This window comes from Enterobacter cloacae complex sp. P1B, from assembly GCF_014982345.1.
GTDB lineage: Bacteria > Pseudomonadota > Gammaproteobacteria > Enterobacterales > Enterobacteriaceae > Enterobacter > Enterobacter bugandensis.
In genome coordinates, this window is record NZ_JADCLF010000006.1 from 110,258 (window position 1) to 225,600 (window position 115,343).

The 115,343-nt window shown below is 56.3% G+C and carries 104 protein-coding genes, 1 tRNA gene and 1 other RNA gene (1 of these 106 cut by a window edge); 28 read left to right on the forward strand and 78 right to left on the reverse strand.

Features of this window, described 5'->3' with window-relative positions; translation table 11 throughout:
- Nucleotides 1-108 precede the first annotated feature (108 nt).
- Nucleotides 109-1,362, reverse strand: coding sequence for an N-acetylmuramoyl-L-alanine amidase AmiC (gene amiC, locus INF77_RS05200; protein WP_014885071.1), 1,254 nt, complete (start codon nt 1,360-1,362; stop codon nt 109-111).
- Between the two features lie 226 nt (nt 1,363-1,588).
- Here amiC and argA point away from each other — a divergent pair, with 226 nt between their 5' ends.
- Nucleotides 1,589-2,920, forward strand: a complete 1,332-nt coding sequence (gene argA, locus INF77_RS05205) for an amino-acid N-acetyltransferase (protein ID WP_014885072.1) — start codon at nt 1,589-1,591, stop codon at nt 2,918-2,920.
- A 21-nt stretch (nt 2,921-2,941) separates the two neighbouring features.
- On the opposite strand, the gene recD is transcribed toward argA, so the two are convergent.
- From recD to rppH, 12 genes are all read right to left on the reverse strand, one after another.
- The gene (gene recD / locus INF77_RS05210; RefSeq protein WP_193532046.1) at nt 2,942-4,762 is read right to left on the reverse strand and encodes an exodeoxyribonuclease V subunit alpha; all 1,821 of its coding nucleotides are present in this window, start codon (nt 4,760-4,762) and stop codon (nt 2,942-2,944) included.
- On the reverse strand, nt 4,759-8,301 hold the full coding sequence (gene recB / locus INF77_RS05215; RefSeq protein ID WP_193532047.1) for an exodeoxyribonuclease V subunit beta: 3,543 nt from the start codon (nt 8,299-8,301) through the stop codon (nt 4,759-4,761). Before recB ends, recD begins: the two co-directional genes overlap by 4 nt.
- Nucleotides 8,298-11,180 carry a pitrilysin gene (ptrA, locus tag INF77_RS05220; protein ID WP_193532048.1) on the reverse strand — a complete coding sequence of 961 codons (2,883 nt, stop codon included), beginning with the start codon at nt 11,178-11,180 and terminating at the stop codon, nt 8,298-8,300. Before ptrA ends, recB begins: the two co-directional genes overlap by 4 nt.
- Before the next feature lie 263 nt (nt 11,181-11,443).
- Nucleotides 11,444-14,818, reverse strand: a complete 3,375-nt coding sequence (gene recC, locus INF77_RS05225) for an exodeoxyribonuclease V subunit gamma (RefSeq protein WP_193532049.1) — start codon at nt 14,816-14,818, stop codon at nt 11,444-11,446.
- Nucleotides 14,819-14,830: 12 nt separating this feature from the next.
- A complete protein-coding gene (locus tag INF77_RS05230; RefSeq protein ID WP_048960720.1) occupies nt 14,831-15,154 on the reverse strand; it encodes a prepilin-type N-terminal cleavage/methylation domain-containing protein in 324 nt (107 codons plus the stop codon).
- Nucleotides 15,139-15,540, reverse strand: coding sequence for a DUF2509 family protein (locus tag INF77_RS05235; RefSeq protein WP_059358095.1), 402 nt, complete (start codon nt 15,538-15,540; stop codon nt 15,139-15,141). Before INF77_RS05235 ends, INF77_RS05230 begins: the two co-directional genes overlap by 16 nt.
- The gene (locus INF77_RS05240) at nt 15,537-16,097 is read right to left on the reverse strand and encodes a prepilin peptidase-dependent protein (protein WP_193532050.1); all 561 of its coding nucleotides are present in this window, start codon (nt 16,095-16,097) and stop codon (nt 15,537-15,539) included. Before INF77_RS05240 ends, INF77_RS05235 begins: the two co-directional genes overlap by 4 nt.
- The gene (locus tag INF77_RS05245; protein ID WP_028014283.1) at nt 16,088-16,552 is read right to left on the reverse strand and encodes a prepilin peptidase-dependent protein; all 465 of its coding nucleotides are present in this window, start codon (nt 16,550-16,552) and stop codon (nt 16,088-16,090) included. Before INF77_RS05245 ends, INF77_RS05240 begins: the two co-directional genes overlap by 10 nt.
- Before the next feature lie 184 nt (nt 16,553-16,736).
- A complete protein-coding gene (gene thyA, locus INF77_RS05250; RefSeq protein WP_047367463.1) occupies nt 16,737-17,531 on the reverse strand; it encodes a thymidylate synthase in 795 nt (264 codons plus the stop codon).
- Nucleotides 17,532-17,537: 6 nt separating this feature from the next.
- Complete coding sequence (gene lgt / locus INF77_RS05255) at nt 17,538-18,413, reverse strand: prolipoprotein diacylglyceryl transferase (protein WP_193532051.1); 876 nt, start codon at nt 18,411-18,413, stop codon at nt 17,538-17,540.
- Between the two features lie 192 nt (nt 18,414-18,605).
- Complete coding sequence (ptsP, locus tag INF77_RS05260) at nt 18,606-20,852, reverse strand: phosphoenolpyruvate--protein phosphotransferase (protein ID WP_028014285.1); 2,247 nt, start codon at nt 20,850-20,852, stop codon at nt 18,606-18,608.
- Between the two features lie 12 nt (nt 20,853-20,864).
- Nucleotides 20,865-21,395 carry an RNA pyrophosphohydrolase gene (rppH, locus tag INF77_RS05265; protein ID WP_013098553.1) on the reverse strand — a complete coding sequence of 177 codons (531 nt, stop codon included), beginning with the start codon at nt 21,393-21,395 and terminating at the stop codon, nt 20,865-20,867.
- Between the two features lie 683 nt (nt 21,396-22,078).
- Here rppH and mutH point away from each other — a divergent pair.
- From mutH to INF77_RS05280, 3 genes are all read left to right on the forward strand, one after another.
- A complete protein-coding gene (mutH, locus tag INF77_RS05270; protein ID WP_088204224.1) occupies nt 22,079-22,771 on the forward strand; it encodes a DNA mismatch repair endonuclease MutH in 693 nt (230 codons plus the stop codon).
- A gap of 128 nt (nt 22,772-22,899) precedes the next feature.
- On the forward strand, nt 22,900-23,118 hold the full coding sequence (locus INF77_RS05275; protein ID WP_014885085.1) for a YgdI/YgdR family lipoprotein: 219 nt from the start codon (nt 22,900-22,902) through the stop codon (nt 23,116-23,118).
- Between the two features lie 131 nt (nt 23,119-23,249).
- Complete coding sequence (locus INF77_RS05280; protein WP_193532052.1) at nt 23,250-24,290, forward strand: NADP(H)-dependent aldo-keto reductase; 1,041 nt, start codon at nt 23,250-23,252, stop codon at nt 24,288-24,290.
- A 45-nt stretch (nt 24,291-24,335) separates the two neighbouring features.
- Here the strand turns inward: INF77_RS05280 and lplT are convergent, their stop codons facing one another.
- Together lplT and aas are read right to left on the reverse strand one after the other, a co-directional pair.
- Entirely contained in the window at nt 24,336-25,529 is a 1,194-nt protein-coding gene (lplT, locus tag INF77_RS05285; RefSeq protein ID WP_193532053.1) for a lysophospholipid transporter LplT, read from the reverse strand.
- Nucleotides 25,522-27,681: a bifunctional acyl-ACP--phospholipid O-acyltransferase/long-chain-fatty-acid--ACP ligase gene (gene aas / locus INF77_RS05290; RefSeq protein WP_193532054.1), complete on the reverse strand. Its 2,160-nt coding sequence runs from the start codon at nt 27,679-27,681 to the stop codon at nt 25,522-25,524. The genes lplT and aas overlap by 8 nt, the downstream gene beginning before the upstream one ends.
- 623 nt (nt 27,682-28,304) lie before the next feature.
- Here aas and galR point away from each other — a divergent pair.
- Nucleotides 28,305-29,321: an HTH-type transcriptional regulator GalR gene (gene galR / locus INF77_RS05295; RefSeq protein WP_028014290.1), complete on the forward strand. Its 1,017-nt coding sequence runs from the start codon at nt 28,305-28,307 to the stop codon at nt 29,319-29,321.
- Here galR and INF77_RS05300 read toward each other — a convergent pair.
- Entirely contained in the window at nt 29,282-29,767 is a 486-nt protein-coding gene (locus tag INF77_RS05300; RefSeq protein WP_088204226.1) for a GNAT family N-acetyltransferase, read from the reverse strand. The genes galR and INF77_RS05300 overlap by 40 nt on opposite strands.
- A gap of 220 nt (nt 29,768-29,987) precedes the next feature.
- Between INF77_RS05300 and INF77_RS05305 the strand changes: the two genes are divergently transcribed.
- Nucleotides 29,988-31,025 carry a LacI family DNA-binding transcriptional regulator gene (locus tag INF77_RS05305; protein WP_048960728.1) on the forward strand — a complete coding sequence of 346 codons (1,038 nt, stop codon included), beginning with the start codon at nt 29,988-29,990 and terminating at the stop codon, nt 31,023-31,025.
- Here INF77_RS05305 and lysA read toward each other — a convergent pair.
- Complete coding sequence (gene lysA / locus INF77_RS05310) at nt 30,995-32,257, reverse strand: diaminopimelate decarboxylase (protein ID WP_063155113.1); 1,263 nt, start codon at nt 32,255-32,257, stop codon at nt 30,995-30,997. The genes INF77_RS05305 and lysA overlap by 31 nt on opposite strands.
- Before the next feature lie 122 nt (nt 32,258-32,379).
- On the opposite strand from lysA, the gene INF77_RS05315 reads away from it, so the two are divergent.
- On the forward strand, nt 32,380-33,306 hold the full coding sequence (locus INF77_RS05315; RefSeq protein ID WP_136485083.1) for a LysR family transcriptional regulator: 927 nt from the start codon (nt 32,380-32,382) through the stop codon (nt 33,304-33,306).
- Here the strand turns inward: INF77_RS05315 and INF77_RS05320 are convergent.
- On the reverse strand, nt 33,301-33,993 hold the full coding sequence (locus INF77_RS05320; RefSeq protein WP_049136427.1) for an aspartate/glutamate racemase: 693 nt from the start codon (nt 33,991-33,993) through the stop codon (nt 33,301-33,303). The two genes, INF77_RS05315 and INF77_RS05320, sit on opposite strands and share 6 nt — an antisense overlap.
- Before the next feature lie 133 nt (nt 33,994-34,126).
- On the opposite strand from INF77_RS05320, the gene INF77_RS05325 reads away from it, so the two are divergent.
- A complete protein-coding gene (locus INF77_RS05325) occupies nt 34,127-34,450 on the forward strand; it encodes a cupin domain-containing protein (protein ID WP_028014296.1) in 324 nt (107 codons plus the stop codon).
- Nucleotides 34,451-34,487: 37 nt separating this feature from the next.
- On the opposite strand, the gene wzz(fepE) is transcribed toward INF77_RS05325, so the two are convergent.
- The 6 genes from wzz(fepE) to INF77_RS05355 all read right to left on the reverse strand — a co-directional run bounded on the left by wzz(fepE) (nt 34,488) and on the right by INF77_RS05355 (nt 41,563).
- Nucleotides 34,488-35,612: an LPS O-antigen length regulator Wzz(fepE) gene (gene wzz(fepE), locus INF77_RS05330; RefSeq protein ID WP_045260915.1), complete on the reverse strand. Its 1,125-nt coding sequence runs from the start codon at nt 35,610-35,612 to the stop codon at nt 34,488-34,490.
- A 186-nt stretch (nt 35,613-35,798) separates the two neighbouring features.
- Complete coding sequence (locus INF77_RS05335) at nt 35,799-37,214, reverse strand: sugar porter family MFS transporter (protein WP_028014298.1); 1,416 nt, start codon at nt 37,212-37,214, stop codon at nt 35,799-35,801.
- A 313-nt stretch (nt 37,215-37,527) separates the two neighbouring features.
- A complete protein-coding gene (gene kduD, locus INF77_RS05340; protein ID WP_003862835.1) occupies nt 37,528-38,289 on the reverse strand; it encodes a 2-dehydro-3-deoxy-D-gluconate 5-dehydrogenase KduD in 762 nt (253 codons plus the stop codon).
- A 63-nt stretch (nt 38,290-38,352) separates the two neighbouring features.
- On the reverse strand, nt 38,353-39,189 hold the full coding sequence (gene kduI / locus INF77_RS05345; RefSeq protein ID WP_193532055.1) for a 5-dehydro-4-deoxy-D-glucuronate isomerase: 837 nt from the start codon (nt 39,187-39,189) through the stop codon (nt 38,353-38,355).
- A 235-nt stretch (nt 39,190-39,424) separates the two neighbouring features.
- Nucleotides 39,425-40,603, reverse strand: a complete 1,179-nt coding sequence (locus tag INF77_RS05350; RefSeq protein ID WP_028014300.1) for an acetyl-CoA C-acetyltransferase — start codon at nt 40,601-40,603, stop codon at nt 39,425-39,427.
- A gap of 93 nt (nt 40,604-40,696) precedes the next feature.
- Nucleotides 40,697-41,563: a LysR family transcriptional regulator gene (locus INF77_RS05355; RefSeq protein WP_045629969.1), complete on the reverse strand. Its 867-nt coding sequence runs from the start codon at nt 41,561-41,563 to the stop codon at nt 40,697-40,699.
- Nucleotides 41,564-41,667: 104 nt separating this feature from the next.
- Here INF77_RS05355 and INF77_RS05360 point away from each other — a divergent pair, with 104 nt between their 5' ends.
- The gene (locus tag INF77_RS05360; protein ID WP_193532056.1) at nt 41,668-42,129 is read left to right on the forward strand and encodes a multidrug/biocide efflux PACE transporter; all 462 of its coding nucleotides are present in this window, start codon (nt 41,668-41,670) and stop codon (nt 42,127-42,129) included.
- A gap of 119 nt (nt 42,130-42,248) precedes the next feature.
- On the forward strand, nt 42,249-43,478 hold the full coding sequence (locus tag INF77_RS05365; RefSeq protein ID WP_193532057.1) for an amino acid permease: 1,230 nt from the start codon (nt 42,249-42,251) through the stop codon (nt 43,476-43,478).
- A 36-nt stretch (nt 43,479-43,514) separates the two neighbouring features.
- On the opposite strand, the gene INF77_RS05370 is transcribed toward INF77_RS05365, so the two are convergent.
- Nucleotides 43,515-43,787, reverse strand: a complete 273-nt coding sequence (locus tag INF77_RS05370) for a GNAT family N-acetyltransferase (protein WP_028014304.1) — start codon at nt 43,785-43,787, stop codon at nt 43,515-43,517.
- A gap of 10 nt (nt 43,788-43,797) precedes the next feature.
- Nucleotides 43,798-44,028: a 4Fe-4S mono-cluster protein YjdI gene (gene yjdI, locus INF77_RS05375; protein WP_041908367.1), complete on the reverse strand. Its 231-nt coding sequence runs from the start codon at nt 44,026-44,028 to the stop codon at nt 43,798-43,800.
- 178 nt (nt 44,029-44,206) lie between these two features.
- On the opposite strand from yjdI, the gene INF77_RS05380 reads away from it, so the two are divergent.
- From INF77_RS05380 to INF77_RS05405, 6 genes are all read left to right on the forward strand, one after another.
- Complete coding sequence (locus tag INF77_RS05380; RefSeq protein ID WP_193532058.1) at nt 44,207-45,847, forward strand: sensor histidine kinase; 1,641 nt, start codon at nt 44,207-44,209, stop codon at nt 45,845-45,847.
- Entirely contained in the window at nt 45,831-46,526 is a 696-nt protein-coding gene (locus INF77_RS05385) for a response regulator (RefSeq protein ID WP_075206212.1), read from the forward strand. The genes INF77_RS05380 and INF77_RS05385 overlap by 17 nt, the downstream gene beginning before the upstream one ends.
- Before the next feature lie 168 nt (nt 46,527-46,694).
- Nucleotides 46,695-47,783 (forward strand): ABC transporter substrate-binding protein, encoded by a 1,089-nt coding sequence (locus INF77_RS05390; protein WP_028014307.1) that lies wholly within the window; start codon nt 46,695-46,697, stop codon nt 47,781-47,783.
- A gap of 79 nt (nt 47,784-47,862) precedes the next feature.
- Nucleotides 47,863-49,632, forward strand: coding sequence for an iron ABC transporter permease (locus INF77_RS05395; protein WP_193532059.1), 1,770 nt, complete (start codon nt 47,863-47,865; stop codon nt 49,630-49,632).
- Nucleotides 49,625-50,695: an ABC transporter ATP-binding protein gene (locus INF77_RS05400; protein WP_193532060.1), complete on the forward strand. Its 1,071-nt coding sequence runs from the start codon at nt 49,625-49,627 to the stop codon at nt 50,693-50,695. The genes INF77_RS05395 and INF77_RS05400 overlap by 8 nt, the downstream gene beginning before the upstream one ends.
- A gap of 174 nt (nt 50,696-50,869) precedes the next feature.
- Nucleotides 50,870-51,265: a hypothetical protein gene (locus tag INF77_RS05405; RefSeq protein ID WP_045260924.1), complete on the forward strand. Its 396-nt coding sequence runs from the start codon at nt 50,870-50,872 to the stop codon at nt 51,263-51,265.
- A 59-nt stretch (nt 51,266-51,324) separates the two neighbouring features.
- On the opposite strand, the gene INF77_RS05410 is transcribed toward INF77_RS05405, so the two are convergent.
- The 5 genes from INF77_RS05410 to actS all read right to left on the reverse strand — a co-directional run bounded on the left by INF77_RS05410 (nt 51,325) and on the right by actS (nt 55,682).
- Nucleotides 51,325-51,939 (reverse strand): outer membrane beta-barrel protein, encoded by a 615-nt coding sequence (locus INF77_RS05410; RefSeq protein ID WP_193052186.1) that lies wholly within the window; start codon nt 51,937-51,939, stop codon nt 51,325-51,327.
- A gap of 93 nt (nt 51,940-52,032) precedes the next feature.
- Nucleotides 52,033-52,662, reverse strand: a complete 630-nt coding sequence (locus INF77_RS05415; protein ID WP_045260926.1) for a helix-turn-helix domain-containing protein — start codon at nt 52,660-52,662, stop codon at nt 52,033-52,035.
- 704 nt (nt 52,663-53,366) lie between these two features.
- Nucleotides 53,367-54,203 carry a DUF2971 domain-containing protein gene (locus INF77_RS05420; RefSeq protein ID WP_193532061.1) on the reverse strand — a complete coding sequence of 279 codons (837 nt, stop codon included), beginning with the start codon at nt 54,201-54,203 and terminating at the stop codon, nt 53,367-53,369.
- A gap of 581 nt (nt 54,204-54,784) precedes the next feature.
- Nucleotides 54,785-54,858 (reverse strand) — tRNA-Gly (locus INF77_RS05425).
- Between the two features lie 80 nt (nt 54,859-54,938).
- Nucleotides 54,939-55,682 carry an amidase activator ActS gene (gene actS, locus INF77_RS05430; RefSeq protein WP_193532062.1) on the reverse strand — a complete coding sequence of 248 codons (744 nt, stop codon included), beginning with the start codon at nt 55,680-55,682 and terminating at the stop codon, nt 54,939-54,941.
- 162 nt (nt 55,683-55,844) lie between these two features.
- Between actS and idi the strand changes: the two genes are divergently transcribed.
- Nucleotides 55,845-56,387 (forward strand): isopentenyl-diphosphate Delta-isomerase, encoded by a 543-nt coding sequence (idi, locus tag INF77_RS05435; RefSeq protein WP_028014315.1) that lies wholly within the window; start codon nt 55,845-55,847, stop codon nt 56,385-56,387.
- 38 nt (nt 56,388-56,425) lie between these two features.
- On the opposite strand, the gene lysS is transcribed toward idi, so the two are convergent.
- The 5 genes from lysS to xerD all read right to left on the reverse strand — a co-directional run bounded on the left by lysS (nt 56,426) and on the right by xerD (nt 62,519).
- Nucleotides 56,426-57,943: a lysine--tRNA ligase gene (lysS, locus tag INF77_RS05440; protein WP_014885130.1), complete on the reverse strand. Its 1,518-nt coding sequence runs from the start codon at nt 57,941-57,943 to the stop codon at nt 56,426-56,428.
- A 9-nt stretch (nt 57,944-57,952) separates the two neighbouring features.
- Nucleotides 57,953-59,051, reverse strand: a protein-coding gene (gene prfB, locus INF77_RS05445) for a peptide chain release factor 2 (RefSeq protein WP_100170824.1) whose coding sequence is annotated in 2 segments (ribosomal slippage) — nt 57,953-58,975 and nt 58,977-59,051 — 1,098 coding nt in all. Because the reading frame shifts where the segments join, the coding sequence is not laid out codon by codon here.
- Nucleotides 59,052-59,141: 90 nt separating this feature from the next.
- Nucleotides 59,142-60,875 (reverse strand): single-stranded-DNA-specific exonuclease RecJ, encoded by a 1,734-nt coding sequence (gene recJ / locus INF77_RS05450; protein ID WP_193532063.1) that lies wholly within the window; start codon nt 60,873-60,875, stop codon nt 59,142-59,144.
- Nucleotides 60,876-60,880: 5 nt separating this feature from the next.
- Entirely contained in the window at nt 60,881-61,594 is a 714-nt protein-coding gene (dsbC, locus tag INF77_RS05455) for a bifunctional protein-disulfide isomerase/oxidoreductase DsbC (RefSeq protein ID WP_028014319.1), read from the reverse strand.
- A gap of 28 nt (nt 61,595-61,622) precedes the next feature.
- Nucleotides 61,623-62,519 carry a site-specific tyrosine recombinase XerD gene (gene xerD / locus INF77_RS05460; RefSeq protein ID WP_028014320.1) on the reverse strand — a complete coding sequence of 299 codons (897 nt, stop codon included), beginning with the start codon at nt 62,517-62,519 and terminating at the stop codon, nt 61,623-61,625.
- Nucleotides 62,520-62,620: 101 nt separating this feature from the next.
- On the opposite strand from xerD, the gene fldB reads away from it, so the two are divergent.
- A complete protein-coding gene (gene fldB / locus INF77_RS05465; RefSeq protein WP_041908355.1) occupies nt 62,621-63,142 on the forward strand; it encodes a flavodoxin FldB in 522 nt (173 codons plus the stop codon).
- 6 nt (nt 63,143-63,148) lie between these two features.
- On the opposite strand, the gene INF77_RS05470 is transcribed toward fldB, so the two are convergent.
- Together INF77_RS05470 and sdhE are read right to left on the reverse strand one after the other, a co-directional pair.
- Nucleotides 63,149-63,559: a protein YgfX gene (locus tag INF77_RS05470; RefSeq protein WP_028014322.1), complete on the reverse strand. Its 411-nt coding sequence runs from the start codon at nt 63,557-63,559 to the stop codon at nt 63,149-63,151.
- The gene (gene sdhE, locus INF77_RS05475; RefSeq protein ID WP_010435322.1) at nt 63,540-63,806 is read right to left on the reverse strand and encodes an FAD assembly factor SdhE; all 267 of its coding nucleotides are present in this window, start codon (nt 63,804-63,806) and stop codon (nt 63,540-63,542) included. The genes INF77_RS05470 and sdhE overlap by 20 nt, the downstream gene beginning before the upstream one ends.
- 294 nt (nt 63,807-64,100) lie before the next feature.
- Between sdhE and ygfZ the strand changes: the two genes are divergently transcribed.
- The gene (gene ygfZ, locus INF77_RS05480; RefSeq protein WP_193532064.1) at nt 64,101-65,081 is read left to right on the forward strand and encodes a tRNA-modifying protein YgfZ; all 981 of its coding nucleotides are present in this window, start codon (nt 64,101-64,103) and stop codon (nt 65,079-65,081) included.
- 87 nt (nt 65,082-65,168) lie between these two features.
- Here ygfZ and INF77_RS05485 read toward each other — a convergent pair whose 3' ends face one another.
- Nucleotides 65,169-65,828 carry a hemolysin III family protein gene (locus INF77_RS05485; RefSeq protein ID WP_023331242.1) on the reverse strand — a complete coding sequence of 220 codons (660 nt, stop codon included), beginning with the start codon at nt 65,826-65,828 and terminating at the stop codon, nt 65,169-65,171.
- 265 nt (nt 65,829-66,093) lie between these two features.
- On the opposite strand from INF77_RS05485, the gene INF77_RS05490 reads away from it, so the two are divergent.
- Together INF77_RS05490 and bglA are read left to right on the forward strand one after the other, a co-directional pair.
- Nucleotides 66,094-66,825: a MurR/RpiR family transcriptional regulator gene (locus tag INF77_RS05490; RefSeq protein WP_028014325.1), complete on the forward strand. Its 732-nt coding sequence runs from the start codon at nt 66,094-66,096 to the stop codon at nt 66,823-66,825.
- A gap of 116 nt (nt 66,826-66,941) precedes the next feature.
- Nucleotides 66,942-68,375, forward strand: a complete 1,434-nt coding sequence (gene bglA / locus INF77_RS05495) for a 6-phospho-beta-glucosidase BglA (RefSeq protein ID WP_028014326.1) — start codon at nt 66,942-66,944, stop codon at nt 68,373-68,375.
- A 50-nt stretch (nt 68,376-68,425) separates the two neighbouring features.
- Here the strand turns inward: bglA and INF77_RS05500 are convergent, their stop codons facing one another.
- From INF77_RS05500 to INF77_RS05535, 8 genes are all read right to left on the reverse strand, one after another.
- A complete protein-coding gene (locus tag INF77_RS05500) occupies nt 68,426-69,169 on the reverse strand; it encodes an SDR family oxidoreductase (RefSeq protein ID WP_028014327.1) in 744 nt (247 codons plus the stop codon).
- Between the two features lie 68 nt (nt 69,170-69,237).
- Nucleotides 69,238-72,111: an aminomethyl-transferring glycine dehydrogenase gene (gene gcvP, locus INF77_RS05505; protein ID WP_028014328.1), complete on the reverse strand. Its 2,874-nt coding sequence runs from the start codon at nt 72,109-72,111 to the stop codon at nt 69,238-69,240.
- 118 nt (nt 72,112-72,229) lie between these two features.
- Nucleotides 72,230-72,619 (reverse strand): glycine cleavage system protein GcvH, encoded by a 390-nt coding sequence (gcvH, locus tag INF77_RS05510; RefSeq protein WP_008499718.1) that lies wholly within the window; start codon nt 72,617-72,619, stop codon nt 72,230-72,232.
- A 23-nt stretch (nt 72,620-72,642) separates the two neighbouring features.
- Nucleotides 72,643-73,737: a glycine cleavage system aminomethyltransferase GcvT gene (gene gcvT, locus INF77_RS05515; protein WP_193532065.1), complete on the reverse strand. Its 1,095-nt coding sequence runs from the start codon at nt 73,735-73,737 to the stop codon at nt 72,643-72,645.
- Nucleotides 73,738-74,134: 397 nt separating this feature from the next.
- Nucleotides 74,135-75,337, reverse strand: a complete 1,203-nt coding sequence (ubiI, locus tag INF77_RS05520; RefSeq protein ID WP_193532066.1) for an FAD-dependent 2-octaprenylphenol hydroxylase — start codon at nt 75,335-75,337, stop codon at nt 74,135-74,137.
- Nucleotides 75,338-75,349: 12 nt separating this feature from the next.
- Nucleotides 75,350-76,528 carry a 2-octaprenyl-6-methoxyphenyl hydroxylase gene (gene ubiH / locus INF77_RS05525; RefSeq protein WP_193532067.1) on the reverse strand — a complete coding sequence of 393 codons (1,179 nt, stop codon included), beginning with the start codon at nt 76,526-76,528 and terminating at the stop codon, nt 75,350-75,352.
- Nucleotides 76,525-77,838 carry a Xaa-Pro aminopeptidase gene (gene pepP, locus INF77_RS05530; protein ID WP_028014332.1) on the reverse strand — a complete coding sequence of 438 codons (1,314 nt, stop codon included), beginning with the start codon at nt 77,836-77,838 and terminating at the stop codon, nt 76,525-76,527. The genes ubiH and pepP overlap by 4 nt, the downstream gene beginning before the upstream one ends.
- Nucleotides 77,839-77,869: 31 nt before the next feature.
- Nucleotides 77,870-78,448, reverse strand: coding sequence for a YecA family protein (locus tag INF77_RS05535; RefSeq protein WP_028014333.1), 579 nt, complete (start codon nt 78,446-78,448; stop codon nt 77,870-77,872).
- Between the two features lie 167 nt (nt 78,449-78,615).
- Here INF77_RS05535 and zapA point away from each other — a divergent pair, with 167 nt between their 5' ends.
- The 3 genes from zapA to INF77_RS05550 all read left to right on the forward strand — a co-directional run bounded on the left by zapA (nt 78,616) and on the right by INF77_RS05550 (nt 79,791).
- Entirely contained in the window at nt 78,616-78,945 is a 330-nt protein-coding gene (gene zapA / locus INF77_RS05540; RefSeq protein ID WP_006811891.1) for a cell division protein ZapA, read from the forward strand.
- A 41-nt stretch (nt 78,946-78,986) separates the two neighbouring features.
- Nucleotides 78,987-79,170: non-coding RNA, 6S RNA (gene ssrS / locus INF77_RS05545), on the forward strand.
- Nucleotides 79,171-79,194: 24 nt separating this feature from the next.
- Entirely contained in the window at nt 79,195-79,791 is a 597-nt protein-coding gene (locus tag INF77_RS05550) for a 5-formyltetrahydrofolate cyclo-ligase (protein ID WP_045629984.1), read from the forward strand.
- Nucleotides 79,792-79,887: 96 nt separating this feature from the next.
- Here the strand turns inward: INF77_RS05550 and serA are convergent, their stop codons facing one another.
- Together serA and rpiA are read right to left on the reverse strand one after the other, a co-directional pair.
- Complete coding sequence (gene serA, locus INF77_RS05555) at nt 79,888-81,120, reverse strand: phosphoglycerate dehydrogenase (protein ID WP_041908347.1); 1,233 nt, start codon at nt 81,118-81,120, stop codon at nt 79,888-79,890.
- A 266-nt stretch (nt 81,121-81,386) separates the two neighbouring features.
- Complete coding sequence (gene rpiA, locus INF77_RS05560; protein WP_003860091.1) at nt 81,387-82,046, reverse strand: ribose-5-phosphate isomerase RpiA; 660 nt, start codon at nt 82,044-82,046, stop codon at nt 81,387-81,389.
- A 127-nt stretch (nt 82,047-82,173) separates the two neighbouring features.
- Here rpiA and argP point away from each other — a divergent pair, with 127 nt between their 5' ends.
- The gene (gene argP / locus INF77_RS05565; RefSeq protein WP_003860089.1) at nt 82,174-83,067 is read left to right on the forward strand and encodes a DNA-binding transcriptional regulator ArgP; all 894 of its coding nucleotides are present in this window, start codon (nt 82,174-82,176) and stop codon (nt 83,065-83,067) included.
- A gap of 43 nt (nt 83,068-83,110) precedes the next feature.
- Here argP and INF77_RS05570 read toward each other — a convergent pair whose 3' ends face one another.
- From INF77_RS05570 to tkt, 13 genes are all read right to left on the reverse strand, one after another.
- Nucleotides 83,111-83,842 (reverse strand): oxidative stress defense protein, encoded by a 732-nt coding sequence (locus tag INF77_RS05570; protein WP_028014336.1) that lies wholly within the window; start codon nt 83,840-83,842, stop codon nt 83,111-83,113.
- Nucleotides 83,843-83,934: 92 nt separating this feature from the next.
- Complete coding sequence (argO, locus tag INF77_RS05575; RefSeq protein WP_047367435.1) at nt 83,935-84,570, reverse strand: arginine exporter ArgO; 636 nt, start codon at nt 84,568-84,570, stop codon at nt 83,935-83,937.
- 145 nt (nt 84,571-84,715) lie between these two features.
- Entirely contained in the window at nt 84,716-85,570 is an 855-nt protein-coding gene (gene mscS, locus INF77_RS05580) for a small-conductance mechanosensitive channel MscS (protein WP_003860082.1), read from the reverse strand.
- 186 nt (nt 85,571-85,756) lie between these two features.
- Entirely contained in the window at nt 85,757-86,836 is a 1,080-nt protein-coding gene (gene fbaA / locus INF77_RS05585; RefSeq protein ID WP_008499731.1) for a class II fructose-bisphosphate aldolase, read from the reverse strand.
- Nucleotides 86,837-86,928: 92 nt separating this feature from the next.
- Nucleotides 86,929-88,092 carry a phosphoglycerate kinase gene (gene pgk / locus INF77_RS05590; protein ID WP_028014337.1) on the reverse strand — a complete coding sequence of 388 codons (1,164 nt, stop codon included), beginning with the start codon at nt 88,090-88,092 and terminating at the stop codon, nt 86,929-86,931.
- Between the two features lie 49 nt (nt 88,093-88,141).
- Complete coding sequence (gene epd, locus INF77_RS05595; protein WP_047367434.1) at nt 88,142-89,161, reverse strand: erythrose-4-phosphate dehydrogenase; 1,020 nt, start codon at nt 89,159-89,161, stop codon at nt 88,142-88,144.
- Between the two features lie 305 nt (nt 89,162-89,466).
- The gene (locus INF77_RS05600; RefSeq protein ID WP_048960951.1) at nt 89,467-90,177 is read right to left on the reverse strand and encodes a nucleoside/nucleotide kinase family protein; all 711 of its coding nucleotides are present in this window, start codon (nt 90,175-90,177) and stop codon (nt 89,467-89,469) included.
- Nucleotides 90,174-90,683, reverse strand: a complete 510-nt coding sequence (locus INF77_RS05605) for an MltR family transcriptional regulator (protein ID WP_047745984.1) — start codon at nt 90,681-90,683, stop codon at nt 90,174-90,176. The genes INF77_RS05600 and INF77_RS05605 overlap by 4 nt, the downstream gene beginning before the upstream one ends.
- 15 nt (nt 90,684-90,698) lie before the next feature.
- On the reverse strand, nt 90,699-91,670 hold the full coding sequence (glpX, locus tag INF77_RS05610; protein ID WP_150145020.1) for a class II fructose-bisphosphatase: 972 nt from the start codon (nt 91,668-91,670) through the stop codon (nt 90,699-90,701).
- Nucleotides 91,667-92,944: a zinc-binding dehydrogenase gene (locus INF77_RS05615; protein WP_150145021.1), complete on the reverse strand. Its 1,278-nt coding sequence runs from the start codon at nt 92,942-92,944 to the stop codon at nt 91,667-91,669. Before INF77_RS05615 ends, glpX begins: the two co-directional genes overlap by 4 nt.
- A 23-nt stretch (nt 92,945-92,967) precedes the next feature.
- Nucleotides 92,968-94,347, reverse strand: coding sequence for a PTS mannitol transporter subunit IICB (locus INF77_RS05620; protein WP_150145022.1), 1,380 nt, complete (start codon nt 94,345-94,347; stop codon nt 92,968-92,970).
- Nucleotides 94,348-94,374: 27 nt separating this feature from the next.
- Nucleotides 94,375-94,818, reverse strand: coding sequence for a PTS mannitol transporter subunit IIA (cmtB, locus tag INF77_RS05625; RefSeq protein ID WP_100170832.1), 444 nt, complete (start codon nt 94,816-94,818; stop codon nt 94,375-94,377).
- Between the two features lie 313 nt (nt 94,819-95,131).
- Entirely contained in the window at nt 95,132-97,123 is a 1,992-nt protein-coding gene (tkt, locus tag INF77_RS05630; RefSeq protein WP_193532068.1) for a transketolase, read from the reverse strand.
- 271 nt (nt 97,124-97,394) lie between these two features.
- Here tkt and INF77_RS05635 point away from each other — a divergent pair, with 271 nt between their 5' ends.
- Together INF77_RS05635 and INF77_RS05640 are read left to right on the forward strand one after the other, a co-directional pair.
- On the forward strand, nt 97,395-98,153 hold the full coding sequence (locus INF77_RS05635) for a M48 family metallopeptidase (RefSeq protein ID WP_028014340.1): 759 nt from the start codon (nt 97,395-97,397) through the stop codon (nt 98,151-98,153).
- Nucleotides 98,154-98,363: 210 nt separating this feature from the next.
- Nucleotides 98,364-99,632, forward strand: coding sequence for an OprD family outer membrane porin (locus INF77_RS05640; protein ID WP_045260753.1), 1,269 nt, complete (start codon nt 98,364-98,366; stop codon nt 99,630-99,632).
- 74 nt (nt 99,633-99,706) lie between these two features.
- On the opposite strand, the gene INF77_RS05645 is transcribed toward INF77_RS05640, so the two are convergent.
- The 14 genes from INF77_RS05645 to INF77_RS05710 all read right to left on the reverse strand — a co-directional run bounded on the left by INF77_RS05645 (nt 99,707) and on the right by INF77_RS05710 (nt 112,401).
- Nucleotides 99,707-101,347 (reverse strand): thiamine pyrophosphate-binding protein, encoded by a 1,641-nt coding sequence (locus INF77_RS05645; RefSeq protein WP_193532069.1) that lies wholly within the window; start codon nt 101,345-101,347, stop codon nt 99,707-99,709.
- 13 nt (nt 101,348-101,360) lie between these two features.
- Entirely contained in the window at nt 101,361-102,830 is a 1,470-nt protein-coding gene (locus INF77_RS05650; RefSeq protein ID WP_063438560.1) for an aldehyde dehydrogenase, read from the reverse strand.
- Between the two features lie 9 nt (nt 102,831-102,839).
- Nucleotides 102,840-103,610, reverse strand: coding sequence for an aspartate dehydrogenase (locus INF77_RS05655; RefSeq protein WP_041908340.1), 771 nt, complete (start codon nt 103,608-103,610; stop codon nt 102,840-102,842).
- Between the two features lie 9 nt (nt 103,611-103,619).
- Nucleotides 103,620-104,414 (reverse strand): SDR family oxidoreductase, encoded by a 795-nt coding sequence (locus INF77_RS05660; protein WP_028014345.1) that lies wholly within the window; start codon nt 104,412-104,414, stop codon nt 103,620-103,622.
- Nucleotides 104,398-105,168, reverse strand: a complete 771-nt coding sequence (locus INF77_RS05665) for an alpha/beta fold hydrolase (RefSeq protein WP_193532070.1) — start codon at nt 105,166-105,168, stop codon at nt 104,398-104,400. The genes INF77_RS05660 and INF77_RS05665 overlap by 17 nt, the downstream gene beginning before the upstream one ends.
- A 9-nt stretch (nt 105,169-105,177) precedes the next feature.
- Nucleotides 105,178-105,708 carry a cupin domain-containing protein gene (locus tag INF77_RS05670; RefSeq protein ID WP_017382915.1) on the reverse strand — a complete coding sequence of 177 codons (531 nt, stop codon included), beginning with the start codon at nt 105,706-105,708 and terminating at the stop codon, nt 105,178-105,180.
- Nucleotides 105,709-105,718: 10 nt separating this feature from the next.
- Nucleotides 105,719-106,975: an MFS transporter gene (locus tag INF77_RS05675; protein ID WP_193532071.1), complete on the reverse strand. Its 1,257-nt coding sequence runs from the start codon at nt 106,973-106,975 to the stop codon at nt 105,719-105,721.
- A gap of 25 nt (nt 106,976-107,000) precedes the next feature.
- A complete protein-coding gene (locus tag INF77_RS05680; RefSeq protein WP_193532072.1) occupies nt 107,001-108,188 on the reverse strand; it encodes an NAD(P)/FAD-dependent oxidoreductase in 1,188 nt (395 codons plus the stop codon).
- Nucleotides 108,185-109,111, reverse strand: a complete 927-nt coding sequence (locus tag INF77_RS05685) for a VOC family protein (RefSeq protein ID WP_193532073.1) — start codon at nt 109,109-109,111, stop codon at nt 108,185-108,187. The genes INF77_RS05680 and INF77_RS05685 overlap by 4 nt, the downstream gene beginning before the upstream one ends.
- 78 nt (nt 109,112-109,189) lie before the next feature.
- The gene (locus INF77_RS05690) at nt 109,190-109,978 is read right to left on the reverse strand and encodes an IclR family transcriptional regulator (protein ID WP_028014350.1); all 789 of its coding nucleotides are present in this window, start codon (nt 109,976-109,978) and stop codon (nt 109,190-109,192) included.
- Between the two features lie 12 nt (nt 109,979-109,990).
- Nucleotides 109,991-110,740, reverse strand: coding sequence for an SDR family oxidoreductase (locus INF77_RS05695; RefSeq protein ID WP_003860050.1), 750 nt, complete (start codon nt 110,738-110,740; stop codon nt 109,991-109,993).
- Nucleotides 110,740-111,762, reverse strand: coding sequence for an aromatic ring-hydroxylating dioxygenase subunit alpha (locus INF77_RS05700; RefSeq protein WP_028014352.1), 1,023 nt, complete (start codon nt 111,760-111,762; stop codon nt 110,740-110,742). Before INF77_RS05700 ends, INF77_RS05695 begins: the two co-directional genes overlap by 1 nt.
- Nucleotides 111,763-111,772: 10 nt before the next feature.
- On the reverse strand, nt 111,773-112,081 hold the full coding sequence (locus INF77_RS05705; protein WP_028014353.1) for a recombinase-like helix-turn-helix domain-containing protein: 309 nt from the start codon (nt 112,079-112,081) through the stop codon (nt 111,773-111,775).
- A complete protein-coding gene (locus tag INF77_RS05710; protein WP_003860044.1) occupies nt 112,078-112,401 on the reverse strand; it encodes a non-heme iron oxygenase ferredoxin subunit in 324 nt (107 codons plus the stop codon). The genes INF77_RS05705 and INF77_RS05710 overlap by 4 nt, the downstream gene beginning before the upstream one ends.
- A 414-nt stretch (nt 112,402-112,815) precedes the next feature.
- Between INF77_RS05710 and INF77_RS05715 the strand changes: the two genes are divergently transcribed.
- Nucleotides 112,816-114,027, forward strand: coding sequence for an MFS transporter (locus INF77_RS05715; protein ID WP_028014354.1), 1,212 nt, complete (start codon nt 112,816-112,818; stop codon nt 114,025-114,027).
- Nucleotides 114,028-114,030: 3 nt separating this feature from the next.
- Here INF77_RS05715 and speB read toward each other — a convergent pair whose 3' ends face one another.
- Together speB and speA are read right to left on the reverse strand one after the other, a co-directional pair.
- Nucleotides 114,031-114,951, reverse strand: coding sequence for an agmatinase (gene speB, locus INF77_RS05720; RefSeq protein WP_017382921.1), 921 nt, complete (start codon nt 114,949-114,951; stop codon nt 114,031-114,033).
- Between the two features lie 210 nt (nt 114,952-115,161).
- Nucleotides 115,162-115,343, reverse strand: the end of a protein-coding gene (gene speA, locus INF77_RS05725; protein WP_045629995.1) for a biosynthetic arginine decarboxylase. It continues 1,795 nt past the right edge of the window; only the last 182 of its 1,977 coding nucleotides appear in the window; its start codon lies beyond the right edge, outside the window; the stop codon is at nt 115,162-115,164.

Consider the following 115,343-nt stretch of genomic DNA (forward strand, 5'->3'; position numbering starts at 1 on the left):
AAATCCGGCCCCCGCAACCAACACTTCTAAAAACAATAAACACCCTTAAGGGTGTTTTTTTGTATCTGCCGTTTGTGAATTTGCCGGGCATTTCACCCGGCTAAAAACCTACCCGCGCCGCGCCAGCGTCGCCCCGTCTGAGAAATACGCCCGTATCCCCGCCAGAATCGACTCCGCCACCTCCTGCTGGAACTTTGCCGTCTTGAGCTTACGCTCTTCTTCAACGTTACTGATAAACGCGGTTTCTACCAGAATGGACGGGATATCCGGTGCCTTCAGCACCGCAAACCCGGCCTGCTCAACGCTGTTTTTGTGCAGCTTATTGATGTTCCCCAGCTTGCCCAGCACCGCTTTACCAAACTTCAGGCTGTCGTTAATGGTCAGGGACTGCACCATGTCGAACATGGTGTGGTCGACGTAGCGGTCGCCGCTTTTGCTCACGCCACCGATCAGGTCCGAGGCGTTCTGGGTGTCCGCAAGGTATCGCGCCGCGGTACTGGTCGCGCCCTTGGTTGAGAGCGCAAACACCGACGAGCCGCTCGGCTGGCGGCTGGTAAAGGCATCCGCATGGATCGAGACGAACAGATCGGCACGCTGCTTCTGCGCTTTCGCCACCCTCACCTTCAGCGGGATAAAGACATCCTCATTGCGCGTCATGTAGGCGCGCATATTGCCCTCTTTATCAATTAACGCCTTCAGACGACGGGCAATTTGCAGCACCACGTCTTTTTCACGCGTATGGTATTTCCCCACCGCACCGGAGTCTTCGCCGCCGTGGCCGGGATCGAGCATGATCACAATCGGACGATCGCGCCCTGCTTTCCCCGGCTGCGGGCCGCTTTGCGCAGGCGGCACCTGACGCTGAAGATCGCCTTTGTTGTAATCCTCCAGCAGGGCGAGAAGCGGATCCTGAATATCCGTCGCATTCGCCGGGTAAAGATCCATCACCAGACGCTCTTTAAACGTCGCGACGGGCGCCAGGGCGAACAGCTGCGGCTTAACGTTCTGCTTAAGCTCAAACACCATGCGCACGGTTTGCGGATCAAACTGACCGACGCGCGCCGATTTAATAAACGGATCGTCACCGCGGATCTGCGCCGCCATGCCTTTCAGCACGGAGTTGAGGTTCACCCCTTCGAGATCCACCACCACGCGTTCAGGGTTGCTGAGGGCAAATTGCTTATATTTCAGCACGCGATTGGATTCAACCGTCACGCGCGTATAGGTCGACGACGGCCAGACGCGCACCGCCACCACCTGACTCGTGGCGGCAAGACCGACCTGGCTGACGCTAAGCAACCACATTGCCCCGGCCCCTTTTAACAAACGGCGGCGGCTTATTGCTGAATTGGATCCCGACATGCTTCTCCCGAGCAAGAAAACAAACTGATATACAAAAGTGCAGATTGACCGAAAACTTTAACGAATGACGCATAAACTGTCATCTATAAAAGGGTAAACAATCATACGTTAACGCACGGATTACTTATTAATTTCTGTAGGTCGCAGAAAATTTGCACTTGCACACGCGCCCACAATCGAATAAAAATACATAAATTACGAATAAACATTCATTAAGGGTTGTGCCATGGTGAAGGAACGTAGAACCGAACTGGTCCAGGGATTCCGCCATTCTGTTCCCTATATCAACGCCCACCGGGGAAAAACGTTTGTCATCATGCTGGGCGGCGAAGCCATTGAGCATGAAAATTTTTCCAGCATCGTCAATGACATTGGCCTGCTGCACAGCCTCGGGATCCGCCTGGTGGTGGTCTATGGCGCGCGCCCGCAGATCGACGCCAACCTGGCCGCTCACCACCACGAGCCGATTTACCACAAACATACCCGCGTCACGGATGCCAAAACCCTGGAGCTGGTGAAGCAGGCGGCGGGTCTGCTGCAGCTGGATATCACCGCTCGCCTGTCGATGAGCCTGAACAACACGCCGCTACAGGGCGCGCATATCAACGTCGTGAGCGGCAACTTTATCATTGCCCAGCCGCTCGGCGTGGACGATGGCGTGGATTACTGCCACAGCGGCCGCATTCGTCGTATTGATGAAGAGGCCATTCACCGTCAGCTCGACAGCGGTGCCATTGTGCTGATGGGGCCGGTGGCGGTTTCCGTAACCGGTGAAAGCTTTAACCTGACGTCCGAAGAGATTGCCACCCAGTTGGCGATCAAGCTGAAGGCGGAAAAAATGATTGGGTTTTGCTCCTCCCAGGGCGTCGTAAACGATGAAGGGGTGATTGTGCCGGAACTCTTCCCGAATGAAGCGCAGGCCCGCGTTGAAGCGCTGGAAGCCGAAGGGGATTACCACTCCGGCACCGTCCGCTTCCTGCGTGGCGCCGTGAAGGCCTGCCGCAGCGGCGTGCGCCGTAGTCACCTGATCAGCTATCAGGAAGACGGAGCTCTGCTGCAGGAGCTGTTCTCCCGCGACGGTATTGGCACCCAGATTGTGATGGAAAGTGCGGAGCAGATTCGCCGCGCGACCATCAACGATATCGGCGGCATTCTGGAGCTGATCCGTCCGCTGGAACAGCAGGGTATTCTGGTTCGTCGCTCCCGCGAGCAGCTGGAGATGGAGATCGACAAATTCACCATTATCCAGCGCGATAACCTGACCATTGCCTGCGCCGCCCTCTATCCGTTCCCGGAAGAGAAAATCGGAGAAATGGCCTGCGTGGCGGTGCACCCGGATTACCGCAGCTCTTCACGCGGCGAAATGCTGCTTGAGCGCGTGGCGGCACAGGCGCGTCAGATGGGGCTGAGCAAGCTGTTCGTCCTGACGACGCGCAGCATTCACTGGTTCCAGGAACGCGGGTTCACGCCGGTGGATATTGATTCTCTGCCGGAAACGAAGAAAGAGATGTACAACTATCAGCGCCGTTCGAAAGTGCTGATGGCCGACCTGGGGTAATCCTTTCTTTGCCGGCGTCGTTCAGAGAGAGTCAAATATCGCGCTCAGCCCGCTTCGGCGTTCCGTGCGGGTGGCAATCGCCTGTACCAGCACCCGTTCATCGGTATACAGCGACAGGCGCTGACGCGCGCGCGTAATAGCGGTATAGATCAGCTCGCGGGTAACGACAGGGGAAAGCTGTGTGGGCAGGATAAGTGCCGCATGGTTAAACTCAGAACCCTGGGATTTATGCACCGTCATCGCCCAGGCAGTTTCATGCTCGGGCAAACGGCTCGGCTGGAAGGACTTCACGCTACCGTCCGGCATCTGGAACCAGACGCGAAGCCCCTGCCCGCGATCGAGCGCAATCCCGATATCCCCGTTAAACAACCCCAGCGCGCTGTCGTTGCGGGAGATCATCACCGGCCGGCCTTCATACCAACGCGAGTGCGGAGTACGGTTGATTTTACGCTTTTGCGCCAGCAGCTGTTCCAGCCTGTCGTTCAGGCCGCTGACGCCAAAGGGCCCTTCCCTCAACGCGCAGAGCAGCTGGTATTCGCCAAACGCGGCAATGACCTGCTCCGGCGTGCTTTGCTGCTGTACGCCCGTCAGAAAATCTTGGTACCCCAGCAGGGCGTCATCCAGCATCGCCTGATACTCTTCCCCGGTTTGCAGCGATTTTTTCTCAATATCGGTAAAGGTACCTTCAAATACCGCACAGGTAGCGTGCCGGTCGCCCCGGTTCACCGCCGCCGCAAGCTGACCAATGCCGGAGTCGCTGCCAAAACGGTAGCTTTTTTGCAGCAGACACAGGCTGTCGCGCAGCGCCCCCGCAAGTAAATGGTTTTCAGCCGCGAGCGAACATCCGGTCAGGCGCGCCAGCTCCTCAGCGCGTTCAGCGGTATACCCCAGGCTGGCATAGGTGCAGATATCGCCCAGCACGGCCCCGGCCTCAACGGAGGCAAGCTGATCGCGGTCGCCGAGGAAAATGACGCGCGCGTGCGGCGGCAACGCATCAATCAAACGCGACATCATCGTCAGGTCAATCATCGATGCTTCATCCACCACCAGCACGTCCAGATGCAGCGGGTTACCGGCATGGTAGCGCAGACGCTGGCTACCCGGCTGCGCGCCGAGCAAGCGGTGCAGCGTGCTGGCTTCGTTAGGGAAAAGCGCAAGCCGCTCCCCGGTAAGCGGCAGTTTTTGCAGCGCGCCGCCTAACGACTCCGTCAGACGTGCAGCCGCTTTACCGGTGGGTGCCGCCAGGCGGATACGACACTTTTGCTCACCCGATAACTGAATCAGCGCGGCAAGCAGCTTAGCCACGGTGGTCGTTTTACCGGTGCCCGGCCCGCCCGAAATCACCGATATTCGCCGCGTTAACGCCACTGCTGCCGCCACTTTCTGCCAGTCTGTCTCGTCGTCAGAGGTAAACAGCGTATCCAGCGTTTGCCGGAGCAGTGCTTCATCGCACGGGAGCGGAGCATTGGTCTCGCTGAAAAAGCGCGCCACCGTCAGTTCGTTACGCCACAGCCGGTTCAGATACAAACGCTCACCCGTCAAAATCATTGGCGTACCGGTATCGGCGCTGCTGACGGCGGGCGAGCGGAGTAATATTTCTTGCCAGTCCACTGCCTCACCCAGAAGCGCGAAACACGCCTGTAAAGCCGGCGGCATTTTCTCATCCACCACCAGACGTGAAAGCGGCAGACAGACATGCCCTTCTCCCGCATCTTTACTCAGGATCGCCGCGGCAAGCATGACGGCAGGCTCTTCGCCCGCCACCATCATGGCAAATTGTAAGTCCAGGTGGCGAAGTGCACGTTGTTCAATTGCGTCCAGCAGTAGCGCCTGCATCGTCATGCTACTTCCTCCGTGCTTGCAGCAAACAAGTTATCCATCTTTTCAATCAACTCCACAGCCGGACGGGTGCTGAAGATACCCGAACGCGGGTCGTTAGCATCCACGCCGCGCAGGAACAGGTAAATGACGCCGCCAAAATGATCTTCATAGCGATAATCGGCCATGCGATGGCGCAGGTAACGGTGCAGCGCCAGGGTGTAAAGCTGATACTGCAGATCGTAGCGATGCATTTGCATCGCTGAGGCCATCGCCTGCTGGGTATAGGCTTCGCTGTTTGCCCCCAGCCAGTTCGATTTGTAATCCAGCAGGTAGTAGCGCCCTTCGTGGCGGAAAACCAGGTCGATAAAGCCTTTCAGCATCCCCTGCACCTGGCGGAAATTCAGCGGCGGACACCCGGCGGATAACGGATCGTACTCGCGGATCAGCGCATCAAGCGCCTCGGCCTTGAGCGGGCTGGCGATGGGGAGGTAAAACTCCATCTCCACCTGCTTATCTTTGGCGGTCAGCTGGCTCAGCGAGATCCCCTGCGCCGTGAGCGGCGCGTGCAGAACAGCGCGGATCCATTCAGTGAGAACCGGCTGCCACTGTGCGTCGTAGCCGCCGCTCTGTAACATCTTCAGCACCCACTCTTCTGATACCGGCTGGGTAAAATCCAGCTCTTCAAACAAGCTGTGCAAAAACGTGCCCGGCGAGGCGCCGCGCGGAAACTGATGCGGCGTGAGCGCCGGCTCGACGGGCACGCTCCCGGCCCCAGCGGCATCCACGTCCAGTTTTGGCATCAGATCTTGCGCAATACTCTGTCCGTGCTGCTGTAAACCGGAGTAACTGGTGACGCGCCAGTCGTCAGTGATTGTGCGAGCCACCTCGCGGGCATGCAGCGCTGACTCTCCCTGCTCCGGCGTCTGCCAGCGGCTGCTGTCGGGCTGGGAGGGAATATGCAGGGCAACATGCTCTGAGCAAAGTGATTCGATGCACTGGCGCAGCCCTGCGGCATCTTTAGGCTCGCCGCGCTGAATAAGCCGCCCCAGCGCGCTCAGATGAAAATCACTCTCGCCGCTCTTTTCGCCACGGCGACGGAACAGCGGCGCGACGCCCAGGGAACAGTGCCAGACCGAACGGGTCAGCGCCACATATAGCAGGCGCAGGTCTTCCGCGAGACGCTCGGCTTCGGCCAGCTCGACGCTGGACTCCGCGTTGCTGAGGTCGAGTACCGCTTCGAACGACTCGCGATCGTGGTAAAAAGCCTGGTCCTGTACGCGATAATTGGCGATAAACGGCAGCCAGACCAGCGGATACTCCAGGCCTTTCGACTTGTGAATGGTGACGATCTGCACCAGATGTTTATCGCTCTCGAGGCGCATCTGCTGGCTGGAAGAATTGTTGTTAGGGTCGGCAATCTGCTGGGCCAGCCAGCGCACCAGAGCATGCTCGCTCTCCAGCTGCGTACCCGCTTCCTGGAGCAGCTCGCTGATGTGCAAAATATCGGTCAGACGGCGCTCGCCGCCCGCTGTCGCCAGCATGTTTTCCGCAATGTGACGATGTGCCATGAGCTCGCGCACCATCGCCATCACGCCGCGCTTCTGCCATTTTTCACGGTAGCGCACAAACTCTTCTACCACGGCATCCCACGCGGATTCGTCAGTATTAAGCGCATCAATGTCACGCGCGTTCAGCCCGAGCATCGCGCTCGCTAAGGCGCTGCGGAGCGTGCTTTCACGCTCCGGGGCCAGTACAGCCTGCAGCAGCCATAGCATCTCGAGGGCTTCCAGCGTTTCAAAAACGCTGTCGCGGTTGGAGAGGTAAACGGAAGGTATATTCAGTAGCGTCAGGGCGTCGCGGATAAGCGCGGCCTCCTGACGGCTGCGCACCAGCACCGTGATATCAGATGCCTTTACCGGGGCTGGTTTATCCTCCTTCCACAGCAGCGCATCGCCGCGCGCGCCTGCGCTGAGCCAGTCCCTAATTTGCGCCGCACAGTGCTGGGCCATAGCATTTTGATAGTCCGCGACGCCCCAGCCTTCCCCGTCAAGTAGCCAGAAGTTCATGGCTGGCTGAGTTTCGCCATTAACCTCGAAGCGCAACGCGGTATTTTTAGGGGCGAACTTGACCGGCTGGAAAGGGATCTCCCGGAACATAAACGCCGTATCCATGCGGCTGAAGAGCGCATTGACGCTTTCCACCATGCCGGGAGAAGAGCGCCAGTTGGTGTCGAGCGTGTAGTGTGCGTCAACCTCGCTGCGGGCTTTCATGTAGGTGAAAATATCCGCACCGCGGAAGGCGTAAATGGCCTGCTTAGGATCGCCGATTAACAACAGCGCGGTGCCGGGCTGCTGGCGCCAGATACGGCGGAAAATGCGGTATTGCTGTGGGTCGGTGTCCTGAAATTCGTCAATCATCGCGACCGGAAAGCGGGTGCGAATCGCGGCGGCAAGCGCTTCGCCATTCTCACTGCACAGCGCCGCATCAAGTCGGCTCAGCATATCGTCGAACCCCAGTTCGCCCCGGCGACGCTTTTCACGCGCGACGGCGTCGCGGATCTCCGTCATAGCGCGAGTGATCATCAGATCGTTGAGCGTCAGGGGCTCCGCCAGCAGGGTTTCAATCGCCAGAAACAGGGGATGTTCAGGCACGATACCGTCGGCTTTGGTCCGCTCAACCAGGAAACGCCGGGAGAATTTCTCCAGCGCATCCGGGAGCTGGTAACCGCGCGTCTCTTCCTGCGCCCACGCGCTGATTTTCTCGATCCATTTGCCCTGGTTGCCGCGATTGAACTTACGTCGATCGATCCCGGAATTCTCGATGACCGCGTCAATCTCACCGACTGACTCAATCCATTTTTGTTTGATGTCGGCAATTTTAGCGATGATTTTTTCATGGCGTGAGGCCAGGGTTTCATCCGCCGGGGGCGGAGATTTGATGACCGGCGCTTCCCCCTGAAGATAACGATCGATGGCGCGCAGCAGTGCTTCTGGCCCCTTCCACAACGCATGTACCGCTTCCGCAATATCCCGCTGTAACGGATAGCAGTGGCGACGCCAGAAATCCGCGCAGGCCTGATAGCGAAGCACGGATTCATCTTCAATAAGCTGTTGCTCAAACAGCATGCCGGATTCAAACGCATTCAGGCTCAGCATGCGCTGGCAAAAACCGTGAATGGTGAAGACGGACGCTTCGTCCATCTGCCTTTCTGCGAGGAGCAGCCACTGGGCTGCCTGTTGCTTATCGGCAATCTCTTCCAGAAGGCTCGCGTAGAGAGGGTTATCCGTGCTCTGGCGCAGACAGGCGATGCGCAGTTCGTGGATATTGGTACGAATACGGCCGCGCAGCTCAGCGGTGGCGGCCTCGGTAAAGGTAACGACCAGCAGCTCTTCAACGCTCAAAGGACGAGGAAAAGCGGCGTTACCGCCAAGGCCTAACAGCAGGCGCAGATAGAGCGCGGCGATGGTGAAGGTTTTTCCCGTTCCCGCTGAGGCTTCAATCAATCGTTCACCCTGCAGAGGTAAACGTAAGGGATCAAGGGACTCAGCGGTATCGGTCATTCTTTCTTACTCCAGGGCATAGATTGCTGCAACGCGCTGACGCTCTTCCAGACTTTCCAGCCTTTCGGGTTCACGTAGTCCGTTTTCCCGTTCTGGCTACCGGAAACCTGAGACAGGATAGTGATGCCCTGCGGCTTAATCACGGCCTGATGGAAGAAATCGGCAGCCTTCTGCGGCGTCAGCTGTTTTATCTCGGCCACTACTTTATCACGCGAATCAAATTTCAGATTACCGCGATCGAAATCTTTGCTCAGCTGTGACGCCTCTTCGCCCAGCGTCTGCGGCGGCTGCATCACCTGCGCGATGACGGCCTGCTGGATCTGAGCAAACTCTTCCGGCTTCATGGCCCGCAGTTTTGCTTCCACCTGCGGGAAGAACGCCTGATAGCGGCGCCAGAGATAGGCCGGCTGTTTGTCGCTGCTTTGCAGCAGGAAGCCCAGCCCCCATTGACGCCCCACGTTCATTGAGAAAGCAAATACCGCATAGCCAAGCTGCTCTTCTGTGCGCAGCTGGTTATAGAACCACGGCTGAATAATCTGACCCAGAACGGCGCTCTGCGCAGAGCTTGCGAATTCATCATAGCCCGTTGGCACAAACACCGCGGCCAGCGCGGAATCGGTGCTGCTCCCCACTTTTTCAAAGATCACATTCTGTTTTTTCTCAACCAGCACGTCCTGGTTACGGCACCACTCGTCCCCTTTCGAACCGAGCTGCGTGCGAACATTTTCTGCCAGCGTTTTGGCCTGATCTTCGCTCATGTTGCCGACGATAAGAAACTCCGGGCGCGTGTTGGTTTTTAGCGAGTCACGGTAAGCCAGCACCTCTTTTAATGAGATTGATGGCAGCAAGGCACGGCGTTCTTCACGCTGGAAATAAGGTATTTGCGACAGCATTTGTGCCGGCATAAGCGCCTGATCGTAAGCTTTGCCCTTTTCTGCAGAATCCATCATCTGCGCATACCAGGATTTAGCCTGCTCAAGCTGCTCTTCCGTTGGCGTGTAGCTGAAGTAACCCTCGAGCAGTGCCTTGAAAAGCTGAGGCAGACGCTGAGTATAGCCATTTGCATTAAGCATCAAACCGTTGTTGGCATTGGTGGAGAAACTGATCCCGCCCACGGCCGCCTGGTTGCTGAGCTGATCGAGCGCGATACCGGCCAGATAGTCATTGAGCGCGAACATCACCTGATTTTTGGCGCTGTTCATCGCTTTCGGGTTACGCAGGACCACGCTGACATCGGCCTTTGGCTCGCTCGCAAAATAACGGCTTGGGGTATACACCACGCGCAGCGTCGGTTCATCAATAATGAGCTTCGGGTGCGGATAATCCTTAGTCGTTTTGATCAGCGAGAAATCATCCGGGATATAGGGGTTCAGCTCCGGCAGCTTCAACGCAATCTCACCGGCCTTCTTCTGCCAGTCGGCGAAGGTCTGGTCACTGATTTTGTCTACCTGATAAGGGGCATCAACAAAGTATGCCGTCTTGTTATGCGGTTCGTTCGGGCTGATGTACCAGATGCGGGCATTTTGCGGCGTCATCATCGCCAGGCGTGCTTTAACCGCCTCGGCATCATAACGATCGGCAATATTGACCGCGTCGAGCGTATGCGCCACCGGCACGCGGATCATAGTATCCGCCAGCCACTCCACGTAATCCATATCGCGGGTAATGGACGGGTAACGGAAATCGAGATCCAGCACGTGCGCCAGTTCATCAAAATAGCGCTTATCGACGCCTTTCTCGCGCAGTAAAGAGAGGTAGCTAAAGATAGCCGCCACCACTTCATCACGGTTGGCCTGACCTTTGTCGGTCAGGGTGGCGGAGATCGCCAGCACGCCGCTGTTGCCGTTTACCACGGGATCAGAATCGGCGCGGATCCCTTCCACCAGCCCCTGTTTTTGCAGCCAGTCAGATAAGGTTCCCGGGCTGCGGTTACCAATCAGGTAGGTCACCAGCTCGTCGGTTTTACTGCGAAACTGGGCTGTGTTGTTATCAATGCGGAACTCAACGCGCAGCACTTTGCGGGGCATGGCAGGGACGTAGTGGATGACGATCCCTTTTTGCGCGTCCGTGACAACCGGTACGTCTATCTTCGGCAGGTCAATATTTTTATTCGCCACCCGGCCAAACGTTTGTGCCGCCAGTCCGGCAAGCTCCGGCAACGGTTTGTTGCTGTAAATAACCGCCTTCATCAGGTTGGCGGAGTAGTATTTGTCACGAAACGCATGCAGGGCGTCAATGACCGGGCTTCCCGGTTTATCGCTCAGCGTCTCCAGGTTACCGCCCGAGAAACGTGAGCCCGGATGCGCCGGGTTGATGGTCTCGGCGCTGACCTGCGCCATACGCATACCGTCCCGGGTACGGGCCATGGTCAGCTCCGCGTTGACGGCATTGCGCTCGCGGTCGGCGTATTTTTTATCCAGCAGCGGCGCGGCGATAGCATCGGCAAGACGATCAACCGCCCCTGCCAGCGCGTCATTTTCGACTTCGAGATAAAAGGCCGTGCGGTACGGTGCCGTGCTGGCGTTGTGGCTGCCGCCGTGCATTTTCAGGAATTCAGAAAGGCTATCCGGCTGCGGATATTTTTTAGAGCCCATCAGCGTCATGTGTTCGAGGTAATGCGCCAGCCCCGGATGCGCCTCAGGATCTTCCAGCGATCCAACCGGCACCACTAACGCCGAGAGGGATTTCACCGCCTGCGGATCGGAAACCAGCAGCACGGTCATACCGTTATCGAGGCGGATAGCCTGATACTGACGGGTATCTTTTTCGCTCTTACGGATAGTTTCCTGAACGGGTTGCCAACCGGAGTCTGCCTGAGTGACGGGAGCCCAAAGGGCGACAAACAAAACAAACGCTTTGAACAAGGTGCTGCCTGGCATTACGACCTCTTTATCACGGCTATCCCGTCATACTTCAAGTTGCATGTGCGTCGGCTGCATGCGTTCACCCCAGTCACTTACTCATGTAAGCTCCCGGAGATTCACGCCCTTGCCGCCTTCCTGCAACTCGAATTATTTAGGGCAAACATCATTAACAAACTGCGTGCTGGACACGCCAACATCTCTTTATTTAGGTACATCAGTCCGTGATAAGAAGTGCATCATAAATGAACACCCCATACTGCGCAATTTTTATACAGCACTCAGGACTGATTAAACTTAAACAACGGTAACAGGTAGCGCTGTGCCTCTTCCGTAATAGCCTCGAAGTATTCTGGTTCAAGCGTTCGCCATAGACGTTGATACCAGACATCCTCACCTTCACCGCGCACCATCATGTTTCCTTCATAGGCCTGCATAAATTTACTGCGCGCTTTCTGCAGCGAAGCCTCATCCGTTAACATCGCATCATTTTGCACGTCATAACAGGCTTTTATCCACGCACCGCCACTTTCGGGCAGTAACAGGAGGGGTTTGTTCATTCCCTGAAGATAGCCCTCAATATACAAAGACAGATAGCGTAACGCCTGTTCTGCCTCCATAGGTGGGAAGCGCCATTCGCCCTCTTTGCGCACGAAGATCCGGCTTTCACCTTTATTCCCACCCGCACTGTAGACAAGATGTTCCAGCCAGAGTTGCAATCCTTGTGAAACGCTGAGCAGAGAAGGCCGCCAGCGCAGTAGCCCATCTGGCTGAACCTGGGTTAGCCAGCCCGTGAGCTGTATGCCCTTGCAGCTGAGATCGATTTCGATGCTTTGTCCGGGCTGGCGGTGCTCCCTGACGCGCTCCGCCAGAGCGGTCATCTCCTGGCACTGCGCCTCCCAGACGATTTCCCCAAACGCACCGTAAGGTAGTTGCCCTGCGGCACGGTAGCGGCGGTAAAGTTTGTCTGCATCTTCCTCTTCAACCAGCGCATTAAGCAGCTGGAGGTTTAGCTGATAGCGCTCCAGTCCTTCCAGAGTAAAGGGTTCTGCATCAGGAATTTCGCTCTCTTCAGAGCGGAAGTTGACCTGTAATCGCTGCTGGAAGAAGGCGCGCACCGGATGCGCCCAAAACCGCTGAAGCTGTTCGAAAGTCAGAGTGTTAATGGGCAGCGGATCAAGCGGCTGAATAAAATCCGTATGGGCTCTCCCCTCTTTTTTCGCTGCTGGCAGCCATTCGCGGGCATAGCTCTGCTGTTCGCTGACAATATAGTTTACCGGGTCAAACGGCATGCGGCTGTGGATACAGGTAATGTGCGCCTTCACCCGCTGCTCGCTTTCGTCGCAGTTAAGCGCCTCATCCCCAGCCAGATAGTGGCTCTGGCCGATATAGTCCACCAGTTCCTGCACCAGAACGGAGGGGAAGCGCTCGCTGTTGTCCTGAATGGAACGCCCGATATAGCTGATATAGAGCTTACTTTGAGCGGAGATGAGCGCTTCAAGGAAGAGATAGCGGTCATCATCACGACGGCTACGGTCCCCCCGCTTTGGATCTGCGTTCATCAAATCGAACCCCAGCGGTGCCAGGGCCCGAGGATAAACACCGTCGTTCATGCCGAGCAGGCAGACCACCTTAAAGGGAATTGAGCGCATTGGCATCAGGGTACAGATATTGATGGGGCCTGCCAGGAAACGCTGGCTGATTCGCTCCTGGTCAAGGCGCTGCGTCAACTCATCTCTCAGCAGCGACAAAGGAATCGCTTCGCGATAGTGGGAATTCACGCCCTCGTCAACGATAGCCTGCCACTGCGTTTCAATGAGCGCCATCGCCGCTTCGGTGTCGTTGTCTGGCAGGAAGAAATCATTAAGTAACGCCCTGCACACCGGGAGCCACTCTTCAAGCGGACGCGGCTGCATTAGCTCACGGCGCCAGCGGTTAAGCTGCATCAGCAGAGAAGCTAAATGCCCTACCAGGTCAGCAATCAAACCGCTGGACTCATCGTAAGGCAGCACTTCGTTCCACTCGCCCTGGCTGCTCTCCATGGCATAGCCCAGCAGCATACGCGTCAGGCCAAACCGCCAGGTATGCTGGCCGGTTGGGGGAAGCTCGAACTCCTGGACGTTATCGTCATCGATGCCCCAGCGAACGCCTGATTCGTTTACCCACTGGCGAAGATAGCGCAGCCCTTCTTCATTGATGTTGAAGCGGGCTGCCAGCACGGGAACATCCAGTAACGCCAGAACATCTTCAGAGATAAACCGGCTATCCGGCAGTGAAAGCAGGGTGATAAATGCCTGCAATGCCGGGTGCGACTGACGGGCACGACGGTCAGAGAGGGCGTAAGGCAGATATCGCTCACCCGTCGCACTGCCGAAGACGGCCTGAATAAAGGGACTGTAGCTGTCGATGTCCGCCACCATCACCACGATATCGCGCGGCGTCAGTTCAGGGTCGTCCTGCAGCATCGCCAGCAGTCGATCGTGAAGCACTTCGACCTCACGCTGCGGGCTATGACAAACATGGATCGTGATGCTGCGATCCTCAGCGTCCAGCTTCCGCTTGCTGTCGCTGCGCTCAAACTCTTTCGCCGTCACGCCCATGACGGCGCGGTTCTCCAGATCCAGAATATCTAACTGAATATTATGCAGCAGACTATCCGGGGCGATCTCGACAAAGGCGTCAACGTCACCTTCGCCTGATGACGTAATATCGGAGAGCATGTGAATGTAATCACGCCCCAGCTTCCCCCATGAGGCAAGCAGTGGATTGGGCAGGTTCTGGATGCCGTCTTCATCAAAAAGCTGCCCGGCAGTCGAGCCGTCTTTAAACAGCGGGACGGATCGTTCTTCAAAAAGGCGCTTTCGCTGGCGAGTCACCAGCCGCGCAAGCCAACGTTCGTCGAGGATATCCCCCCAATACTGTCGGCAAGGGTTGGTGAACAAAATATGAATATCGATATGTTTACCCAGCGCATTCAACGCTTTCAGATAAACAGGCGGTAATGCGGATATCCCACAGATAAAAACGCGTGACGGCAGTCGGGCTGGACGCGCCGACGCATTCTCGAGTATTGAGATAAACCGATCGTAGAGGTTGGCACGGTGCCACTTAGGCTGCCCAAGTTTCTCCGTATGCTCGACCAGCGCTTTCCAAAGCGGTGCCTGCCATATTTGCGCCTCCGGTAACCCTTCAACCAGTTCGCCCGCTTCCCAGCGAATTAACCAGTCAGAACGGTAAACAAGATATTGGTCGTAGAGATCGGCGGTGCGCGACGCCAGCTGGAACAGCTTGCGCTTATCGGTATCATCATTGAGGTAGTGGCGCAGCATGGCGAATTCATCGTGCTGGAGCATTTCCGGCAGCAGCGCCATCAGCTTCCAGCTCATGCCCTGCTTGTTGAAGGCGCTCTGCTCGGGGATGTCCGGTAACACGCGAACAAACATCTCCCAGATAAAGCTCGCGGGCAGCGGGAAATCAATATTCGCGGCAATGCCAAACTTACGGGAAAGCGACATTTGCAGCCACTGTGCCATACCGGTGCTCTGCACCAGCACCATTTCAGGCTCAAAAGGATCGTCGAGCCGCTCGCGCTCAACGATAAATTCCATCAGTGCTTCCAGCACATCCAGACGATTTGAGTGGTAGACCCTTAACATAGACGCTCCCGACTACTGGCTAACCGGGCAATGCAGACGCGTGATTTCACCGCGTCGCCCCAGAGGAGAAATAAGTGTAACCGTGATGCTGACACATCCTGCGTGCGTTGTCTGCACCCGACTGGCCTGCCAGCCTGCGGGCAGAACATTTGTTGAGAGCTGAGCCTGATTCCAGGCGTGGTGCCAGAGCTGACGATACTGGTTAAACAGCGTAAACCGCGCCGCCAGCGCCCGATGATAGCCGGCCAGTGCCGTGACGATGATGACCAGCAGCATCATCGCCAGCAGGACCTCAACCATGCTAAATCCTTTTTCTTTGCTTACGGCAGCTGGCATAGCGAACGCTCCTTTAGCGGGCAAAAATCACTCCAGCCGTGAGGCGAAAAGCGAATATTACCGTCAATAATCTCTCCTGAACGCCAGAGCAGCAGGTCGTTGACTCCGGCAATCAGTAAAACAGTGGTCTCACTCAGCCGCCGCAAACACACTTGCCACGCGGATGCCTTTTTGCACTGGACTTCAGGATCGGGTGACCAGCTCTGAACGCGTCCCCACTCAAGCGCTGACTGTACAGAAGCCTGCTGCTGCAGCGAACGGCTCTCGCCGCCAACGAGCGCGCTGAACGTTATCAGCTGCTGGTTAAGGCCGGTGAGGATCAGCGTACCAAGCACCAGTAAAAGTAGAACCAGCGCCAGCGAAGACATACCGCGTTGACGGTTCACAGGTTGTACCCCGTGACCGTATACAAAGCCTGATAAGGCTCTCCTTGATCGCCGTTGCGCAGGGCGGACAGTTCGATATTCAGCTCCGGCGCAAACCCGGCGTGTGTTACTTTCCTCACCACAAAATGCGCGATGGCGAGCCTGTCCGGGTCCGTGAGCTTTTCCCATCCCTGACCTTCACACGAGGTTGCCCCACGAAGCGTTTCCAGCGCGCCCGATTCCAGACGAAAACCGGTGCTGTCGTTTTCTGATGCACTGCGATCCCAACGACCGTTACTGTTGGCATCCCACCGAACAATGACGCAGCTGCCCTGCCTTGCGATCGCCAGCCCTTGCCCCTGACAGTTCCCCGAACAGTAACCCGCACGCTGAAGCTGTTTGCCGAGAGCAAACAGGCGCTGCCAGACCTCTTCTTCCAGCTCTCTCTGGCCGGATTGCAGTAATACCGCCTGCTGCAATCCGGGTAGAAAGCGCGATGCGCCAATCAACAACAGGCTACTGATGGCCGTAGCAATCAGAACTTCTGTCAGCGAGAAACCGCGTTGTCTCATCGACATGAACCTCCTTGTGAGACCTTACACATTCTGATGCGCCCTCCGTCTGAGACCAGGATAAGCCATTCTCCGGCACGGCTTTGCAGGCGTATCCGCCCTGCCCATGCCGTATCCCTTAACCCATAGAACCCTAATGACGGTGTGACCTCGCTCACCGCGACCTCTGGCCAGAGTGGAATCAGAACAAAGGGGCTGCCCTTCTCACAGCCTTGCACGGCAGCGCTCACCAGACACTCCAGTCCCCCAACCCGCAGCTGGGTTATGTGATGATCGCGGTTGTACCTGTTGGCATCATTTCGCAGAAACACCAGATAGTCGCGCACCTGGCCGGCGGTTTGCCACAGCCGCTGCTGCCGCTGCCAGCTGTCCCAGCCGTACAGACCTGAGGCGCTGAGTATGACAACCAGCGAGACTGCCACCAGCGTTTCGATAAGCGTAAAGCCGTTCTCTTTTTTCATGCGGGAAGTGTGGCGATTCGCCGTGGGTGTGGCGAGCGGTGAATAATGGTTTTACGAGGCGTTATCCGAAGTATCAGGAGAGTTGCAGCGCGTTGCACGTTTTCTGGATAACGCCTCGGAAAATGGAATAAAGACGAAAAAAAACCGGCGCTAAACAGCACCGGTTATGTCACGCTTTACCGCATCAGATAGCGACGGGCGCTTTGATACCAGGGTACGGGTCGTAGCCCTCAATCTCAAAATCATCAAAGCGGTAATCGAAGATCGATTCCGGTTTGCGTTTGATAATCAGCTTCGGCAGCGCGCGCGGTTCACGAGTGAGCTGAAGATGCGTCTGTTCCATATGGTTGCTGTAAAGATGGGTGTCCCCACCTGTCCAGACGAAATCACCCACTTCCAGGTCGCATTGCTGCGCCATCATGTGGACTAACAGCGCATAGCTGGCAATGTTAAACGGCAGGCCGAGGAACACGTCACAGGAGCGCTGGTAGAGCTGGCAGGAGAGCTTGCCGTCTGCGACATAGAACTGGAAGAACGCGTGGCACGGAGCCAGCGCCATTTTATCCAGCTCGCCCACGTTCCAGGCGGAAACGATGATTCGGCGCGAGTCCGGATCGTTTTTCAGCTGGTTCATCACGGTGGTGATCTGGTCAATATGGCGGCCATCAGGCGTTGGCCATGCGCGCCACTGCTTGCCGTAAACCGGGCCCAGGTTGCCGTTTTCATCTGCCCATTCGTCCCAGATGGAGACGTTATTTTCGTGCAGATACGCAACGTTGGTGTCGCCTTGCAGGAACCAGAGCAGTTCATGAATGATCGAGCGCAGGTGGCAGCGCTTCGTCGTCACCAGAGGGAAGCCTTCTTGCAGATTGAAGCGCATCTGGTGGCCAAAAATGGAGAGCGTACCGGTACCGGTACGGTCGTTTTTCGGCGTGCCCTCATCGAGCACTTTTTTCATCAATTCAAGATACTGTTTCATGGTTCCTCAGGAAAGTTGTTGCTGTGGACGACGACGATACGCCCAAATCATCATAATGGCACCCGCGACAATCATCGGAATGGAGAGGATCTGCCCCATGCTGATGTACTGTACCCATTCGCCGGTAAACTGCGCATCCGGCTGGCGGAAGAATTCAACGATGATGCGGAACGCGCCATAGCCAATCAGGAACAGTCCGGAAACAGCTCCCATCGGGCGCGGCTTGCGAATAAACAGGTTGAGGATGATAAACAGCACCACGCCTTCCAGCGCCAGTTCATACAGCTGGGACATATGACGCGGCAGCACGCCGTAGGTATCGAAAATGGACTGCCACTCCGGGTGCGACGGCAGCAGCGCGATATCTTCCGCGCGGGAGCCCGGGAAGAGCATCGTGTACGGTACGCTTGGGTCAACGCGGCCCCACAGTTCACCGTTAATAAAGTTGCCCAGACGACCCGCCCCCAGACCAAACGGGATCAGCGGTGCGATAAAATCTGACACCTGGAAGAAGTTGCGTTTGGTGCGTTTGGCAACAATCACCATCACCAGGATCACCCCAATCAGGCCGCCGTGGAAGGACATGCCGCCGTCCCAGACGCGGAACAGGTAGAGGGGATCGTTCAGGAACACCGGGAAGTTATAGAACAGTACATACCCAATACGGCCACCGAGGAACACGCCGAGGAAGCCCGCGTACAGCAGGTTTTCAACTTCGTTTTTGGTCCAGCCGCTGCCAGGACGGCTGGCGCGACGGCCCGCGAGCCACATGGCAAAAATAAAGCCCACCAGGTACATCAGACCGTACCAGTGAAGCGAAACAGGTCCTACTGAGAAAATGACCGGATCAAACTCCGGAAAATGCAGATAACCACTGTTCATCTGTCACCACAAGATGTTGTTATTCCGCTGAAAGTGGACAGCGGTAGACATGCGATTCTGCCTTAAGCAGAGGCTCCAAAGTTGCGAATCATAGCATAAGGCGGGCGCGGAGGATGCGCCAGAGATGTAAAAGATGTGTATAGGTTTTTGTGCGCGCTGGCGCCCTCTCCACAAGGAGAGGACGAAAGACGATTAGCGACCACCGCGGATCAGGCCGCCCATACCGCGCCGTTCCATAAATGCCGCCACCTGGTGACGAACCTCTGCGGCCAGCTGCGCCTCAAGGCTGCGCTCAGCCAGCTCGCGGGCATCATTGATGTCGATATGCCGCAACAAATACTTCACGCGCGCTACTGCGCGGCCGTTCATCGACAGATGGCGATACCCCAGACCAATCAGGATCGCAACGCACATCGAGTCTCCGGCCATTTCACCGCACAGGCGGAGATCAATACCGTACTGTTCAGCCTCACGGGCAATCATCGCCAGCGCGCGAATGATCGCCGGGTGCAGGCTATCGTAGATACTGGCGACGCGGGTGTTGTTCCGGTCGACGGCCAGAATATATTGCGTCAGGTCGTTGGTACCGACAGAGATAAAATCAACGCGATTTGCCAGCTGCGGCAACATAAAGACCATAGATGGCACTTCGAGCATGACGCCGATCCGTGGTTTCGGGATCGCATAGCCAATCATCTCTTCCACTTCACGACCAGCACGTTCGATCAGGCGCCGCGCTTCGTCGATTTCATCTATGCTGGTGACCATCGGCAGCAGGATACTGAGATTGCCCGTCGCGGCGTTGGCGCGCAGCATCGCGCGCACCTGGATCAGGAAGATCTCCGGCTGATCGAGCGTAATGCGGATCCCGCGCCAGCCCAGACACGGGTTCTCTTCGCTGATGGGCATATACGGCAGCTGTTTATCCGCCCCGACATCCAGGGTTCGCAGGGTGACAGGCTTGTCGTTGAACATCTGCAACATCCCCTGATACTGCGCCACCTGCTCCTCTTCGGAGGGGAAACCGCTCTGCAGCATGAAGGGGATTTCAGTGCGGTATAAACCGATCCCGTCGATTCGGCTGCCAAGCTTCTCTTCGTGCTCGGGGCTTAAGCCGGCGTTGAGCATGACTTTGATCCGCTCTCCGCTTTTCAGCTGCGCGGGCAGGTTAACGTCATCTTCCGCCAGCTTGCTTAATTCATTCTCTTCGCTGATGAGACGCTGATATTCCTGGAGCAGAACCGGCTCAGGATCGACCAGCAGTTCACCGCGGTAACCATCAACCACCAGCGTGCGGCGGTGCAGCACCGAGGGCTGAATATCCGCCCCCATAACGGTGGGGATACCGAGCGCGCGCACCATAATGGCGGCATGGGAGTTCGCTGCACCATCACGTACGACAACCCCGGCGAGTCTGTCCTGCGGCAGCTCGGCCAGCGTTGTTGCCGAAAGTTCATCGGCCACCAGCACAAACCGTTTTGGCCAGGCATTCGGCCCCTGAATGGTGTCATCGAGGTGGAACAGCAGGCGCTGTCCCAGCGCGCGGAGATCTCCCGCCCGCTCTTTCAGATAACCGTCGGTCAGTGCAGCGAACTGCTCGGCAAATTTTTCGATGACCTTTTTAACCGCCCACTCCGCGACTGCGCCTTTATCAACCTCAGCAAAAAGCTCACGGCGCAGACGCGCGTCGGAAAGCAGGTGCGAGTAGAGGTCGAAGATGGCCGCCGTCTCTTTTTGCGCACCAGCGGCAAAGCGCTTGCTGTAGCGTCGGAACTCATTGGCCGCCTCTTCCAGCGCGGCGGTAAGACGCTCGCGCTCCAGCGCTTCATCAAGCGTAGAGGCTTCATAGACCTGCTCCATCAATGGCAGCGTGGCGTCCATCCAGCCTTCCGCAATCGCCACCCCTGGCGAGGCCGGAAGGGCGCGAATGCGCGTATGGCGGTACTGACCAAAGAGCGCAGCAAGCTGAGACTGAGAGAGGATCGCCGCCATCTGTGTCGCCAGCGTGACGAGGAAGGACTCTTCGCTTTCATCATACTGACGCAGCTCGCGCTGCTGGACGACCAGCACACCAAGTAGCTGACGACGCTGAATAATCGGCACACCCAGAAACGCGCGGAAGCGTTCTTCTTTTACGGAAGGGATGTATTTAAAGCTGGGGTGTTTTTGCGCGTCGGCAAGGTTGATAGGTTCAGCCAGCCGCCCAACCAGACCGACGATACCCTCATCAAATGCGAGCGTTACGGTGCGCCCCCGCGGCTTTTTCAAACCGCGGGTCGCCATCAGGTAATAGCAGCGCCGATCGTGGTCGGCCAGATACACCGAACAGACCTCGGTCTCCATCGCAAGACAGATGTCAGTGACCAAAATATTCAGCGCCTCGTTGAGGCGCGGAGCGCTGGCCACCTTCTCGACTATTTCTCGCAAGCGGGTGAGCATGATTTGCGTAGCTTAACCTCTTTTACGTCGCCAGGCAGGTGCGCTCTGCGGCTTAGGCGGGATCTCCTGAAGCTGCATCACCACACTTGCAAACTCTTTCATCACCCTACGGTAAACATCGCGCTTAAATGACACGACCTGACGAACAGGATACCAATAGCTCACCCAGCGCCAGCCATCGAACTCCGGCGTACTGCTGGTTTGCATATTGATGTCCGAATCGTTGCCCACCAACTGCAGAAGAAACCACTTCTGTTTCTGGCCGATACAAACCGGCTTTGTGTCCCAACGCACCAAACGTTTCGGTAACTTGTAACGCAACCAGTTGCGGGTCGAGGCAAGGATGCGAACATCTTTTCGGCTTAAACCGACCTCTTCAAAAAGCTCCCGGTACATCGCTTGTTCTGGGGACTCTCCCGGATTGATCCCGCCTTGCGGGAACTGCCAGGAGTGCTGACCATATCGACGGGCCCACATGACCTGGCCCTGACGATTACAAATTACTATTCCTACGTTCGGGCGGTAGCCATCGTCATCAATCACCGGACTACCCCAAACTAAACCTTATATATGAATGATTGTTTCACACTACAGTGAGGCGGTAAACCACTCTCTTACAGGCCTGCAACCTAATAACATTTGAATAACTCACAAATAAGCGCAGAGTTATAAACAGATGTGCGTTCTCAAGGGCAATTTTATTCACCTTTTCTGTGGATATAGTTGTGAAGAAGTGTCTGATTACCGATGAACAACCTGAAATGGCCTCTGCCCTCCCATTTCTCTCCTTCAACATAAAGTCATATTTTTCATTAGTTTATATTCATATCGACAAACAAAATGCAGAATAGCGTGACGATCGTCACAGCAGGGATCGTCGTGCTGATGAAAGATCGAACAGCGTCGGTTTTATCCACAGATTGTGCCAATAAGTTAGGCACAATTTGTCTGAAATTTGGATTTTCGTCGCACGTCAAGGCTGTAAATTGAAACAGTAGTCAGGGTTATGCCCAGTTATCCCATTTTTCTGTGGATAACATGGTGTAAGATCCTGTTTATTGTCAGTGACCAGATTTGAACAACCCGTTTTGCGTCCCTGATGAAACCGTGAAAACTTCATAAAAAAACCTATAAATCATGCACATGGAATATTGGTACAGAAAAAGTTAAACTCTATCCACAGGGGACTGTTTCTTCGTTTATTTTTTAATCAAAAGGTTATCGTCATGCATCCGCTTTCACCCTTGCTCTCACCGCCTTCGAGCGAAAGCCAGTTGCTACAGCAGGCTCAGCGCCTTGCAGGCTTCTCGCTGGGCGAACTGGCGGCGATGGCAGAGCTACAGATCCCGAAGGATCTGAAACGAGATAAGGGCTGGATCGGCATGCTTCTGGAGCTGTGGCTGGGGGCAAGCGCCGGGAGCAAGCCAGAGCAAGATTTCGCGGCCCTTGGCGTAGAGTTAAAAACTATTCCTATCGACCGCCAGGGTCGGCCCCTGGAGACTACCTTTGTCTGCGTTGCGCCCTTAACCGGCAATACCGGCGTAACGTGGGAAACCAGCCACGTGCGCCATAAGCTGAATCGCGTGCTTTGGGTTCCGGTTGAAGGCGAACGGCAGATCCCGTTAGCTGAACGCCGCGTTGGCGCGCCGCTGCTCTGGAGCCCGGATGAAGAAGAGGAGCATCAGCTGCGCCTGGACTGGGAAGAACTGATGGACATGATTGTGCTCGGTCAGGTCGAGCGAATTACCGCCCGGCACGGAGAAGTGTTACAGCTGCGCCCGAAAGCGGCAAACAGCAAAGCGCTTACCGAGGCGATCGGCGCGATGGGCGAACCCATACTGACGCTGCCGCGCGGTTTTTATCTCAAAAAAAATTTCACCGGCGCGCTGCTTGCTCGTCATTTCTTACTTAAAACATAGTTTTTTACTTATTTTGCGAGCTCACAAACATAATCGCCTGGTTTTTAAGATTTTACCGCTTCACCCTGTTGCTATAACGGGTTAATACTACACTATGATTTGATACGAGCCAGATGAGGACGATAACGATGAAAAAATGGGCGGTGTTAATTTCAGCAGTCGGGTTGGCGTTTGCCGTTTCGGGCTGCAGCAGTGATTACGTCATGGCGACGAAAGACGGCCGGATGATCCTGACTGACGGTAAACCTGAAGTCGACGATGATACTGGTCTGGTCAGCTACCACGACCAGGCAGGCAATAAAATGCAGATCAATCGCGACGAAGTCTCGCAAATTATTGAGCGATAACAGTCGGAGGTCAGTAGCCTACTGGCCTTTTTGATTTTTTTCTTCCCCTTTTGCTTTCCCTCTGCCATGTTTATATTCCTTTGTCGGGAGGTTCCTGACGCGGTCTACATGTCTATTGAAGGAAGCCGGCTATGCATTATCACCGTATCCCCCACAGCGCTCTGGAGATAAGTCAACTGGGGTTGGGCACGATGACATTTGGTGAACAAAACAGCGAAGCCGATGCCCATGCACAACTCGATTATGCCGTCAGCCAGGGGATTAACCTGATTGATGTCGCAGAGATGTACCCTGTGCCTCCACGCCCTGAAACGCAGGGACTTACCGAAACCTACGTCGGTAACTGGCTGGCAAAACGCGGTAACCGAGAAAAGCTGGTTATCGCCTCGAAAATGAGTGGCCCCGCGCGAAACAACGATGCCGGGATCCGCCCAAACCAAATCCTCGATCGCAAAAATATCCGCGCCGCGCTGGACGCGAGCCTGAAGCGCCTGCAAACCGACTATCTCGACCTTTACCAGGTCCACTGGCCGCAGCGTCCAACCAACTGTTTTGGCAAGCTCGGGTATAGCTGGAACGAGAGCGCCCCCGCCGTTACGCTGCTGGAAACGCTGGAGGCGCTGACCGAATGCCAGCGCGCGGGAAAAATCCGCTACATTGGCGTGTCCAACGAAACGGCCTTTGGCGTAATGCGCTATCTGCACCTGGCGGATAAACACGATCTGCCTCGCATCGTCACCATCCAGAACCCGTACAGCCTGCTTAACCGCAGCTACGAGGTGGGGCTGGCCGAAGTGACGCAATATGAGGAAGTGGAACTGCTCGCCTATTCATGCCTCGGTTTCGGCACCCTGACGGGGAAATACCTGAACGGTGCGAAACCGGCCGGGGCGCGTAATACCCTCTTTAGCCGCTTTACCCGCTACAGCGGCGAGCAGACGCAGAAAGCCGTTGCAGCCTATGTGGATATCGCGAAGCGCCACGGCCTGGATCCGGCGCAGATGGCGCTGGCCTTCGTGCGCCGTCAGCCGTTTGTTGCCAGTACCCTGCTTGGCGCGACGACCATGGAACAGCTGAAAACTAACATTGAGAGTTTCCATCTGAACCTGAGTGAAGAGGTGTTAGCCGAGATTGAAGCGGTGCATCAGGTTTATACCTATCCTGCGCCGTAGCTGATGCTTTTGCCGGGTAAGGCGAAGCCGCCACCCGGCTACTTATTAACGGCGACGCTGCCAGACCCACAATCCCGCAATCGCCGCCGCGAACAGCCCACCAAATCCGACGCCAATCGCCACCACCGGGACACCCACTTTTACCGCCAGCGAGTAGAGCCCCAGCATTAACAACATGGCCAGGTTTTCACCGAGATTTTGAACCGCAATGGCATTCCCCGCCCCGACGGTCTGCTTGCCACGCTCCTGGAGTAACGCATTCAGCGGTACCACGAAGAAGCCCCCCAGAATACCAATCAGGATCAACAGAGCATAAGCGGGCAATAACGCATGTTGCAGCGAGAAAATAAGCACCACGAGGCCAATCAGGATCCCCGCTGGCATGCAGCGTGCAACCGTTTCAAGCGTCACCAGCTTCGCCGCCGCGCCCGCCCCAGCCACAATCCCGATCGCCACCATCGCATTCAGATAGGTCGGCGTCGCATTGTCCGTAATCCCCAGCGCCACGGGTACCCACAGAACCAGCAGGAAGCGCAGCGTGACGCCCGCCCCCCAGAACATACTGGTTCCCATCAGGGAGAAGCGCGTTTCCCCGTTACGCCACAGCACGCGGCACGCGTTAAAGAAACTGCCGGTCATTGGTTTAAAGCGCCAGGACTGGCCCGGGCGAGCCACCGGCAGCTTCGGAATAAACAGGTTAGCCACGACCGCCCCACCATACACCACTGCACACACGCCCAGGGCCGCCAGAACATGCCAGTCGGCCAGCACGCCACCCGCGACGGAGCCGAGGAGGATAGCGGCAATCGTTGACGACTCCATCAGGCCGTTGGCTTTCACCAGTTTATCGCCCGTGGTCAGTTCTCCGAGAATGCCATACTTCGCTGGGGAGTAGGCGGCAGCACCGATGCCCACCAGCGTATAGCCAACAAACGGATTAAAACCAAAACATATACTGACAGCGCCCAGCAGCTTGAGACCGTTGGCAAACATCATCACCCGGCCTTTCGGGAAGCTGTCCGCCACCTGCCCCACAAACGGGGCAAAGATAATGTAAGCGCCCACAAACACCATCTGCAGGATCGGCTGACTCCAGTCAGGGTAAAACTCGGCTTTCAGCAGCGCCAGCGTGGCAAACAGCAGCGCGTTATCACCGAACGCAGAGAGAAACTGCGCGGCGATGACCGCCATCATGCCTTTTGAACGCAGCGAGGTGTTAGTGTGTACTGACTCACGCATTTTGCTGTTCCGCCTCTTCAACCATACCTTTCAGGGTCACGAAATCGGGCTTGCCGCTACCCAGCACCGGAAGCTGCTTCAGGTAGCGAATATCGCGCGGCACGGCCAGTTCAGGAATACCGTGTTCACGCGCATAGCTCAGTAACCTGTCGCGCTTAAGCTCAGCATCAGTGGTAAACAGCACCAGCGCCTCGCCTTTGCTGGCATCGCTCTTCACGACCGTGGCGTGCATCTTCTCGGCGGACACGGCCGTCGCCAGTTGTTCAACCATTTCCAGAGAGACCATCTCACCGGCGATTTTGGCGAAGCGTTTTGCGCGCCCCTGAATCTGTACAAAGCCTTGCTCATCGAAACGAACGATGTCACCGGTGTCGTACCAGCCGGTTTCAATCTCGCCGTTGACGTTTTCCGCCGTTGGCGCTTCCAGCACGCCCGGGTTTTCCACGCGCAGGTAACCGTTCATCACGTTCGGCCCTTTCAGCTGCAGGCGGCCACCGTCCTCAATGCCCGGCACCGCCAGCAAGCGCGCATCCATCCCCGGCAGAATTCGCCCCACCGTACCCGGTTTCGCCGCCATCGGCACGTTAATCGAGACCACGGGCGCACACTCGGTAACGCCATAACCTTCAAGAATGCGCAGGCCAAACTTGTCCTGCCAGATCTGACGCGTGCTCTCCTGCAGCTTTTCCGCACCGGCCACCACGTACCGAACGCGGAAGAAATCATACGGATTGGCGAAACGGGCATAGTTACCCAGGAAGGTTGAGGTCCCGAACAGGACGGTGCAGTTACGGTCATACACCAGCTCCGGCACGATGCGGTAGTGCAGCGGGCTGGGATAGAGGAACACCTCGGCACCGGTCAGCAGCGGCGTGAACAGCCCCACCGTCAGGCCAAAGGAGTGGAACAGCGGCAGCGCCGACATAAAGCGGTCATTCGCGGTAAAGTCGGCGATGCTTTTAATCTGCTCAACGTTCGCCAGAATACTCTTGTGGCTGTGGACGACGCCTTTCGGGTGACCCTCCGAACCCGACGTGAAAAGGATAATCGCGTCATCTTCCGGCTGCTGTTTGACCTGAGCCAGATGCGGCACCAGCAGATGCGCAAAAATCCACAGCTTGTCGCCGGTGGTCACGTCCGCTTTTAGATCTTCCAGGAAGACCCAGCGTACCTGGGTCAGCTGTTCCGGCAGATGCCACAGCTTGCCTTTGTCCAGAAACTGTCGGGAGGTAAAGATGGTATTGATTTGGGCGGCGGTAATGGCGCTGGTCAGCCCTTTCACGCCCGCCGTGTAGTTCATCATCGCCGGTATACGGCCACGGGAAACCGCACCAAAAATCACCGCCGCGCTGATGCCCGCGTTTGGCAGCATCAGGCCGATCTTTTCGCCCTTTTTGCTGTACTTCTCAAGAATGCGGCCCACGAACAGCGTCTTGGTCAGCAGTTTACGATAGGTATCAGGGGTAAAGTTGATGTCTTCAATGCAGTTTTTCTTCGCGCCGTAGCGGTACTGCGCCGAAAGCAGGGATTCATACAGCGTTTCGCGCGGACGAACGGCCATGCGCGCTTCCATCATAATCTGGTGCAGCATTTCCCCGGCGATTTTACGGCGATCGCGGGCACGCGGCGCTTCCGGCATCGGTAACGACGTTGGCGGCAGAATATGCAGGGTGATTTTGGGGAACAGACGCTGCTTCACCAGCCCCTTAAGGCGGCTGAAATGGGTCAACTCCGCGCCTTCAATGCGCAGCGGCACCACGGTCGCGTTTGATTTCGCCGCGACAAACCCCGCGCCGTCGTAGATTTTCATCAGCGAACCGGTCACTGAAATGCGCCCTTCCGGGAAAATGACCACCGGACGCCCCTGCTCTACCAGACGTACCAGGTGTTTAATCATCATCGGCTTTGTCGGGTCAAGCGGTACGAAATCGATCAGTGGGGTGAGCCAGCGCATATACCACTGCTGGCTGATGGAGGTATAGACCGCAAACACCGGACGCACGGGCAGAAACAGCGCAAGCAGGATGCCGTCTATAAAGGAAACATGATTGGGTGTGATAAGAACGCGCTCGCCACGAAGCGCCTGGGCATCGCCAGTGACGCGGATGCGAAAAAGAATACGGAACAGTGTACGGAAAAACCCAAATAGCATCTCAACTCCCTTTGCCAGACAGTGTGGTGGGTTGACAGTAAATGGTGGCAGATTACACGAGAAGTGATACGGGAGCGACAGCAAAAATGGAGGCGAAAAAAAACCTGCGCATCCGCGCAGGCTGGTGCAAGAGATGAGTACGAAACCGTACTAAGAATTCTCACCAATCAATACCTCTGGGATCTTGATTGTGGCTGTTGACCCTGCGCTTCGCCAGCAGGAAAACGCAAGGGAATGAGCCGAAATGCAACCAGGTGTGAATATTCTCTTTTGCTGTTACAGGTTGAACTGTCAGGCAAAAAAAACCTGCGTAAGAACGCAGGCTGGTGTAAGTCGTGTTAATCAACCGGAGTTGATTCCACCTATCAATACCTCTGGGATCTCGACTCTACCAACCTCTTTAACGTCATCGCCACCGGACAATCGCAACAGCCTGAGGCAAAGTGTAACTAAAGGTTCAGAATGACATTCTTCTGACATGACCAGGCGTGTAACGATTACACTACCAGGGTTGGTCTGCGTCACGTTTGTGGCGCGCGGAAACCGGCTTCCCTTGAATGGACGTCACTTTTCCGCAACACTATTCAGTGTGTAAACGCTTACCCCAAATAAGAAGGTTATAAATGGCGACAATAAAGGATGTGGCTCGTCTGGCAGGTGTGTCGGTAGCTACCGTCTCCCGCGTGATTAATGATTCACCCAAAGCCAGTGACGCATCACGCCAGGCGGTACAAAGCGCCATGGAAACCCTGAACTACCATCCGAATGCCAACGCCCGCGCGCTCGCCCAGCAGTCAACAGAGACTATTGGGCTGGTGGTGGGAGACGTTTCCGATCCCTTTTTCGGTGCCATGGTAAAAGCGGTTGAACAGGTCTCTTATCAGACGGGTAATTTTTTGCTGATCGGCAATGGCTATCATAATGAACAAAAAGAACGCCAGGCCATCGAGCAGCTGATCCGCCACCGCTGCGCTGCGCTGGTGGTACACGCCAAAATGATCCCGGATGCCGAGCTAATTCACCTGATGAAGCAGATGCCCGGCATGGTGATTATCAACCGTATTATCCCCGGCTTTGAAAAACGCTGTGTAGCCCTCGACGACCGCTACGGCGCCTGGCTTGCGACCCGTCATCTGATTCAACAGGGTCATACCCGGATTGGCTATCTCTGCTCCAATCACCCCATTTCTGATGCGGAAGACCGCCTGCAGGGCTACTACGACGCCCTGCGCGAAAACGGTCTGCCGTGCAATGACCGTCTGGTGGCCTACGGTGAACCGGATGAGAGCGGCGGCGAACAGGCCATGACGGAGCTGCTGGGTCGCGGACGGAATTTCACCGCGGTCGCCAGCTATAACGATTCGATGGCCGCCGGGGCAATGGGCGTCATGAATGACAACGGGATCGAGGTGCCGGCGGAAATCTCGCTAATTGGCTTCGACGATGTTTTGGTCTCCCGGTACGTGCGCCCGCGCCTGACCACCGTACGCTACCCCATCATCACGATGGCCACCCAGGCCGCAGAGCTGGCGCTGGCGCTGGCCGAACAACGCCAGCCGCCGGAGATTACCCATCTCTTCAGCCCAACGTTAGTGCGCCGTCACTCCGTTGCTGCGCCCGCTGACGCGCAGAGCGAATAGCGATACAGGTGTACCGTTTTATCCGGATACTCCAGCCCATCGCCAATATACTGCCAGCCGTAACGTTCATAGAAGTCGCGGCAGGCAGACCAGAGATGAAGTTCCTCGTACCCGGCCCGTGCGGCGAAGCGTATAACATGCTGCTGTAACTTTCCTGCCAGCCCCTTGCCGCGCGCCGCGTCGTCAACGTAGAGCGCCGCCAGCCACGGACAGAGATCCTGACGGGTAATCAAATCACAGCGCCAGAGTCCCACCGTCCCGAGAAGCCGTTCATCCTCTACGGCGATAAAGGTCAGCGGCAGGGCACCCGGCGTCTGGCTGTGCTCGATGATGCTATGGAAAAAATCCCGCGCAAGCCCCTCGCCAAAGGCCTGCCAGAGCCAGTCGGTGACCTGCTCCGCATAGCGCGGTGCCTCGTAAAGCGGGAGAATGACGGTCTTTTTCACGTTTCACCTGCGTTTTTAAGGAATATGCTGGCCTGACGCCTCCAGCCCGGTTTGGCGATTATTTTACCAGAGTCAGACTATTTAGTTTTACTTCCGGCAGGCCAGGCGAATCGTGACCAAAAAGCGTGATCGTGGCAGAAGTTTTGCGCTTCCCGCATCGCTTATACGCTGTCAGGTCTGTGTTAAACTGCAAACCATTACGTGGAAGCAGGAATGTAGAATGGCAACAATGCTGGATGTCTCACTGCGCGCGGGCGTGTCGAAGGCTACCGTCTCGCGCGTGCTGAACGGCACAGGTCAGGTTAAAGAGAGCACGCGTCAGCAGGTCTTTGCTGCGATGGAAGAGCTGGGCTACCGCCCAAACTTTCTCGCGCGTTCGCTGGCTAACCAGACCAGCAACAGCATTGGTCTGGTCGTCTCTACCTTCGACGGCTTTTACTTTGGTCGTCTTTTGCAGCAGGCGTCGCGGCAGACCGAAACCCACGGGAAACAGCTGATCGTCACCGACGGTCACGACGCGCCAGAGCAGGAAGAGCAGGCGGTGCAAATGCTGGCCGACCGCCAGTGCGATGCCATCGTGCTTTACACGCGCTATATGAGCGAAAAAGCGATCATCAAGCTGATTAATAGCGTGCAAACGCCGCTGGTGGTCATCAACCGTGAAGTCAGCCAGGCACCGGAGCGCTGCGTGTTCTTCGAACAACAGGATGCCGCGTTTAAGGCGGTGGATTACCTGATCAATCAGGGCCACCGGGAGATCGCCTGCATTACCGTTCCGATCCACACCCCCACGGGTAAAGCGCGGCTGATGGGCTACCGTAAGGCGCTGGAAAAGCACGGCATTCGTCTGGACGAGCGTCGAATAAAGTACGGTGATGCGGGAATGACGCGGGGCTATGAGCTGTGTAAGGAGCTGATTGCTGAAGGGGTATCGTTCAGCGCGCTGTTTGCCTGTAACGATGATATGGCGCTGGGCGCGTCCAAAGCGCTGCATCAGGCAGGGCTTAAGATCCCGCAGGATATCTCCCTGTTCGGCTTTGACGATGCCCCAAGCGCAAAGTGGCTGGAGCCTGCGCTGTCATCGGTTTATCTGCCGATAGATAACATGATCGTCACGGCTATCGATCAGGCGATCCGGCTGGCGAAGAACCAGCCGGTCGATGCGATCCCGCCGTTTACCGGCACGCTGGTATTACGCGATTCGGTCACAACGGGGCCGTACTTTAATCAAACGAGTTCCAGCGCCAGCAGTTCCTGAATGGTCTGGCGACGACGGATCAGCCGCGCCTTGCCGTTATCAAACAGCACTTCCGGCAGCAGCGGACGGCTGTTGTAGTTCGAGGACATAGACGCCCCGTACGCCCCGGTGTCGTGCAGCACCAGGTAATCGCCCGGCTTCACCTCGGGCAGCGCGCGGGTTTCAACTTTGCCACCTTCCTGCTGGGTAAACACATCACCGGATTCACACAGCGGGCCTGCGACCACCGTCTCGCGGCGCGGCGCGTGCGTTAAATCGCGGCCATCGGCAGCCAGGGCGGTAATGTGATGGTAGCTGCCGTACATGGACGGACGCATCAGGTCGTTAAAGCCCGCATCAATCAGCACGAAGTGGCGGGAGCCCATCTCTTTGACGCTGCGTACCTGAGCCACCAGCACGCCGGCTTCGGCTATCAGGAAACGACCCGGCTCAATTTCCAGCTTCACGGCATGGCCCAGATGCGCGGCAATTTGATCGCGCGCGGCGCTCCACAGGCCGTAATAGTGATCGGTGTCGATCGCCTCTTCCCCTTCACGATAAGGAATGGAAAGACCGCCACCGGCGGAGATCGCCTCCAGATCCTGACCGAAGTCAACAACCTGGCGCACCATCGCCCCGCACACCTGCTCCAGGTGCCCGTAATCGACGCCGGAGCCAATGTGCATATGAATGCCTACCAGCTTCAGGCTGTAGCGCTGCAGTACCTCAAGCGCGGCAGGCATATCGGCGTACCAGATGCCGTGCTTGCTGTTTTCGCCCCCGGTGTTGGTTTTTTGGCTATGGCCATGTCCAAAGCCCGGGTTGACGCGCAACCAGACGCGATGGCCGGGTGAAACCTGCCCAAGCTGCTCCAGCATATCCACAGAACCAGCGTTCACCGGCACCTGCAGTTCATGCACGCGCGCAAGCGTGGCGTCGTCGATCACATCCGCGGTAAAGACGATCGCGTCAGGATCGGTTTTCGGATCAAAGCCTGCCGCCAGCGCACGCTCGATTTCACCCAGCGATACGGAGTCAACCTTCACGCCCTGCTCGCGCATCAGGCGCAGAATATGAATATTGGAGCAGGCCTTCTGGGCAAAACGCACCACGTCAAACTGATGCAGGGCGGCGATCTTCTCGCGAACGATCTGCGCGTCGTAGACCCATACCGGGCAGCCAAACTCGGCGGGCAGGCGCAGCAGGTTTTCAGCGTTCAAATCGGTATCCGTCTGGTTGAGCGGGCGTGGCATGGTCTTCTCCGGTTCAATTCATTTTTTATGATTACGCCACAGCGGAAGCAGAATAAAAAATATCGTTTTATCGCGAGTCTATGCAAAAATGATATGGACAGTTCCTTGCTTTCAGGTGCCCTATGCCCGCCGTCAATTTACGCCACATCGAGATTTTTCACGCCGTGATGACCGCCGGCAATCTCACCGAAGCCGCGCAGATGCTGCATACCTCGCAGCCGACGGTCAGCCGCGAGCTGGCGCGCTTCGAGAAAGTGCTGGGGCTGAAGCTGTTCGAACGTGCCCGGGGCAGGCTTCACCCGACGGTGCAGGGGTTGCGCCTGTTTGAGGAAGTGCAGCGCTCATGGTACGGGCTGGACAGAATCGTCAGCGCGGCGGAAAGCCTGCGCGAGTTTCGTCAGGGCGAGCTGTCGATTGTCTGCCTGCCCGTCTTCTCTCAGTCCTTCTTACCGACGCTGCTCCAGCCTTTTCTGGCCCGCTATCCTGAGGTCAATCTCACCATCGTGCCGCAGGAGTCGCCTCTGCTTGAAGAGTGGCTGTCGGCACAGCGCCACGATCTCGGGTTAACCGAAACCCTCTCGACACCCGCAGGAACGGCGCGCACGGAACTGCTCGCGCTGGATGAAGTGTGCGTTCTGCCCGCCGGGCATCGGCTTGCCCACAAAGCAGTGCTGACGCCCGCGGATTTTCATGGTGAAAACTACATTAGCCTGTCGCAAACGGACAGCTACCGGCAGCTGCTGGATACGCTTTTTTCTGAGCATCAGGTGAAGCGGCGGATGGTCGTTGAAACCCACAGCGCGGCGTCAATATGCGCGATGGTGCGCGCGGGCGTTGGCGTTGCGGTCGTCAATCCGCTTACGGCGCTGGACTATGCAGGAAGCGGGATCGTCATCCGCCGTTTTAGCGTTTCCGTCCCGTTCACCGTAAGCCTTATCCGCCCGCTGCACCGTCCGGCTTCCGCGCTGGTGGACGCATTCACCGAACATTTAATTGAGCATGCGCGTCAGGTGGCGCTTCGCTTACCTGACCTGCAAAACCCGTTATGACAGCATAAATTCCACGGCATCTGCCGCGTGAATGGCCGCGGTATCAAACACCGGGATGGGGCTTCGTTCGCCCGGCACCAGCAAACCGATCTCCGTGCAGCCGAAAATCACCCCTTCAGCCCCCTGCTGCGCCAGTTTATCTATTACGCTGACGTAATATGCGCGAGAGGTTTCGCTGAAGGTTCCGAGGCAGAGCTCGTCGAAGATAATCTGATTGATGCGCGCCCGGTCCCCCTCATCCGGGATCAGGCTTTCAATCCCAAACTCGCTGTGCAAGCGCCCGCGATAGAAATCCTGCTCCATGGTGTAACGTGTGCCCAGCAAGGCCACGCGCGACATTCCCGAAGCGCGAATGGCGCGTCCGGTGGCGTCCGCGATGTGCAGGAACGGCAGCGAACAGCGCGCTTCAATGTGCGAAGCCACTTTGTGCATCGTGTTGGTACACAGCAGAATGCCCTGCGCCCCCGCACGCTCCAGCCCCAGCGCGGCATCAGCCAGGATTTCTCCGGCTTTATCCCATTCGCCGCTCGACTGGCAGGCTTCGATTTCATGAAAATCAACGCTGTGCAGCAGCAGGCTCGCGGAGTGCAGGCCGCCCAGACGCTGCTTTACGCCTTCGTTAATCAGGCGGTAATAAGGGATTGTCGATTCCCAGCTCATCCCACCTATCAGGCCAATCGTTTTCATCATCGCTCCTTATCTGTTTAAGCCAGTGAAGCAAACTTGTGATCCTGTTTCCAGTTCTTTATTACGTCGTTTTCTTTTTAAGCTGGCCAATGTAAATTAAATAAAACACTGTTTTATTATGAAGGGCAAAGCCATGTTTATGTTCCACAAAGAGACCGCGTCTGAAGATCTGGGGAATGGCGTTACGCGTCGCGTGCTAGCCCACGGCGGCAGGATGATGGCGGTTGAAGTACAGTTTGAGCAGGGCGCGATTGGCCCACTGCATAACCACCCGCACGAACAGTTAACCTATGTTCTCTCTGGTGAATTTGAGTTTACCATTGGTGAAGAGAAGCATGTCGTAACGGCGGGAGATACCCTCTACAAACAACCACATGTGATGCATGGCTGCGTCTGCCTCAGGGCTGGCACGCTGCTGGACACCTTTACGCCTGTTCGCGAGGATTTCCTGAAATAAAAAAGGCGCTGTTGCAGCGCCTTCATGTGTGCAGAATTTATTCCGTTACCGGCTCTGGCAATGGGTTTCGGCTGAGCATGGCCTCACGGAGTAATACGCTGCCGCAGGCAAACAGAGCGCCAAGGATCGCCGCCAGAATGACAATCATGCCTGTGCCCGGGCCGTCTTTTTTCACCGGCATCGATGGCGAAAGCTGATACCTGAATGGCTCAAGCTTAACGTCTGCGAAGGAGAGTTGTTTCAGCTGCGCCAGGTAATATTCCCGGTTCTGGAAGTCCGCGTTCAGCTCCGTCACATCCTTCAGATTTTTTTCAATCCTTAGCTTTTCCGCGATACCGTCAGCCCCGAGCGCAACGGAGTAATCCGGATCGTCTTTTATCCCCTGTCCGTTGCTATAAACGGGCTTCTTAATGCCCGCCGCATTCGCCACTTCCAGCGAATAGTTCAGCCGCTGCAGGTTGGTGTTATGTACATTGGTCAGACGAACGCGGTCGAGCGTCAGCTGCTGCTCTACCTCGTTCGTTTTGAGGGCGATCTGGTTGCGGATATTCTGCACCGTCTCTTTCTCAACAATTGCCGAGATATAGTTGATATACCCCTCCAGAACGGATTGGGCATCGGCTGCGGTCGGCGCGGTGAAGCTCAATGTCCAGGAGACGAAAGGCGCTTTATCCGCATCTTTTCCCTGAACATCATTCACCGCTTTCATTTTGTCTGCAATATTGACAACTGCACGGTGCAGTTCAAGCGGGTCCACTTGCGCATTCTTGAGCTGCGCCATCACGTAAGGGGAAGAGGTCATATACTCTTCAAGCAATGACTGCGACTGGAATTTTTTAATAAACAGGTCAAAGACTTCCTGACGGGTAACCGGCACCTTCACATCAAGAACCTGCAGCGCAACCATCATCTGGCTCAGCGGGTTCCACTGTGTCTGTTCCGCCGGAGTGATCACCGCTTTACTGGTCCATTTTTGCGGCAGTAGAAGCGCAATTGCCAGACCTGCCAGCGCGAAAACAAAGATAATGGTGGCAATGCGTTTTTTCGCGGTAATCAGAATATCTAACAGGCCCAGAAGATCGATCTCTTTTGAACTGACTGCTGGAGGAGCATATGAGGAAAAATCGAGGTCCGTATTTTTTTTGAAATCCATTGCTGACATAGCCGTTCTTCTGTTTCGGGTGCAGTAAATTCCTGCCGGGTGAGTTCAGTTGCCCGATAATACAAGAAACTAAGAATAATCTGAACGCGTGAATGGACTATCTGAGGAATTGCTATCAAAGTTGGTAGTTATTCAGCATCACGCTAACAAAACGCCGGGTGGCGCTGCGCTTACCCGGCATTAACCTTACACGCCGATATTTCGCAGTTTCTCCCCGCTCATCAGCTTGCGTTCAATATGTTCCAGCGTCACGCCTTTGGTTTCTGGAATTAGCCAGAATGTCACGCCAATAAACGCCACGTTCAGCACCGTATAGAGCCAGAAGGTTCCCGCCGCGCCAATCGCATCCAGCAACGTCAGGAAGGTCGCACCGATGATCATGTTCGACACCCAATTGGTGGTGGTGGAACAGGTGATACCAAAATCGCGACATTTCAGCGGCTGAATTTCAGAGCACAGGATCCACACCACCGGCGCGGCGCTCATCGCGTAGCCAGCAATACACATCATGGTCATGCCCACGGAGAGCCAGGAGAGGCCGCTGGACGCCGTGCCGTTATCAAACTGCATCAGGCAGTAGCCGAGGATCAACGTACCGAGCGCCATCACGCTAAAGCCAATTTTCAGCGCAGGCTTACGACCGGCCTTATCGACGGTGAACACCGCAATAAAGGTGGCGAACATAAAGGTCAGCCCCACCACCAGCGTGGCGATCATCTGCTGTTCGGTGGTGGTAAAACCGGCCATTTTGAAGATGCGCGGGGCGTAATACATGATGATGTTCATCCCCGTGAACTGCTGCATCGCCTGCAGCAACATGCCGAGGAACACCGCGCGGCGCACGTTGCGGTTAGCCTTAAACAGTGACCAGCCGCCCTGCTTCAGCTTCAGGCTTTCGCGGATCTCGTTCAGCTCTTCACGCGCTTTCTCAGACGTGTCGCGCAGCATGCGCAGCACCTCTTCCGCTTCCACGTGACGCCCTTTTTGCGCCAGCCAGCGCGGACTGTTGGGCAGGAAGATCACTAAAACAATCAGCACTACCGCAGGCAGCGCCAGCACGCCGAGCATCGCCCGCCAGTTACCGCTGTAGCTGAAGTAGGTGTCAGACAGGAACGCCAGCACGATGCCCAGCGTCACCATCAGCTGGTACATGCTAATCATCTTGCCGCGCACGTTCTCGCTCGCCATTTCGGAGAGATACAGCGGCGCGGTGTAGGAGGCAATCCCCACCGCCACGCCCAGCAGCACGCGGGAGAGCAGCAGCACTTCAACGTTAGTGGCAAACGCCGAACCAATGGACCCGGCAACAAACAGGACCGCCCCGACCATCAGGCTGTATTTACGCCCAAGGCGGAACGAAAGCCAGCCGTTAAACAGCGCACCGATGGCCGCGCCGAGCATCATGCTGCTCACCACCCACTCCTGCAGGCGGTTACTCAGCGTAAAGTGATCGGTAATAAACGGCAGCGCCCCGGCGATAACGCCGATATCCAGGCCGAACAACAAACCGGCCACGGCTGCCGCAATGGAGACAAACTGGTTCATGCGGCGGGTATCGCGCAGCGCGGCGGGCATCAGGGTAGAGTCATTTATAGATGTCATATTTTTCCTGCCTCAACAGCAAAATTCGTTAAATGAAATTACGAGATAGCGGGGAAAAGTGTCAGGCCGGAATTCGTGAAGATATGGATTATTTCGCTATGGCATAGCGATCTGTGATGGACATTACAATTTCAACTAATGCTGGATAATCACCTTATTTTACTAACGCCTTAATTTTTCAATAATAAAAATGTGATGGCAGTCATCTATGATTTTTAAGTATGGATTTTTCGTGTTTATCAATATGGACTTTGACAAATTTTAAGCAAAAAAAACCTCCGCCGAAGAGCAGAGGTATTTGTCATAAGTTAGGTTATCGCGCCAGCCAGCCGCCATCAACCGCGACGGTATAACCATTGATATAGTCCGATGCCGGGGAAGCCAGGAACACTACCGGCCCCATCAGATCGCTCGGCAGCCCCCAGCGGCCCGCCGGAATACGCTCCAGGATCGCCGCACTGCGTTCTTCGTCCGCGCGAAGCTGCTGGGTGTTGTTGGTGGCCATGTAGCCCGGCGCAATCGCGTTGACGTTGATGTTGTGCTGCGCCCATTCGTTCGCCAGCAGGCGGGTCACGCCCATCACCGCGCTTTTCGACGCGGTGTAAGACGGCACGCGGATGCCGCCCTGGAAGGAGAGCATCGAGGCGATGTTAATGATCTTGCCGCCCTTGCCCTGCGCGATGAAGTGCTTCGCCGCCGCCTGGGACATAAAGAACACGCTCTTGATGTTCAGGTTCATGACATCGTCCCAGTCGGTCTCGCTGAAGTTAATCGCGTCTTCACGGCGGATCAGCCCCGCGTTGTTGACCAGAATGTCGATATGGCCAAATTCCGCCACCGCGCGATCCAGCAGCTCCGGAATGGCGTCGATTTTACGCAGGTCGGCGGTCAGGCTGAGAAAACGGCGGCCCAGCGCGGTTACGCGTTCGATGGTTTCCGTGGGCTCAACGATGTTAATCCCGACGATATCACAGCCCGCTTCCGCCAGGCCTAACGCCATCCCCTGGCCCAGTCCGGTGTCACACCCGGAAACCACGGCCACTTTACCCTGCAGAGAAAATGCATCCAGAATCATGTTTGTTCCTTACTCTTTCAGCGCCTGTCATCAACAGGCAGATGTATGCTTAACTGCCCGCGACTAGCGCAGATCCTTAACCGCGACGTGGTCCATATCATCGAAGACCTGGTTTTCTCCAACCATCCCCCAGATGAAGGTATAGGCTTTCGTCCCCACGCCGGAGTGAATAGACCAGCTGGGTGAAATCACCGCCTGCTCGTTATGCATGACGATATGACGGGTTTCCTGAGGCTGTCCCATCATGTGGAACACGCAGGCGTCTTCATCCATATTGAAGTAGAAGTAGACTTCCATGCGGCGTTCGTGGGTATGGCACGGCATGGTGTTCCACAGGTTGCCTGGCGCAAGCTCGGTCAGCCCCATGCTGAGCTGGCAGGTTTCCAGCACATCCGGCACGAAGTATTTATTGATGGTGCGGCGGTTGCTGGTGAGGTTGTCGCCCAGCGTCACGGGCGCAACGTCTGCGGGCGTTACTTTTTTGGTTGGATAAGCGGTGTGCGCCGGGGCGCAGTTGTAGTAAAACTTCGCGGGTTTACGGCCGTCGATGCTGGCAAAGACCACCTCTTTCGCCCCTTTGCCGACGTACAGCCCGTCGCGGTGGCCAATCTCGTAGCACTGGCCGTCCACGGTAATCGTGCCCGGCCCGCCAATATTAATCACGCCCAGTTCACGACGCTCCAGGAAGTAGCTTACGCCCAGCTGCTTGCCTACTTCACCGCCCACGGAGACGGTTTTCGCCACCGGCATAATGCCGCCCACGATAATGCGGTCGATGTGGCTATAGACCATGGTGTATTTATCGGCTTCGAACACCTGCTCAATTAAAAACTCGCTGCGCAGTCCCTGAGTATCCAGCGTTTTGGCGTGCGCGCTGTGGATGCTTTGTCTGACGTCCACGGTAACCTCCAGATGTGGTCATGCCCGAAGGCAGAAATTAAACGAAACGACGTTTCGTTTTATGATGAACACATACTAGCGGCATAAAATAGGGTTTTCAATTGCAATTAAAACAACGTTTCATTTTTTATTTTTGTTTATAACAGAAATGACGCGCGGATCACGATTACTTCCCATGAAGAGAAGAACACGATAAAAAAAACCTCCCGAAGGAGGTTTTTTAAGCGAGGAGAAATTAGCGTTCGATGGCGAGCGCCACGCCCTGTCCGCCGCCTATACAGAGGGTAGCGATCCCTTTGCGCGCGTTTCGCTTTTTCATTTCGTGGACCAGCGAAACCAGGATTCGGCAGCCGGACGCGCCGATGGGATGACCCAGCGCAATTGCACCGCCGTTCACGTTGACCCGCAGCGGATCCCACTCCAGCATTTTGCCGACCGAGATCGCCTGCGCGGCAAAGGCTTCGTTCACTTCGATCAGATCGACATCCGAAAGTTGCCACCCTGCGCGCTCCAGGCAGCGACGGGTAGCGTAGACCGGCGCAATCCCCATCAACGCAGGATCCACGCCCACGCTGGCAAACGCCTTAATGCGGGCCAGCACGGGGAGATCGAGTTCAAGGGCTTTACTTTCGCTCATCATCATCACGGCGGCGGCACCGTCGTTAATGGACGAGGCATTGCCAGCGGTGACCGAGCCCTGCGTTTCAAACGCGGGATTCAGTCTCGCCAGGCCTTCCGCGCTGGCATCCGTGCGCGGCTGTTCATCAGTATCGACGACGATCGCCTCGCCGTTCTGACGCTGCGTGCTGACCGGGACAATCTCGTCGCGAAAGCGACCGGAATCAATCGCGGCACGCGCTTTTTGCTGCGAACTGAGCGCATAGGCGTCCTGCAATTCGCGGCTAATGCCGTACTCGCGCGCCAGGTTTTCTGCCGTCACGCCCATATGATAGTCGTTGAACGCATCCCACAGCCCGTCATGCACGAGGCTGTCGAGCAGCTGGCTGTTACCCAGCTGCGCGCCGGTTCGGCTATCGGTGAGAACGTGCGGCGCGCGGCTCATGTTCTCTTGTCCGCCAGCTATAACCACATCCGCTTCACCGCACTGAATGGCCTGGGTGGCGAGATGCAGCGCTTTTAACCCTGAACCACAGACGTCGTTGATGGTAATAGCGGAGACGGTGTTGGGCAGCCCGCCCTTCAGCGCCGCCTGACGCGCAGGGTTTTGCCCGGCACCGGCCGTGAGAACCTGCCCCAGGATCACCTCATCAACTTCATGGGCTGCGATCCCGCTACGTTCCACCAGCGCTTTAACGACCACGCTGCCCAGGTCAACCGCCGAGTGACGCGCAAGCGCTCCCTGAAAACAGCCGATAGCCGTACGCAACGCACCCACTATTACGACATCTTTCATCACGACCTCTGTGTTAAATGACATGACGATAGTAGAGGATTGTTACTGGCAATTATCTTAATTGTTTAAAAATAGTGAGTTTAATCACAAGGATTAGCGTGCATCCTGCAGATACTGCCGCAGCCAGCTTCCGGCCACGCCGGGAGGGGATCGTTTATTCCACAGCAGATCGATGCCGATCGCCCGTGGCCAGCCGGGAACATTGAGCTGTACTAGCGACTTCGCGGCGGCGAATTCATCCACCAGCGCGCACGGCAGCACGCACCAGCCGAACCCCTGGACGGCCATACTCAGCAGTAACAGGTAGTTCGGCGCTGACCAGACGGGCCCGCGCGCGATCTCAGCCTCGCGCTCAAGGTAGGTACTGAGCCTCAGCTCCCGCCAGCCGTGCAGCTCGTCGCTCTGCACCTCGTGTTGTCCGGCGAGCGGATGCGTGGTCGCGGCATATATCGCCATTCGGGTCTGCACCGGCAGCCGGGTAGCGCCAATATCCGTAGGATAACCGTCTCGCGCTTCCGTCAGCCCCACCTGCGCGCGCTCCTTTTGCAGCAGATCGATCACGTCCTCTTCCTCGCCAATCAGGCATTCGAACTCCGTGTGGGGAAAGCGAGCGTCAAACTGCTTCATCAGATCTTCAAGCACGTCGGGGTTGAGGGTATCGGAGAGGACAAACGTCAGACGCGCCTCCGTTTGTGCCGTTAACGACACCGCCAGCTCATCCAGCCGCGTGCTGGCGGCAAGGATGGCCTGCACATAGCCCAGCACCTGTTCTCCCTGGACCGTTAACACCGGCTGGCGCGCCGAGCGGTCAAACAGTTCGAAACCCAGATCGGCTTCAAGGTTGGCAATGGAGGTGCTGATCGTCGACTGGCTTTTACGCAGCCTGCGCGCGGCAGCAGAGAAAGAGCCTGCCGCAACGGTCTCAACAAATGCGGTAAGAGCTTCAGGTGAATAGCGCATAAACTATCTACTTTATCGATGGATACTATCTTTAATATATCAGCTTTAGCGATAAAAATAGGCTGCATCAATGCCCATACCGGTGAATAAATGAGGTCTACACTATGCAACATCAGGATGCACTCCAACGTAAGCTGCCGGAGCGGATCTTTCATGCTGTCTGTTTCGAAGGGATTGCCACGTCAATTCTCGCCCCCACGGCGGCATGGCTGATGCAGCGCTCGGTGGTGGAGATGGGTGGGTTAACCATTATCCTGGCTACCACCGCCATGCTCTGGAACATTATCTATAACTTCGGCTTCGACCGTTTCTGGCCTGTCCAGCGCGTAAAACGTACGGCAAAAGTGCGCGCGCTGCACGCCCTGGGGTTCGAATGCGGGTTTATTGTAATCGGCGTGTCGATTGTCGCCGCCGTGCTGGGCGTGACCCTGCTTGAGGCATTCACGTTAGAAATTGGTTTCTTCCTGTTCTTCCTGCCATACACCATGTTTTATAACTGGGCATACGATAACCTGCGTGAGAAATTCCTTAAGCGTCGCCAGCAACGACGCGCTCTGGCAGGCTAAACCCCCGCTGGCCGGACGCCTGTTCCGGCCAAACTCCGTCGAAGCAACTGCGCTCTTCAGGCATAACTATGGTAAATTGCACGCCATTCTGATGGTTTGTTAGTTGAAACGTTGCTCTAATGTCGAAAATTTGGTCAAAAGATGAGACTCTCTGGAGTTTCGCTCTCTATGGCACGGCCGTGGGCGCAGGAACGCTGTTCTTGCCCATTCAGCTGGGCTCCGCAGGCGCTATTGTCCTGTTTATCACCGCCCTCGTGGCCTATCCGTTAACCTACTGGCCGCACCGGGCGCTGGCGCAATTTATTCTCTCGTCAAACACAAAAGGTAATGAAGGGATCACCGGCGCCGTCTCCCACTACTATGGTAAGAAGATTGGCAATCTGATCACCACGCTCTATTTCATCGCCTTTTTTGTGGTGGTGCAGATTTATGCGGTGGCCATTACCAACTCGTTAACCGAGCAGCTGGCAAAACACCTGACGGTGGATACCGCCGTTCGCGTGCTGGTCAGCCTGGGGGTGGTGCTGGTATTGAATCTGATTTTCCTGATGGGACGGCATATCACGATAAAAGTGATGGGCTTCCTGGTGTTTCCGCTGATTGCCTATTTCCTGTTTGTCTCGATCTATCTCACCGGAAGCTGGCAGCCCTCGTTGCTCACCAGCCAGATGGCTTTCGATCGCCAAACGCTGCATCAGGTATGGATTTCAATTCCGGTGATGGTGTTTGCCTTTAGCCATACCCCGATTATCTCAACGTTTGCCGTTGACCGTCGCGAGAAGTTTGCCGACGGTGCCATGGATAAATGCAAGAAGATCATGAAGGTGGCGTACCTGATTATCTGCCTGAGCGTGCTGTTCTTTGTCTTCAGCTGCCTGCTCTCTATCCCACCGTCCTATATTATGGTCGCCAAAGAGCAGGGGGTGACGATTCTGTCAGCGCTGTCGATGATGCCGTCTTCCCCAGCCTGGCTCGGAATTTCCGGGATTATCGTGGCGATCGTAGCGATGTCGAAATCGTTCCTCGGCACCTATTTTGGGGTGATTGAAGGGGCGACGGAGATCGTGAAGTCGTCGCTTAATCAGGTGGGGATTAAAAAGAGCCGCGCCTTTAACCGCGCGATTTCCATTATGGGGGTGTCGTTAATCACCTTTGCGGTCTGCTGCATTAACCCGAACGCCATCTCGATGATTTACGCCATCAGCGGCCCGCTTATCGCCATGATCCTGTTTATCATGCCGACGCTGTCGACGTATCTGATCCCTTCCCTGAAACCGTACCGCTCCATTGGCAGCATGCTGACGCTGATCGTCGGCGTGCTGTGCGTGTCGGTGATGTTTGTTGGCTAGACGTACTCGTGCCCGGCGTGCTGCCGGGCGCGTTATTTACGCCCGAATATCGTCATATTCCCGCGTCTTATCAAACTCATGCTTCGCAAACGGGCACAGCGGAATAATTTTGCGGTTCTCACCGCGCATCTTCTCCACCACTTTCGCCACCAGCTGTTTACCGACGCCCTGCCCTTTCAGGCTCTCATCCACATCAGTGTGCTCGATAATGCTCAGGTGCTCGCCGGTCGGCACGAAGACAATCTCTGCGACCTGGTTGCCGTTCTCATCATTCACGTAAAACTTGTTATGGCCTTCCAGAATATCCATGGTTCCTCGCTTATTTTTGGCGATACTTCAGCGCACCGCTCGGGCAGGTATCAATCACGCGTACAACCGTTTCAACGTCCACTTCATCGGGAATGATCCACGGCTTACGTTTCAGATTAAACAGCTTTGCGCTCCCACGCACGCAGTTACCTGAGTGTTTGCAGATCCCGGTATTAAAATAAACGTCAATTTTCTCGCCGGTATAGGCCCGGTAACCCTCATCCAGTAGTTCTTTATCCATGACATTGCCTCTGTAATTATTATCGTGCTGAATGAAGCATAGCCTTACGGGATCCTGATGGCTATAACGCCGAAAACGAAAAGCCAGGTCACAACTCTTTTCTCGCCAGATTGCGTCCGCTATTGGCACATGTCAGGCTCCGCAAATCTCTCACTTTCATAGGGCTAGCACAGGTTGAATGAAACGCAGACTCTCTTTTCAGGTAAAGCTGTTTTTAGCGCTGGTGTGCTTCTCCTGCCTGCTGTTAGTTCTGCTGGGAACGATCCTGTTTCATTTTATTGACCGACAGCTACACCACGATTTGGGCCAGCGCGCCCGGGTTCAGGCCAGTGAAATCGCCCTGATACCGGGTCTGGCGGAAATGGTGGCAGCCAGAGATATCCACGGTATCGCCCGCTTAATACAGCCGCTGCGTGCCGAAAGCGATGCCAGCTATATTGTGATTGGCGATACCCGGGAACAGCACCTTTATCATTCGGAATCACCGGAGCGCATTAATTTACCGATGATTGGAGGGGATAATGCGGAGGTGTTAAAAGGCAAAACCATTATTTCCGTGCGTCAGGGCGGGATTGGAGTGTCGCTGCGCAGCAAAGCGCCAATCTTTAATGCGCAGCATCAGGTAATTGGCATCGTCTCGGTCGGCTATCTGACCTCGTATATCGCCAATATTAACGCCCGCATTCTCTGGCAGGCTGGACTGTACGGTATTGCCCTTCTGCTGTTGCTGTTTATTTTCTCCTGGCTGTTTACCCGCAATCTTAAAAAGCAGATGTTCCGCCTTGAGCCGAAAGATATCGCCCAGCTGGTTTTGCAGCAACGCGCGCTATTAGAAGCCATGTACGAGGGGGTATTTGCCATCAATGAAGAGAAGCAGCTGATTTTAATTAACCGGGCAGCCAGGGAGATGCTCGATATTCATCAAAGTGAGAAAGAACTTATCGGCAAACCGCTGGAAGTCGTTCTGCAGACGTCGCCGGGCTTTTTATCCCAGCGCTACGCCTCGGTAAGCGCTGGTCGCCACGACCAGATCGCAGTGCTTAACCAGCGAGAGGTGATCGTTAACCGCGTGGCGATTGAGGTCGAACCCGGCGTTGAAAGCGGCTGGGTGTACAGCTTTCGCGACAAAAACGACATTAACACCCTCAGCAGCCAACTGAGCCAGATCAAGCGCTATGCGGACAACCTGCGCATTATGCGCCACGAGCAGCTGAACTGGACCGCAACGCTGGTGGGGCTGCTGCAGATGAAACACTATGACGAGGCGATCCGTTACATCCAGATGCAGTCAGAAGGCGCGCAGCGCGTGCTGGATTTTGTCTCCGCCCATTTTGTCTCTCCGGCCCTGTGCGGGCTGCTGTTAGGAAAATACGTCAGCGCGCGCGAAAAAGGCGTTGAACTGCAGTTTGACCCGGCCTGCCAGCTCACCCGCATGCCCCGCACGCTCAACGAAACGGAGCTGATGTCCATTATTGGTAACCTGCTGGATAACGCGGTGGACGCGACCCTTAAGGCACCGGTCCCCGCGCCGGTGGAACTCTACATTTCTGACCGCAACCAGGAGTTGTTGATAGAGGTGGCAGACAGAGGCTGCGGTGTGGATGAGGCGGTGAAGCCACACATTTTCCGCCAGGGGTTCAGCAGCAAACCGGAAAGTGAAAACGACATTGTGGGTACCGAACACGGTATTGGCCTGTTTCTGGTGGCAGGCTATATCAGGAAAGCGGGCGGCAGCATAGAGATCGCCGACAACACGCCGCAGGGCACCATTTTTTCTGTGTTTATTCCCAATGGACAACAGCATGACCCAACCACTTGACGTTGTGATCGTTGAAGATGAACCGCACCTGGCGGAGCTGCATCGCGAGTATATCGAGCAGAATTTTCACTTGCGCGTGGTGGGCATCGCCGCGTCGATTGAGCAGGCATGCAGCCTGATTCGTCAGCATCAGCCGCGGCTTATCCTGCTGGACAACTATCTCCCGGACGGTAAAGGCGTGGAGCTCATCGATAACCCGCTGCTGAAAAGCTATGAATGCTCGGTGATCTTCATCACCGCCGCCAGCGATATGCAGACCTGCAGCCATGCCATGCGCAGCGGCGCGTTTGACTACCTGATCAAGCCCGTCTTTTTCCAGCGCCTGCACGCCTCGCTGGAGCGGTTTATGCGCTTCGTCCACACCGTGCAGCAGGTGAAGGTGGTCGACCAGCACGCGCTGGATCGTCTGTTTAATCTGCCTGCCGCGGAAGCCTCCATTACGCCGTCGACGAAGGGCATTGAACCCCAAACGCTGGAAAGGATTAAACGCCTGTTCGCCGAACATCCCGACAGTGCGATGTCGGTTGAAGAGGTGGTGGAAAACGTGGGGATCAGCAAAACCACGGGGCGTCGCTACCTGGAATACTGCGTGGAGAGCGGGTTAATCATCGTCGAAATGCTGTATGGCAATATTGGTCATCCACGGCGGCTATACCGCAAAGCCGACGATAAACCGTAATCCGAAACCGTTCGCACGCAAACGTTCGCGGATTTTATGGTGTTAATTGCTGAAACGATGGTGACAGTCACACTTCGGAATCATTGCCCGCGCCTCCCTATTGTCGGAGGCGCGCTTTACGCTATGTTGACAATTAGTTCCTCAAATGTAACTAAAAGGTTAACTATAATGTCGAACACGTTCCGAATTTCTCTGCTTACCGCTACCGTACTGTTCTCTGCTTCTGCACTCTCTGCCCTGCCGCAGGGCTATCCTGCTGAGTATCAAAAAGTTGTCGATGCCGCCACCAAAGAGGGCAAGGTGGTGATTTACTCCACCACCGACACCAAAGCCGCCGGGCCGCTGATTGCGGGCTTCGAAAAAACCTACCCGGGCATCAAAGTTGAATACAACGACATGAACAGCACCGAGCTGTACAACCGTTTTATCAGCGAACAGGCCTCCGGTGGCGGTAGCGGCGACGTGGTCTGGAGCTCCTCAATGGACACCGGGCTGAAACTCGCCACCGACTACGCCATGGAGTACAAATCGCCGGAGCAAAGTCAACTGCCGAAATGGGCAGTCTGGAAAGATAAGGCATACGGCACCACCTATGAGCCAGTGGTCTTTATCTACAACAAGCGCCTGATCCCGGCTGGCGACGTGCCGGATTCTCACGCCGCGCTGGCGAAGCTGATTGCCAGCCAGACGGACAAATTCAAGAGCAAAGTCACCACCTACGACATCGAAAAATCGGGTCTTGGCTTTATGCTTTCCGTGCAGGATCACAAGGCCGATCCAAACTACTTTAAAACCCTGGCCGACGTCGCCAAAGGCGGCTTAGCGGTTCAGTCATCAACGGGCACCATGATGGAGAGGGTTTCCTCCGGTGAAAACCTGATCGGCTTTAACATCCTCGGATCCTATGCTGAAGCCCGTGCGAAGAACGATCCTTCTCTCGGCATTTCGTACCCGAAAGATTACACGCTGGTGCTCTCGCGCGTGTCGTTCATCAGCCAGCAGGCGCAAAACAGCAATGCGGCAAAACTGTGGCTGGACTATGTGCTGTCTGAAAAAGGGCAAAGCATTCTGGCCAGTCAGGCGGATATTCCCTCCATCCGTAACGATATCGAAGGCAAAAATGATATTGACGGCCTGACCAAAATCCTCGGTAACGCGCTGAAGCCGATCCCGGTTGATGAAACGCTGCTGGAGTACCTGCAGCCGAAAAAACGCCTGGAGTACATCAAAGAGTGGCGTGCAGCCGCCGCCAAATAAGCGTTCGGGCGCGGCGCACGCCGTCGCGCTCCCTGTCGACTGAGTTCGTTTTATTGGGCTGCAACACCAGGGATACCCCATGAATACATTACGCAGAAAGTGGCAAAGCCTGCCGCGCGGCATCGTCGTGCTGATAACCGCTCTGGTTATCTACACGCCGCTGTCATTTATCGTGATACAGAGCTTCCTGTCCGCTCCGTTCTTTTCTCCGGCAAAAGAGTGGAGCCTTGAATCATTTGGCTTTATCTTCACCGACCCTGATTTCTATAAGGCCCTGAGAAGCGGCTTTATTCTCGCCTTCGGGCTGGTCATCATCGCCATTCCGCTGGGTGGCGTACTGGCGTTTCTGATGGTTCGCACCGACCTGCCCGGCCGCCGCCTGATTGAACCGCTGATCCTGGTCCCCATTTTCGTATCGCCGATGGTGCTCGGCTTTGGCTATGTGGTGGCTGCCGGTCCCGTGGGCTTTCTGTCCCTGTGGGCGCAGGAGCTGATCGGCTTTGTGCCGTGGAACATCTACGATATGTCGAGCATCGTGGTCATTGCTGGCCTGACGCACGTGCCGCATGCCTATCTCTATATTTCATCCGCGCTGCGCAGCGTCGGCTCTGATGTGGAAGAAGCCGCGCGCATTGCGGGTGCCTCTCCGCTGCAGGTGATGACCTCCGTCAGCCTGCCGATGGTGCGCCCGTCGATCCTGTACGCCATTGTGCTGCTGTTCTTCCTCGGGCTGGAAGTATTTGGCCTGATGCTGGTGCTCGGCGATCCGGAAGGCAATATGGTGCTGGCAACCTACCTGTACCAGCTGACGAACAAGCTCGGCACGCCTTCCTATCACCTGATGGCGGCGGTTGCCGTGGTGCTGATCTGCATCACCATCCCGCTGGTGATGCTCCAGCGTCGTCTGATGCGCACCGCCAACCGCTTCGTCACGATGAAAGGGAAGGCCTCACAGGCTCGCGCGTTACCGCTGGGCAAATGGCGCTGGGTTGCCGGGGCGGTGGTTGCCTTCTGGCTCACCGTCACCATCGGCGTGCCGCTGCTCGGCGTGGTGCTGCGCGCGTTTATCTCCAACTGGGGTGTGGGCGTTTCGCTTTGGGATGAGCTTTCGCTGAGCACTTTCCGCACCATCTGGGCACAGCCCAACCTGCTGCGCGCCATCGTCAACTCCATGGCAATTGGGGTGATTGGCGGCGCGCTGGCCGTGGCGTGCTACCTGTTCGTCGGGATTGCGATGCACCGTAAACCGGATAACACCACGCGCTTCCTGGACTACAGCGTGCTGGTGCCGCGCGCCGTGCCTGGCCTGCTTGCCGGTCTGGCGTTCCTGTGGGTGTTCCTGTTCCTGCCGATGTGGCTGGACAACTCGCTGAAATCCGGCTGGCTTTCCGGGTTCGCCTGGACCGACTGGATGCGCGAGAACGTCATCGTCTGGCTGCGTTCGCTGCGCAGCACCATTTTCAGCGTCTGGCTGGCCTATACCGTGGTGTGGATGGCTTACGGGCTGAGGCTTATCTCTTCCACGCTGCTGCAGGTGGGGCCAGAGCTTGAAGAAGCCGCGCGCAGCACCGGGGCGACGCGCGGGCAGATCACCCGCCATGTGACCATTCCCCTCTCCCGCTACGGTCTTATTGGTTCGTGGCTGCTGATGTTTCTGATCTTTGAGCGCGAATACTCAACGGGTGTGTATCTGCTTTCCCCCGGCACGGAGACCATCGGTTCAATGCTGGTTTCCCTCTGGGCCGCGGGTGCCATTGATATCGTGGCGGCGCTCTCTTTCATTAACATCCTGCTGGTCGTGGTAGGTCTGGGCATTGCCCTTCGTTTCGGAGTGAAAATACATGATTGAATTAGCGGTTGACGATCTGCACTTAACCTACGGCGACAATCCTGTTTTAAAAGGTGTCTCCATGAACCTGAAGCGCGGCGAAGTGGTCTCCCTGTTAGGCCCCTCCGGCAGCGGTAAAACCACCCTGCTGCGTGCCGTCGCGGGTCTGGAAAAACCGACGCAAGGGTCGATTGTCATTGGCAACAATAAAGTTTACGACGGCACGCCGCGCAGTGAGATCCCGGCAGAAGAGCGTAACCTGGGGCTGGTGTTCCAGTCCTATGCCCTGTGGCCGCACAAAACCGTGTTTGAGAACGTGGCCTATCCGCTCAAGCTGCGTAAAGTTCCGGCCAAAGAGATCCAGCAGCGCGTACAGGACGTGCTGGACCAGCTGGGTCTGGGCCATCTTGGCAAACGTCACCCGCACCAGCTCTCCGGCGGGCAACAGCAGCGCGTGGCGATTGGCCGCGCGCTGGTGTACAACCCACCGGTGATTTTGCTGGACGAGCCGCTTTCCAACCTCGACGCCAAGCTGCGCGAAGAGGCCCGCGTGTTCCTGCGCGAGCTGATTATCAAGCTCGGGTTATCCGCGCTGATGGTGACGCACGACCAGAACGAAGCGATGTCCATCTCCGACCGCATCCTGCTGCTGAACAACGGCAAAATTGAGCAGCAGGGCACGCCGCAGGAGATGTACGGCTCGCCGAAAACGCTGTTTACCGCCGAATTCATGGGCAGCAACAACCGCCTGCACGGCAAGGTCACCGAAGTGCGCGACGGCAGAGCGCGTATCGAGGGGAAAGGATGGGTGCTGTGGGGGCAGGCCGGTGAAGGGGTGCAGAGCGGTGCTGACGCCACGGCGGTGATCCGGGTCGAGCGCGTGGCGGTGGTTGAGGGGCCAGGGGAAAATCAGCTTGAGCTGCCGCTGCTCACCAGCATGTATCTTGGCGACCGCTGGGAGTACCTGTTCCGCACGCCGGGAGATGATTTTGTCATTCGCGCGTACGGGCATGAGGTTCGGGATCCGCAGCACTGCCATCTTTCACTGCCGGAGAAGCATGTTTGGGTGTTCCCGAAAAACTGATAAAAAAGGCTGCGTACTGCAGCCTGTTTTACTTTAACAGCGTGAACAACCGTTTATGTCTACGCCGTTGTTAAACATACCCGCTAAGTTATTTAAAATTAAACAAGTTTACTCTGAAGATCTTCCTGTTGTTTACGATAATGTCCGTTCCGCTTATTAACCCTGAGTTGTCCAATGAAGACACGGTCATTATTACTGGCGCTGTTCAGCCTCAATTTAGTTACCGCCTGCAGCGCATCTCATCCGGATAAGGTTGAACAGATACATCATCTGCAGGTTCCGCTAGTTCTACCGGGAGATAAACCGCCTTCCATTCCGGCCTCGCATATTGCAGCGCTTTATCAGGAGAATAAAGTACAGATAGACAGATTATCGGCACAACTGAAATCAGAGTATTTACAGCACGCTACCGCGAAGGATATTTTTACCGAAGATAGCCCCGTTCAGCCGGTCTACGCCTCGCTGACAAAACTAGAACAGCTTGAAATGATTAATCAGCAATACCTGAAAGACAAAAACGTTACCGGCCTGCAAAAGATTAAACTTGCTCTTGATCCTTTAGTTACTTAAATACCAAAAAGCCCAACTGCTAAGCAGTCGGGCTTTTATCATTGAGAGGCTAACAACGATCAATCGTGCTGTCCAAATCGCCATGTCAGGCCTGCTGTTACGGAGCTTACGTCGCTGCTGACGCCAATCTGGTTGGCATTACCCACATTGCTTACCCATTGATATTCGAGGCGACCAGCCAAATTTTTGTTGAACGCATACTCTGTCCCCACCGCGGCAAGCGGGCGAACGCCTGTATCGAAACGATTGTGACCACTTACATCAGATTCTGCCCGATATGCCATCGCACCGGCGCGCCCATAGATATCCCAGCTGTCGGTCACGGCATAGCTGGCTTTTAAGGACATCTGCAGCCCCTGGCTTTTCATTTGTGCGCCCGCACTATGATTGCCTTTAATCTGCATATTTCCTAAATAATCGTAACCACCTTCTACTGCCAGCCAGGGTGTCATCTGATAGCCAGCGTAAACCCCGCCACCGACGTTATCATGATCGATATTATACTGGCTGGAGCCACTGTTATTATCGCTCGCTTTTGAACCGGTGCTGGCGTCAAAATAGTGTGACCAGCCGAATTTAGCCCCGCTGTACCATGTACCTGTATCCGCAGCTGCAAATGCAGTTGTGGCAGTGAATGCGTTAGCAATAATTAATGCAAAAAGTGTCTTCTTCATACAAATCCCGTTTACTCCGTTGAATAGTTTCAGTGAGCAAACGATATCGACAAACGAGAACAACGTGAAATACTTTTCTGTTTAATTTTAAATTTAGAACGACTCCGGTAAATCTCCCAATTCCATTAAATACCCGCCGCGCTTAAATGCGATATATTGACCTTGCTTAAGGGCTGATAATACGTTGAGAATACTGCTGCGTGAAAGAAGCGTACGATCCTGAATATATTCCAGAATGCTGATTCGCATACGCGCCTCTTCGGGCAATAATACCATTTCCTGCAAATAACTGCGAATCACGGAATAGGTACGTTGCTGCACGACCTGCGCATCACGATAAATGAGATACGCCGTATGATACGACAGCAAGGCCGCAACATCTTCCCAGACGCCCTGTTGACGAAATAGCGTAGCTGCTTCATCTGCATCAGCACGTAAAATGATAGACTCTCTTTCTGCACGTAAAATATGCCCCTGTGTCGGCTGAATCATCTCGGCAATGCCGAACAGATGAGGCTCAAAAACGGTCACCAGGAGCAGACCATCAGATGCCCGCAGCAAAGAAAGCTCACCCTCCTGAAAAAGATACATTTGCTGGTGGCCTTTGTGTTTCCAGGTGATCCGCTTACGCGGCACGAGCTTCACTTTTTCCGCGATCGGCTCAAGGATGGCAGTAAGACGTTCAATAGATTGTTCAGGCCGAACGGGAGGTAAAATATTCATGACATCACCTTTTAGCGTTGGGTAATAGCCATTATAGACTACAGCGGTCATGGCTCAGACAAGTATGAGGGAGAAGTGATATCAGATGGAATAGGATGAGTAAAAAGAAATTTTGTTTATTTTTGAATTTCCCCTCAGAACATTAGTGATATATAACTGATATTTATTGGCACTTGCTTAAAACCATGAAAAACCACGGAGAAAAGACCATTAAAACCTGAATAATCTTGTCTTTTAAGGAAATAGGCCGTTCCGGATTTTGCATTATATATAAATCCTGACCATTCTCATACGAGCCCATACATTCCGGTAATTAATATGAGTAAAATATATTACACATAGATTAATTTATCAGGCTGTTACCCTGATGTAACCTATGTTCGCCATCTCATGCCCCTTTCCATCATGTTATAAAATGCCATAACAGATTAAACTACAATACTGTATTACCTGAAATTAAGGCTTTTTACTACAGGAAGACAGTGTTTCGCCTGTTGTAAAATTGCGAGGCAAATTGCAACGCATACAAAGCTGTGTGACGCAGTGGCACATTAGGATATTTCATGCAGATCCAGTGAAATTATTAGGGTGCTAATATTTTCACTTAACAGATCTGAAACAGCGCTAGGATATTTTCAGCAATGAGATATATGCTTGAGCGAGAAAGAGATCAGCCTCCCAAGCGAGGATGGTATTACCAAGGTTCATTTTGTAACTTTCTGATATTTTCCTAACTCTACAGCATAACCAGATGCATGAGTCCTAACACTAAAAATATTAACATTCGGAATATTTACAGAGCAAATATCTATCAATATTTTTTGGTGAGGCAATGGCATTTTACTCCCAATGAATATGGAATCTATTGCATCATGAGAATATTTATATAACCCAGGATTTTCGGTAATTATTCTACACTCGTATTCATATTCCCAACCAGTGTGTTTAGTATGTATGGCCTGCGTATAAACATTTTTTGAAAGGTCAACCAGATCAAAAAAGTCTACGTTATACATTTCATCTTGGTAGTGAACTTGAGCAATATTAAAATTTGCCTCATTCATTTCTCTTAATGATGACAACAAATACTCTGGCTTGAATTTTATACAGAATCCCTTCATACCATCTGCGTAATGAGACCACATCATAACATTACTAACATGTGATGCATCTACATTTGGTATATCACTTGCTAAACAAAATGCACTGATATTCTGAAAGGCATTGTGAAATCTATTATATGTCGTAGATATTGCCTGCTCTATAGTTTTTTTGAAACCTTCCGGAGACTTTTCGTAATTCCTCCTGATTATTTCTGAAACTGGTTCTGAAAGAACATTTTTAGGGAGTGTATTACCCATATGCTGAAACAATCTTTCTTTATCAAGTTCTATATCTGGGCGCTTAATCAGAAACTGACCTTCGAAAGGATCATTAAAGTCAGCCAATCTTGAAAACCAAGCTTTCCCTTCAGCTAAAGCTGATAATGAGTTTATATTTAATGCTGAAAATTTATAAAAGAAAGGAAAAGGTATTCCCATTTTGTAGTCCTTGTCTCACTTACAATTTCGGACAATAGTCTCGATTCATCAACCCACGACATTATATCCTAAACTATTTGTTTAGGTGTGGGTTAACGATCACATGATGTTTGTGCTATTTATCAGATTTCAAGCAATAGCAGCCATAAAGCCCCGCTAGTGGTACAAGCAACAAGCGGAGCCGTTAGGCGACTACATCAATATTCAGAGAGATCACACCTTATCAGGGTGCTCGTGTACCTTTCGGAGCGTGAGCGAAGCGCTGGCAGAGCCTGCATATCGTGTGCAGGTACGTTTACCACTATACACCTGTTTACGCAGCCAAAAGGCCGCACATCGGGCTTAAATGCGTATGATCAATCTGTTCGGGAGTTATGCCAGGTATGCGGCTTTTTGTTCGTTGTTGTGCTGTCGCGGTAAGAACCAGGAACCACCGCCAGCGTGATGATATGCTCTCTTGTACCACAGACCAATCACGCGACAGGTGCGGGCGTAGAGCAATGGGTAGTTTAAGTTGTACCTGCTAAAGCAGGGCTACGTAACTAACTGATAAGCTATAACTTATTGATTTATCAGGAGGCTGGAGCGGGCGAAGGGAATCGAACCCTCGTATAGAGCTTGGGAAGCTCTCGTTCTACCATTGAACTACGCCCGCTTTGAGGTGCGTAAGGCATTATAGACCTTACGCACCTTCATACAAGCCTCTTCACAACTAACCGGCGATTAAATAATCACTTAGCACTTCGGTTTGCTGCCGGGCGCAGGAAGATAGCGTTGCGGATCGATGGCCGTCGCCTTATAGCGGATCTGGAAGTGCAGCTTCACCGAATCGGTACCGGTACTGCCCATGGTGGCAATCTTCTGCCCCGCCTTAACGTTCTGGCCGTTGTTAACCAGCATCGTGTCGTTATGCGCGTAGGCGGTGATGTAATCTTCGCCATGCTTAATCATGATGAGGTTACCGTAGCCGCGCAGCTGGTTCCCCACATAAACCACCTTCCCTGCCCCGGAGGCATAAACCGGCGTACCGCGCGCAGCGGCGATATCAATACCCTTGTTGCCACCTTCAGAGAGTGAGTAAGGGGCGACCACTTTACCGCTGGCAGGCCAAATCCAGCAGCGCTGTCCAACCGGCGGCCATGACGATTGCGGTACCTGATAGGACGGCGTCACTTTGGCGGTTTTGCCTTTCGATGAGGATTTTTTACCCGAGGACGAACTGCCGTTCACCTTGAGCTTTTGTCCCACTTCGATGGTGTACGGCGGAGAGATGTTATTCAGACGCGCCAGATCCTTCACGCTGGTCCCAGTTGCGCGCGAAATCCGGTACAGCGTATCCCCGCGCTTAACGGTATAGACCGCACCGGAATAGCTCCCCATATCCGACGATTTGCTTCCTGAACAGCCTGTCAGGAATAGCGTCAGCGTCAGGCAAAAGATGGCGATGATGGGGTTTCTCGTCAGGCTTCCTGCAAACAAAACAGATCCTCGGTCAGCGTGAATGGCGCACTATGATACCAGCCCGGAGAGATATGGGTCAGCCCTTTTCCGCTCCTGGAAACAAACCGTTCGTATAAGAATGCAGTATAATGCTTCGGCTGATGGTGCTGAACCACTCGGCATTTTGGCACTGGAGCATCAATGAGTATTCAAGAACACGTTATTTTGGTAAACGACCAGGGAATGGTGATTGGCACTCAGGAAAAATACGCCGCGCACACCACCCAAACCCCTCTGCATCTGGCGTTCTCATCCTGGCTATTTAACGCCGAAGGCGAGTGTCTGGTAACCCGACGCGCACTAAGTAAAAAAGCCTGGCCGGGCGTCTGGACGAATTCTGTCTGCGGTCACCCTCAATCTGGTGAACGGACGGAAGAGGCAATTATCCGTCGCTGCCGCGATGAGATTGGCGCAGAAATTACCGCGATTACGCCTGTTGCCTCAGAATTCCGCTACCGCGAAACGGATCCTTCCGGGATCGTGGAAAACGAGATTTGCCCCGTCTTCGCTGCCCGCGTCACCAGCGAACTGCGAATTAACCATGATGAAGTGATGGCATTTGAATGGGTGACGCTGGAGTCGTTATTCCGCGCGCTGGACGCCGCCCCATGGAGCTTTAGCCCGTGGATGGTGCAGGAAGCAACGGTCGCGCGAGACGCATTGAGAGCGTTCGCTGCGCAATAAAAAAGCCCCTTTCGGGGCTTTTTTAGCAACGTAACGCCTTATTTCACCGGGCGCATTGCCGGGAACAGGATCACGTCACGAATGGTGTGGCTGTTGGTGAACAGCATCACCATACGGTCGATACCAATACCCAGACCTGCGGTTGGCGGCAGGCCATGCTCCAGCGCGGTCACATAGTCTTCATCGAAGAACATCGCTTCGTCATCGCCTGCTGCTTTCGCGTCAACCTGATCCTGGAAACGCTGCGCCTGGTCTTCCGCATCGTTCAGCTCGCTAAAACCGTTGCCGATTTCACGGCCGCCGATGAAGAATTCGAAACGGTCAGTGATTTCCGGGTTCTCGTCATTACGACGCGCCAGCGGAGAGACTTCCGCCGGGTATTCGGTAATGAAGGTCGGCTGAATCAGGTGCGCTTCGGCCACTTCTTCGAAGATCTCGGTCACGATACGGCCCAGACCCCAGCTCTTCTCAACCTTGATGCCGATGCTTTCAGCGATGGCTTTCGCAGAATCGAAGTTATCCAGATCCGCCATGTTGGTTTCCGGACGGTACTTCTTGATCGCTTCGCGCATGGTCAGTTTTTCGAACGGCTTGCCGAAGTCGAAGACTTCTTCACCGTAAGGAACCTGCGTGGTGCCCAGAATGTCCTGCGCCAGGGTACGGAACAGGGATTCGGTCAGCTCGATCAGATCTTTGTAGTCTGCGTACGCCATATAGAGTTCCATCATGGTGAACTCTGGGTTATGGCGAACGGAGATACCTTCGTTACGGAAGTTACGGTTGATTTCAAACACGCGGTCGAAACCACCGACCACCAGACGCTTCAGGTACAGTTCCGGCGCGATACGCAGGTACATGTCCAGGTCCAGGGCGTTGTGATGAGTGATGAACGGACGCGCAGACGCGCCGCCAGGGATCACCTGCATCATCGGGGTTTCCACTTCCATAAAGTCGCGGTTGACCATGAACTGGCGGATACCGGCCATGATCTGGGAGCGAATTTTGAAGGTCTTGCGGGATTCATCGTTAGAGATGAGATCCAGGTAACGCTGACGATAGCGCGCTTCCTGATCCTGCAGGCCGTGGAACTTGTCCGGCAGCGGGCGGAGGGCTTTGGTCAGCAGGCGCAGCTCGGTGCAGTGGATAGACAGTTCACCGGTTTTGGTTTTAAACAGTTTACCTTTCGCGCCCAGGATATCGCCCAGGTCCCACTTTTTGAACTGCTCGTTGTAGATGCCTTCCGGCAGGTCGTCACGGGAAACGTACAGCTGAATACGGCCACCCACGTCCTGCAAGGTCACGAAGGAGGCTTTACCCATGATACGGCGGGTCATCATACGGCCTGCAACGGCCACTTCAATGTTCAGCGCTTCCAGCTCTTCGTTCTCTTTACCGTCGAAGTCAGCGTGCAGTTGGTCTGAGGTGTGGTCACGACGAAAATCGTTCGGGAACGGCACGCCCTGCTCGCGCAGCGCTGCCAGCTTCTCGCGGCGGGTTTTCAGTTCGTTGTTAAGATCGACTACCGCGTCAGCGCCCTGTGCTTGTTGTTCAGACATGTTGGTTCCTCATAACCCTGCTTTCAAACTTGCTTCGATAAATTGGTCCAGGCTGCCGTCCAGCACCGCCTGCGTGTTGCGGGTTTCAACCCCGGTACGCAGGTCTTTGATGCGGGAGTCATCAAGGACGTAAGAACGGATCTGGCTGCCCCAACCGATGTCGGACTTGTTGTCTTCCATCGCCTGTTTCTCAGCATTTTTCTTCTGCATCTCCAGCTCATAAAGCTTCGCTTTCATCTGCTTCATGGCCTGGTCTTTGTTCTTATGCTGGGAACGGTCGTTCTGGCACTGTGTTACCAGCCCGGTTGGAATGTGGGTAATACGCACCGCAGATTCCGTACGGTTAACGTGCTGACCACCCGCGCCGGACGCGCGGTAAACGTCAATACGCAGGTCCGCCGGGTTAATTTCGATATCGATATCTTCGTCAACTTCCGGGTAAACAAACGCGGAGCTGAAGGAAGTATGACGACGGCCACCGGAGTCAAACGGGCTCTTACGCACCAGGCGGTGAACGCCGGTTTCGGTACGCAGCCAGCCGTAGGCGTAGTCGCCAATGATCTTGATAGTGACGGATTTAATACCGGCCACTTCACCTTCAGACTCTTCGATAATTTCGGTTTTGAAGCCGCGCGCTTCCGCCCAACGCAGATACATACGCGTCAGCATGCTGGCCCAGTCCTGCGCTTCGGTACCGCCAGAACCTGCCTGAATATCGAGATAGCAGTCAGCGCTGTCGTATTCGCCGGAGAACATGCGACGGAATTCCAGCTGTGCCAGCTTCTCTTCCAGCCCGTCGAGTTCTGCCACGGCTTCGTTAAAGGTTTCTTCGTCGTCGGCTTCGACGGCCAGCTCCAGCAAACCGGAAACGTCTTCCAGCCCCTGGGCCATTTGATCCAACGTATCTACGATAGCTTCGAGAGAGGAACGCTCTTTACCCAGCGCCTGTGCGCGTTCAGGTTCGTTCCAGACGTCCGGCTGTTCCAGCTCGGCGTTTACTTCTTCAAGACGCTCTTTCTTGGCATCGTAGTCAAAGATACCCCCTAAGAACGTCAGAGCGCTCCGTGAGGTCCTGAATACGGTTTTTTACCGGATTAATTTCAAACATGGTCTGTTTTCTTTTATGGACTTGTCAAAATGCGGTGATAAGAGCGGGATTGTACCGAATCCACGCCCTTTTTTATAGAGATTACTGCCGCTAAATTGGCCAGATATTGTCGATGATGATCTGAAGGGTGCGGTTACCGCGAAACTCGTTGATATCCAGTTTGTACGCCAGCTCGACCTCACGCACGCCGTTGTCCGGCCAGATGGAGGTGTCAACGTTGAAGGCGATGCCGTCCAGCAGCGGTCCGCCGCCAACCGGCTCAACCATCACTTTCAGGTGACGTTCGCCGACGATACGCTGCTGCAGCAGGCGGAATCGCCCGTCGAACAGCGGTTCCGGGAACATCTGCCCCCATGGACCGGCATCGCGCAGCATCTGCGCGACCTCCATCGTCATTTCGTAGACAGACAGCTCACCGTCAGAGACCACTTCGCCCTGCAGCAGCGCCGGGTCAATCCACTCGGTGACCAGCTCGCCAAACAGGCGCTGGAACTCGTCGAACTTTGCCTCTTCCAGCGACAAGCCTGCCGCCATCGCGTGACCGCCAAACTTGATCATCAGACCCGGGTAAAGCGTATCCAGACGCTCCAGCGCATCGCGCATGTGCAGCCCCTGAATCGAACGGCCAGAGCCTTTCAGCGTGCCGTCACCCGCAGGCGCAAACGCGATCACCGGGCGGTGGAAGCGCTCTTTAATGCGCGACGCCAGAATGCCGACCACGCCCTGATGCCACTCGGGGTGGTACATTGCCAGCCCGCCCGGCAGCGTATCGCCACTGCGCTCAAGTTTTTCGCACAGGGTCAGCGCTTCGGCCTGCATCCCCTGCTCAATCTCTTTACGGGTCTGGTTCAGGGCGTCCAGCTCGTTGGCCAGCACGCGCGCTTCACCGATGTTGTCGCACAGCAGCAGCGCCACGCCGACGGACATATCGTCCAGCCTTCCGGCAGCGTTCAGACGCGGCCCGAGGGCAAAGCCCAGGTCGCTTGCCGCCAGCTTAAGCGGATCGCGGTTGGCAATCTCCAGCAGCGCCTTAATTCCGGGACGGCACTTGCCCGCGCGAATACGGCTTAAGCCCTGCCAGGTCAAAATGCGGTTATTGGCATCAAGAGGTACCACGTCCGCCACGGTGCCCAGCGCCACCAGGTCGAGGTATTCGGCCAGGTTTGGAACGGCAATGCCGCGGGATTCGAACCAGCCCTTATCGCGTAAGAGAGTACGCAACGCCAGCATCAGATAAAACGCCACGCCCACGCCGGCGAGGGATTTCGACGGGAAATCGCAGTCGCGCAGGTTGGGGTTAATAATCGCTTCTGCTGCGGGGAGCGTATCGCCGGGCAGGTGATGATCGGTGACCAGCACCGGGATCCCCAAAGCGTGAGCATGATCGACGCCCGCATGGGAGGAGATCCCGTTGTCGACGGTCATGATCATCTGCGCACCGCGGGCATGGGCCTGATCGACCACCTCCGGGCTGAGGCCATAGCCGTCTTCAAAGCGGTTCGGCACCAGATAGGTGACATTATCGCAGCCCAGCGCGCGCAGGCTGAGCACGCTCAGGGCAGTGCTGGTTGCGCCGTCGGCGTCGAAATCCCCTACAACCACAATGCGCGTTCCCTCACGCAGCGCGTTGTAGAGCATTTCGGTAGCTTTCTCGATACCGTTCAGCTGCTGCCAGGGCAGCATCCCTTTCACGCTGCGCTCAAGATCCTCTGCGCGGCGCACGCCGCGGCTGGCGTAGAGGCGCTTTAGCAGCGGCGGGAGATCGTCCGGTAAATCAACGTGTTCAACCGCCTCGCGGCGGCGCAATTTGATGGGGGCTTTCACGCGAATTATTTACCACCAAACTGTTTCTGGTGCGCGTCGAGAAACTCTTTCATCTCTTTCGGTCCCTGATAGCCCGGAACAACATAGCCGTTACTCAGGACAATCGCTGGCGTACCGCTCACACCAAACTGCACGCCCAGCGCGTAGTGGTTAGCAATGTCGATGTCGCAGGAGGCAGGCTTAACGTCTTTACCGTTCATCGCGTCATCAAACGCTTTGTTGCGGTCTTTGGCACACCAGATCGCTTTCATGTCCTGCTCTGGCTTGCTCTGTACGCCTGCGCGCGGGAAGGCCAGGTAACGCACGGTAATGCCCAGCGCGTTATAGTCTTTCATCTGTTCATGCAGCTTGTGGCAGTAGCCACAGGTGATGTCGGTGAAGACGGTAATCACATGTTTTTCCTGCGCCGCTTTATAGACGATCATCTCTTTTTCGAGCGCGTTCAGGTTTTTCATCAGCAGCTGGTTGGTGACGTTCACCGGCTGCGCGCCGCTCACGTCGTACAGCGGTCCCTGAATAAAGTGTTTGCCATCTTCGGTGACGTACAGCACGCCGCTGTTGGTCAGTACGGTTTTCATACCGGCAACCGGCGCAGGCTGGATGTCGCTACTGGTGACGCCAAGCTTAGCCAGAGACTGTTTGATGGCGGCGTCATCCGCATGGGCGAAGCCGGTAAATGAGGCTGCCAGCAGGGTGAACAGCACGAAAGACTTTTTCATAATTGATCCTGTTACAATTTGTCGGCACTCACGCACGAGGGTGGTGCTGTTGGTGTAGCTGCCGCAGGCGTTCCGTCGCGACATGGGTGTAAATTTGCGTCGTTGAAAGATCGCTGTGTCCCAGCAGCATCTGTACCACGCGTAAATCTGCGCCGTGGTTTAACAGATGCGTCGCGAAGGCGTGACGCAATACGTGCGGCGAAAGCTTTTCACTGTCGATACCCGCCAGTGTGGCGTAATGCTTGATGCGATGCCAGAACGTTTGTCGCGTCATCTGCTGCGCGCGCTGGCTCGGAAACAGGACGTCGATAGACGCGCCATTGAGCAGCCAGGGGCGGCCATGCTCAAGATACGTCTCCAGCCAGTAAACCGCCTCTTCTCCCAGCGGAACCAGCCTTTCCTTGTTTCCTTTACCGATGACGCGCACCACGCCCTGACGCAGGCTAATGTCGCTCATCGTCAGGCCAACCAGTTCCGAAACGCGCAAGCCGGTAGCATACAATAGCTCAAGCATGGCTTTATCGCGTAACTCCAGCGGCAGGTCAACAGCCGGTGACTGTAATAATCTCTCAACTTGTGCTTCGCTGAGATCTTTCGGCAGCCGCTGCGGGAGTTTCGGGGACGCCAGCAGCGCGCTGGGATCGTCTTCGCGAATCTTCTCCCGATAAAGATGCTGGAAAAGCCGACGCATGGCGCTGAGCAAGCGTGCAGAGCTGGTGGCTTTGTACCCCCCTTCTACGCGTTCAGCGAGCAGCGCCTGCAGGTCGTCGCTTTGCGCGCTCGCAAGCGATAGCTCCCGACGCGCCAGCCACTCCACCAGCATGGTGAGATCGCGCCGGTAGGCACTGAGGGTATTCTCGGCCAGATTTTTCTCCAGCCACAGCGCGTCGAGAAACTGTTCAACGAGTGCGAGATCCTTTTCCACATCAGCCCCTTTGATTTTGCAGTCAGGCCATTATGCCTGATTGCGACCGGTTTCTGGTACACTACGCGCAAAGTCATAGCAAGAATTGAGATAGTTACGCGATGAATATTGGTCTGTTCTATGGTTCCAGCACCTGCTACACCGAAATGGCTGCGGAGAAAATTCGCGACATCATTGGCCCGGAACTGGTGACGTTGCATAACCTGAAAGATGACTCGGTCGCCTTGATGGAGCAGTACGATGTGCTGATTCTGGGCATCCCAACCTGGGACTTTGGTGAGATACAGGAAGACTGGGAAGCCATCTGGGATCAGCTCGATTCAGTCAATTTCGACGGTAAAATTATTGCGATGTACGGCATGGGTGACCAGTTAGGCTACGGCGAATGGTTCCTGGACGCACTCGGCATGCTGCACGACAAGCTGGCACCAAAAGGGGCGGCGTTTATTGGCTACTGGCCAACCGAAGGGTATGAATTCACCAGTAAAAAGCCGATTATTGCCGACGGCGAGCTGTTTGTCGGGCTCGCGCTGGATGAAACCAATCAGTACGATCTCAGCGACGAGCGCCTGCAGGCCTGGTGCGAGCAGATCCTCGGCGAAATGGCAGAAAAATTCAGCTAACGCGCGTTACTCCTGCGTCGGCTGTTGCAGCAACATCCGGCGCAGATCCCGCCATTCTGATGCGTCCATACTGTCCGCCGCCAGCCACAGGTGCTGGCAACGTCCGCCCCCCACTTTGCGTAACCGTAACATCATCCCGGCGTTAAGCATCCAGGGTACACCGAGAATATCCCACTCTTTTCCCTGCCAGCGCAGGCGGGAATCCATCAGCAGCTTAATCTCGCCCTGACGCGCGTTAATGCGACGCTGGCTGCGTACGCTGTCAAAAACAACAAACGAAAGTAATAGCAGCCACAGCGGCGTATAGCTGAGCGGCCACGGCATGAGTAAAACGATGGCCGCAACCAGCCCGTGGAGCAATAAAGACATCCACTGCGAGCGCCACGAGACGCGAAGATCAGATTGCCACAGGACCACGTTCCCGATTCCGTGTTTGAATTAATTGCACCATCCGTTGCAACTCGGTGTCGGCGGGTTTGCCGTGGTTCATCAGCCAGTTGAATAAATCCGGATCGTCAGACTCAAGCAGGCGAACAAACAGACGCTTATCATCATCGCTTAAGCTGTCGTACTCATATTCGAAGAAAGGCATGATGGAAATATCAAGTTCACGCATTCCGCGTCGGCATGCCCAGTGAATACGGGCCTTGTTGTTAATATCCATGTTCAGTTTCCTGCATTACGTTTGGCACAGTCGGTACCCCGTTTTCTGTTCTTAATTTCTCTACGGGGACACCAGCTAGTGTAACGTGTTTTTGACCGTTTCATTACTGGAATATTGCGTTTGACGAGCAGGCTTCCAGAATTATCCCTACATAGACAGCGGATTACACTATTTTGCGTAGCGTTACGCATAACCCGTTTATGGCACAAATGGTCTGCTGAAAGCGCTTGCAATGCCTGCAGGCTCTTTTACCATTAGGCATTATCAAAGCGTTAAGCAATTCAGGATACCGTTATGGCCTTTACACCATTTTCTCCGCGCCAGCCCGCCGCCTCTGCGCGTCTGCCGCTGACGCTTATTTCTCTTGATGACTGGGCGCTGGCAACCCTCTCCGGCGCCGACGCCGAAAAATACTTGCAGGGTCAGGTGACTGCGGATGTTGCGCAGTTGACTGAACACCAGCATCTGCTGGCCGCGCACTGCGATCCTAAGGGCAAAATGTGGAGCAACCTGCGTCTCTTCCGCCGTCAGGACGGTTTTGCCTTTATTGAGCGCCGTAGCCTGCGCGATGCGCAGCTCAAAGAACTGAAAAAATACGCGGTCTTTTCCAAAGTCACCATCGCCCCGGACGACGAACATGTTCTGCTGGGCGTGGCGGGCTTCCAGGCGCGTGCGGCGCTGAAAAACCTGTTTGCTGAACTGCCGGATGCAGAAAAACAGGTGGTCAGCGAGGGCGCGACTTCCATCCTGTGGTTTGAACACCCGGCAGAGCGCTTCCTGTTAGTCACGGATGCCGCAACAGCCGAACGCGTGACCGAGTCGCTGCGCGGCGAAGCGCAGCTCAACAACAGCCAGCAGTGGCTGGCGCTGAACATCGAAGCGGGTCTGCCTGTAATTGACGCAGCCAACAGCGCGCAGTTTATTCCTCAGGCAACTAACCTGCAGGCGCTGGGGGGCATCAGCTTTAAAAAAGGCTGCTACACCGGTCAGGAAATGGTCGCGCGTGCAAAATTCCGTGGGGCAAACAAACGCGCGTTGTGGACACTGGCAGGCCATGCCAGCCGCGTACCGGAAGCAGGAGAAGACTTAGAACTGAAGATGGGCGACAACTGGCGCCGCACCGGTACCGTGTTAGCCGCAGTCCAGCTGGACGATGGCCGTCTTTTGGTACAGGCTGTAATGAACAACGACATGGAAGCGGACAGCGTGTTCCGTGTGCGCGACGACGCGAATACGTTGAGTATTGAGCCGCTACCGTATTCACTGGAAGAGTGATGCTCTATCGCCCGGTGGCGCTGCGCTTACCGGGCCTACGGGTGCAAATCCAGGTCGGGTAAGGCGAAGCCGCCACCCGACAACAAACTAAACCTGCCCCACGTACAAATAAATCGCCAAAAAATGGCACACGCTGCCGCCCAGCACAAAGCCGTGCCAGATGGCATGGTTGTATGGGATGCGCTTGCAGACGTAGAAAATAACGCCCAGCGAGTAGACCACACCGCCCACCGCCAGCAGCGTGACGCCCCCTACTGCCAGCTTAATCGCCAACTGATACACCACAATCAGCGACAGCCAGCCCATCGTCAGATAGGTGACCAGCGACAACACTTTAAACCGGTGCGCAATGGTCAGCTTAAACAGGATCCCCAGCAGCGCCAGGCTCCAGATAACAATCATCAGGCCGCGCGACAGCGGTGAGTTTAGCCCCACCAGCAGGAAAGGCGTATAGGTACCCGCAATCAGCAGATAGATAGCGCAGTGGTCAAATTTCTTAAGCCATATTTTGGCCCGCTGATGCGGAATCGCGTGATAGAGCGTCGAGGCCAGGAACAGCAGGATCATACTTCCGCCATACAGGCTATAGCTGGTAATAGCCATCGCGCTGGCATTGGTATCCACCGCCTGTACCAGCAATAACACTAAACCGACAATCCCAAACACCAGGCCAATGCCGTGGCTGATGCTGTTGGCTACTTCCTCAGCCAGCGAATATCCCTGTGCGATTAATGGTCTGCTCGCCATACTAAACTCCGGGAAAACTAAAGATGATTATTCATCGCATGACTATGCTAACTGAGAATGATTCCAGTGAACACCTGTTAGCTAAAATAATTTTAACGTAAATTTTTATAATAAAAATCAAAAACATAAACGAACAATTCACCTGACATTTGTTCACATAAAAATTTAAGCTTTACTAATCAATGGCATAAAATTGGCTCCTGCCGTCTGGCTGCATGATATGATGGATAAATGAGGTCTGAATGAGAGTTTTGCCACTGTGAGTATGTTCACCCACTCCGCCATTGCCAGTCTCAATAACCTGGAAATGATGGTCTACAACTATGTCATCAAAAACCGGGACAAAGTGATGTACATGACCATCCGCGAGCTGGCGGATGCGGCCGGCGTCTCAACCACCACTATCCTGCGCTTTTGCCGCAAGCTCAACTGCGAAGGGTATTCTGAATTTCGCGTGCGCTTTAAGCTCTATCTTGAGCAGAACGAGCCCCAGCAGGCGAATTTCGGCGCCAGCGAAATTATCAGCTTCTTTAAAAGCGTGAATAATGAAGAGTTCGACGCGCTATTAAATGACGCGGTAAATATCATTTTGTCTTCCGAGCGAATTATATTTGTCGGGGCGGGCACGTCAGGCTCTTTGGCCAAATATGGCGCACGCTTCTTTTCAAATATTGGTAAATTCAGTAATCATATTGATGACCCTTATTTCCCGGTCACCAATGATATGGCGAAAAATGCGCTGGCGATTGTGCTCTCCGTCTCGGGCGAAACCGAGGAGATCCTGCGCTTCGCCAGCCAGTTCAGCCTGCATCACTGCAAGGTGCTCTCTATCACCAGCCACGAGCACTCGCGCCTGGCAAAACTGGCGGACTTTAATCTCTCCTGGCACGTTCCCCAGACGCGAATTGGCGGCGTCTACGATATCACCACGCAAATTCCCGTCATTTATATTCTGGAATCTCTCGGACGCAAGCTGGCGAAAAAACTGACGGAATAAAACACCCTGTTTTTTCGATGTGACAAATCACAATTTTCGCAAATTGTTATATCGTGACATTCAATTTCGCTTTGCTAGACTCAATGCCAATAAGCCATTTATTGAGAATAGCAGCGATGAAAAAAATAACCTTACCGAAAGATTTTTTATGGGGCGGCGCGGTTGCCGCTCATCAGGTTGAAGGCGGCTGGAACAAAGGCGGCAAAGGGCCAAGCATTTGCGACGTGCTGACCGGCGGCGCACACGGCGTGCCCCGCGAAATCACGCAGGAGGTGGTGCCGGGTAAATACTACCCAAACCACGAAGCTATCGACTTCCACGGCCACTATAAAGAAGACATCAAGCTATTTGCCGAGATGGGCTTCAAGTGTTTCCGTACCTCTATCGCCTGGACGCGCATCTTCCCGAAAGGTGACGAAACGCAGCCAAACGAAGAAGGGCTGAAGTTTTACGACGACATGTTCGATGAGCTGCTGAAGTACAACATCGAACCGGTGATCACCCTCTCCCACTTCGAAATGCCGCTGCACCTGGTGCAGGAGTATGGTAGCTGGACCAACCGCAAAGTGGTCGATTTCTTCGTGCGCTTCGCGGAAGTGGTGTTTGAGCGCTACAAGCACAAGGTCAAATACTGGATGACCTTCAACGAAATCAACAACCAGCGCAACTGGCGCGCCCCGCTGTTCGGCTACTGCTGCTCGGGCGTGGTCTACACCGAACATGACAACCCGGAAGAGACCATGTACCAGGTGCTGCACCACCAGTTTGTGGCCAGCGCCCTGGCGGTGAAAGCCGCGCGCCGCATCAACCCGGAGATGAAAGTCGGCTGCATGCTGGCGATGGTGGCGCTCTATCCGTTCTCCTGCAAGCCTGAAGACGTGATGTTCGCCCAGGAATCCATGCGCGAGCGCTATGTCTTTACCGACGTCCAGCTGCGTGGTTACTACCCGTCCTACGTGCTGAACGAGTGGGAGCGCCGCGGCTTTTCCATCAAAATGGAGGCGGGCGACGAGCAGATCCTGCGTGAAGGTACCTGCGACTACTTAGGCTTCAGCTACTACATGACCAACGCGGTGAAAGCGGAAGGCGGCACAGGTGACGCCATTTCCGGCTTTGAAGGCAGCGTGCCGAACCCGCACGTGAAGGCGTCCGACTGGGGCTGGCAGATTGACCCGGTGGGCCTGCGTTATTCCCTGTGCGAACTGTACGAGCGTTATCAGAAGCCGCTGTTTATCGTTGAGAACGGTTTCGGTGCCTACGACAAGGTGGAAGAAGACGGCAGCATCAACGATGACTATCGCATCGACTACCTGCGTGCCCACGTGGAAGAGATGATCAAAGCCGTCACGCATGATGGCGTGGATCTGATGGGCTATACGCCGTGGGGCTGCATCGACTGCGTGTCGTTCACCACTGGTCAGTACAGCAAGCGCTACGGCTTTATCTACGTCAACAAGCACGACGACGGCACGGGCGACATGTCGCGCTCCCGTAAGAAGAGCTTCGAGTGGTATAAAGGCGTGATTGCCAGCAACGGCGAGAAACTTTAACGCCGGGCGCCTAACCCTCTCCCTTTGGGGAGAGGGTTAGGGTGAGGGGTTTACTTCCCGCCAGCCAGCTCGATAAAACTGCCCGTCACGTAAGACGCCTTCTCGCTCAGCAGCCAGACAATCGCCTGCGCCACCTCTTCCGGCTGGCCGCCGCGCTGCATCGGCAGTAACGATTTCACGCGATCCACTCGCCCCGGCTCTCCGCCGGAAGCATGGATATCGGTATAAATCAGCCCAGGCCGCACGCAGTTCACGCGGATACCCTGCGCCGCCACCTCCAGCGATAGCCCGGTTGTTAGCGAATCAACCGCGCCTTTGGAAGCAGCGTAATCGACATATTCACCCGGCGCGCCCAGACGAGACGCGGCGGAAGAGACATTCACAATCGCCCCGCCCTTGCCGCCATGCTTGATGGACATGCGTTTCACCGCTTCACGACAGCAGAGAAAGTAACCCGTGACGTTGGTCGCCAGCACGCGGTTAATGCGCTCTGCGGACAGATTCTCAATGGTGGATTGCTCAAACAGAATGCCTGCATTATTGACCAGCGCGCGAAGCGGCTCACCTTCACGATCGATGCTGTCAAACATCGCCAGCACCTGAGCTTCATCGCTGATGTCCGCACGCACGGCAAACGCTTTACCGCCGGCCTCAACGATCTGATTGATAACGTCCGTCGCGGCTTTAATGTTGTGGTGATAGTTCACCGCCACGGTGTAGCCTTCACGTGCCAGCTGCAGCGCGGTGGCTTTCCCAATGCCCCGGCTCGCGCCGGTGACCAGTGCAATTGCCATTCACAACCTCCAGATAAAAAAAAGCCGGGTGGCGCTTACGCTTACCCGGCCTACAGTATGGCAAATAATTACTGGTATTCGCTCATCGGCACGCAGGAGCAGAACAGATTACGGTCGCCGTAAACGTCATCAAGACGCTTCACAGTCGGCCAGTATTTGTTTGCCACGCCCGCCGGGAAGACGGCCAGCTCGCGGGAGTAACCGTGGTTCCACTCTGCCACCATCTCGTGCTGGGTGTGCGGGGCGTTGACCAGCGGGTTATCTTCCAGCGTCCATTCGCCGTCCTGCACGCGGTCGATCTCCATGCGGATGGCCAGCATCGCGTCGATAAAGCGGTCCAGCTCGGCTTTGCTTTCAGACTCGGTCGGCTCCACCATCAGCGTCCCCGCAACCGGGAACGACATGGTTGGCGCGTGGAAGCCGTAGTCGATCAGACGCTTGGCGATATCCAGCTCGCTGATGCCGGTCTGCTCTTTCAGCGGACGAATATCCAGAATGCACTCGTGCGCCACGCGACCGTCGCGGCCGGTATAGAGCACCGGGAAGGCGGACTTCAGGCGAGTCGCAATGTAGTTGGCGTTCAGAATAGCCACCTGGCTCGCCTGCTTCAGCCCTTCCGCGCCCATCATGCGGATGTACATCCAGCTGATTGGCAGGATTGATGCGCTACCGAACGGTGCCGCAGAGACCGCGCCCTGACGGGTCAGCATGCCTTCAATCTGCACCACGCTGTGGCCCGGCACAAACGGCGCCAGGTGCGCTTTCACGCCGATTGGTCCCATGCCCGGGCCGCCACCACCGTGCGGAATGCAGAAGGTTTTATGCAGGTTCAGGTGCGACACGTCCGCGCCGATAAAGCCCGGAGAGGTAATGCCCACCTGAGCGTTCATGTTCGCGCCGTCGAGGTATACCTGACCGCCAAACTGGTGCACCACTTCGCACACTTCACGGATGGTCTCTTCGTACACGCCGTGGGTGGACGGGTAGGTCACCATGATGCAGGAGAGCTTGTCGCCCGCCTGCTCGGCTTTCGCACGCAGGTCGGCCAAATCGATGTTGCCGTTCTTATCGCACGCGACCACCACCACTTCCATGCCCGCCATCTGGGCTGAGGCCGGGTTGGTGCCGTGGGCGGAGCTTGGGATCAGGCAGATATCGCGGTGGCCTTCGTTACGGCTTTCGTGATAGTGACGGATCGCCAACAGGCCCGCGTATTCACCCTGCGCGCCGGAGTTCGGCTGCATGCAGAGCGCGTCGTAACCGGTCAGCTTCACCAGCCAGTCTGAAAGCTGGTTGATCATCATGTGATAGCCTTCCGCCTGTTCTGGCGGGCAGAACGGGTGCAGTTCGGAGAATTCAGGCCAGGTAATCGGGATCATCTCTGCCGCGGCGTTCAGCTTCATGGTGCAGGAGCCCAGCGGGATCATCGCCTGGTTCAACGCCAGATCTTTGCGCTCCAGAGAGTGCATATAGCGCATCATCTCGGTTTCGCTGTGATAGCGATTGAACACCGGGTGAGTCAGGATCGCGTCATTGCGCAGCATGCTTTCCTGAATGGAGCGGCTGTCGAGCGCGACCTCTTTGTCGAGCGTATCAACGTCCAGACCGTGTGCGTCGCCCAGCAACACGCTGAACAGGCTCAGGATATCGTCGCGAGTGGTGCTTTCATCCAGCGTAATGCCGACCGCGTTGTGGATGTCGCTGCGCAGGTTGATTTCTGCTGCATTCGCGCGCGCCAGCACGGCGGCTTTGTCTGCCACTTCCACGCACAGGGTGTCGAAGTAGTGTGCGTGGCGCAGCTTGAGGCCCTTCTGCTGCAGGCCGCAGGCCAGAATATCAGCCAGGCGGTGAATGCGGCTGGCAATGCGCTTCAGGCCAGCCGGACCGTGGAATACCGCATACAGGCTGGCGATGTTTGCCAGCAGTACCTGGGAAGTACAGATGTTGGAGTTCGCTTTCTCGCGGCGGATATGCTGCTCGCGGGTCTGCATCGCCATGCGCAACGCGGTATTACCGGCAGCATCTTTTGACACGCCAATGATACGGCCTGGCATGGAACGTTTGAATTCATCTTTCGCGCCGAAGAACGCCGCGTGCGGGCCGCCGTAGCCCATCGGCACGCCGAAGCGCTGCGCGGAGCCGAATACAATATCCGCGCCCTGTTTGCCCGGCGCCGTCAGCAGCACCAGCGCCATAAAATCGGCGGCAACGCTGACAACCACTTTGCGGGATTTCAGCTCGGCAATCAGCGCGCCGTAGTCGTGAACTTCGCCGGTGGTACCCACCTGCTGCAGCAGCACGCCGAAGACGTCCTGGTGATCCAGCACTTTGTCGGCGTCGTCGACGATCACCTCAAAACCGAAGGTTTCTGCACGGGTGCGCACCACGTCCAGCGTCTGGGGATGCACGTCCGCCGCCACGAAGAAGCGGTTAGCATTTTTCAGCTTGCTTACGCGTTTTGCCATCGCCATCGCTTCGGCAGCGGCGGTCGCTTCATCCAGCAGAGAGGCGGAAGCGATATCCATACCGGTCAGATCCAGCGTCACCTGCTGGAAGTTCAGCAGCGCTTCCAGACGCCCCTGGGAGACTTCTGGCTGATAAGGGGTGTAAGCGGTGTACCAGCCCGGGTTTTCCAGCATGTTACGCAGGATAACTGGCGGTAACTGCACGTTGGTGTAGCCCATGCCAATGTAAGACTTATAGCGCTTGTTGAGGCCTGCAATAGCCTTCAGCTCCGCCAGCGCGGCGAACTCCGTGGTGGCTTCCCCAACCTGAGGCGGCGTGGCAAGCTGGATGTCTTTTGGCACAATCTGGCCGATCAGTGCGTCTAATGAATCCGCGCCAACCGTCTTCAGCATCTCCTGCTGTTGCTGAGCATCCGGCCCAATGTGACGTTCAATGAAGGCGCCACGGTTTTCAAGCTGGCTTAAAGTCTGTGTCATGAGCGATGGTTCCTGATACGTGCAGTGAATCGTAGTTATCTGTAACGCTGTTGCCCGGTGGCGCTACCGCTTAGCGGGCCCTGTAAGGCGGATAAGCGCAGCGCCATCCGGCACAACGTTATTCGTCTTCCAGTAGTGCTTCGTACGCGGTTGCATCCAGCAGCGCGGCAACTTGCGATTCGTCGCTGGCTTTGATCTTGAAGATCCAGCCGCCTTCATAAGGCTCGCTGTTGACCAGCTCTGGCGAGTCGCTCAGCGCATCGTTGACCGCAACAATCTCACCGCTTACCGGTGCGTAGATGTCTGATGCCGCTTTTACGGACTCCGCCACGGCGCAGTCGTCGCCCGCGCTAACGGTCGTGCCCACGTCAGGCAGGTCAACAAACACCATGTCGCCCAGCAGCTCTTGCGCGTGCTCGGTGATCCCTACGGTGTAAGTGCCGTCCGCCTCTTTGCGCAGCCACTCGTGTTCTTTGCTGTATTTCAGTTCTGCTGGCACATTGCTCATTGAAGTTCTCCTGATAAAAATAGTTAGGCGACCGGCTTACCGGCGCGAACAAAAATCGGTTTGGTCACGTGGACCGGCATTTCGCGGTTGCGGATTTGCACTACCGCCGTGTCGCCAATGCCTGCCGGCACGCGTGCCAGTGCAATACTGTAGCCCAGCGTCGGTGAGAAGGTTCCGCTGGTGATCACGCCTTCACGATGATTGCCGTCAGCATCGGTAAAGCGCACCGACAGCTCGCCGCGCAGCACGCCTTTTTCCTTCATCACCAGTCCCACCAGCTGTTCGGTGCCCTTCTCGCGCTGCATCTCCAGCGCTTCACGGCCAATAAAATCACGGTCAGCCGGTTCCCACGCGATGGTCCAGCCCATGTTGGCCGCCAGCGGAGAGACGCCTTCATCCATTTCCTGACCGTAGAGGTTCATGCCCGCTTCCAGACGCAGCGTATCGCGCGCGCCCAGGCCCGCAGGCTTCACGCCCGCTTCTACCAGCGCACGCCAGAAATCGGCAGCTTTCTCGTTCGGCATCGCAATTTCGTAACCCGCTTCACCGGTATAGCCGGTGGTGGCAATAAACAGCTCCCCCGCCTGCACGCCGAAGAACGGCTTCATGCCTTCGGTGGCGGTGCGCTGCTCGTCGCTGAACAGAGACGCGGCTTTTGCCTGCGCGTTCGGCCCCTGCACGGCGATCAGCGACAGATCGTCACGGACGGTGATGTCGATGGCATAAGGTTCGGCGTGTTGAGTGATCCAGGAGAGGTCTTTTTCGCGGGTGGCGGAGTTTACAACGAGGCGGAAGAAATCTTCAGTGAAGTAGTAGACGATAAGGTCATCAATCACGCCGCCCGAGGCATTCAGCATGCCGGTATAGAGCGCTTTACCCGGCGTCTTCAGTTTGGCGACGTCGTTTGCCAGCAGATAACGCAAAAACTCCCGGGTGCGGCTACCGCGCAGATCGACAATCGTCATGTGGGACACGTCGAACATACCGGCATCGGTGCGCACCGCGTGGTGCTCATCAATCTGCGAGCCGTAGTGCAGCGGCATCATCCAGCCATGGAAGTCCACCATGCGGGCGCCGCATAACACGTGCTGTTCGTACAAAGGAGTCTGTTGAGCCATCTTGTCCTCGTTGAAAAATTCACCGTGAAACCCGGTATCGGCCTCGTTCCCGAATGCCGACGCAAACGTTCTCTTTTACCTGAACTTACCACCGAAACCGGCGGTTAACCATAAGGTAAAACGGGTCATCACATTAGCTTATGACCAAAAAACGCTGAAAAGCCTACAGAGTTATTCACTGGAAAAATGCGATTAACCCCGCACAAAATTAACAATGATCTAACAGGATTTAGCACATGGTGATATTTCGTGCGGAAAAACGGGCCGAATTTCCGTCACGTAAAAATCACGACATGAGAATAACTAATGCGAAAAATGGCGTGGAATTAGAATATTTCAAACGAGGGGATTTTCCCGGCGCAGAGGCCGGGAAAATAAAGTGTGACGGGGATCGAGGTTAGCGTAACCAGTCGGGAAGATCGTTAAGACCCATTGCCTGACGAAGAAGTTGAGGTTTGACACCGGGAAGGGTGTCGGCCAGCTTGAGGCCGACATCGCGCAGCAATTTTTTCGCCGGATTTGCCCCGGCAAACAGCTCGCGGAAGCCCTGCATTCCTGCCAGCATCATCGCCGCACTGTGCTTGCGGCTGCGCTCGTAGCGACGCAGATACAGATGCTGGCCGATATCTTTACCTTCACGGTGCAGGCGACGCAGTTCTTCCACCAGTTCCGCCGCGTCCATAAAGCCGAGGTTAACGCCCTGCCCGGCCAGCGGATGAATGGTATGGGCCGCATCCCCCACCAGCGCCAGGCGGTGCGCCGCAAACTGACGCGCGTAGCGGCCGGTTAACGGGAAAACCAGCCGCTCGCTTTCAAGCGTGCACAGGCCAAGGCGGTTATCAAACGCCACGCACAGCGCCTGGTTAAACGCCTCCGGCGTCGCCTCCTGCATCTGCTGGGCTTTCTCCGGCACCAGGGACCAGACAATCGAACACAGGTGCGGATCGGCAAGCGGCAGGAACGCCAGTATGCCGTCGTTGTGGAAAATCTGCCGCGCAACGCCGCCGTGCGGCTCTTCAGTACGGATCGTTGCCACCATCGCATGATGGCGGTAATCCCAGTACGTCAGCGGGATATCAGCCTTGTTGCGCAGCCAGGAGTTAGCGCCGTCGGCACCGACCACCAGACGCGCGGTCAGCATGTCGCCGCTTTGCAGGGTGATAAACGCCTCGTTTTCGCCCCATGCCACCTGCTGGATCTGCGCAGGCGCAACCAGCGTCACGTCGCTGCACTGCTCTGCTTTCTGCCACAGCGCGTGGTGGATCACCGCGTTTTCAACGATGTGCCCCAGATGGCTATAGCCCATGCTTTCATCATCAAAGGCTATATGGCCAAAGCTGTCCTTGTCCCACACTTCCATGCCGTGATAGCAGCTGGCGCGCTGGGCGACGATATCTGACCAGACGCCGAGACGCGTCAAAAGCTTTTCGCTGGCCGCGTTAATCGCCGACACGCGGAGTTCCGGCGGGGCATCAAATGCGACAGGCTGGGGCTGCTTTTGCTCCAGCACGGCCACGCGCAGGCCGCTGCCCTGTAATCCACAGGCCAGCGCCAGCCCAACCATTCCGCCGCCAACGATGGCAACATCAACATTTTGCACAGTGATAACTCCTTAACGCGCGACCCAACCCAGGGTCCGCTGCGCCAGCACGTCACGTGCCGGAATGAACAGTTCCATCGCCATCAGCCCGAGGTTGCGACCAACAACCAGCGGCGCCCAGCGATTGGCAAAGAGATGGACTAAACCATCGGTGACGCCAATCGTCGCCTCTTTATCGGCCTGACGTCGCGTCTGGTAATGGCTTAGCACCGGGTAAGCGCCACAGTCTTTTTGTTCGCTCCACGCCTGCGAAAGCGTTTCGGCCAGGCTCATCACATCCCGCAGGCCGAGGTTAAAGCCCTGCCCGGCGATGGGGTGGAGGGTTTGCGCCGCGTTGCCGACCAGCGCCACGCGGTGAGAAACAGACTGTGACGCCGTGGTTAACGACAGCGGATAGACCGCACGTTTCCCGGCATGGGTAATACGCCCCAGCCGCCAGCCAAAGGCTTTCTGCAGCTCGGTACAAAAACGTTCGTCGGACCAGGATTTAACCTCTTCGGCCTTTTCCTGCGGGTGGCACCAGACCAGCGAGCAGCGCCCGTCCGTCATCGGCAGCATCGCCAGCGGGCCGTGCTGGGTGAAGCGCTCAAACGCCCGGCCGTTGTGTTCTGCTGCGGTCGAGACGTTCGCGATGACCGCGACCTGCCCGTAAGGCTGCTGCCGCCACTCTACGCCGCACTGGGTGCCGAGCGCCGAGCGCGACCCGTCAGCCGCCACCAGAAGCTGTCCGTCAAGCACGGTGCCATTGTCCAGCGTTACGCTGACCGCGTCTTCACGGCGGGTGAAGCTGGCAACGCGTGCCGGGCAGTGCAACGTGACGCCCGGCGCGTCCTGCAACAGGCGGAACAGGCGCAGGCCAATATCGTGCAGTTCAACGACCTGACCCAGCGCGTCAATACGGTAATCATGGGCATCCAGCGTCACAAACCCGGCATGACCGCGATCGCTCACGTGCACGGTATTAATGGCGGTAGCGCATTCGGCGATGGCCTGCCAGATGCCAATGCGGGATAGCTGCTGGCAGGTGCCCTGCGCCAGGGCAATGGCGCGGGAATCAAACCCAGGGTGATTCTTCGCCTGCGGCGCGACGGCTTCAACCAGATGCACCGGAAGCTGCCCCTTCGTCAAATGCGAGATGGCTAACGCCAGCGTGGCGCCGGTCATGCCGCCGCCAACGATAATCACGCTCATACGCGCGCCGCTGCCATCAGCGCCTCGATATCGTCCGCTTTTTTCACCACGCTCGCGGTCAGGTTTTCGTTGCCGGTTTCGGTGATGACGATGTCGTCTTCAATACGAATGCCAATTCCGCGGTATTCCTCTGGCACGTCGGCATCCGGCGCGATGTACAGGCCCGGCTCGACGGTCAGCACCATGCCCGGTTCAAGCACGCGCGAACGTTCAGGGCCGTACGCGCCCACGTCGTGCACGTCCAGCCCCAGCCAGTGGCTCAGGCCGTGCATAAAGTACGGGCGGTGAGCATTCTCGGTAATCAGGGTATCGACATCCCCTTTGAGGATCCCAAGCTTAACCAGCCCGGTAATCATGATGCGCACCACCTCACCGGTCACTTCCTGAATGGAGGTGCCCGGGCGATACAGCGTCAGCGCCGTCTCGAGTGATTCGAGAACGATGTCATAAATCGCCCGCTGCGCTGGCGAAAACTTGCCGTTCACCGGGAAGGTACGCGTGATGTCGCCCGCGTAGCCCTGATATTCGCAACCGGCGTCAATCAGCACCAGATCGCCGTCGCGCAGCGCGCTTTCGTTTTCGGTGTAGTGCAGAATGCAGCCGTTTTCCCCGCCGCCAACGATGGTGTTGTAGGAGGGATAACGCGCGCCGTGGCGGTTAAATTCGTGGTGAATTTCGCCTTCCAGCTGGTATTCAAACATTCCGGGACGACATTTTTCCATCGCGCGGGTGTGCGCCAGGGCGCTGATTTCGCCCGCACGGCGCAGCACGTTCAGCTCTTCTTCAGATTTGAACAGACGCATCTCGTGCACCACCGGACGCCAGTCCGTGAGGGTGGCGGGCGCGGACAGGTTCTGCCGCGAGCCTTTACGCAGTTTTTCCAGCGCGTTGAAAACAATCTCATCGGCGTAGGCGTATTCGCCCTGCGCGTGGTAGAGCACGTCGAGGCCATTAAGCAGCTGATAGAGCTGCTGGTTGATTTCGCTAAACGCCAGCGCGCGGTCAACGCCCAGCTTTTCCGGGGCGGCCTCTTGCCCTAAGCGGCGGCCAAACCAGATCTCAGCGGTTAAGTCTCGTACGCGGTTGAAAATCACGCTGTGGTTGTGGGTGTCATTGCTCTTAATCAGCACCAGCACCGCTTCCGGCTCGTTGAAGCCGGTGAAGTACCAGAAATCGCTACTCTGGCGATAGGGGTATTCGCTGTCGGCGCTGCGCGTCACTTCCGGCGCGGCAAAAATCAGCGCCGCGCTTCCCGGCTGCATGTTTGCCAGCAGCGCCTGACGACGGCGCAAATACTCTTGTTGCGAGATAACCATGACACCCTCCTGTGCGTTATTTTTCTTAATGTAAGGTTGGCTTGCGAACTTCCGGCGCGGTCGGCTGTGAGCGCGTAAAGTTGTCGTGGCACAGCAGCGCCGCCACGCGCACGTACTCGATGATCTCTTCGAGAGACATTTCCAGCTCTTCCTGATCTTCCTCTTCATCGTAGCCAAGCTGGGCGATGTTGCGCAGATCGTCAATCGCTTCACCCGCTTCGCCAGTGACTTTATCAAGCTTAGGCTGGGTGACGCCCAGGCCAAGCAGATAGTGGTTTACCCACCCCGCGAGCGCATCGGCGCGATCAAAGACGCTGACATCGTCGCCTTCAGGCAGATAAAGCTGAAAAAGGAAGCCATCGTCTTCCAGCGAATCGCTGGTTGCCGCGTGCATTTTTCGCAGCGCTTCCGCCAGTTCGTGGCCAAACGCCAGCCCTTCGTTGGTGAGGTCGTGGATCAGCGGCTGCCATGAGCTGTCGCTGTTTCCGCCGCACAGTATGCCGCTGATCAGACCGTGCATTTCGGCAGGGGTAAGACCGACTCCCTGCTGGTTCAGTAACTGGTTTAAATCCTTGTAACCAGGCATTTCGTTCTGTATAGACATACGCATTCGTCATCAAAGGGAGGATATTCATGATATGCTACCACTTTGGACCCTGGTGATACCAGAAAAGGGCTTGTATCTTCACATCAGGGTAGCTATAGTGTCGCCCCTTCGCAGCCCCCGGGGCAGTAAGCGAAGGCAGCGCAGTCAATCAGCAGGAAGGTGGCATGTCTGCACAACCCGTCGATCTCCAGATTTTTGGCCGTTCACTGCGAGTGAATTGTCCACCTGAACAAAGGGATGCTTTGAATCAGGCTGCGGACGATTTGAATCAGCGGTTGCAAGATCTAAAAGAACGCACTAGAGTCACAAATACTGAGCAGCTGGTTTTCATCGCCGCGTTGAACATCAGCTATGAACTGACTCAGGAAAAAGCGAAGACCCGCGATTACGCGGCCAGCATGGAGCAACGCATTAAAATGCTCCAGCAGACCATTGAACAGGCATTGCTTGATCAAGGTCGCAATCCCGAAAGACCGGGACCAAAGTTTGAATAACACTTCGCAGTTGACTATGGTAGAGTAACTGTGAAGACAAAATTTCTCTGAGATGTTTGCAAGCGGGCCAGTCCCCTGAGCCGATATTTCATACCACAAGAATGTGGCGCTCCATGGTTGGTGAGCATGCTCGGTTCGTCCGAGAAGCCTTAAAACTATGACGACACATTCACCTTGAACCAAGGGTTCAAGGGTTACAGCCTGCGGCGGCATCTCGGAGATTCCCTCTCTCTTCTTCTACCGACTACCATGACTCAATTCCCTGAAGTTTCTGCTTCACGCCAGGACATCCGTCAGCTCATTCGCCAGCGTCGTCGCGCCCTGACGTCCGAACAACAAGCACACTTTGCGCAGCAGGCCGCTGCCCGCATGATGGCCTATCCGCCCGTGGTGATGGCAAACACCGTCGCGCTGTTTCTCTCGTTTGACGGCGAACTGGACACCCAGCCGCTTATCGACCAGCTCTGGCGCGCCGGGAAAAAAGTTTACCTGCCGGTACTGCATCCGTTCAGCCGGGGCAATCTGCTGTTTCTGCATTACCATCCGCACAGCGAACTGGTGGTGAATCGTCTGAAAATCACCGAACCGAAACTCGACGTGCGCGACGTATTACCGCTGTCCGAGCTGGACGTGCTGATTACGCCGCTGGTGGCGTTTGATGAGCAGGGCCAGCGCCTAGGTATGGGCGGCGGTTTTTACGACCGAACGCTGCAAAACTGGCGGCAGTATGGTTTGCAGCCGGTGGGGTATGCGCATGATTGCCAGGCTGTAGAAGCCTTGCCGGTGGAGAAATGGGATATTCCGCTGCCCGCGGTGGTAACGCCAGGTAAAACGTGGCTTTGGTAGCATAAAGCCGGGTGGCGCTTACGCTTACCCGGCCTACAAAAGCTCAACGTAGGTCGGGTAAGGCGTAGCCGCCACCCGACACCACAGACCGCACCATCAGTACAGCAGGCGCGCGCGAATCGTCCCCGGAATGGCCTTCATGCTCTGCAGCGCTTTCTCAGCAACATCTTCATCGGCTTCAATATCGATAACCACATAACCCATCTGCGAGTTGGTTTGCAGATACTGGGCGGCAATGTTAACGCTCTGCTCGGCAAAAATCTGGTTGATGGCGGTCAGCACGCCAGGACGGTTTTCGTGGATGTGCAGCAGACGACGACCGCCGTGCAGCGGCAGAGATACCTCCGGGAAGTTCACCGCAGAGAGCGTTGAACCGTTGTCGGAATATTTGCTCAGCTTACCCGCCACTTCCAGACCGATATTCTCCTGCGCTTCCTGAGTAGAACCGCCGATGTGCGGCGTCAGGATCACGTTGTCGAATTCGCACAGCGGAGAGTTAAACGGATCGCTGTTGGTGGCCGGTTCCGTCGGGAACACGTCGATGGCCGCCCCCGCGAGATGCTTACGCTTCAGCGCATCGCACAGCGCAGGGATATCGACCACCGTACCACGCGCGGCGTTGATCAGCAGAGATCCCGGCTTCATCAGCGCCAGCTCTTCCGCGCCCATCATGTTTTTGGTGGAGGCGTTTTCCGGCACGTGTAGGCTGACCACGTCGCTCATGTTCAGCAGGTCAGAAAGATGTTGTACCTGCGTCGCGTTACCCAGCGGCAGCTTGCTTTCGATATCGTAGAAGTAGACGTGCATCCCCAGCGATTCCGCCAGGATCCCCAGTTGGGTACCGATGTGGCCGTAGCCGATGATACCCAACTTTTTACCACGGGCTTCGTATGAGCCCGCGGCCAGTTTGTTCCACACGCCACGGTGCGCTTTGGCGTTAGCTTCCGGGATACCGCGCAGCAGCAGCAGCAGCTCGCCAATCACCAGCTCCGCCACGGAACGGGTGTTAGAGAACGGGGCGTTAAAGACCGGGATACCGCGTTTTGCGGCAGCGTTCAGGTCGACCTGGTTGGTGCCGATGCAGAAACAGCCAATAGCAACCAGCTTTTCTGCCGCGGCAATCACGTCTTCAGTCAGATGGGTACGGGATCGCAGGCCAATGAAGTGGGCATCACGGATGGCGGCTTTCAGCTCTTCCGTGTCCAGCGCGCCTTTGTGAAATTCGATGTTGGTGTAACCCGCCGCACGAAGGCTATCAAGCGCTTTCTGATGCACGCCCTCGACCAGCAGGAATTTAATCTTGTCTTTCTCCAGTGATACCTTTGCCATTTCCCCGACCCTGTTTTTATCTGAACTGATGTTGTGCTGGATTGAAATCCGCTGTAGCCAACATATCAAAAAAAACTATTGCAGCAATATGAACGTTTGCGTCGGCACTCTGAAGAAAAGTCATACAGGGCAAAATGACAGAGTAAAATGCTGAGGAAATTTACAAACGTGGCAGGATCGGCAAAAGAGGCGGAAAAGCGTGACACAAGTCACCAAATTTAGCTTTTCAAAAATTTTTTAGCGGGGGGAGCACTCCCCCCGTCAGATCATTTTACGATGGTTTTCACACCGTCAGCCGTACCGATCAGCGCCACATCCGCGCCGCGGTTGGCAAATAACCCTACGGTGACGACGCCTGGAATGCCGTTGATGGCGTTTTCCAGCGCAATCGCGTCGAGAATCTCCAGACCGTGAACATCGAGGATGACGTTACCGTTGTCGGTGACCACGCCCTGACGGTATTCCGGACGGCCGCCCAGCTTAACCAGTTGACGGGCAACCGCACTGCGCGCCATCGGGATCACTTCAACCGGCAGCGGGAAATTACCCAGAATGTCGACCTGCTTGGAGGCATCCGCGATGCAGATGAACTTGTCCGCCACGGAGGCGATGATCTTTTCACGGGTCAGCGCCGCGCCGCCGCCTTTGATCATCTGCATATGGCCGTTGATTTCATCCGCGCCATCAACGTAAATGCCCAGACGATCCACTTCGTTGAGATCGAAAACGGTAATGCCGAGGCTTTTCAGCTTTTCCGTGGACGCATCGGAGCTGGAAACCGCGCCCTCGATCTGCCCCTTCATCGTGCCCAGTGCATCGATAAAGTGCGCCGCCGTTGACCCCGTACCAACACCGACAATGGTCCCTGGCTGTACGTACTGGAGAGCGGCCCATCCTACTGCTTTTTTCAGTTCATCCTGCGTCATGATCGTTTTGCCTGTGGTGTGAAAACTCAGGGCGCATTATAGAACACGTCGAATGGATTTCGTCTGTCAGGAAGGGAAAATTGTGTCATAGTGCAGATTAAGCAAAATTTAGGAGCCAGCCAGAGCAATGAAACGTCCGGACTACAGAACACTACAGGCACTTGATGCAGTTATTCGTGAACGCGGCTTTGAGCGCGCAGCGCAAAAGCTGTGCATCACCCAGTCCGCCGTATCACAGCGTATCAAACAGCTTGAAAACATGTTCGGGCAGCCGCTGCTGGTGCGTACCGTACCGCCGCGCCCAACGGAGCAAGGTCAAAAGCTTCTCGCCCTGCTGCGCCAGGTTGAACTGCTGGAAGACGAGTGGCTGGGTGACGAACAAACGGGTTCCACGCCGCTGCTGCTCTCGCTGGCGGTGAACGCCGACAGTCTGGCGACCTGGCTGCTGCCGGCCCTTGCGCCGGTGCTGGCCGACTCCCCTATCCGCCTGAATCTTCAGGTCGAAGATGAAACCCGCACCCAGGAGCGCCTGCGTCGCGGCGAAGTGGTTGGGGCGGTCAGTATCCAGCCTCAGGCCCTGCCAAGCTGTCTTGTCGATCAGCTGGGCGCGCTCGACTACCTGTTTGTCGGTTCAAAAGCCTTTGCGGAGCGCTACTTCCCGAATGGCGTCACCCGCGCCGCGCTGCTGAAAGCCCCTGCCGTGGCGTTCGACCATCTGGACGATATGCACCAGGCGTTTTTGCAGCAAAACTTCGATCTGCCGCCGGGCAGCGTGCCGTGTCATATCGTTAACTCGTCCGAAGCCTTTGTGCAGCTGGCGCGTCAGGGCACCACCTGCTGCATGATCCCGCATTTACAGATTGAGAAAGAGTTGAAAAGCGGTGAGCTGATTGACCTGACGCCGGGGCTGTATCAGCGCCGGATGCTCTACTGGCACCGTTTTGCGCCAGAAAGCCGCATGATGCGCAACGTGACTGATGCGCTGCTGGCGTTTGGACATAAGGTGTTGAGACAGGATTAAAATGAAAAGCCGGGTGGCGGCTACGCCTTACCCGGCCTATTGATTATTGTGCAGGTTTCGGCTGTGCTGCAACGGGTTCCAGCTGGAACACCACATCAACCTGATCGTCGAACTGAATCGTTGGCTGCTCGTAGGTTTCCTGAGCAGAAACCGGCGCGGCGTCCGCCTTCATCATCCGAACCATCGGGCTTGGCTGGTAGTTAGAGACGTGGTAACGCACGCTGTATACCGGGCCAAGCTTGCTCTTGAAGCCAGACGCCAGCTGTTCCGCCTGATGAATGGCATCATCAATCGCCGCTTTACGCGCTTCGTCTTTGTATTTCTCCGGTTGCGCAACGCCCAGCGACACGGAACGGATTTCGTTCAGGCCGGCCTTCAGCGCGCCGTCCAGCAGAGAGTTCAGCTTGTCCAGCTGACGCACGGTCACTTCCACAGTGCGCACGGCGCGATAGCCTTTCAGGATACTTTTGCCGTTCTGGTAGTCGTAATCGGGCTGGGTACGCAGGTTCGCAGAGCTGATGTCTTTTTTAGCAACACCGTTCTGTTCCAGGAAAGAGAGATATTGCGCAACACGATCGTCTGCCTGTTTTTTGGCGGAAGCGGCATCTTTTGCCGCCACGTTCACTTCAATTGCCAGGGTTGCAACATCCGGTACCGCGTCCACGCTTGCGGTGCCTGACGTGACGATGTGCGGGCCATCCGGCAGTTCACTTGCCTGCGCCGACACCGCACCGAAACTTACTAATGCCGCGAGGGCCATCACTTTAAACTTCACTGTCATTCCTCCATGTTGCGAAGAGTGCCCCAACAACAGGGCTCATGCCAGCAAGCTTAGCGGGTCTTGCTCAGTTGTCCATAAGACAAGGATTAGTTGAACAATTCCTGGACGTGGTGAATGCCCTCTTTTGCCAGCTGAAAAGCAATAAACCACATCACCAGCCCCACCAGGGTATTAATAATGCGCTGGGCTTTGGCAGTCCGCAGACGAGGCGCCAGCCATGCCGCCAGAATGGCGAGACCGAAGAACCAGAGGAAAGAGGCGCTGACCGTGCCGAGCGCAAACCAGCGTTTCGGCTCAACGTCCAGCTGTCCGCCCAGGCTGCCCAGCACTACGAAGGTGTCAAGGTAGACGTGCGGGTTAAGCCAGGTGACCGCCAGCATGGTGACGATAATCTTCCAGCGGCCCTGCTTCATCACTTCGGCGCTTGCCAGCTCAATGTTGCTGCTCATCGCCGTTTTCAGGGCACCGAATCCGTACCACAGCAGAAACGCCACGCCGCCCCAGGTCACCAGCGCCAGCAGCCAGGGGGACTGCATCAGCAGCGCGCTGCCGCCAAAAATGCCGGCGCAAATCAGCAGCAGATCGCTCACCGCGCACAGCAGGGCAATCATCAGATGATACTGGCGGCGAATGCCCTGATTCATCACGAAGGCGTTTTGCGGGCCGAGGGGTAAAATCATGGCCGCACCTAAGGCAAGCCCTTGAAAATAATAAGATAGCATGACGATTTTCTCGCAGTGTTGTTCTGGAGGCTGACTATACTGCGCGAATCACATTAGAGGAAATGGATAATATTAATTGGGTATTAGCGGAGCTTATGAAAGTAAAGCCCGGTGGCGCGAGCGCTTACCGGGCCTACGGGTGACGTTATTCTGCTTCTTTGACTTTTTTGACGTTTACGTCCATCTGCGGGTAAGGGAAGCTGATGCCGTTGGCGTCGAAATCGCGCTTGATGCGCTCCAGCACATCCCAGTAAACGTTTTGCAGATCGCTGCTTTTGCTCCAGATACGCACCACGAAGTTAATAGAGGATGCACCCAGTTCGTTCAGGCGAACAGTCTGCTCGCGGTCCTTCAGAATGCGGTCGTCAGAGGCGATGATATTTGCGATCAGCGACTTCACCTGATCGATATCGGAATCATACGCCACGCTGATGATGAGCTCGTTACGACGCACCGGCTCGCGGGAGAAGTTAATGATATTGCCCGCAATGATTTTCCCGTTCGGTACCACCACAATACGACCATCGACGGTACGCAGGGTGGTAGAGAAAATCTGTACCTGCAACACGGTACCGGCGATGCCGCCAAGGTCAACATATTCACCGGAGCGGAACGGACGGAAAGTCACAAGCAGTACGCCCGCCGCCAGGTTTGAAAGCGAGCCCTGCAGTGCCAGACCAATGGCCAGACCGGCGGCACCGAGAACGGCAATCACGGAGGCGGTTTGCACCCCCACACGGCCCAGCGCGGCAATCAGCGTGAAGGCGATAATGCCGTAGCGCACCAGTGCGGAGAGGAAGTCAGCCACCGTAGCGTCAATGTGTCGTGCGACCATCACACGGTTGACGGCGTTCGACACGATACGCGCCACGATCATCCCGACGATGATGATGGCAATCGCCGCGACAATGTTCACGGCATAGCTCAGCAGCAGGGCCTGGTTGCGCACCAGCCAGTTGCCGGCGTTATTGATGCTGTCTACAACATCGAGTTGTTCCATTTATTCTTCCTTTTGTTAAACCAAAACACAAAATCCATCCCCCATGGAGACAGGCAGGTCAGTAAAGGGTAAACAAAAAGCACCGGCTTTGCCAAACAGATCACAAAAACAGGTATTGCAGGATATTGAAAAAGCATAAAAAAAGGCCCGCATTTGCGGGCCTTCTGATGCTGTTAGCAGCTCAAATTACAGAACGTCGATTGCGTTCAGTTCTTTGAAAGCCTGCTCCAGACGGGTCACCATGGACGTCTGAGCAGCGCGCAGCCATACGCGTGGATCGTAGTATTTCTTGTTCGGCTGGTCTTCGCCTTTCGGGTTGCCCAGCTGGCCCTGCAGGTAAGCTTCGTTCGCTTTGTAGTACTGCAGGATACCGTCCCAGGTTGCCCACTGGGTGTCGGTATCGATGTTCATTTTCACTACGCCGTAGCTTACGGAGTCTTTGATTTCCTGAGCAGAAGAACCGGAACCGCCGTGGAAGACGAAGTTCAGGCTGTTGTGCGGCAGGTTGTGTTTCTTGGAAACGTATTCCTGAGAATCGCGCAGGATGGTCGGGGTCAGAACCACGTTACCTGGCTTATAAACGCCGTGCACGTTACCGAAGGACGCTGCAATGGTGAAGCGTGGGCTGATTTTGCTCAGCTCGGTGTAAGCGTAATCAACGTCTTCTGGCTGGGTGTACAGGGCAGAAGCGTCCATGTGGCTGTTGTCCACGCCGTCTTCTTCACCACCGGTGCAACCCAGTTCGATTTCCAGGGTCATGTCCATTTTGGCCATGCGCGCCAGGTACTTAGAGCAGATTTCGATGTTTTCGTGCAGTGACTCTTCAGACAGGTCGATCATGTGAGAAGAGAACAGTGGCTTACCGGTTGCCGCGAAGTGTTTTTCACCCGCGTCCAGCAGACCGTCGATCCACGGCAGCAGTTTCTTCGCGCAGTGGTCAGTGTGCAGGATAACTGGAACACCGTAGTGTTCAGCCATCTGGTGAACGTGGTGCGCACCAGAGATAGCGCCCAGGATAGCAGCACCCTGAGGAATGTCAGTTTTCACGCCTTTACCTGCGATGAACGCAGCGCCGCCGTTAGAGAACTGAACGATAACCGGTGCTTTAACTTTTGCAGCGGTTTCCAGTACGGCGTTGATGGAGTCGGTACCTACGCAGTTAACTGCTGGCAGAGCGAAGTTGTTTTCTTTAGCTACCTGGAACACTTTCTGTACGTCATCACCAGTGATAACGCCAGGTTTTACGAAATCAAAAATTTTAGACATGTTGCTTAGTCCTGTATCTTCGGCCGTTAGAAAAGGTGCGAGCTCTTAAAAGCGCGCTGAAAATTGGGCAGGTTTCCCTGCCCTTGAATGGCTTACTTCTTAGCGCGCTCTTCGAGCATTGCTACTGCTGGCAGTACTTTGCCTTCCACGAATTCGAGGAATGCGCCGCCACCAGTGGAGATGTAGGAGATCTTGTCAGCGATACCGAACAGGTCGATTGCTGCCAGGGTGTCACCACCGCCTGCGATAGAGAACGCTTCGCTGTCTGCGATTGCGTTAGCCACGATTTCAGTCCCTTTGCGGAAGTTCGGGAATTCGAACACGCCAACAGGACCGTTCCACAGGATAGTTTTTGCGTTTTTGAGGATTTCAGCCAGTTTCTGTGCAGAAACGTCGCCCAGGTCCAGAATCTGCTCTTCGTCTTTGATGTCGTTTACTGATTTCAGGGTCGCGGTTGCGGTTTCGGAGAACTCGGTCGCCACGCGAACGTCAGTTGGAACCGGGATATCACAGGTACCCAGCAGGCGTTTGGCTTCGTCAACCAGGTCTGCTTCGTACAGGGATTTACCCACGTTGTGGCCCTGAGCGGCAACGAAGGTGTTCGCGATACCACCGCCAACGATCAGCTGGTCAGCGATTTTAGACAGGGAATCCAGAACGGTCAGTTTGGTAGACACTTTAGAACCACCAACGATAGCGACCATTGGGCGAGCAGGTTCTTTCAGTGCTTTACCCAGTGCTTCCAGTTCGTCAGCCAGCAGAGGACCCGCACACGCGACGTCTGCGAATTTACCGATACCGTGGGTAGATGCCTGCGCACGGTGCGCAGTACCGAATGCATCCATCACGAATACGTCGCACAGTGCAGCGTATTTTTTGGACAGGGTTTCGTCGTCTTTCTTTTCGCCTTTGTTGAAGCGAACGTTTTCCAGAACAACCAGCTCACCTTCGGCAACGTCTACGCCGTCCAGGTAATCTTTCACCAGGCGAACCGGGTTGGACAGTTTGTCTTTCAGGTAATTAACAACCGGCAGCAGAGAGAACTCTTCGTTGTACTCGCCTTCAGTTGGACGGCCCAGGTGGGAGGTGACCATCACTTTAGCGCCCTGCTTCAGAGCCAGTTCAATGGTTGGCAGAGATGCACGGATACGCGCGTCGCTGGTCACTTTGCCATCTTTAACCGGTACGTTCAGATCGGCACGGATGAAAACGCGTTTACCTGCCAGATCCAGATCGGTCATCTTAATTACAGACATGGTGAATCCTCTCGTTGATTCTTAAAGTTTTGCAAGCGCAAGGTGCGCTCTACCTGAAACCTTTTGCGGCCATGGCTAACGTGGTGTCGAGCATTCGGTTAGCAAAGCCCCATTCGTTATCACACCAGACCAGCGTCTTGATAAGGTGCGCACCACTGACTCGCGTCTGCGTGCCATCCACGATGGCGCTGTGCGGGTCGTGGTTAAAATCTACTGAGACCAACGGTAATTCCGTATAGTCAACTATACCATGAAATGCTCCCTGTGCCGCTTTTTGCAGCAACAGGTTGACTTCACAGGCTTTTACCGGTTTTTTCACCGTCACGCTAAGATCGATTGCGGTGACGTTTATCGTCGGAACACGCACGGCAATCGCTTCGAAACGGTCATTAAACTGCGGGAAAATTCGGGTGATCCCTGCAGCCAGTTTCGTGTCCACCGGGATGATTGACTGGCTCGCCGCGCGAGTGCGTCGTAAATCCGGGTGATAGGCGTCGATAACCTGCTGATCGTGCATGGCGGAGTGAATCGTGGTTACGGTGCCGGATTCAATGCCATACGCATCGTCTAACAGTTTGATGACCGGAATAATGCAGTTGGTGGTGCAGGAGGCGTTGGAAACAATGCGGTGTTCGGCTTGCAGCTCATGCTGGTTGACGCCAAACACGACGGTCGCGTCGAGGTCGTTACTTCCGGGATGAGAAAACAGGACTTTTTTCGCGCCTGCTGTCAAATGCGCTTCGCCGTGTTCGCGGTTGCCATACACACCGGTACAGTCAAGCACGACATCCACACCCAGTTCACGCCAGGGTAGCCCGGAAATGCTGTTCTCATGCAGCACACGAATAGCGTCATCACCCACAAAAAGCTGATCTCTTTCCTGGCGCACATCCCAGGCGAAGCGTCCGTGGCTGGTGTCATACTTCAATAAATGCGCCATGCCAGCAGCATCCGCCAGTTCATTGATTGCCACCACGGTGATTTCCGCCCGACGTCCGGATTCATACAAAGCACGAACCACATTACGCCCGATGCGACCGAAGCCATTAATCGCTACGCGTACGGTCATAGATCTCCTGCAAAGCAATCCCTGAGTTTGAGGTGGCTGAAAGAGTAATCCAGCGACGCCCGAAGGGGAATCTTTGCTATCACAAACTGCGATTGATTGGTCAATTGTCGAACATTTAATCGACTGAAACGCTTCAGCAAGAATAAGCGAATCGGGGAATAAAAGGAATGTCTGTCCAGATTAAGAGCGATTTTATCTGATCTCCATCACATTTTTCCGGAATAATCGCTTTAGTACCCGCCACGTTAAAACGCGGCGGGTGCAACGAGGCACTAACGAAACAGATCCGTGAGTGTCGCGCACGATCAAACGAGTCGGTATTCGCCATTTGCCGACATCATCAGTTCCACATTGGCAGGACGACTATGACGCAAAACACGTTCTACGTTTGGCCCATCGGTGCGCGCATAAAACGCGTCGGCGTCGGCCTGAGAGAGTCCCCCGGCCAGCTTACGCCCCACCAGGCGCGTACGTAAGGCGTCGGCAGGCGCGCGAATGAACAACGAAAAATCACAGTATTCCAACAGCAGTCGCCATCGTTCATCATCAAGCAGCAACCAGTTACCTTCAACAATCACGACAGGCGCCGTTACCACAATCGCCTCTTCGACAGGATCGTGCGTTTGTCGGTCATACTGCGGCCAGGTACCGTCGCCCTCTTTGATCTGCCGCAGGTGTTGTGCAAGCCTGTCGACATCAAAGGTCTCCGGCGCACCTTTGTACGCACGCAGGTTATGGGCCTCAAGCCAAACGTTGTAGTGATGAAATCCATCCATCGGCAACGTCTGGATGGGCGGCATTCCCTCCGTCTGACGCGAGAGGTATTCCCAGAAGGCGGTCAGCGTGGATTTGCCTGTCCCGGGCGGCGCGCTGAGAAAAACAATCGTACGTCTGCTGGCGCTGGCGAAATGCCGTTTCGCCAGTTGGCGCAGCAAAGGTTTATGAACATTTTCGATTTCGTCGTCAGGATAGTGTGCTTCTACATGAAGCCCGTTAACCGTTAACCCAATTTTCACGGCGTAAGTTCCTTTAAAATTGTCGTTACCGCCAGGGTGAGCGCCGTTTTGATCATTGCGGTAAACCGAACCTCAGACCATGCGGCAAAATCAGCAAATTTCATCGACTCCAGCGCGCCGAATAACGTCGCGTTACGGGTGATGCAATTAACATTACTGATAAAATCCCAGGTGATGTCATCGGCGAAGCCAGGGATCGTATCCTGCTCCTTCAGATACTGGAAAAACTGGGAAAAATGCGTAATGTCGGCATAGAGCCATTTTTCCATTTTCCCCAGCGCATAGATCAGGCGTAACGCCACGTCGATGTCATCAAGCGGCCCACTCCGGGCAAGTAACGGCTTCACTGCATATTCCACGATCTCTTCATCGTTATCGACAAACAGCGACGGCAGAAAACATTTAATGCCCTGGAGCAAAAAGGAGTGTGCCGTCGTCATAAATGCCAGGAGGTTGTTCTGAGCATCCAATTGCTCAAGCACATCGTCTTCTGTCAGCGTCGTCATTGGTATCCCGATAAATCACCATGAATGCAGAGAGTCTATTATATTACACGTTCGATCCGCGCCGCCGATCAGTAAAGTTTGCGTGCGCACACCCTTCGCAACCTGTTGAATACCTTTGACCAGATCGCCACCCGTTACGCCCGTCGCGCTGAACAGGATGTCATTGCCCTCCACCAGTTCGTTGAGGGTATAGATGCGATTGATCTCCACGCCCATTTCTGCACATCGACGGTGCTCATGCATGGCGATCGAACGGTTCTCAGGGCTCTCCCCTTTTGCTGCACAAAAATCAATAAGCTCCGCCTGCATATCGCCGCCCAGCGCTTTCACCGCGCAGGCGGAGATCACCCCTTCCGGCGCGCCACCTATGGTGTACATCAGGTCATAGGGATTATCTGGTAAGCAGGTCAGTACGCTTGCAGCGACGTCACCATCGGGCAGCGCAAACACTTTTACGCCCAGCCGTGTCGCCTCGGCAATTGCATCTTGCAGGCGCGGCTTGTCCAGCGTCACCATCCGCAGATGCTCAAGCGGCTTGCCCAGCGCCCGGGCAACGTTGCGAAGGTTTTCCGCCAGCGTGAGCTCAAGGCTGATCGCCCCCGCCGCCGCCGCGTTAACCACCAGTTTCTTCATATACATATCAGGCGCATGAAACAGGCTGCCCTGCGGCGCGAACGCCATTACGGCCAGCGCATTGCTTTGTCCCATCGCCACCATGCGGGTCCCCTCAATGGGATCGACAGCAATATCCACCGCCGGGCCAGCGCCGCTTCCGACCTCCTCACCAATCCACAGCATTGGCGCATGGTCGATCTCACCTTCGCCAATGACGATCCGCCCGCGAATCGCTATAACATTTAGCGCCTCGCGCATGGCGGTTACCGCCAGCCCGTCGATCCGATTTTTATCGCCGCACCCGGTTTGCGGCCAGGCGGCCAGCGCCGCCCGTTCCGTCACGCGAAAAAGCGGCCATGCCAGAGACATCATGCCGCAGCCTCCCCAATATCCACACCAAACTGCGCCAGCAGATAGCGTTCTGCTTTTTCATTCCAGATGCCATGCGTCTCTTCCACCAGCCTTGCCAGCTCCCGGAACAGCGGGTCGGCTTTGCCCTTTTCAGCAAAATCGGAAATGGCCGTTAACGGCATGGTGACGCCGTTATAGATAAGCTTCTTGCCACCGGGAATGTCCGGCAGATTGAGCACCGTATGCGGCACAGCATCAAGGCCGCCGATGTGGGTCACCATAAACGACGGCTGAAGCTGGCCCGTCGCGCTCAGCGCAATCGCCTCTTTCATGTCCTCCGTCGAGCCGCCGGAGGTGCCTACCACATGCGTACTGTTGTAATGAACATTGTAAAAATTAAACGGCACCTTGAAATTGCTGTCCGTGGGCCCGGCGAAGAAATTCAGACATCCATCTTCGGCGAGCAGGTCGTCCGCCAGCTCTATGACCGCCGGAACCGCGGCATAGACAAACACGTCGTCAAAGCCGACATTGTCCGTCATTGCACGTAACGCAGCGGCAGGCGCCTCCATTTCGGCGGTATTGACATAGATAAGTTCAATGCCCTTTTGTGCCGCCAGCTCAACGGGCAGCAATTTTTTCGCCTGCGCGAGTCGCGCGTTATCAATATCCACCACCACAACGCGCGACGGCTGAATACCGCCGTTAATCGCATAATCAATCGCACCAATCCCCATCGGCCCGGCACAGGCCAGAAGCGCAATATTTCCCCCCGGCTTCACTCCCATCCTGTGTTCATAAACATATTGCGTCGTATGATAATTGGCGTTATATGCGCCGATAATGCAGCACATGGGTTCCGCCAGCGAAGCCGCCGCAAAATAAGAACCGTGATAAGGCAAAACGCAGCCCAGATTAATCGCAACTTCAGGAATAATCATATACGTCGCATTGCCGCCAAAATATTCATAGCTGTAGCCAGCAGAATAACCACTCGGCAATCCCATTGCCGGTTGTAATACAAACCGCTGACCTTTTTTATATTTATCGGTTAGATTTTTTCCGACCTCAACAATCACCCCGGCGCATTCGTGTCCAGTAATGACCGGATGGTTTTCCAGATCGCCCGGCACACGTTTATGTTCACTGCCTAATTTCGCCGCCTTCCAGGTAGATAAACAGACGCTGTCGGAAATTACGCTAACCAGGAGTTCATTGTCACTTATTTCGGGCAGTTCAAATTCACGGATACGAACATCCTGCTTGCCATAAATGGCAGCCACTTTCGTTTTCATATTGACTCCAGAAACCAGATAGATTAATTCGTCGTTAAATGCTTAAATAATTCGTCAAGCTGCGGATCGCCAAGATAGTTTTTTATCAACACTAACGGTTTATCACTGACTCGTTTAGCGCGTCCCTCCAGGCTGGCATGGGTAACAACAATGTCCGCGTCGTCAGGCACATTTTCGATGGCGTAATGTTTTACTTCTATATCTCGCCCGGCCTTTTCCAGACGTTTACGGAAAGTCGTTGCGCCCATCGCGCTGGAACCCATTCCGGCATCGCAGACAAAAGCGATACGCTTAATATCCCGATAAGAAAACTTGCCTTCCTGCTTCATGGCTTTTACGGCTTTGGCAGAATCACCGAACGTATCTTCTGTTCCAGCTTCGTTATTCTTATCCATTTTTAGGATAAAAGAGGCGATAGCAAAGGTGACTAGCGTGCCTGCCGTTACGCCAGCGATCGTGGCGAGGAAAGCGCCTTTAGGCGTTAACGCGAGGTAGGCGAAAATCGAGCCCGGACTTGGGCCAGCCACCAACCCACCGCCTAACAGGTTAAATACCCACGTACCACTCATGCCGCCAGCAATCATCGCAATCAGCGTCAGCGGTTTCATCAGTACGTAAGGGAAATAGAGCTCATGAATGCCGCCCAGGAAGTGGATGATCATCGCGCCGGGCGCAGACTTCTTCGCCATCCCTTTGCCGAAAAACGCAAAAGCCAGCAACAGGCCCAAACCCGGCCCCGGGTTGGAGGCCACCATAAAGAAGATGGACTTACCCGTCTCGGAAGCCTGCTGCATTCCCAGGGGATAATAAACGCCCTGATCGATGGCGTTATTCAGAAACAGAATTTTTGCCGGCTCGTTAATCAACGACAGCAGCGGCAAATAGCCCGCATGTACCAGTGATTCGATACATCCTTTAATAAAGTTATTCGCAATCGACACCGCAGGGCCGATGACTTCAAACCCCAGCAGGCAGAGGATCATGCCCGCGATGCCCAGCGAGAAGTTATTGATGACCATCTCAAAACCCGCCGGAATGCGCTTATCCAGCAGTCGGTCGATGTGCTTAATCACCATACCGCCGAGTGGTCCCATGATCATTGAACCGAGGAACATAGGAATATCCGCGCCGATAATCACGCCGATAGTGCCGATCCCCCCCATCACTGCGCCACGTTTGCCACCAACCAGGTGTCCGCCGGTAGAGCCAATCATCACCGGCAGTAAGTAGGTGATCATCGGACCGACAATTTTGGCGAAATGCTCATTTGGTAACCATCCGGTTGGAATAAATAATGCTGTAATAAATCCCCAGGCAATAAAAGCACCAATATTCGGGATGACCATCGCAGTCAAAAAGCCCCCAAAAGCCTGGACCTTTGCACGAGCAGACTTGTGTTCCATAATAATGTCCTGTAAAGGAAAGAATAATTATGCGCGAGCGATGATATCCGCCAACTGTTTTTCTGACTTAGCGGTTAACAACGCTGACAACATTTCTTCTTCACATAATAATTCGCTTAATGCCTGAATAGCGCCGATATGTGAATCCGCATCCGCAGCCGATAAACCAATGAGTAATTTTACAGGTTCATCTACTTCGGTAAACTGCACTTCCTGTTTAAGAAGCGTTAATGACATACCTGTTTTTAACGCACCGCACTCCGGACGGGCATGAGGCATTGCCACACCCGGCGCGAGAATATAATAGGGACCATTCGTGACCGTAGAGGTTTTAATCGCCTCAATATAAGCAGCATTAATATAATGATTTTGCAGCAAAGACGACATGGAAAAATCAATGGCTTCCTGCCAGTTCTTTGCTGCCGGTTTTATTGAGATAGAGGATTCAGGGAAATAATCAATCAACCGCATATATAATCCTTATTGTATTTTAAGGGTACAGCGTATCGCTAAAAATAAAAATACGCCTACGGTGGAATGAAATCAAACGGGGAGAAAATAGCAATGGTGTTACGCTGCGTTTTATTAAAACGAAGAAAAACAATTCGTTATAGAGAGAAAAATAAAAAGCAATCCTATATTTGTGATGTGGCTTGCAAATCACACATTTATCAACATTTCATATTTGTGATAAAAATCACCAAATAACCATTGTTAATTATAAAATAAGTCAAAGGAAATAAAACGGGCCGCCTGAGCGACCCGTTTTGCCTCACAAGGAGAATTACAGCAATTCTTTCGCCTTAGCGACAACGTTATCAACGGTGAAGCCGAACTCTTCGAACAGCTGTTCTGCCGGAGCAGACTCACCGAAGGTGGTCATACCGACGATAGCGCCGTTCAGACCCACGTATTTGAACCAGTAGTCAGCAATACCCGCTTCCACTGCCACGCGAGCGGAAACCGCTTTAGGCAGTACAGATTCACGGTAAGCCGCATCCTGCTTGTCGAACGCATCGGTAGACGGCATGGAAACCACGCGCGCCTTCACGCCTTCGGCAGTCAGTTTTTCCCATGCTGCTACAGCCAGTTCAACTTCAGAACCGGTCGCGATGAAGATCAGCTCAGGCTGACCCGCGCAATCTTTCAGCACGTAGCCACCGCGGGCGATGTTTGCCAGCTGCTCAGGGGTACGCTCCTGCTGCGCCAGGTTCTGACGGGAGAGGATCAGCGCGGTCGGGCCGTCCTGACGCTCAACGCCGTATTTCCACGCCACCGCAGATTCAACCTGGTCACATGGACGCCATGTGCTCATGTTCGGGGTTACGCGCAGGGAAGCTACCTGCTCTACCGGCTGGTGAGTTGGACCATCTTCGCCCAGACCGATGGAATCATGGGTGTAGACCATCACCTGACGCTGTTTCATCAGCGCAGCCATACGCACAGCATTACGTGCATATTCCACGAACATCAGGAAGGTAGAGGTGTATGGCAGGAAACCACCGTGCAGAGCGATACCGTTCGCGATAGCGGTCATACCGAACTCACGTACACCGTAATGGATGTAGTTACCGGCAGTGTCTTCGTTGATTGGCTTAGAACCAGACCACAGGGTCAGGTTAGAAGGCGCCAGGTCAGCGGAGCCGCCCAGGAATTCTGGAAGCAGCGGACCGAACGCTTCAATCGCATTCTGAGATGCTTTACGGCTGGCGATTTTAGACGGGTTCGCCTGCAGCTTCGCGATGAATTCGTTGGCTTTCGCGTCGAAGTCAGACGGCATATCGCCTTTCATACGACGGGTGAATTCAGCGGCTTCCTGTGGGAACGCCTTCGCATAGGCAGCGAACTTCTCGTTCCAGGCCGCTTCTTTCGCCTGGCCCACTTCTTTAGCATCCCACTGAGCATAGATCTCAGACGGGATTTCGAAGGCAGGGTGTTTCCAGCCCAGTGCTTCACGGGTCAGTGCGATTTCCGCGTCGCCCAGCGGTGCGCCGTGGGAGTCATGGGTGCCCGCTTTGTTCGGAGAACCGAAGCCGATGATGGTTTTGCACATCAGCAGGGACGGTTTGTCGGTGACTGCGCGAGCTTCTTCTACTGCACGTTTAATCGAGTCAGCATCGTGGCCGTCAACACCACGCACAACGTGCCAGCCGTAAGCTTCGAAACGTGCGGCGGTGTCGTCAGTGAACCAGCCTTCAACGTGACCGTCGATGGAGATACCGTTGTCGTCGTAGAACGCCACCAGTTTGCCCAGCTTCAGGGTACCAGCCAGGGAGCACACTTCGTGAGAAATGCCTTCCATCATGCAGCCGTCGCCCAGGAAAGCGTAGGTGAAGTGGTCAACGATGTCATGGCCAGGACGGTTGAACTGCGCCGCCAGGGTCTTCTCGGCAATCGCCATACCCACAGCGTTAGCAATGCCCTGACCCAGCGGGCCGGTGGTGGTTTCTACGCCAGCGGTGTAGCCCACTTCCGGGTGACCTGGAGTTTTGGAGTGCAGCTGACGGAAGTTTTTCAGCTCTTCGATTGGCAGATCGTAGCCGGTGAGGTGCAGCAGGCTGTAGATCAGCATAGAGCCGTGGCCGTTAGACAGCACGAAACGGTCGCGGTCAGCCCATGCCGGGTTCTGCGGGTTGTGGTTAAGGAAATCACGCCACAGGACTTCGGCGATATCAGCCATACCCATAGGGGCACCCGGGTGGCCGGATTTGGCTTTCTGTACTGCGTCCATGCTCAGCGCACGAATAGCATTAGCAAGCTCTTTACGTGAGGACATTTTAACTCCAGATCGGACTGTTAAAGGCCATGCCCTTGACGACAGCGCGTTTTGGGCTACGCCGGAAAAAAGTGCCAACAATGTAACCCAAGCCGCAGGGCATGTACATGGACCATTCTTTTGCAGCTTAAGAAATCTCTGGATCATGCTCGCATGTTGCGCAATCTGCTCGCCCGCGCCTGTAGATATTCCTTATACTTATCCCGCCCCGGCTTCGTTGCGGGGGCACTTTTCGGATTTTATTCAGTTTAACGAGTACGGAAGCAACCTCATGAAAATGCGTGCAATAGTGCTGGCCCTGGGTACAACGCTCGTGCTGAGCGGCTGTCAGAATATGGACTCTAACGGTCTGATGACCTCAGGTGCAGAAGCCTTTCAGGCCTACTCCCTGAGCGACGCGCAGGTTAAAGCGCTGAGCGATCAGGCCTGTAAAGATATGGACGGAAAAGCCACGCTTGCGCCGGCTGACAGTACCTACACACAGCGTCTGAATAAGATTGCTTCCGCGCTCGGCGATAACATCAACGGCCAGCCGGTGAACTACAAGGTTTACATGGCGAAAGACGTCAACGCCTTCGCGATGGCTAACGGCTGTATCCGCGTCTACAGCGGGCTGATGGATATGATGACCGACAACGAAGTGGAAGCGGTTATCGGCCATGAAATGGGTCACGTTGCGCTCGGCCACGTGAAGAAAGGGATGCAGGTTGCCTTAGGCACCAACGCCATTCGCGCGGCGGCAGCCTCTGCGGGCGGCATCGTTGGCAGCCTGTCCCAGTCGCAGCTTGGTGACGTAGGTGAAAAACTGGTTAACTCCCAGTTCTCGCAGCGTCAGGAGTCCGAAGCGGACGACTACTCCTACGATCTGTTGCGCAAACGCGGTATTAATCCATCCGGTTTAGCCACCAGCTTCGAAAAGCTGGCAAAACTGGAAGCGGGTCGCCAGAGCTCCATGTTTGACGATCACCCGGCCTCAGAAGCGCGCGCGCAGCATATTCGCGACCGAATGGCCGCTGACGGAATTAAATAATTTTGGAAGGAGGCAATTTTGCCTCCTTTTTATTTCGCATGAATTGCTAACTAAATCGCACGTATCGGTAACACCTCTGAAAGCCCCGTCAAACCTACCCTTTCCGGCTGAAACGTCTGGTCACATATTTATTGCAATCGTTAATCTTTCCGGTAATTATCAAACGCGCAGTAATTCAATTTAATATATTAAGACAGAGACGTTCCCTCCGTGAAAAAAGAATTATCGTTAATTGCTTTAAGTTTATTCGCCGCATTACCCGCCGCTGCAAGCCAGCAATCTGACAGCAAGGGTTTTATCGACGACAGCCATTTAGACCTGTTTTTACGCAATGCGTATATCAGCCGTGACTACCATCAGGGCCAGCAGGATAAAGCCGAATGGGGTCAGGGCATCATCGCCACCTTTGAATCCGGCTATACCGAAGGGCTGGTGGGCTTTGGCGTGGACGGCATCGCGCAGTACGGCGTGCGCCTGGACGGCGGTCGCGGCAAGAGCGGTGCGGGAGGTATCGACTTCTTTAAACAGGAAGACGATGGCCGGGCAAAATCCGATTTAGCGAAATTTGGCGCTACCGCCAAAATGCGGATCTCGAATACCGTGCTGAGCTACGGTAACCAGCGTCCTGAACTGCCTATCGTTAACGCCGACAGCTCCCGCCTGCTGTTTGAAAGCTACACCGGTGCCATGCTGACGTCTAAAGAGATCGACGGGCTGGAAGTGAACGCCGGTTATTTCACCGACGAGCAGCGTAAAAGCGACGACCGCCACGACAGCGGCCTGAAAAGCCTGACTTTCGGTGGCGCAAGCTACCAGTTCAACGACCAGTTCAGCGGCGCGCTATACGCCTCTCATAACGAAGAGGTGATGAACAAACAGTACCTGGGGCTGAATTTCAAACAGCCGTTCAGCACCGGGCAGCAGCTGGTGCTCGACTTTAACGGCTATAACTCGCGTCTGGATCAGGGCTACGCTGACAGCCTCGACACCGGCCGCAGCAACACAATCTGGAGCCTGGCGGCGAGCTACATCTGGGATATTCACACGTTCAAAGTGGCGTACCAGCAGAGCAGCGGCAGCACAGGCTATAACTACGGCGGATATCGCGACAAGGGCGGCGTGGGCGACGGCGGCAACACCATCTGGCTGGCGAACTCCTACTGGTCTGACTTTAACGGTGAAGACGAGCGCTCATGGCAGGCATCCTACGGTCTGGACTTCGCGGGTCTCGGCCTGCCGGGCCTGAGCTGGACCACCGCCTACGTGCGCGGCGACAATATCAAGACCTCTGAAACCAGCAACGGCAAAGAGCACGAGTGGTTTAACCAGATCCAGTACCAGGTGCAGGATGGCCCGGCAAAAGATCTGAAGCTGAAACTGCGCTACTCCGTGCTGCGCGTCTCCAGCAACGCCAGCGACTATAACGTGGGCGGGGACGAGATCCGCGCCTACGTGGAATACCCGTTTAACGTGTTCTGATAAAACAAGCCGGGTGGCGGCTTCGCCTTACCCGAACTACTGTTTTCCCTCTCCCCGTGGGAGAGGGAAAACAGCTAGTAAAGCGTTTTCTGCGGCGGCCCGGCAAACTTCAGCGCGCCAATCTGATCCATCCGCACTTCCACTACCGACGGCCCCGGCATCGCCAGCGCTTCCGTCATCACGGCTTCAAAATCCTCTGCCCGCTCAACGCTCCACGCCTGCAGGCCAATTGCCTGTGCCAGCAGGGTAAAGTCCGGCGTATGCAGTTCGTTATAATACTGTCGCCCGCCGAAGTACTTATCCTGAATGCCGCGCATCACGCCGTAGCCCCCGTCGTTCATGATCAGCAGCGTCACGTTAGCTTTCTCCTGCGCCAGCGTCGCCAGCTCGCCTAAATTCAGGCTCAGGCCACCGTCGCCCACCAGCCCCACCACCTTACGCTGTGGGTTGGCAATCGCGGTACCAATCGCCATTGGCAGCCCCATGCCAATCGCCCCGGCAAGAGAGTGAATGTTCATCAGCGGGCCGTTAGCCCTGAACAGACGACTGCCCCACAGGCTGCCGGAAACGGTGATATCGCGCACCAGCAGGCCGTCCTGCGGCAGGGCTTTTTCAATGGCGTCGTTGAGCTTCGCATAGGCGCCGCACTGCTCGCGCAGGCCCTGTTCAGCCTGCAATACCGCCTGCTGCACCTGCGCGTCCCACTGGGCGTTGCCCCACTCGCGGCCCTGCGCTTTATCGGCCAGGGCGCCAAGCAGCGCTGAACAATCGGCTATCAGCGTGTTATCCATCAGGTAGTTACGGCTCGCCGCCGCCGGGTCGATATCTATCTGCACCCGCGGAGACGGCAACTCCAGCGTCCATGAGCGGGTTTCGTTGCTGCGCAGGCGAGAACCGGCCACCAGCGTAAAATCACACTGCGCAATCAGCGCCTCAACCGAAGGCGAGTTGTGGAACGCCCGCAGGCTGGCACGATGGCCGTCCGGCAGCACGCCGCGCGCGTGGGTGCTGGAGATCACCGTCATGCCCGCATCCGCCAGCTTTTTCACCGCGTCAGCGCTTCCCAGCGCCCCGCCGCCCAGCCACAGCAGCGGCTGTTTAGCCTGCCTGAGCTGCGCCCACAAAGCATCCAGCATCGCGGGATCCACGGCTGCAACCGAAGCCGGTTTCACCGGTGCGGTCACCAGAGACAGCGGAATTTTAGCCCCCTGAATATCAATCGGGATCTCCACAGAGACCGGCCCGCACGGCGGCGTCTGCGCCTCCTGAATCGCTTTATGCAGAATCGCTATCGCCTGGCTGGCATTGCTGATGCGGTACGCCCGTTTTGAACTGGCCTTCAGGAAGGTCAGCTGGTCGCGGGTCTCGTGGATAAACCCGGTATCGGCGTCCAGCCAGGCCTTCTCAACCTGTCCGGTTAAATGCAGCAGCGGCGTGCAGGCGTTCATCGCCTCCACCAGCGCGCCTACCGCGTTCCCCGCCCCCGCGCCGGTGCTGGTCAGCGCCACGCCGAGGCCGGAAAACCGCCCGTGGGCGTCAGCCATGGTGACGGAACCCGCCTCGCCGCGCGCGGGCACGAAGCGGATTTTCCCCCGCTGCCCTACCGCGTCCGCGATCGGCAGGTTGTGAATGGAGATGACGCCGTAGATGGCCTCAACCTGATACTGCTCCAGCGTTCTGGCGATGGCGTCGCCGACGGTTATCATTTCGCTCATTGCTCACCCTTTCTCAGTCGCACCAGTGGTTGACGCTGTTACCCGTCGCCAGATAAATGCTCTTTTGCTGCATCCAGGCTTTCAGCCCCTGAATGCCCTTTTCGCGGCCCAGACCGCTCTCTTTAAAGCCCCCGAACGGGGTCGAAATCGCAAAAACTTTGTAGGTGTTGATCCACACCGTACCGGCCTCCAGCTGCTCGCTCAGGCGCAGCGCCCGCCCGGTGTCGCGGGTCCAGATCCCTGCCGCCAGGCCGTAAACCGAGTCGTTCGCCTCGCGGATCAACGCCGCTTCATCGCGAAACGGCATCGCCACCAGCACCGGGCCGAAGATCTCCTCCTGGCAGGCGCGGGCGCCGTTCGTCAGCCCTTCGATAATGGTCGGCTGGAAGAAGCTGCCGTTTGCCAGCGCCGGATCTGCCGGGATCTCCCCGCCGCACAGCACCCGGCCCCCCTCGCGCTTCGCCAGCTCGACGTATTCCTGCACGCTCTGGCGATGTTTCTCATTGATCAGCGGCCCAACGTGCACGCCGTCAGTGAAGGGGTGCCCTACGCGCAGCCCGCGAGTTAATTCCAGCAGCCGCGCCATCAGCGGCGCGTACAGGCTTTCGTGGATAAACAGCCGGGACCCGGCGATGCACGCCTGCCCTGCTGAGCTGAAAATGCCGTAGCAGATCCCGCGCGCGGCCTGCTCAACGTCGGCATCCTCCAGCACGATGGTCGGGGATTTACCGCCCAGCTCCAGCGACGCCGGAATAAGCTTTTCCGCAGCCACGTGCGCCAGATGGCGGCCCGTGGCGGTGCCGCCGGTAAAGGAAATTTTTCGCACGCGGGGATGGCGCGCCAGCGCGTCGCCAATCACCGAGCCTTTGCCCGGCAGCACGCTCAGCAGCCCGGCGGGCAGCCCGGCCTGTTCAAAAATGCGCGCCAGCTCCAGCGCCATCAGCGGCGTGGCTTCGGCAGGCTTGAGGATCACCGCGTTCCCGGCGGCGATGGCCGGGGCGACCTTCTGCATCTCGCTGGCAATGGGCGAGTTCCACGGCGTGATGGCCGCCACCACGCCGAGCGGCTCATAGCGGCTTAGCGTCAGCAGATCCGGCTGGCGCGGCGTGGGCAGCTCCCCTTCCAGCAGCTCGCAGGCGGCGGCGAAGTAGCGGGCCGTTCCCGCCGCGCTCATCACCAGCCCGCGCGCCTCCGCCAGCGGCTTGCCGTTATCCCGGCTCTGCATCTGCGCCAGCTCGTCAGCGCGGGAGTCAATCAGATCCGCCACCTTGTGCAAGATCTTCGCCCGCACGTGCGGCAGGCTGTTGCGCCAGGCGGGATCGCGCCACGCGCGCTCGCCGGCCTCGATCGCGTCGTGCAGATCGTCAAGGTTTGCCGCGGTCAGCGTCGCATTGAGCGACCCGTCAGCCGGGAAGTGGCTCTGCATCGGGTTACCGCCGCCGCGTCGCCACTGACCGCCGATAAAAATCTTCAGATCGTCCATCGTCACTCCTCAGCTCAGGGCCAGCTCGCGGCAGGCGCGCACCGCGCTGAGTGCCGCCAGGGTGGAGGTTTTAGGGTTAGACGCCAGCGGCAGCCCGCTCAGCTCCAGATGGAATTCGCCAAACAGCCCTTCTACGTGCAGCGTGTGGGTGTTACGTTTCGTTGCCGGGTCAACCATCAGCTGCACGCGGGTTTCATCCATCCCGACGCCGCCGAGCGCCACGGTCGCCGCCACGTTGGCATTCGCCGGAAACAGCCGCGCCGCCTCGCGGGCGCTCCCTTCAAAAAAGACCTTCGCCTCTGAGACCGCGTTAAGATCGATAAGCTGCTCGGCATAGCTGCCGCGCCAGCTGGCCGGGCTTTTACGCGACTGATAGGTGACGCGCTCAAGCCCGCCCTCCTTCGCCGCCGCAAGCCCGTCGATGCCGGCCACCGCCCCGGAAAGCAGCGTCAGCTTTCCGCCCGCCGCGAGCAGGCGCTGCTCCAGCGCGCTGTCCGCCAGCGCGCCGGTGGAAATGACCGCCAGATGCCAGCCGCGACGCAGAATCGCTTCGCCGTACTGCGCAACCGCCTGCTGGCTGGCGCACTCCAGCACCAGATCGGGCGTTTGTGCGCACGCCATCGGCGAGGTCAGCGCCTCGACCGCATCGCCAAACTGGTCGCGAATGGCGGCATGGTGAGACGCGCGCGCCACGATCCAGCCGATAGCCACGCCAGCGGGCAGACGCTCAATCACCGCCTGCGCCATGGCGCCATAACCAATTAACATTACCTTTTTCATGATGCGTCCTTACAGATGGCGGCAAAAGCCGCCGGAAACGTCCAGCGCCGCGCCGGTGGTAAACGAGGCCAGCGGCGAGGCGAGAAACAGCAGCGCCTGCGCGGGTTCCTGCGGCTTGCCGAGGCGCGCCATCGGAATGCCGCGCTTGCGCGCGATCTCCGCCGTCCACTCCGGCCAGCTCTGGCTTTTATCCGCCCGGCTTTCAAAGCGGCGCTGCCACTGGCCGGACTCGACCATACCGAGCAGTATGGAATTGACGCGAATGCCTTTGCCTACCAGCTCTTTCGAGAGCGTCAGCGTCATGTTCAACAGCGCGGCGCGGGCTGCCGACGTGGCGATCATGTGCTCTTCCGGCTGAAGCGCCAGCAGGGAGTTCACGCAGGTGATGGAGGCGATATCGGACCGTTCCAGCAGCGGCTGAAACGCCTGCACCGGATTAATGACGCCAAACAGTTTAAGTTCGGCTTCGTGCAGCCACGCCTCGCGCGGGGTGTCGCTGAAGTGCGCCACGTAGCCCTGACCGGCGTTGTTGATCAGCATATCCGCCGCGCCAAAGCGCGCCTGCACCGCATCCGCGAAGGCCTGCACCTCGTCGGCGTTCAGCACGTCGCAGCGGTATGAGAAAATCTCCCCGTCGGGATAGTCGTTTTGCAGCGTCGCATGGGCGCTGGCGAGCCGGTCCGGGTCGCGCCCACAAAAGGCGACTTTCGCCCCTTCGCCCAGCAGCAGGCGCAGCGTCTCAAAGCCAATGCCGGACGAACCGCCGGTAACGACCGCTACGCGGCCGTCAATGTGTGCATTCATCGCGCACCTCTTCGTTAATGCGTAAAAGCTGTTGATTAAAAAACGCGTCGTTATCGAGATAGCTCGCGTGTCCGGCCTGCGGAATCGCGGTAAACGGCATGCCGTAGCGCAGCGCCAGCCCCTGTACCAGCTCGGGCTGCGTGATCGCGTCCTGCTCGCCGCACCAGACTTCAAATTGACCGGCGTAACGCTTAAGCCAGCCGTGAATGTCGTCATGCGCCAGCATCCACGCGGCAGCGAGGTAGCCTTCCGTGCGCAGCCTGCGCATGCCCGCCGCGACGGTGGCGATATCGTCCGGGCGCGCGCCGGGGCGCAGCAGCTTCGCGGCGCGGGTCTGCGCGAGAATGTCGCCGCCGAGCGCCATCTGCTGCTCGCGATTACGCCAGACCTGCTCTCGCTGCGCCGGCGCGGCATTACCGTAGCCCTGCGCGGCGTCCGCCAGCACCAGATGAATAACGCGTTCAGGGAACTTCGCCGCAAACGCGCTGGCCACCAGCGCCCCCAGGGAATGGCCCACCAGTACCGCCTGCCAGACGCCTGCGCGGTCGAGCATCGCCGCCAGCGCGTCGGCGTAATCTCCCGCGTTCGCCCGCTCAACCGCCAGCATCGGGCTTTCGCCGTAACCGGGCATGTCCCACGCCAGCACGCGAAAGCCCTTCAGCGCCATCTGCTTGTGCCAGGACGCAGCGCCCGAGCTGATCCCGTGCAGCAGCATCAGCGGGATGCCGCTTCCCTGTTCACGAAAACCCGTCATGTCGCCCCCTTAGTTCCGCTTCACTTTTGAGAGCGGATGATCGGAGGGATAGGTCGGGATTTCCGGCTTGTTGGTTCCCAGCATGACGCACATCAGCGCCTCTTCTTCCCCGTGGTTAAACAGGCCGCGATAGATGCCCGGCGGGACGGAGATCAGGTCACGCTCGCGCAGCACGGTTTCGGTGTAGTTATCGCCGTCCTGGATCATCAGCGTGATCTGCCCTTTGAGCATGAAGAACACCTCCTCCACGTCGTCGTGCAGGTGCAGCGGCCCTTCGCACTTCGACGGCAGCACCATGGTGGAGAAGGTAAAATGGTCCGCCTGCACGGTATTGGTGTCGTTCGCCACGCCGGTTGCGCCGGTGCCGATGTAGCGCATCTGCGCCCGGCGGTATTTCGGGTCAAAATCGGCCTGGAACTTCAGCGCGTTCCAGTCGTATTTACGGCCTTCGAAGCGCGCGATGCGCGACTCGACCCACTCTTCCATCGTCAGGTGGTCAGGTTTGATGCCTGTTTTGTTGGTTACGGTTGAATCAGTCATGACACTCTCCTCAGTAACGTCTCAGCAGCGGCAGTAACAGGACGCAGCCCACCGCCGCCATCACCGCCAGAAAAATCAGCCCGGAATCCATGCTGTGGGTGAAGGCGATCAGCGCGCCCATCACCGCCGGCGACAGCGCGCCCGCAAAGTTTCCCAGCCCGTTGAAAATGCCGCCCGCCGTGGCGCTCACCCGGGGATGGGTGGCCTTCGCCAGCAGGGCGAAAATGTTGGGTGCGCCGGTGCCCCACATAAAGGTGCTGAAGCTCATCGCCGCGATGATGGCAAGCGGGGTGTCGAGGTGCATCACCGCCGCCAGGCCTACCGCAGCCCCCGCCATCGAGATAAAGCAGGCCGCCGCGCGCTTATCGACCCGGTCAGAGAGCCACGCGCCAATCACCTCTCCCGCCAGCATGGCGATGAACGGCATCGACGACAGCCAGCCCGCGTGCTCCAGGTGGATGCCTTTGCCCTTGATGAGATAGCCCGGCAGCCAGCCGTTGATGCCCCACAGGTAGGTCAGAAAGGCGATGTTAAAGATGCAGATGATCCAGAAGTGCGGGCTGACAAACAGCTCGCGCCGCGCCGCGCGCCGCTCGTCCTGAGACGCCTGCGAGGTGCAGGGTTTTGCTTCCAGACGGATCCCGCGCAGGCCAACGCGCACAAAGATAAGCACCGGCACGGTCAGCATTGCCATGACAAAGAAGGTGCTCTGCCAGCCGAAGGTGTTCAGCAGCCAGAGGGAGAGCGGGAAGCCAATCGCGGCGCCGACCGGCGTGCCCAGCAGCCAGAGCATGGTGGCGCGCGCCTGTAAATGCTGCGGGAAGTTGTGGCGCACGATGGCGAAAGCCAGCGGGAACAGCGGCCCTTCCGCCACGCCCAGCAGGATGCGCAGAATAATCATCAGCGTGTAGTTATGGGTAAAGCCCATCGCCACCATCAGCACGCACCAGATCGCCATCATCCCGGTGAGCAGGCGCAGCGGCGCGATTTTGTCGCCTAAACCGCTCAAAAATACCGACGAAAAACCGTAGCTCAGCAGGAAGGCGCTCATCAGAATGCCGAGGCGCGTGGTGTCAAAATCGATGCCCATCGCCTGCTGGAAATGGCCGTCGGAAAAGAGCGCCGCGATGCTGATTTTGTCGAAAAAGGCCAGCAGCACGCAGGCCAGCAGCGACAGCGGGATGGCCCAGCGCACCGCTTTTTCAGGCGTGCGGGTTCCCTCACCGCTCGCCTCGACGGGCGCGGTGTTGGTCTCTAATGTGGTCATGTCTCCCCCTACGGGTGCGGGTTAGCTATCGCAATGACATCAGTGAAAAAGCCGGGTCGGCGAGCGGTACGTCCGACAGGTCCCGCCCCGCCGCCATCCAGCGCTTCGCCAGCTTGACGGTGCGCGCATCGTTGAACGCCACCAGCTGCGTTAGCCGACCGTTGTCGTCCAGCGAGAAGTACAGCGCTTCTTCACGCACTATCGTTCGGCTGCCCGGCTGCGGAATGCCGAGGATCTGGATGTTGTGCTGATATTGATCCGACCACAGCCACGGCGCGTCGTCGTAGCCTGGCGCATCGGGGTTAAGCATGGCTTTCGCCGTCGCCACCGCCTGATTCTGGGCGAAGGCCCAGGACTGAATGCACAGGCCGTAGTGATGGTGCTGCGCCACGTCGCCGGCGGCAAAGATGAACGGATCGGACGTGCGCCCCTGGGCGTCCACCGCGATCCCCCGCTCGGTGCGAAGTCCCGCATCGCGCGCCAGCTCCAGATTGAGATCGACGCCGATCCCCACCACCACCGCGTCAAAGGTTTCGCGCTGGCCGTCGCAGTGCATGACCGGCAGGCCGTTATCGTCCTCCAGCTCCAGCGCGCCGCAGCCGGTACGGATCTCCACCCCCTGCTCGCGATGGATAGCCTCTAAGCGCTGCGACACCTCGCCGCTCACCGAGCGCATGCACAGCGCGGGCTGCTGCTCGAACAGCGTGACCGCCACGCCGCTTTTGCGCGCGGAAGCGGCAATCTCAAGGCCGATCCAGCCGCCGCCGACAATCGCCAGTTTTTTACTTTCCGCCAGACGCGCCTTCAGGCGCTGCGCATCCTGCCAGTGGCGCAGAGTGTAGACCTGCGGATGCGCCGCCCACGCCTGCGAAGGCAGGCGCGCCCGCCCGCCGGTGGTCATTAAAAGGATGTTGTAACTAAGACGTTCGCCGTTGCTTAAACGCACGGTTTTCGCTTCGCGATCGACTGATTCAGCACGCAGCGGGCGGTACCAGGTCAGGTTCAGCGCCTGCTGTGCTTCTTCGCTAAACAGCCGCGGGAGCGCCGCGTCCGGCTCCAGCAGAGACGCTTTCGACAGCGGCGGACGTTCGTAGAAATCCCACTCCTCTTCCGCCACCACGCAGATCTCGCCGTCGAAGCCCTCGTCGCGCAGGGTTTTCGCCGCCCAGCCGCCCGCCTGACCGCCGCCGATAATGACAATGCGCGACGTCATACCGCCTCCGGCTTTTTCTGCTGACGGCGGGTGTCGTGGTCAATCCCACCCTCCACCGCCCATTCGGTAAAGGAGACCAGGGAGTGCTCCAGCTCGCGCGGCTGCCAGTTTTCCGTCAGATAGTCGTCGTTGGTGTAATACTCAAACGCGCCGCCGGTCGGGCTATTGACGTACCAAAAATAGGCCGACGACACCGGATGGCGGCCCGGCCCGATAAAGGTGCTCCATTCATTTTTATTCATCGCGATACCGCCGCCGATCACCTCGTGGATGTCGCGCACGGTGAAGGCCACGTGGTTGAGGCCGCGCTTGCGGTTCGGCAGTTGCAGCAGGAACAGGTTGTGATGTCCGCCGCGCACCCCGCAGCGCAGGAACACGGCGCGGTTGATGTAGCGGTCCGAAACCTGGAAGCCGAGCACCTCGCGGTAGAATTTTTCCACCGCCGCCAGCTCTTCTACAAAGAACACCACGTGCCCGACGTTGATCGGCTGGGCACGCTCATAAACCGGGCTCGGCGTGTCGATACGGCGGGCATCGCCCCACTGGTTGATCGGCTCAACGTTCAGCTCCACGTCGGTCTGCTGGCTGACCTGCACACGCAGGGTCATGCCGTTCGGATCGAGGCATTCCAGCGCGTCGCCCACTTCGCGAAAGCCGGGCTGCTGCGCAAGCTTCGGGCGCAGCGCGTCGAGATCGGACTGTGCGGCCACCGCCCAGGTCATGCGGCGCAGGGTGTTGCCCGCTTCAAACGCCGGCGGCAGGTCGGGGCTGTCGATGGGGTTCAGCTCCACGCGCGCGCCGCTCAGGGTGGTAAAACGCTGGCCACTGGCATCGCCCGTCAGGCCAAAATCACGCATAAATTTGGCGCAGTGCGTCAGGTCTTCCACGCCAAATTCCAGCTTTTCAATTCCGGTTACACTCATCGTTCGTTGCCTCATCTGGCCCAAATTGGGCGTAAAACATGCCCGACGCAGTCAAGCGCCTGACGTTAACTCACTGATTTAGCTGGCCTGTGACAAATAGCCTAAGAAGCCAGAAATTTTATCCGCCGCGAGGCGAACCTCGTTTTGCAGCCGCTCGCGGTCGGTCTGCGGGATCTCCTCCGACGGCACCAGAATGCTGACCACCGCCGCCACGCGTCCGCTTCGGTCATACACCGGGTAGACGATGGAGGAGATGCCGTGGCGGAAGAAGGATTCGCCGATGACAAACCCGCGGGCTTTGTCCTGTTGCACCATCTGCCACAGGGCCTCGCGGTCGTGAAGCTGCCCCGGCGTGTTGCCCGGCAGGCGCTCGTGCGGGAACAACTGTTCGAAATCGGCGCGGGAAATATCGGTCAGCAACATGCGGCCCAGCGAGGTGCAGTGCACCGGCAGGCGGGTGCCAATGCTGACCTGGTTGATGCGCGACCCGGCGGCGCTGACGCGGGCGATGTAGATAATGTCGCGCCCGTCGCGGATCGCCAGATGGCTGCTGCACTGGCTCACGTCGCGCAGCTGCTCGATCACCGGCTGGCCGACCTGCGCCACGTCCAGCGAGGCGATGTACTCAAAGCCGAGACGCAGCACGTTCATGCCCAGCGAAAAAGTATTGGTACGCGCGTTGCGCTCCAGAAAGCCCATGTACTCCAGCGTCTGCACCACGCGATAGGCGGTCGCCTTCGGCATATCCACCAGCCGGTGCAGCTCGGCAAAGGTCAGATCGCGATGCTGCTCGCCAAAGGCCAACAGCAGCTGTAAACCGCGCTCCAGCCCCGGCACCAGATACTTCACTTCCTGATCGTTTGCCATAATCGCTACACCTTAGTTAAAGACAAAGCCGCCGTTGACCGGGATCAGCTGCCCGGTGATAAACCGCGACAGATCGCTTAACAGCCAGACCACGCTGCCGGTGACGTCTTCCGGCTGCTGCGCGCCGGTTAACGCGCGGCCATTCTCGTAAAGCTGATGGCGCTCGGCCGGAACATATTCGGTCGCCTCGACGCGGGTCAACCCCGGCGCGATGGCATTAATGCGTATACGCTTTTCGCCCAGTTCACGCGCCATTGAGCGGGTCATGGCAATCACGGCGCCCTTGCTGGCGACGTAGGCCATCAGGCGCGGCGCGCCCCACAGCGCGGTGTCGGACGCAACGTTCACGATACCCGCGCCCTCGCGCAGCAGCGGCACCGCGGCGCGCGTCACCAGCCAGGTGCCTTTGACGTTGACGCTCATCACCCGATCCCAGAGATCCGGATCGTAATCGAGCATATTTTTGCCGCCGACGCCCGTCGCCATCGCCGCGTTGTTCACCAGGCCATCGATCTGACCCTGCTCGCCAATCGCGCTGAACACCTGCTCAATGGACTGTGGATCGGCCAGATCGATAACGTGCGGTTCGATCGCATAGCCCCGCTCGCTCAGGGCGTGGGCGCTCTCGGCCAGCTCACCCTTGAGGATGTCGCACATCACCACCGCCGCGCCCTGCTCCGCGCAGGCTTTGGCAAAGTGAAAGCCCAGCCCGCGCGCGGCGCCGGTTATGACGATGCGCTTGCCGCTCAGCAGCCCGTTCATCAGGCGGCTCCCTGCTGTTCTTCGCGCATCGCCAGCTGCTCTTTGGCGGCCTTTTGCATCATGCGGCGCAGGCGCGAGAGGCCGACGTCGTGCTGATACAGGTATTCATGGTCGCGGGCGTTTGGCGCCAGGCTTTCCAGCACCACGCGGTCCTGCTCCAGCACTTCCCAGTGCAGTTTTTCCAGACGGTTGCGGTACATGAAGCGCCACATGTCGCGCTGCCAGCCCTGCACCCGGCGAATGCGCCAGAAGAAGACGCGGCAGTTGTCGTTATCTTCCGGCACCACCATGCCGACGATAAAGAAGTGGCCGCCCGGCCCGAAACGCTTCTTGTACGGAATGGAGAGGCGCATCCAGCAGGTGCCGCTGTTGCCCAGCTCCACCCAGTCGAAATTGACGCCGCTCTGCCCCTTTTTCTCAAAGATGAAGCCGGTTTTGGTCGGCTGGAGCACCATGTCGGCCTTGCGATCCCCTTCCGCCATCGAGTGCGACGAGGAGTGCAGATAGGTGCCGTGCATCGGGTCCATCACGTTTTCCAGCGCGTACTGGTAATTGCATTTCCACGCGGCGGTGCAGAGGAAGTTGCTGAAGCTGTCCGTATCGGCGAGCTCATCCGGGAAGGTCAGCTCGTCCGGCTGCTGGTCCGCGGTGACGCCAAACCACAGGAAGATTGCGCCGTGCGCCTCCTGCACGTTGTAGCTGCGCACGCACTGCTGGCCGACCAGCGGGCATTTGTCCACCGCGGGCACGTCTTTCACCTCGCCGTTGCCCGCGACCTCCACGCCGTGATACCAGCAGGCAATGCGATCCCCAAGGTTCCAGCCCATCGACAGGCGCGCGCCGCGGTGCGGACAGCGGTCCTCCAGCGCCTGCACCTGGCCGTCTTTGTTGCGCCAGACCACAATCTGTTCGCCCAGGCGGGTAATGCCCACCGGTGCAGACTGCACCTCCCAGCTCGCCAGCACCGGATACCAGAGGCCGCGCAGGCCTTTATCGAGATAGTGTTGTACGGTCGTCGTCATCGCGTTGCCCTCAGTAGCCGTTAACCTGTAAGAATGCCTGGAAGCTGGCCTCGCTCCACGGCTCGCCCTGCTGATCGTGCATGCGCACCGCGTTCAGCCCGTTCACCAGCTCCGGTAAGGTTTCAACCCCCTGCTCGAAGAGATCTTCCAGCGTGGCGATGAGGTTCACTTCCCAGCTTTCCGGCTCACGGCTGCGGGTCTGCCAGATCAGGTTCTGGTAATCACCCGGCTTATGGATCGCACCGTTACCGCCCTCGGCCGGTGGGGCAAACTGACGGCTTTCCGGCAGCGCCGGGTTGTAGTTCAGGGTGTCGCTCATGCCACGGTCTCCTCGACGAAGGTAATCTGAATCTGGTTTTCAAAAACCCGAACCGGGTAGCGGTTGAGGTTGCGCCCGCCGGGGCCGTGCAGGCACTGGCCGGTTTTGACGTCGAAGACCGCCTCGTGCAGCGGGCATTCCACCTTGCCGTCCTCCACGAAGCCCTGGCTCAGCAGGGCATAGGCGTGGGGGCATACGTCTTCCAGCGCGTAATATTCACCGTCAATCAAATACACGCCGATCTCTTTACCGTCGACGTTGCCGCTAAAAGGGAAATCTTCCTGTACTTGTTCTGCGTCACATACGCCTATCCAGCTCATCACGATCCTCCAGGCTTTTGTTTCATATATGAAACTCTGTTTCTTATTTAATACGGTCAATATAAAAGCGATGAATGTTTCGTCAAGCCGCAATGTGACGAATTTGTTAATCAAACAGCAATTAATTAACTAAGTGTGCAAAGGATCACGAAAAAATGCAGCGATATGAAATTTTCATTATTTCGGTGTGAAAGAATACGATTTATCGATGGCCTTAAATTTTAATAATCAGTGATTGACTTCTTTTCTTTTTGTTCCTTAAAAATAAAAGAAGTGAAAAACATCGTGTTTCACCTGTGAAACTTAATTTTATTTTTTCTTTAATAAACAATGAGTTTCACAGGTGAACCATTTTACCCACGTGATAATCACGCGCATAAAAATAGAAATAAGCAAAAACATAAGGCAGGCGTTATGACGGCAAGATGGCAAGGCACAGTGGCATTGTTATTACTGGTTATTATTTCCTACGTTGACCGGGTGAATATTTCTGTAATGATTTTAAACCCGGAATTTGCTCAGCATTTTCAGCTAAATGAAAACAGAATGTTACAGGGAATGCTTATGACCTGTTTTCTGCTGGGTTATGGATTTTCAGCTTTATTATTAACTCCAGTTATTGAAAGCAAACTCCATTATCGACAGGGATTATTGAGCAGCATAGCGATGTGGGCAGCGGTATGCGCCATTTCACCGCTGCTCGGATCGCTGATGGGCATGCTCGTCGCGCGCACGATCCTGGGGATCGCTGAGGGGCCGCTCTTTTCGCTGAAAACGCGCTTCATCAGCGATCACTTTAGCGCGCAGGAGATCGGCAAACCCAACGCCGTGACCGCGCTGGGCGTCTCGCTCGGGCTGGCCGTGGGCTTTCCGCTGGTAACGTGGCTGATGGCGCATCTCGGCTGGGCCGGGTCGTTTTATGCCCTGGCGGTATTAAATCTTGTGCTGGGTGGCGGCCTTGTCTGGCGCTTCCTGCCCGCGCCGCGGGGTGCGGAGAAAATCAAAAAACCGGGCTTCGCAGAGACGTTTTCGCTGGCCTGGCAAACGCCGCTGCTCGGGTGGATCCTGCTGGTTGAGATTGCCACCCTGAGCTATCTCTGGGGGAGCAGCGCCTGGCTGCCCGCGTGGCTGCGCGACGAGCATCATTTCTCGCTGCACGCCACGGGCATGCTTGCGGCCATTCCCTTCCTGCTGAGTCTGGGCTCGAAGTTCCTCGGCGGGGTGCTGCTCGACAGAATGCGCCCGGAACAGGCACCAATGCTGTTTGTGGTGGGCGGCGCGCTGACGGCGCTGTCCGTGGTCGCGCTGATGCTCAGCCATCAGCCTGCCTGGCTGGCGCTGTTTATGCTCTCGGCGAATATCTTCTGGGGGCTACAGGGGGCGGCTATTCCGGCGGTGATCCAGCATCACGCCGCGCGGGAAGCGGTGGGCAGCGCTTACGGCATTATCAACGGGATCGGCAATATCTGCGCGGCGTTTATTCCGCTGCTGATGGGGATGGTGATGAGGTCGGTAGGGTCAGTCAGCTCAGGCTTTTCGGTGCTGGTCGTCTCGCAGGTAATCACCCTGCTTGCCGGGGGAATGTTGCTGCTGCGCATGCGTCGCGCAGCAGCAATCAGCGCGTAAGGCTTATTCGCCTTTTTTCGCGGCCTGGATGTAGAGCATTTCCAGCGCCAGGGTCGCCGCGGCAAGCGCGGTGATTTCGGACTGGTCATAGGCTGGCGCCACTTCCACCACGTCCATCCCAACGATGTTCAGATCCTTCAGGCCACGCACCAGCTTGATGGCGCGGTCTGACGTCAGGCCGCCAATAACCGGCGTACCGGTACCCGGTGCAAACGCCGGATCCAGGCAGTCGATATCGAAGGTCAGGTATACAGGCATATCGCCGACGATCTGCTTAACCTGAGCCAGAATATCGTCCACGCCGCGATCGTTCACCTGGCCAGCGTCCAGCACGGTGAAACCGTTGTCTTTGTCGAACTCGGTACGGATGCCGATCTGCACGGAGTGGTTCGGATCGATCAGGCCTTCTTTCGGCGCGGTGTAGAACATGGTGCCGTGGTCGAACTCGCAGCCGTTCGCGTAGGTGTCGGTATGCGCATCGAAGTGCACCAGCGCCATTTTACCGAAGTGCTTCGCGTGGGCGCGCAGCAGCGGCAGAGTGACAAAGTGGTCACCGCCGAAGGAGAGCATGCGTTTGCCAGCCGCCAGCAGTTTCTCTGCGTGCGCCTGCAATTTTTCGCTCATTTCGCGCGCGTCGCCGAAGGCGTACACCAGGTCACCGCAGTCCACCACGTTCAGGCGCTCGCGCATGTCGAAGTTCCACGGGAAGCGGTTGTGCTCCCAGGCCAGGTTGGTGGAAACCTGACGGATTGCCGCCGGGCCGTGACGTCCACCCGCACGACCGGAGGTTGCCATGTCGAACGGCACGCCGGTGATCACCCAGTCCGCGTCGCTGTCGTACGGCTGGAAGTTCATTGGAAGGCGTAAAAAACCAAACGCGTTAGATACCAGAGAGTTATCGTACTGATGACCTAAAGTGCTCATGTCCTGACCTCTTTTAACGTCGATACATTAAAAACAGATGAAAAAAAATCCCCTCCGCGTCGTTAAACCCGACGAGGAAGGGATTGATTCGTAAATCGCATATTGGGGCGAATTATCGCCGTTAATTCATACGGGTTCAAGTGAGTATAGGGCATTGTGCGGTCTGATGCCCTCACCCCAACCCTCTCCCACCGGGAGAGGGAGGTTTTACTACTCGTCTTCCAGGTAGGTGTACCCGTACAGACCCGCTTCAAACTCTTCCAGGAACTGCTGCTGCAAGGCATCGTCCAGACCGGTGTTTTTCACCTGGTCGCGGAACTGGGTGAGCAGTTTTTTCGGATCCAGCTGCACGTATTCCAGCATGTCCGCCACGGTGTCCCCTTCGTCGGACA

Coding starts and splice junctions, on each gene's coding strand:
- INF77_RS05325 (WP_028014296.1), top strand. CDS start 34,127: ATGTTTATGTTCCACAAAGAGACCGCGTCTGAAGATCTGGGGAATGGC.
- INF77_RS05420 (WP_193532061.1), bottom strand. CDS start 54,203: ATGGGAATACCTTTTCCTTTCTTTTATAAATTTTCAGCATTAAATATA.
- INF77_RS05700 (WP_028014352.1), bottom strand. CDS start 111,762: ATGACGACGACCGTACAACACTATCTCGATAAAGGCCTGCGCGGCCTC.
- amiC (WP_014885071.1), bottom strand. CDS start 1,362: ATGTCGGGATCCAATTCAGCAATAAGCCGCCGCCGTTTGTTAAAAGGG.
- INF77_RS05360 (WP_193532056.1), top strand. CDS start 41,668: ATGCAACATCAGGATGCACTCCAACGTAAGCTGCCGGAGCGGATCTTT.
- INF77_RS05535 (WP_028014333.1), bottom strand. CDS start 78,448: ATGTCTATACAGAACGAAATGCCTGGTTACAAGGATTTAAACCAGTTA.
- INF77_RS05635 (WP_028014340.1), top strand. CDS start 97,395: ATGAAAATGCGTGCAATAGTGCTGGCCCTGGGTACAACGCTCGTGCTG.
- idi (WP_028014315.1), top strand. CDS start 55,845: ATGAGTATTCAAGAACACGTTATTTTGGTAAACGACCAGGGAATGGTG.
- INF77_RS05275 (WP_014885085.1), top strand. CDS start 22,900: ATGAAAAAATGGGCGGTGTTAATTTCAGCAGTCGGGTTGGCGTTTGCC.
- recB (WP_193532047.1), bottom strand. CDS start 8,301: ATGACCGATACCGCTGAGTCCCTTGATCCCTTACGTTTACCTCTGCAG.
- INF77_RS05380 (WP_193532058.1), top strand. CDS start 44,207: ATGAAACGCAGACTCTCTTTTCAGGTAAAGCTGTTTTTAGCGCTGGTG.
- rpiA (WP_003860091.1), bottom strand. CDS start 82,046: ATGACGCAGGATGAACTGAAAAAAGCAGTAGGATGGGCCGCTCTCCAG.
- thyA (WP_047367463.1), bottom strand. CDS start 17,531: ATGAAACAGTATCTTGAATTGATGAAAAAAGTGCTCGATGAGGGCACG.
- INF77_RS05405 (WP_045260924.1), top strand. CDS start 50,870: ATGAAGACACGGTCATTATTACTGGCGCTGTTCAGCCTCAATTTAGTT.
- INF77_RS05695 (WP_003860050.1), bottom strand. CDS start 110,740: ATGAACGGGCTGCTGAGCGGCAAGCGCATCGTCATAACCGGCGCCGCG.
- INF77_RS05715 (WP_028014354.1), top strand. CDS start 112,816: ATGACGGCAAGATGGCAAGGCACAGTGGCATTGTTATTACTGGTTATT.
- INF77_RS05670 (WP_017382915.1), bottom strand. CDS start 105,708: ATGACTGATTCAACCGTAACCAACAAAACAGGCATCAAACCTGACCAC.
- mutH (WP_088204224.1), top strand. CDS start 22,079: ATGCATCCGCTTTCACCCTTGCTCTCACCGCCTTCGAGCGAAAGCCAG.
- ygfZ (WP_193532064.1), top strand. CDS start 64,101: ATGGCCTTTACACCATTTTCTCCGCGCCAGCCCGCCGCCTCTGCGCGT.
- INF77_RS05645 (WP_193532069.1), bottom strand. CDS start 101,347: ATGAGCGAAATGATAACCGTCGGCGACGCCATCGCCAGAACGCTGGAG.
- argO (WP_047367435.1), bottom strand. CDS start 84,570: ATGCTATCTTATTATTTTCAAGGGCTTGCCTTAGGTGCGGCCATGATT.
- glpX (WP_150145020.1), bottom strand. CDS start 91,670: ATGATGTCTCTGGCATGGCCGCTTTTTCGCGTGACGGAACGGGCGGCG.
- INF77_RS05605 (WP_047745984.1), bottom strand. CDS start 90,683: ATGACGACGCTGACAGAAGACGATGTGCTTGAGCAATTGGATGCTCAG.
- INF77_RS05490 (WP_028014325.1), top strand. CDS start 66,094: ATGTTCACCCACTCCGCCATTGCCAGTCTCAATAACCTGGAAATGATG.
- INF77_RS05665 (WP_193532070.1), bottom strand. CDS start 105,168: ATGACGGGTTTTCGTGAACAGGGAAGCGGCATCCCGCTGATGCTGCTG.
- INF77_RS05280 (WP_193532052.1), top strand. CDS start 23,250: ATGCATTATCACCGTATCCCCCACAGCGCTCTGGAGATAAGTCAACTG.
- INF77_RS05660 (WP_028014345.1), bottom strand. CDS start 104,414: ATGAATGCACACATTGACGGCCGCGTAGCGGTCGTTACCGGCGGTTCG.
- INF77_RS05385 (WP_075206212.1), top strand. CDS start 45,831: ATGACCCAACCACTTGACGTTGTGATCGTTGAAGATGAACCGCACCTG.
- sdhE (WP_010435322.1), bottom strand. CDS start 63,806: ATGGATATTAACAACAAGGCCCGTATTCACTGGGCATGCCGACGCGGA.
- pgk (WP_028014337.1), bottom strand. CDS start 88,092: ATGTCTGTAATTAAGATGACCGATCTGGATCTGGCAGGTAAACGCGTT.
- serA (WP_041908347.1), bottom strand. CDS start 81,120: ATGGCAAAGGTATCACTGGAGAAAGACAAGATTAAATTCCTGCTGGTC.
- fldB (WP_041908355.1), top strand. CDS start 62,621: ATGAATATTGGTCTGTTCTATGGTTCCAGCACCTGCTACACCGAAATG.
- lysA (WP_063155113.1), bottom strand. CDS start 32,257: ATGCCACGCCCGCTCAACCAGACGGATACCGATTTGAACGCTGAAAAC.
- epd (WP_047367434.1), bottom strand. CDS start 89,161: ATGACCGTACGCGTAGCGATTAATGGCTTCGGTCGCATCGGGCGTAAT.
- INF77_RS05320 (WP_049136427.1), bottom strand. CDS start 33,993: ATGAAAACGATTGGCCTGATAGGTGGGATGAGCTGGGAATCGACAATC.
- INF77_RS05685 (WP_193532073.1), bottom strand. CDS start 109,111: ATGAGTGTAACCGGAATTGAAAAGCTGGAATTTGGCGTGGAAGACCTG.
- INF77_RS05350 (WP_028014300.1), bottom strand. CDS start 40,603: ATGAAAGATGTCGTAATAGTGGGTGCGTTGCGTACGGCTATCGGCTGT.
- ptrA (WP_193532048.1), bottom strand. CDS start 11,180: ATGCCAGGCAGCACCTTGTTCAAAGCGTTTGTTTTGTTTGTCGCCCTT.
- INF77_RS05355 (WP_045629969.1), bottom strand. CDS start 41,563: ATGCGCTATTCACCTGAAGCTCTTACCGCATTTGTTGAGACCGTTGCG.
- dsbC (WP_028014319.1), bottom strand. CDS start 61,594: ATGAAAAAGTCTTTCGTGCTGTTCACCCTGCTGGCAGCCTCATTTACC.
- recC (WP_193532049.1), bottom strand. CDS start 14,818: ATGTTAAGGGTCTACCACTCAAATCGTCTGGATGTGCTGGAAGCACTG.
- cmtB (WP_100170832.1), bottom strand. CDS start 94,818: ATGCGGTTGATTGATTATTTCCCTGAATCCTCTATCTCAATAAAACCG.
- speB (WP_017382921.1), bottom strand. CDS start 114,951: ATGAGCACTTTAGGTCATCAGTACGATAACTCTCTGGTATCTAACGCG.
- INF77_RS05485 (WP_023331242.1), bottom strand. CDS start 65,828: ATGGCGAGCAGACCATTAATCGCACAGGGATATTCGCTGGCTGAGGAA.
- galR (WP_028014290.1), top strand. CDS start 28,305: ATGGCGACAATAAAGGATGTGGCTCGTCTGGCAGGTGTGTCGGTAGCT.
- INF77_RS05650 (WP_063438560.1), bottom strand. CDS start 102,830: ATGGACGATCTGAAGATTTTTATCGGCGGTCAGTGGCGACGCGGCGGC.
- INF77_RS05230 (WP_048960720.1), bottom strand. CDS start 15,154: ATGCCAGCTGCCGTAAGCAAAGAAAAAGGATTTAGCATGGTTGAGGTC.
- INF77_RS05400 (WP_193532060.1), top strand. CDS start 49,625: ATGATTGAATTAGCGGTTGACGATCTGCACTTAACCTACGGCGACAAT.
- INF77_RS05410 (WP_193052186.1), bottom strand. CDS start 51,939: ATGAAGAAGACACTTTTTGCATTAATTATTGCTAACGCATTCACTGCC.
- INF77_RS05305 (WP_048960728.1), top strand. CDS start 29,988: ATGGCAACAATGCTGGATGTCTCACTGCGCGCGGGCGTGTCGAAGGCT.
- yjdI (WP_041908367.1), bottom strand. CDS start 44,028: ATGGATAAAGAACTACTGGATGAGGGTTACCGGGCCTATACCGGCGAG.
- ptsP (WP_028014285.1), bottom strand. CDS start 20,852: ATGCTCACCCGCTTGCGAGAAATAGTCGAGAAGGTGGCCAGCGCTCCG.
- INF77_RS05335 (WP_028014298.1), bottom strand. CDS start 37,214: ATGACATCTATAAATGACTCTACCCTGATGCCCGCCGCGCTGCGCGAT.
- INF77_RS05550 (WP_045629984.1), top strand. CDS start 79,195: ATGACTCAATTCCCTGAAGTTTCTGCTTCACGCCAGGACATCCGTCAG.
- bglA (WP_028014326.1), top strand. CDS start 66,942: ATGAAAAAAATAACCTTACCGAAAGATTTTTTATGGGGCGGCGCGGTT.
- kduD (WP_003862835.1), bottom strand. CDS start 38,289: ATGATTCTGGATGCATTTTCTCTGCAGGGTAAAGTGGCCGTGGTTTCC.
- aas (WP_193532054.1), bottom strand. CDS start 27,681: ATGCTATTTGGGTTTTTCCGTACACTGTTCCGTATTCTTTTTCGCATC.
- INF77_RS05710 (WP_003860044.1), bottom strand. CDS start 112,401: ATGAGCTGGATAGGCGTATGTGACGCAGAACAAGTACAGGAAGATTTC.
- lplT (WP_193532053.1), bottom strand. CDS start 25,529: ATGCGTGAGTCAGTACACACTAACACCTCGCTGCGTTCAAAAGGCATG.
- gcvH (WP_008499718.1), bottom strand. CDS start 72,619: ATGAGCAATGTGCCAGCAGAACTGAAATACAGCAAAGAACACGAGTGG.
- INF77_RS05370 (WP_028014304.1), bottom strand. CDS start 43,787: ATGGATATTCTGGAAGGCCATAACAAGTTTTACGTGAATGATGAGAAC.
- INF77_RS05245 (WP_028014283.1), bottom strand. CDS start 16,552: ATGAAAAAAGAGAACGGCTTTACGCTTATCGAAACGCTGGTGGCAGTC.
- fbaA (WP_008499731.1), bottom strand. CDS start 86,836: ATGTCTAAAATTTTTGATTTCGTAAAACCTGGCGTTATCACTGGTGAT.
- gcvT (WP_193532065.1), bottom strand. CDS start 73,737: ATGGCTCAACAGACTCCTTTGTACGAACAGCACGTGTTATGCGGCGCC.
- tkt (WP_193532068.1), bottom strand. CDS start 97,123: ATGTCCTCACGTAAAGAGCTTGCTAATGCTATTCGTGCGCTGAGCATG.
- ubiH (WP_193532067.1), bottom strand. CDS start 76,528: ATGAGCGTGATTATCGTTGGCGGCGGCATGACCGGCGCCACGCTGGCG.
- INF77_RS05615 (WP_150145021.1), bottom strand. CDS start 92,944: ATGAAAACGAAAGTGGCTGCCATTTATGGCAAGCAGGATGTTCGTATC.
- INF77_RS05365 (WP_193532057.1), top strand. CDS start 42,249: ATGTCGAAAATTTGGTCAAAAGATGAGACTCTCTGGAGTTTCGCTCTC.
- mscS (WP_003860082.1), bottom strand. CDS start 85,570: ATGGAACAACTCGATGTTGTAGACAGCATCAATAACGCCGGCAACTGG.
- INF77_RS05315 (WP_136485083.1), top strand. CDS start 32,380: ATGCCCGCCGTCAATTTACGCCACATCGAGATTTTTCACGCCGTGATG.
- zapA (WP_006811891.1), top strand. CDS start 78,616: ATGTCTGCACAACCCGTCGATCTCCAGATTTTTGGCCGTTCACTGCGA.
- argA (WP_014885072.1), top strand. CDS start 1,589: ATGGTGAAGGAACGTAGAACCGAACTGGTCCAGGGATTCCGCCATTCT.
- INF77_RS05620 (WP_150145022.1), bottom strand. CDS start 94,347: ATGGAACACAAGTCTGCTCGTGCAAAGGTCCAGGCTTTTGGGGGCTTT.
- INF77_RS05240 (WP_193532050.1), bottom strand. CDS start 16,097: ATGTCGATGAGACAACGCGGTTTCTCGCTGACAGAAGTTCTGATTGCT.
- lgt (WP_193532051.1), bottom strand. CDS start 18,413: ATGAACAGTGGTTATCTGCATTTTCCGGAGTTTGATCCGGTCATTTTC.
- INF77_RS05690 (WP_028014350.1), bottom strand. CDS start 109,978: ATGGCAAACGATCAGGAAGTGAAGTATCTGGTGCCGGGGCTGGAGCGC.
- INF77_RS05675 (WP_193532071.1), bottom strand. CDS start 106,975: ATGACCACATTAGAGACCAACACCGCGCCCGTCGAGGCGAGCGGTGAG.
- argP (WP_003860089.1), top strand. CDS start 82,174: ATGAAACGTCCGGACTACAGAACACTACAGGCACTTGATGCAGTTATT.
- INF77_RS05705 (WP_028014353.1), bottom strand. CDS start 112,081: ATGAGCGACACCCTGAACTACAACCCGGCGCTGCCGGAAAGCCGTCAG.
- gcvP (WP_028014328.1), bottom strand. CDS start 72,111: ATGACACAGACTTTAAGCCAGCTTGAAAACCGTGGCGCCTTCATTGAA.
- INF77_RS05395 (WP_193532059.1), top strand. CDS start 47,863: ATGAATACATTACGCAGAAAGTGGCAAAGCCTGCCGCGCGGCATCGTC.
- INF77_RS05500 (WP_028014327.1), bottom strand. CDS start 69,169: ATGGCAATTGCACTGGTCACCGGCGCGAGCCGGGGCATTGGGAAAGCC.
- INF77_RS05680 (WP_193532072.1), bottom strand. CDS start 108,188: ATGACGTCGCGCATTGTCATTATCGGCGGCGGTCAGGCGGGCGGCTGG.
- recD (WP_193532046.1), bottom strand. CDS start 4,762: ATGACGATGCAGGCGCTACTGCTGGACGCAATTGAACAACGTGCACTT.
- lysS (WP_014885130.1), bottom strand. CDS start 57,943: ATGTCTGAACAACAAGCACAGGGCGCTGACGCGGTAGTCGATCTTAAC.
- INF77_RS05415 (WP_045260926.1), bottom strand. CDS start 52,662: ATGAATATTTTACCTCCCGTTCGGCCTGAACAATCTATTGAACGTCTT.
- INF77_RS05655 (WP_041908340.1), bottom strand. CDS start 103,610: ATGAAAAAGGTAATGTTAATTGGTTATGGCGCCATGGCGCAGGCGGTG.
- INF77_RS05390 (WP_028014307.1), top strand. CDS start 46,695: ATGTCGAACACGTTCCGAATTTCTCTGCTTACCGCTACCGTACTGTTC.